Source organism: Vibrio tasmaniensis (assembly GCF_024347635.1).
GTDB classification, from domain to species: domain Bacteria; phylum Pseudomonadota; class Gammaproteobacteria; order Enterobacterales; family Vibrionaceae; genus Vibrio; species Vibrio tasmaniensis.
This window is the reverse complement of sequence record NZ_AP025511.1, coordinates 115,343-230,685: the sequence shown is the minus strand read 5'-3', so window position 1 is coordinate 230,685 and position 115,343 is coordinate 115,343. Positions and strand designations below refer to the sequence as shown.

Annotated in this window: 91 protein-coding genes (2 of these 91 running past the window's edge); 44 read left to right on the top strand and 47 right to left on the bottom strand. The window is 43.8% G+C overall.

Annotation, left to right across the window (positions count from 1 at the left end; genetic code table 11):
• The 3 genes from OCV44_RS15410 to OCV44_RS15400 form a co-directional block, all read left to right on the top strand.
• A protein-coding gene (locus tag OCV44_RS15410; protein ID WP_139684422.1) for an ABC transporter ATP-binding protein crosses the window boundary here: on the top strand, positions 1-1,592 show its 3' portion. 178 nt of this gene lie to the left of the window's left edge; only the last 1,592 of its 1,770 coding nucleotides appear in the window; its start codon lies beyond the left edge, outside the window; its stop codon occupies positions 1,590-1,592.
• Between the two features lie 160 nt (positions 1,593-1,752).
• Positions 1,753-2,592: a tetratricopeptide repeat protein gene (locus OCV44_RS15405; RefSeq protein WP_009845608.1), complete on the top strand. Its 840-nt coding sequence runs from the start codon at positions 1,753-1,755 to the stop codon at positions 2,590-2,592.
• A gap of 147 nt (positions 2,593-2,739) precedes the next feature.
• Entirely contained in the window at positions 2,740-3,996 is a 1,257-nt protein-coding gene (locus OCV44_RS15400; RefSeq protein ID WP_139684423.1) for a peptidoglycan DD-metalloendopeptidase family protein, read from the top strand.
• 100 nt (positions 3,997-4,096) lie between these two features.
• On the opposite strand, the gene OCV44_RS15395 is transcribed toward OCV44_RS15400, so the two are convergent.
• Together OCV44_RS15395 and OCV44_RS15390 are read right to left on the bottom strand one after the other, a co-directional pair.
• A complete protein-coding gene (locus tag OCV44_RS15395) occupies positions 4,097-4,417 on the bottom strand; it encodes a heavy metal-binding domain-containing protein (protein ID WP_004730185.1) in 321 nt (106 codons plus the stop codon).
• A gap of 58 nt (positions 4,418-4,475) precedes the next feature.
• Entirely contained in the window at positions 4,476-5,402 is a 927-nt protein-coding gene (locus OCV44_RS15390; protein ID WP_139684424.1) for a LysR substrate-binding domain-containing protein, read from the bottom strand.
• 91 nt (positions 5,403-5,493) lie between these two features.
• Between OCV44_RS15390 and OCV44_RS15385 the strand changes: the two genes are divergently transcribed.
• On the top strand, positions 5,494-6,513 hold the full coding sequence (locus OCV44_RS15385) for a DMT family transporter (protein ID WP_139684425.1): 1,020 nt from the start codon (positions 5,494-5,496) through the stop codon (positions 6,511-6,513).
• Between the two features lie 30 nt (positions 6,514-6,543).
• On the opposite strand, the gene OCV44_RS15380 is transcribed toward OCV44_RS15385, so the two are convergent.
• Positions 6,544-9,558 carry an HD domain-containing phosphohydrolase gene (locus tag OCV44_RS15380; protein ID WP_139684426.1) on the bottom strand — a complete coding sequence of 1,005 codons (3,015 nt, stop codon included), beginning with the start codon at positions 9,556-9,558 and terminating at the stop codon, positions 6,544-6,546.
• 347 nt (positions 9,559-9,905) lie between these two features.
• On the opposite strand from OCV44_RS15380, the gene OCV44_RS15375 reads away from it, so the two are divergent.
• The 5 genes from OCV44_RS15375 to OCV44_RS15355 all read left to right on the top strand — a co-directional run bounded on the left by OCV44_RS15375 (position 9,906) and on the right by OCV44_RS15355 (position 15,024).
• The gene (locus OCV44_RS15375) at positions 9,906-11,228 is read left to right on the top strand and encodes a GGDEF domain-containing protein (protein WP_139684427.1); all 1,323 of its coding nucleotides are present in this window, start codon (positions 9,906-9,908) and stop codon (positions 11,226-11,228) included.
• A 156-nt stretch (positions 11,229-11,384) separates the two neighbouring features.
• Positions 11,385-12,131, top strand: coding sequence for a phosphatase (locus tag OCV44_RS15370; RefSeq protein ID WP_139684428.1), 747 nt, complete (start codon positions 11,385-11,387; stop codon positions 12,129-12,131).
• Positions 12,132-12,297: 166 nt separating this feature from the next.
• Positions 12,298-12,693: a cytochrome b562 gene (locus OCV44_RS15365; RefSeq protein WP_012600383.1), complete on the top strand. Its 396-nt coding sequence runs from the start codon at positions 12,298-12,300 to the stop codon at positions 12,691-12,693.
• Between the two features lie 333 nt (positions 12,694-13,026).
• Positions 13,027-13,377 carry a hypothetical protein gene (locus OCV44_RS15360; RefSeq protein WP_009845601.1) on the top strand — a complete coding sequence of 117 codons (351 nt, stop codon included), beginning with the start codon at positions 13,027-13,029 and terminating at the stop codon, positions 13,375-13,377.
• Positions 13,378-13,488: 111 nt separating this feature from the next.
• The gene (locus OCV44_RS15355) at positions 13,489-15,024 is read left to right on the top strand and encodes a PepSY-associated TM helix domain-containing protein (RefSeq protein WP_139684429.1); all 1,536 of its coding nucleotides are present in this window, start codon (positions 13,489-13,491) and stop codon (positions 15,022-15,024) included.
• A 113-nt stretch (positions 15,025-15,137) separates the two neighbouring features.
• On the opposite strand, the gene gloA2 is transcribed toward OCV44_RS15355, so the two are convergent.
• A complete protein-coding gene (gene gloA2 / locus OCV44_RS15350; RefSeq protein WP_139684430.1) occupies positions 15,138-15,521 on the bottom strand; it encodes an SMU1112c/YaeR family gloxylase I-like metalloprotein in 384 nt (127 codons plus the stop codon).
• Complete coding sequence (locus OCV44_RS15345; RefSeq protein ID WP_004730200.1) at positions 15,521-16,453, bottom strand: LysR family transcriptional regulator; 933 nt, start codon at positions 16,451-16,453, stop codon at positions 15,521-15,523. The genes gloA2 and OCV44_RS15345 overlap by 1 nt, the downstream gene beginning before the upstream one ends.
• 555 nt (positions 16,454-17,008) lie before the next feature.
• On the opposite strand from OCV44_RS15345, the gene OCV44_RS15340 reads away from it, so the two are divergent.
• The 3 genes from OCV44_RS15340 to OCV44_RS15330 all read left to right on the top strand — a co-directional run bounded on the left by OCV44_RS15340 (position 17,009) and on the right by OCV44_RS15330 (position 24,248).
• On the top strand, positions 17,009-18,202 hold the full coding sequence (locus OCV44_RS15340) for a glycine C-acetyltransferase (protein WP_017098369.1): 1,194 nt from the start codon (positions 17,009-17,011) through the stop codon (positions 18,200-18,202).
• Between the two features lie 109 nt (positions 18,203-18,311).
• Complete coding sequence (gene tdh, locus OCV44_RS15335) at positions 18,312-19,343, top strand: L-threonine 3-dehydrogenase (RefSeq protein ID WP_009845596.1); 1,032 nt, start codon at positions 18,312-18,314, stop codon at positions 19,341-19,343.
• A gap of 201 nt (positions 19,344-19,544) precedes the next feature.
• On the top strand, positions 19,545-24,248 hold the full coding sequence (locus tag OCV44_RS15330; RefSeq protein ID WP_139685829.1) for a DUF3320 domain-containing protein: 4,704 nt from the start codon (positions 19,545-19,547) through the stop codon (positions 24,246-24,248).
• A gap of 259 nt (positions 24,249-24,507) precedes the next feature.
• On the opposite strand, the gene OCV44_RS15325 is transcribed toward OCV44_RS15330, so the two are convergent.
• Together OCV44_RS15325 and OCV44_RS15320 are read right to left on the bottom strand one after the other, a co-directional pair.
• A complete protein-coding gene (locus OCV44_RS15325; protein ID WP_139685830.1) occupies positions 24,508-26,430 on the bottom strand; it encodes a monovalent cation:proton antiporter-2 (CPA2) family protein in 1,923 nt (640 codons plus the stop codon).
• A 3-nt stretch (positions 26,431-26,433) separates the two neighbouring features.
• Positions 26,434-27,048, bottom strand: coding sequence for an NAD(P)H-dependent oxidoreductase (locus tag OCV44_RS15320; RefSeq protein ID WP_139685831.1), 615 nt, complete (start codon positions 27,046-27,048; stop codon positions 26,434-26,436).
• 303 nt (positions 27,049-27,351) lie between these two features.
• Here OCV44_RS15320 and OCV44_RS15315 point away from each other — a divergent pair, with 303 nt between their 5' ends.
• Complete coding sequence (locus OCV44_RS15315; protein ID WP_139685832.1) at positions 27,352-28,428, top strand: threonine aldolase family protein; 1,077 nt, start codon at positions 27,352-27,354, stop codon at positions 28,426-28,428.
• A 524-nt stretch (positions 28,429-28,952) separates the two neighbouring features.
• Positions 28,953-29,387: a YccF domain-containing protein gene (locus OCV44_RS15310; protein WP_017075771.1), complete on the top strand. Its 435-nt coding sequence runs from the start codon at positions 28,953-28,955 to the stop codon at positions 29,385-29,387.
• A 120-nt stretch (positions 29,388-29,507) separates the two neighbouring features.
• Here OCV44_RS15310 and OCV44_RS15305 read toward each other — a convergent pair whose 3' ends face one another.
• Both OCV44_RS15305 and yiaY read right to left on the bottom strand, forming a co-directional pair.
• Positions 29,508-30,431 carry a hypothetical protein gene (locus OCV44_RS15305; RefSeq protein WP_139685833.1) on the bottom strand — a complete coding sequence of 308 codons (924 nt, stop codon included), beginning with the start codon at positions 30,429-30,431 and terminating at the stop codon, positions 29,508-29,510.
• Between the two features lie 237 nt (positions 30,432-30,668).
• Positions 30,669-31,817, bottom strand: a complete 1,149-nt coding sequence (yiaY, locus tag OCV44_RS15300; RefSeq protein ID WP_009845589.1) for an L-threonine dehydrogenase — start codon at positions 31,815-31,817, stop codon at positions 30,669-30,671.
• 639 nt (positions 31,818-32,456) lie between these two features.
• On the opposite strand from yiaY, the gene yjjG reads away from it, so the two are divergent.
• Together yjjG and yddG are read left to right on the top strand one after the other, a co-directional pair.
• On the top strand, positions 32,457-33,131 hold the full coding sequence (yjjG, locus tag OCV44_RS15295) for a pyrimidine 5'-nucleotidase (RefSeq protein WP_139685834.1): 675 nt from the start codon (positions 32,457-32,459) through the stop codon (positions 33,129-33,131).
• Between the two features lie 173 nt (positions 33,132-33,304).
• Positions 33,305-34,231, top strand: coding sequence for an aromatic amino acid DMT transporter YddG (yddG, locus tag OCV44_RS15290; RefSeq protein ID WP_139685835.1), 927 nt, complete (start codon positions 33,305-33,307; stop codon positions 34,229-34,231).
• A 25-nt stretch (positions 34,232-34,256) separates the two neighbouring features.
• On the opposite strand, the gene OCV44_RS15285 is transcribed toward yddG, so the two are convergent.
• Positions 34,257-35,153 carry a cation diffusion facilitator family transporter gene (locus OCV44_RS15285; protein WP_139685836.1) on the bottom strand — a complete coding sequence of 299 codons (897 nt, stop codon included), beginning with the start codon at positions 35,151-35,153 and terminating at the stop codon, positions 34,257-34,259.
• Between the two features lie 374 nt (positions 35,154-35,527).
• On the opposite strand from OCV44_RS15285, the gene OCV44_RS15280 reads away from it, so the two are divergent.
• Entirely contained in the window at positions 35,528-35,878 is a 351-nt protein-coding gene (locus OCV44_RS15280; protein WP_139685850.1) for a hypothetical protein, read from the top strand.
• Between the two features lie 61 nt (positions 35,879-35,939).
• Here OCV44_RS15280 and OCV44_RS15275 read toward each other — a convergent pair whose 3' ends face one another.
• Positions 35,940-36,818 carry a LysR family transcriptional regulator gene (locus OCV44_RS15275; RefSeq protein ID WP_009845583.1) on the bottom strand — a complete coding sequence of 293 codons (879 nt, stop codon included), beginning with the start codon at positions 36,816-36,818 and terminating at the stop codon, positions 35,940-35,942.
• 161 nt (positions 36,819-36,979) lie between these two features.
• On the opposite strand from OCV44_RS15275, the gene OCV44_RS15270 reads away from it, so the two are divergent.
• Entirely contained in the window at positions 36,980-37,579 is a 600-nt protein-coding gene (locus tag OCV44_RS15270; RefSeq protein ID WP_139685837.1) for a class I SAM-dependent DNA methyltransferase, read from the top strand.
• 75 nt (positions 37,580-37,654) lie between these two features.
• On the opposite strand, the gene OCV44_RS15265 is transcribed toward OCV44_RS15270, so the two are convergent.
• Entirely contained in the window at positions 37,655-37,795 is a 141-nt protein-coding gene (locus OCV44_RS15265) for a hypothetical protein (protein WP_170213750.1), read from the bottom strand.
• Positions 37,796-37,928: 133 nt separating this feature from the next.
• Here OCV44_RS15265 and OCV44_RS15260 point away from each other — a divergent pair, with 133 nt between their 5' ends.
• Positions 37,929-39,494, top strand: coding sequence for a YjjI family glycine radical enzyme (locus OCV44_RS15260; RefSeq protein WP_139685838.1), 1,566 nt, complete (start codon positions 37,929-37,931; stop codon positions 39,492-39,494).
• Positions 39,495-39,550: 56 nt separating this feature from the next.
• A complete protein-coding gene (locus tag OCV44_RS15255; RefSeq protein WP_139685839.1) occupies positions 39,551-40,465 on the top strand; it encodes a YjjW family glycine radical enzyme activase in 915 nt (304 codons plus the stop codon).
• A 27-nt stretch (positions 40,466-40,492) separates the two neighbouring features.
• Here OCV44_RS15255 and OCV44_RS15250 read toward each other — a convergent pair whose 3' ends face one another.
• From OCV44_RS15250 to yccS, 5 genes are all read right to left on the bottom strand, one after another.
• Positions 40,493-41,404 (bottom strand): LysR family transcriptional regulator, encoded by a 912-nt coding sequence (locus OCV44_RS15250; protein ID WP_139685840.1) that lies wholly within the window; start codon positions 41,402-41,404, stop codon positions 40,493-40,495.
• 53 nt (positions 41,405-41,457) lie between these two features.
• Complete coding sequence (locus OCV44_RS15245) at positions 41,458-42,717, bottom strand: hydroxymethylglutaryl-CoA reductase (RefSeq protein WP_139685841.1); 1,260 nt, start codon at positions 42,715-42,717, stop codon at positions 41,458-41,460.
• A gap of 172 nt (positions 42,718-42,889) precedes the next feature.
• Positions 42,890-43,210: a hypothetical protein gene (locus tag OCV44_RS15240; protein WP_139685842.1), complete on the bottom strand. Its 321-nt coding sequence runs from the start codon at positions 43,208-43,210 to the stop codon at positions 42,890-42,892.
• A gap of 121 nt (positions 43,211-43,331) precedes the next feature.
• Positions 43,332-43,493, bottom strand: coding sequence for a hypothetical protein (locus OCV44_RS15235; protein ID WP_170213751.1), 162 nt, complete (start codon positions 43,491-43,493; stop codon positions 43,332-43,334).
• A 351-nt stretch (positions 43,494-43,844) separates the two neighbouring features.
• Positions 43,845-46,031: a YccS family putative transporter gene (gene yccS, locus OCV44_RS15230; RefSeq protein ID WP_139685843.1), complete on the bottom strand. Its 2,187-nt coding sequence runs from the start codon at positions 46,029-46,031 to the stop codon at positions 43,845-43,847.
• Positions 46,032-46,208: 177 nt separating this feature from the next.
• Between yccS and helD the strand changes: the two genes are divergently transcribed.
• Entirely contained in the window at positions 46,209-48,284 is a 2,076-nt protein-coding gene (gene helD, locus OCV44_RS15225; protein ID WP_139685844.1) for a DNA helicase IV, read from the top strand.
• A gap of 169 nt (positions 48,285-48,453) precedes the next feature.
• Positions 48,454-48,804, top strand: coding sequence for a VOC family protein (locus tag OCV44_RS15220; RefSeq protein ID WP_139685845.1), 351 nt, complete (start codon positions 48,454-48,456; stop codon positions 48,802-48,804).
• A 134-nt stretch (positions 48,805-48,938) separates the two neighbouring features.
• On the opposite strand, the gene OCV44_RS15215 is transcribed toward OCV44_RS15220, so the two are convergent.
• Positions 48,939-49,394: a methylglyoxal synthase gene (locus tag OCV44_RS15215; RefSeq protein ID WP_139685846.1), complete on the bottom strand. Its 456-nt coding sequence runs from the start codon at positions 49,392-49,394 to the stop codon at positions 48,939-48,941.
• Positions 49,395-49,454: 60 nt separating this feature from the next.
• Positions 49,455-50,402, bottom strand: a complete 948-nt coding sequence (torT, locus tag OCV44_RS15210) for a TMAO reductase system periplasmic protein TorT (RefSeq protein ID WP_240797169.1) — start codon at positions 50,400-50,402, stop codon at positions 49,455-49,457.
• Between torT and OCV44_RS15205 the strand changes: the two genes are divergently transcribed.
• Together OCV44_RS15205 and torS are read left to right on the top strand one after the other, a co-directional pair.
• Entirely contained in the window at positions 50,347-50,511 is a 165-nt protein-coding gene (locus OCV44_RS15205; protein ID WP_232460250.1) for a hypothetical protein, read from the top strand. The two genes, torT and OCV44_RS15205, sit on opposite strands and share 56 nt — an antisense overlap.
• Before the next feature lie 64 nt (positions 50,512-50,575).
• Positions 50,576-53,608, top strand: a complete 3,033-nt coding sequence (torS, locus tag OCV44_RS15200) for a TMAO reductase system sensor histidine kinase/response regulator TorS (RefSeq protein ID WP_139685848.1) — start codon at positions 50,576-50,578, stop codon at positions 53,606-53,608.
• 163 nt (positions 53,609-53,771) lie between these two features.
• On the opposite strand, the gene OCV44_RS15195 is transcribed toward torS, so the two are convergent.
• From OCV44_RS15195 to OCV44_RS15185, 3 genes are all read right to left on the bottom strand, one after another.
• The gene (locus OCV44_RS15195) at positions 53,772-56,126 is read right to left on the bottom strand and encodes a fatty acid cis/trans isomerase (protein ID WP_139685849.1); all 2,355 of its coding nucleotides are present in this window, start codon (positions 56,124-56,126) and stop codon (positions 53,772-53,774) included.
• Between the two features lie 210 nt (positions 56,127-56,336).
• Positions 56,337-58,001, bottom strand: a complete 1,665-nt coding sequence (locus OCV44_RS15190; RefSeq protein WP_139684157.1) for a VRR-NUC domain-containing protein — start codon at positions 57,999-58,001, stop codon at positions 56,337-56,339.
• 56 nt (positions 58,002-58,057) lie between these two features.
• Complete coding sequence (locus OCV44_RS15185; RefSeq protein WP_009844864.1) at positions 58,058-59,296, bottom strand: L-lactate MFS transporter; 1,239 nt, start codon at positions 59,294-59,296, stop codon at positions 58,058-58,060.
• A 594-nt stretch (positions 59,297-59,890) separates the two neighbouring features.
• Between OCV44_RS15185 and OCV44_RS15180 the strand changes: the two genes are divergently transcribed.
• Both OCV44_RS15180 and OCV44_RS15175 read left to right on the top strand, forming a co-directional pair.
• A complete protein-coding gene (locus OCV44_RS15180; protein ID WP_012600906.1) occupies positions 59,891-60,271 on the top strand; it encodes a hypothetical protein in 381 nt (126 codons plus the stop codon).
• A 580-nt stretch (positions 60,272-60,851) separates the two neighbouring features.
• On the top strand, positions 60,852-61,376 hold the full coding sequence (locus tag OCV44_RS15175; RefSeq protein WP_139684158.1) for a prepilin-type N-terminal cleavage/methylation domain-containing protein: 525 nt from the start codon (positions 60,852-60,854) through the stop codon (positions 61,374-61,376).
• A 168-nt stretch (positions 61,377-61,544) separates the two neighbouring features.
• Here OCV44_RS15175 and OCV44_RS15170 read toward each other — a convergent pair whose 3' ends face one another.
• Together OCV44_RS15170 and OCV44_RS15165 are read right to left on the bottom strand one after the other, a co-directional pair.
• Positions 61,545-62,660 (bottom strand): GGDEF domain-containing protein, encoded by a 1,116-nt coding sequence (locus tag OCV44_RS15170; protein WP_170213702.1) that lies wholly within the window; start codon positions 62,658-62,660, stop codon positions 61,545-61,547.
• 10 nt (positions 62,661-62,670) lie between these two features.
• Positions 62,671-63,168: a hypothetical protein gene (locus tag OCV44_RS15165; RefSeq protein ID WP_139684160.1), complete on the bottom strand. Its 498-nt coding sequence runs from the start codon at positions 63,166-63,168 to the stop codon at positions 62,671-62,673.
• A gap of 209 nt (positions 63,169-63,377) precedes the next feature.
• On the opposite strand from OCV44_RS15165, the gene OCV44_RS15160 reads away from it, so the two are divergent.
• Together OCV44_RS15160 and OCV44_RS22290 are read left to right on the top strand one after the other, a co-directional pair.
• Positions 63,378-64,139 (top strand): substrate-binding periplasmic protein, encoded by a 762-nt coding sequence (locus OCV44_RS15160; protein ID WP_139684161.1) that lies wholly within the window; start codon positions 63,378-63,380, stop codon positions 64,137-64,139.
• A complete protein-coding gene (locus OCV44_RS22290; protein WP_390903461.1) occupies positions 64,139-66,325 on the top strand; it encodes an HD domain-containing phosphohydrolase in 2,187 nt (728 codons plus the stop codon). Before OCV44_RS15160 ends, OCV44_RS22290 begins: the two co-directional genes overlap by 1 nt.
• 116 nt (positions 66,326-66,441) lie before the next feature.
• Here OCV44_RS22290 and OCV44_RS15150 read toward each other — a convergent pair whose 3' ends face one another.
• Entirely contained in the window at positions 66,442-66,858 is a 417-nt protein-coding gene (locus tag OCV44_RS15150; protein WP_139684162.1) for a TetR/AcrR family transcriptional regulator, read from the bottom strand.
• 30 nt (positions 66,859-66,888) lie between these two features.
• Positions 66,889-67,233 carry a YajD family HNH nuclease gene (locus tag OCV44_RS15145; protein WP_139684163.1) on the bottom strand — a complete coding sequence of 115 codons (345 nt, stop codon included), beginning with the start codon at positions 67,231-67,233 and terminating at the stop codon, positions 66,889-66,891.
• 275 nt (positions 67,234-67,508) lie between these two features.
• On the opposite strand from OCV44_RS15145, the gene yghU reads away from it, so the two are divergent.
• The 3 genes from yghU (at position 67,509) to OCV44_RS15130 (ending at position 73,694) form a co-directional block, all read left to right on the top strand.
• On the top strand, positions 67,509-68,366 hold the full coding sequence (yghU, locus tag OCV44_RS15140; RefSeq protein WP_139684164.1) for a glutathione-dependent disulfide-bond oxidoreductase: 858 nt from the start codon (positions 67,509-67,511) through the stop codon (positions 68,364-68,366).
• Positions 68,367-68,641: 275 nt separating this feature from the next.
• The gene (locus OCV44_RS15135) at positions 68,642-73,165 is read left to right on the top strand and encodes an SslE/AcfD family lipoprotein zinc metalloprotease (protein WP_139684165.1); all 4,524 of its coding nucleotides are present in this window, start codon (positions 68,642-68,644) and stop codon (positions 73,163-73,165) included.
• A 205-nt stretch (positions 73,166-73,370) separates the two neighbouring features.
• Positions 73,371-73,694, top strand: a complete 324-nt coding sequence (locus OCV44_RS15130; RefSeq protein ID WP_139684166.1) for a DOPA 4,5-dioxygenase family protein — start codon at positions 73,371-73,373, stop codon at positions 73,692-73,694.
• A 111-nt stretch (positions 73,695-73,805) separates the two neighbouring features.
• On the opposite strand, the gene OCV44_RS15125 is transcribed toward OCV44_RS15130, so the two are convergent.
• The 5 genes from OCV44_RS15125 to OCV44_RS15105 all read right to left on the bottom strand — a co-directional run bounded on the left by OCV44_RS15125 (position 73,806) and on the right by OCV44_RS15105 (position 77,544).
• Positions 73,806-73,958, bottom strand: a complete 153-nt coding sequence (locus OCV44_RS15125; RefSeq protein ID WP_170213703.1) for a hypothetical protein — start codon at positions 73,956-73,958, stop codon at positions 73,806-73,808.
• Positions 73,959-74,046: 88 nt separating this feature from the next.
• A complete protein-coding gene (locus tag OCV44_RS15120; protein WP_139684167.1) occupies positions 74,047-75,339 on the bottom strand; it encodes a sensor histidine kinase in 1,293 nt (430 codons plus the stop codon).
• Positions 75,336-76,010, bottom strand: coding sequence for a response regulator transcription factor (locus OCV44_RS15115; protein WP_139684168.1), 675 nt, complete (start codon positions 76,008-76,010; stop codon positions 75,336-75,338). The genes OCV44_RS15120 and OCV44_RS15115 overlap by 4 nt, the downstream gene beginning before the upstream one ends.
• 8 nt (positions 76,011-76,018) lie before the next feature.
• The gene (locus OCV44_RS15110; RefSeq protein ID WP_139684169.1) at positions 76,019-76,930 is read right to left on the bottom strand and encodes a sterol desaturase family protein; all 912 of its coding nucleotides are present in this window, start codon (positions 76,928-76,930) and stop codon (positions 76,019-76,021) included.
• Between the two features lie 11 nt (positions 76,931-76,941).
• The gene (locus OCV44_RS15105; RefSeq protein ID WP_139684170.1) at positions 76,942-77,544 is read right to left on the bottom strand and encodes a hypothetical protein; all 603 of its coding nucleotides are present in this window, start codon (positions 77,542-77,544) and stop codon (positions 76,942-76,944) included.
• Between the two features lie 180 nt (positions 77,545-77,724).
• On the opposite strand from OCV44_RS15105, the gene OCV44_RS15100 reads away from it, so the two are divergent.
• Genes OCV44_RS15100 through OCV44_RS15085 form a run of 4 tightly spaced genes read left to right on the top strand, consistent with a single transcriptional unit; the run spans position 77,725 to position 84,005 of the window.
• Entirely contained in the window at positions 77,725-78,612 is an 888-nt protein-coding gene (locus OCV44_RS15100) for an ABC transporter six-transmembrane domain-containing protein (RefSeq protein ID WP_170213704.1), read from the top strand.
• Entirely contained in the window at positions 78,602-79,780 is a 1,179-nt protein-coding gene (locus OCV44_RS15095) for an efflux RND transporter periplasmic adaptor subunit (protein ID WP_139684172.1), read from the top strand. Before OCV44_RS15100 ends, OCV44_RS15095 begins: the two co-directional genes overlap by 11 nt.
• Positions 79,777-82,956: an efflux RND transporter permease subunit gene (locus tag OCV44_RS15090; protein ID WP_139684173.1), complete on the top strand. Its 3,180-nt coding sequence runs from the start codon at positions 79,777-79,779 to the stop codon at positions 82,954-82,956. Before OCV44_RS15095 ends, OCV44_RS15090 begins: the two co-directional genes overlap by 4 nt.
• Entirely contained in the window at positions 82,953-84,005 is a 1,053-nt protein-coding gene (locus tag OCV44_RS15085) for a helix-turn-helix domain-containing protein (protein ID WP_139684174.1), read from the top strand. The genes OCV44_RS15090 and OCV44_RS15085 overlap by 4 nt, the downstream gene beginning before the upstream one ends.
• 115 nt (positions 84,006-84,120) lie before the next feature.
• On the opposite strand, the gene fruA is transcribed toward OCV44_RS15085, so the two are convergent.
• From fruA to fruB, 3 genes are read right to left on the bottom strand one after another with little or no spacing between them, the layout of a single operon-like run.
• Positions 84,121-85,881 carry a PTS fructose transporter subunit IIBC gene (gene fruA / locus OCV44_RS15080; protein WP_139684175.1) on the bottom strand — a complete coding sequence of 587 codons (1,761 nt, stop codon included), beginning with the start codon at positions 85,879-85,881 and terminating at the stop codon, positions 84,121-84,123.
• Between the two features lie 15 nt (positions 85,882-85,896).
• Positions 85,897-86,874 carry a 1-phosphofructokinase gene (gene pfkB / locus OCV44_RS15075; protein ID WP_139684176.1) on the bottom strand — a complete coding sequence of 326 codons (978 nt, stop codon included), beginning with the start codon at positions 86,872-86,874 and terminating at the stop codon, positions 85,897-85,899.
• 9 nt (positions 86,875-86,883) lie between these two features.
• Positions 86,884-88,017: a fused PTS fructose transporter subunit IIA/HPr protein gene (gene fruB / locus OCV44_RS15070; RefSeq protein WP_139684177.1), complete on the bottom strand. Its 1,134-nt coding sequence runs from the start codon at positions 88,015-88,017 to the stop codon at positions 86,884-86,886.
• A gap of 395 nt (positions 88,018-88,412) precedes the next feature.
• Here fruB and cra point away from each other — a divergent pair, with 395 nt between their 5' ends.
• Positions 88,413-89,417 carry a catabolite repressor/activator gene (gene cra / locus OCV44_RS15065; protein WP_041473135.1) on the top strand — a complete coding sequence of 335 codons (1,005 nt, stop codon included), beginning with the start codon at positions 88,413-88,415 and terminating at the stop codon, positions 89,415-89,417.
• A gap of 88 nt (positions 89,418-89,505) precedes the next feature.
• Here cra and OCV44_RS15060 read toward each other — a convergent pair whose 3' ends face one another.
• The 4 genes from OCV44_RS15060 to nirB all read right to left on the bottom strand — a co-directional run bounded on the left by OCV44_RS15060 (position 89,506) and on the right by nirB (position 96,149).
• A complete protein-coding gene (locus OCV44_RS15060; RefSeq protein WP_139684178.1) occupies positions 89,506-91,296 on the bottom strand; it encodes a bifunctional protein-serine/threonine kinase/phosphatase in 1,791 nt (596 codons plus the stop codon).
• A 167-nt stretch (positions 91,297-91,463) separates the two neighbouring features.
• The gene (locus tag OCV44_RS15055) at positions 91,464-92,933 is read right to left on the bottom strand and encodes a NarK family nitrate/nitrite MFS transporter (RefSeq protein WP_139684179.1); all 1,470 of its coding nucleotides are present in this window, start codon (positions 92,931-92,933) and stop codon (positions 91,464-91,466) included.
• A gap of 142 nt (positions 92,934-93,075) precedes the next feature.
• Positions 93,076-93,420, bottom strand: a complete 345-nt coding sequence (nirD, locus tag OCV44_RS15050) for a nitrite reductase small subunit NirD (protein WP_017111877.1) — start codon at positions 93,418-93,420, stop codon at positions 93,076-93,078.
• 146 nt (positions 93,421-93,566) lie between these two features.
• Complete coding sequence (gene nirB, locus OCV44_RS15045) at positions 93,567-96,149, bottom strand: nitrite reductase large subunit NirB (protein WP_139684180.1); 2,583 nt, start codon at positions 96,147-96,149, stop codon at positions 93,567-93,569.
• Positions 96,150-96,621: 472 nt separating this feature from the next.
• On the opposite strand from nirB, the gene OCV44_RS15040 reads away from it, so the two are divergent.
• The 4 genes from OCV44_RS15040 to OCV44_RS15025 all read left to right on the top strand — a co-directional run bounded on the left by OCV44_RS15040 (position 96,622) and on the right by OCV44_RS15025 (position 102,205).
• Positions 96,622-99,243, top strand: a complete 2,622-nt coding sequence (locus tag OCV44_RS15040) for a molybdopterin oxidoreductase family protein (RefSeq protein WP_139684181.1) — start codon at positions 96,622-96,624, stop codon at positions 99,241-99,243.
• Positions 99,244-99,672: 429 nt separating this feature from the next.
• Positions 99,673-100,326 (top strand): hypothetical protein, encoded by a 654-nt coding sequence (locus OCV44_RS15035; RefSeq protein WP_139684182.1) that lies wholly within the window; start codon positions 99,673-99,675, stop codon positions 100,324-100,326.
• 476 nt (positions 100,327-100,802) lie between these two features.
• Positions 100,803-101,180, top strand: coding sequence for a hypothetical protein (locus OCV44_RS15030; RefSeq protein ID WP_139684183.1), 378 nt, complete (start codon positions 100,803-100,805; stop codon positions 101,178-101,180).
• 149 nt (positions 101,181-101,329) lie between these two features.
• Positions 101,330-102,205, top strand: coding sequence for a prohibitin family protein (locus tag OCV44_RS15025; protein WP_049779392.1), 876 nt, complete (start codon positions 101,330-101,332; stop codon positions 102,203-102,205).
• Positions 102,206-102,275: 70 nt separating this feature from the next.
• Here the strand turns inward: OCV44_RS15025 and OCV44_RS15020 are convergent, their stop codons facing one another.
• Positions 102,276-103,853, bottom strand: a complete 1,578-nt coding sequence (locus OCV44_RS15020) for an EAL domain-containing protein (RefSeq protein ID WP_139684303.1) — start codon at positions 103,851-103,853, stop codon at positions 102,276-102,278.
• 296 nt (positions 103,854-104,149) lie between these two features.
• Here OCV44_RS15020 and OCV44_RS15015 point away from each other — a divergent pair, with 296 nt between their 5' ends.
• From OCV44_RS15015 to OCV44_RS15005, 3 genes are all read left to right on the top strand, one after another.
• A complete protein-coding gene (locus OCV44_RS15015) occupies positions 104,150-104,812 on the top strand; it encodes a hypothetical protein (protein ID WP_083783997.1) in 663 nt (220 codons plus the stop codon).
• 39 nt (positions 104,813-104,851) lie between these two features.
• On the top strand, positions 104,852-105,283 hold the full coding sequence (locus OCV44_RS15010) for a lysozyme inhibitor LprI family protein (RefSeq protein WP_102249208.1): 432 nt from the start codon (positions 104,852-104,854) through the stop codon (positions 105,281-105,283).
• Positions 105,284-105,404: 121 nt separating this feature from the next.
• Complete coding sequence (locus OCV44_RS15005; RefSeq protein WP_102249251.1) at positions 105,405-106,196, top strand: carbon-nitrogen hydrolase family protein; 792 nt, start codon at positions 105,405-105,407, stop codon at positions 106,194-106,196.
• Positions 106,197-106,357: 161 nt separating this feature from the next.
• On the opposite strand, the gene OCV44_RS15000 is transcribed toward OCV44_RS15005, so the two are convergent.
• From OCV44_RS15000 to OCV44_RS14970, 7 genes are all read right to left on the bottom strand, one after another.
• Positions 106,358-107,359 carry a substrate-binding domain-containing protein gene (locus OCV44_RS15000; RefSeq protein ID WP_139684184.1) on the bottom strand — a complete coding sequence of 334 codons (1,002 nt, stop codon included), beginning with the start codon at positions 107,357-107,359 and terminating at the stop codon, positions 106,358-106,360.
• A gap of 152 nt (positions 107,360-107,511) precedes the next feature.
• Positions 107,512-108,438, bottom strand: coding sequence for a ribokinase (gene rbsK, locus OCV44_RS14995; protein WP_139684185.1), 927 nt, complete (start codon positions 108,436-108,438; stop codon positions 107,512-107,514).
• Between the two features lie 220 nt (positions 108,439-108,658).
• Positions 108,659-109,537, bottom strand: a complete 879-nt coding sequence (gene rbsB, locus OCV44_RS14990) for a ribose ABC transporter substrate-binding protein RbsB (RefSeq protein WP_012600805.1) — start codon at positions 109,535-109,537, stop codon at positions 108,659-108,661.
• Between the two features lie 121 nt (positions 109,538-109,658).
• Entirely contained in the window at positions 109,659-110,651 is a 993-nt protein-coding gene (rbsC, locus tag OCV44_RS14985; RefSeq protein WP_009844905.1) for a ribose ABC transporter permease, read from the bottom strand.
• Entirely contained in the window at positions 110,648-112,153 is a 1,506-nt protein-coding gene (rbsA, locus tag OCV44_RS14980) for a ribose ABC transporter ATP-binding protein RbsA (RefSeq protein WP_139684186.1), read from the bottom strand. The genes rbsC and rbsA overlap by 4 nt, the downstream gene beginning before the upstream one ends.
• Before the next feature lie 89 nt (positions 112,154-112,242).
• The gene (rbsD, locus tag OCV44_RS14975; RefSeq protein ID WP_029222043.1) at positions 112,243-112,662 is read right to left on the bottom strand and encodes a D-ribose pyranase; all 420 of its coding nucleotides are present in this window, start codon (positions 112,660-112,662) and stop codon (positions 112,243-112,245) included.
• 280 nt (positions 112,663-112,942) lie between these two features.
• A complete protein-coding gene (locus OCV44_RS14970; protein WP_139684187.1) occupies positions 112,943-113,257 on the bottom strand; it encodes a winged helix-turn-helix domain-containing protein in 315 nt (104 codons plus the stop codon).
• A 391-nt stretch (positions 113,258-113,648) separates the two neighbouring features.
• Here OCV44_RS14970 and OCV44_RS14965 point away from each other — a divergent pair, with 391 nt between their 5' ends.
• Positions 113,649-114,284 carry a porin family protein gene (locus tag OCV44_RS14965; RefSeq protein WP_139684188.1) on the top strand — a complete coding sequence of 212 codons (636 nt, stop codon included), beginning with the start codon at positions 113,649-113,651 and terminating at the stop codon, positions 114,282-114,284.
• Between the two features lie 150 nt (positions 114,285-114,434).
• On the opposite strand, the gene OCV44_RS14960 is transcribed toward OCV44_RS14965, so the two are convergent.
• Positions 114,435-115,343, bottom strand: the 3' portion of a protein-coding gene (locus tag OCV44_RS14960; protein WP_139684189.1) for an endonuclease/exonuclease/phosphatase family protein. Its footprint extends 135 nt past the window's final position; the window shows 909 of its 1,044 coding nt (coding positions 136-1,044); its start codon lies beyond the right edge, outside the window — the gene reads right to left on this strand; the stop codon is at positions 114,435-114,437.

The window sequence follows — 115,343 nt, the reverse complement described above, 5'->3', positions numbered from 1 at the left end:
GACTGCTCGAATATGTCTTCTATCTAGTTGCTGTGTTAGTGGTTAGTTATGTGGTGGATACCACCTATTCGTATAATCTACGTAAAACGGGGCAGTACACGATAACCGACATGCGTTCAGTGCTGTTTGCTCGCGTACTTAAACTGCCGCGCCGTTATTTTGATAACACACCGATTGGCGTCACGCTTTCACGACTCACCAGCGACTTGGAAACCATCGGCGAGACGTTTGTTCAATCGGTTGTTGGTCTAGTGAAGGACAGTATTAACACCATTGCTCTGTTGGTAATGATGTTCTTCATTGATTGGCAATTAACGATGATTGTTTTGATTATAATGCCGCCGGTGATGTATTTGACGGTGTATGTGAGAAACCGACTTCGTGAACTGTACAAGGTTACTCGTTCTTCGCTCGCTCGTGGTATTGGCTTTTTACAAGAAGTCTTATTTGGTATGAAAACCGTTCAGATGTACCGAGCGGAAGAGCAAGTAGAACAGCGTTACCAAGGCTATACCGATGAGTTTTTAAGAGCGCAGAAGAAGATCAATAAATACGATGCGATTTTGTTCTCGTTTATCTCTGGCATCACCTCTATCACCATCGCAATTATGATCTGGTATGGATCTGAGCAAGTGATAGAAGGGGCACTCACCTTGGGTGTGCTAATTGCGTTCATCAACACCTTAGAGAAAGTGTTTGTACCGATCCGCGACTTTACTTCGCAGATTGCTTCGATTCAGAGTTCATTTGCAGCGTTTGACCATATTGAAGAGCTGTTTGTTGAGCCGACTGAAGAAGAAGGGCGTAATTTACTGCCATCTAACAAGGTTGAAAAACAGCTCGAACAGTTTGTGAGCCTAGAGTTTAAGAACGTGAGCTTCCGTTACAAAGACGACTCTCCATATGTTCTAAAGAATGTCTCGTTTGTATTGAAGAAAGGGCATCAAATCGCGCTTGTAGGTTCGACGGGGTCAGGTAAGTCGACGGTTCTGCGTCTGATCTCTAAAACCTACCAAGACTATGAAGGCAGCATTTTGTTGAATGGAATAGAGCTGTCACAGATTTCAAGCGAAGACTCTGCTCATTTGTTCTCAATGATGATGCAAGATGTGCACTTGTTTGAAGAGACAATCCAATTCAATATCGCGCTGGGTAAAACGCATCTATCTAGAATTGAGGTTGAACAGGCGGCGCGCTATGTGTACGCCGATAAGTTTATTGAACAATTGCCACAAAGCTATGACTTCTATTTGGAAAAGAACGGCTCCAACTTGTCTGTGGGGCAAACACAGCTTATTTCGTTCGCTAGAGCGGTTGCTCAAGGTGGACAACTGATGATGCTTGATGAAGCAACTAGCTCGGTGGATTCAATCACCGAAGACCTGATTCAAAAAGCAATGCAGCGTCTGTTTAAGGAAAAAACTGTGATTGCGATTGCACACCGTTTGAGTACTGTTCGCCACTCAGACTCGATTCTTGTGTTGGAAAAGGGTGAAATTGTTGAACAAGGTAACCATCAACAGTTGATAGCACACAATGGAATTTATGCAGGGTTGTTGGAAGAGTCGGTGGTTGAAGGAATCGAGTGTTAAAAGAGTCGATGGTTGAAAGAGTCGATTGTAGAAGTGAGTGACTATCGAGCTATAAATAACTATTAACTAATACGAATAAGCCAAACTTGTCGACTTCCTAGCTTGTATGACTATTACAAGATACAGTTAGCCTAAAGATTAAACATATAAGGAATGTATAATGCTTCGAATCTTATTGATTGCAGTTATCTCGGTGTTCAGCACGATGAGTTTTGCAAGCGAAGAGGTTGAGTACTCAGAATTGGACTATTTAGATCGACCGTTGATGGAACGCTATATCTTGGATGAATTGAAGCAGCTAAGAATGGACCAACAAGATCTTGAAAGACGTTTGACTATTCAGATGACCGACCGTGAGCTCGCTGTGGCGGACAAATCGCTGAATTACGCCAACGTGACTGTAACCTATTTTTTCTACATTATTGCGGGTGTCGCTTCACTTATCGCATTAGTTGGGTGGCAATCGCTTAAAGAACTCAAGCACACAACCAAAGAAATGGCTGACCAGCGATTGAATTCTATCGCTCAAGAGTACGAAAAGAAATTTAATGTACTTGAAAGGGATCTAAAGCGTAAGACTCGAATCATCTCAGAGAACAACCGAGAAATCGAAATCATCAATGAAATACACAACTTATGGTTGAGAGCGCAAAATGCTCAAACCGCCGAGCAAAAAATTGAGATTTACGATGAGATCTTAAAAGTCCGCCCTGGTGATTTAGAGGCGCTCACTTATAAAGCTGATGCCGCAATGGACATGCAGGAATACCACTGGGCAATGAGCTTATGTAATCGTGTATTGGAAGTGGATGATCAAAATGCCCATGCCTTGTACCAACGAGCTTGTTCGTATGCAAGATTAGGTGCTGAAGGTCAGGCAATCGACGACTTAGAGCGCTCTATCGAAGCCAGTGGCTCAATGAGAGAACTTCTGGCAGAAGAGCCTGATTTTGAGATGTTGAGAGGTTTAGACCGCTTTGAAGCGCTTTGTGAAGAGTAATTATTTAATGACATGGTGAGCTTCGCACGCTCACCATGCTTTTAATCGTTTTTACGGAACGGTTTCTTACATTTCGCTTATTTTATTGAATTAATTGTTATGTTATAACATCTTAAAAGTTTATTGTAATAACCGTTAAGTATTTTTATGAAGTTCCTCCGCACTGGCCTGATAGTGACTGCTATCAGCGCATTTTCACTTGCTTTATATCTTTCTCTTTCGCCTGAACCACCAGAAGACATCGCTATCAAAATTACACCTTATCAAGGTGCGGTTTCGGCTGATGAGAAGCCATCGAGTTCAGACGTTGAGTCAAGTTCTCTGGTAAGAGTTCATTATTTTGTCAAAGTTGGGGATACACTCAGCAATGTATTTACCTCTTGGAAACTCCCTTACGGAACGGCTCAAAAGATACTTGAGGCCGATCTAGAATCACTGAAACTGGACACGATCAAACCTGGTGATCATCTAGAGCTGTTGTTGGACAGTGAATCTAAGCAGCTAGTCGAATTGATATACCATGAGAGCTTGGTTGAACAGGCGGTCTACACAGAAAATGATGACGGTAGTTTTAGTTATCAGTTCATCGAGACTCCTGGGGAATGGAAAGAAAAACTGTACGCAGGTTCGGTGCAGGGTAGTTTTTCCACGTCAGCTTACAAGGCCGGTTTAACCAGTGCCCAGATAGCCAATATCACTCGAACGCTGAAAGATAAAATTAACTTCTCCAAAGATCTCAGAGCTGGCGACAGCTTTAATGTTTTGGTTAAAGAGCAATACACGGAAGATCACTTAACGGGTAAGACTGAAGTGCAAGGGGTCTCTATCAAGCTACGAAATAGGGAAGTGGCGGCTTTTCTTGCTGCGGATGGACGTTTCTATGACCGAGAAGGGAATAGCCTTGAGCAAGCTTTCAATCGATACCCAATAGACAAACAATTCCGAAGAATCACTTCATCCTTCAACCCATTCCGAAAGCATCCTGTGACTGGACGTGTATCGCCGCATAATGGTACTGATTTCGCAACACCTGTGGGTTCACCCGTTTATTCAACGGGAGACGGTAGGGTTGTGGCACTTCGTGACCACCCTTACGCAGGGAAATACATAGTGATTGAACATAACAGTGTTTACAAAACTCGTTATCTGCATTTGAGTCGATTCTTGGTTAAGAAAGGGCAACAGATTAAGCGTGGGCAGGAAATTGCGTTGTCGGGTGCAACAGGCCGTTTGACAGGGCCTCACTTACATTTTGAAGTGTTGGTACGTGGAAGGGCGGTCGACGCAATGAAAGCAGACCTGCCTTTGGCAAGCTCTATATTACCGAAAGACAAAGGGGCGTTCCTTACTCGAATTGCTTCTTTTGATGAGATCATCTCTGAGCAAGAAGGCAGAACGAGTTAAATTCACTTCAGCCACGGCTTATCCTTATTCCAACCTTCTGGTGATAAACAAACCGAAGGTTGGAATAAGCATTTATGGAATTACATAATTTCAGATTCGATTAAGCGACCACAACTGCTGTGCCGCTGGCTGATACCATCAACATGCCATTACCTGTTCCTAAGACTTCATAATCGATATCGACACCAACCACTGCGTTTGCACCCGCTTCAATCGCTTTCTGCTCTAGCTCTTTGAATGCGTAGTTACGTGCTTTCTCCAGTTCCTTTTCATAGGTGCCAGAACGTCCACCGACGAAGTCGCGAATACCTGAAAACATATCTTTGAAAACATTCACCCCTAGAATGGCTTCTCCGGCGATAACCCCTTTGTAATCGACAATGCGTTTGCCTTCAACAGATTGAGTGGTGGTAATAATCATAATGGCCTCTTGTAAGCTTGATGAGTTGTTACTCGCTGTATGGATTGATAGTTTGGTCTTACTCTTGAACAACATCGCTGAGTTTTGTCTCTGAGCGTGTGAATTCATGCCTCAACCATGTTCTCAGTTTTAGCACACTTTCTTGTTTTAATTTGTTTTTTGGACAAACGAAATAGAAGTCTTGATGGGGGTTAGCCACTGGATCACTAATTTCGACCAACATGCCATGGCTGATGTCATCTTTCACAAACAAGCGGTGAGTGACTAATACACCAAGCGAACGAATGGCAGCCTGTACGGCTTGAATCGAGACATCGAACGTCAAGTTACTGTGGAACGTCGGCATGGGTATTTGGTAATGATCGCACCACACCTGCCAGTCATGCTGTCTTCTTGGATTGAAGACACCAATGGTTGGGTTTTGTTTCACCAGTTGTTCAACGCTTAATCCCATTTGGTTTTTCAATAGTGCCGGGCTGCACACCAATACCAGATCATCGTCACCAAGCTTTTCGCTGTAATATCGGTCCCACTCGCTCGGTTTGCCGTGCACCAGCGCGATGTCCACACCTTCTTGTTCTATGTCGAAAGTGCCCGTTAGCGTGGATATACGAATATCAAGAGAGGGAGCAAAGTTTTGGAATTCCGAGACTCGCGGGATCCACCAGTGCATCGCGAGTGAATTGACCATATTGAGAGTAATGCGGTGGTCGTTAGGCGTTCTGGCCAGTTCTTCGGTTGCTTCTATCACCTGTTCTAATGCTGGCGCGACTTTACGATAATATCGCTTACCTGCGGCATTGAGAACAACACGACGACCCACACGTTGGAACAGCGGCTTATTAACCAGTTGCTCCAATGATTTTATCGCTTGGCTTACCGCTGAATGACTGACGTACAACACACGAGCGGCTTCGGTCATGCTGCCTGTTTCGGCTACAGCAATGAAAGCATAAACGGATTTAAGTGGAACGAGTTTTTTCATTGGTAAGTTTTCCTTACAGTTGTGGTTAATATTACTCGCTATTTTTTATCACGTCACGCCTCTAAAATAACTGTCATAGGAGGTGATAATTATGTCTGATATTACCAAGGCGACGGCTTTCATGTTGTTGTCGACGTTCAGTTTGTCTTTAAGTGGATTAATGGCCAAGTATCTATCGGTATCAATGCCTGTTTCATTATTGAGTTTCGTGCGTTTTTTGTTACCCAGTCTGTTTTTATTCTTATTTTTGATGTTTTACAAAATCACGAAACCTTCACTCGATATGTGGAAACCTTTAGTTATGCGTGCGATTTTTATGGTGGCATGCCAGTGGTGTTTCCTTACGTCTTTGCAAACCCTAACGCTGGTTGAAGGTGTGGTGTTGTTCAGCACTGGCCCTCTGTTCATTCCTTTGTTAGAAAAATTAATGTTTGGAACCAAGATTCATACAACAACAGTGATTTGTTTAGTTGTCACCTTTGTTGGCGTAGTGATGATGGCTGGGGACTGGTCGCAGTTTGAATTTGGCTCAGAGTTCTTTAGGCCAGCGTTGTTGCTGGGGTTATTGGCGGGTGTGTTTAATTCGGGTTCACAAGTGAGTTTGTATCGAGCATCCAAGACTAGCCTGACACCCGCAGAGCTAAACGCGTGGACGTTCTTGGTCGCGGCAATCATTGTGATACCAATGGTTGTGTTTACTTCAGTATCTGCGACTCCAGATGTGCTTGAGAGTGCTGCGGACAATGGAACCTTATCGGGTCTGTTATCTTTTGAAGGCTTACGCTGGATTGGGCTTGGCGCTTTTGGATTGGCTCTATTTACTATTAACACGCAAATCTTCCGCTCGAAAGCGTACAAGTTGGCAGACAGCGGTTCTCAGTTGGCTCCCCTAATTTTTACTAACATGCTGTTCAGTGCGTTATGGCAGAGCTTGTTCTTTGATGATGTGTTTTCAACTCAGCAGTTAATCGGCATCAATTTGATCGTCGTGGCGAGTATAACCAATACTCTATTGGCTAAAAGACACAGCAAAGCAAAAGCCAAGCAAACACCGCGAACCGCTGTGGCTGTAGCAGATGCGGCGGTTTTGGACTCTGCCGTTAAAAGCTAAACATTGTGGCTGAAAACTAAAGACAAAAGCCTAGAACAATGAACGAATGTACTCTTTTACGCGTTCGATATGCTTGTTCTGATCAATCTCGCAGCGTTGGTTCGCTTCAAGGAATCGCTCAGCGTATTTGTCATAGATTTTGTTTTCTAAAAACAGCAAATACAGTTTTGGATCGATATGACCGCTGGTGGCCATGTCGGTCATGATATTGAGTGATTCGCTTAGGAGTTTACCTTTTTTATACGGGCGATCACTGGAGGTGAGCGCCTCGAATACATCGGCAATGGCCATCGCTCTAGACGGTAAAGGTAACTGGTCTTCGTTTAAGCCTCTAGGGTAACCCTTGCCATCGATACGTTCGTGGTGTCCGCTGGCAATGTCAGGAATGTTCTTGAGATAAGATGGGTAAGGGAGCTTGTTGAGCATGGTGAAGGTTTGAATGATATGGTCGTTTATCATGAAGCGTTCTTCGTCGTTTAAGGTACCGCGACGTACTTTCAAATTGTGCAATTCACCTTGGTTGTACTTCACTTCACCTGGCTTGAGTACAAACGCTTCTTGCCACACATCGGCTGGGTTAAAGCCATTATCCCACGGTATTTTATGTTCGGGTTTATCAGCAAGTAGTGGCTCCATCACTGGCAGCGTTTGGTCTTTGTTTGTTGGATTAGCTTCACTCTTCTCAGTGGCTTCTTGCTGCGTGTTAAATCTCTCTTTTTCAGACCAAGATAACCCTAGCTGATCGTCGAGTGTTCGTTTCCATTGGCGCTTGGCTATTCGGTCTAAGCGTTCTAGTTGCTCATCCGTCATCGATTCCCCACCAAGGTTACACTCGGCTACGAAGGCAAACTCTTCATCCAATTCAGACAAACTTTGCTCGAGAACTTTCAGCTGCTCTTCTTGAAGCGCTCCGTTCGCTATGGCTTTCCAGTAGTCGGTTTCAGCCTGTTGTTTTAACAGTTCGAAACGCATTCGCACTTCATGGATTCGGTCGTAAATGGTTTCAAGTTTTGTAGCTTTGTCTACGACATACTCAGGTGTCGTCACCTTGCCACAATCGTGCAACCAAGCAGCCAGCATGAGTTCTTCCCATTGTTTATTATCAAGCGAGAACTGCGGGTAGTAACGGTCGTCGTCTATGGTGGCTTGAGTTAACCATTTGGTCAGTTCAGGAACTCGCTGGCAATGCCCGCCCGTATAAGGCGACTTGGTATCAATCGCAGAGGCAATCAATTCGATAAAGGCATTGAGCATGTCTTTCTGCTGCTGCATTTGGTCAATGTTGTCTTTGGCGATTTCGGCAAAGCTCAGTAGCTCCCTCAAAAATGCATGTTTGTCTGCCTGCATCTTGGTGATTGGTCTTTCGTAGCCAATTGCGACGATACCCACCAACAACTTCTCACGGTTCAATAGTGGGAAAAGGTACAGGTCAGAATTGAATATCGAATCTTGGTAATAGTTAAGAACATTGTCTTCTCGGTTAAGGTGGATGGTCTCGCCAGATTTAAGCTGACACAACAACCAAGGGGTGTGCTTGATGAAGTCATTGATGTCGGCCTTGAAAGGAAGAATGGCGAGATTCGCTGCCGTATCAAACACATCCTTTTCTTCAGATTGAGTAAATAGCACGATGGTTTCAGCTTTGGTAATTAGGTAGCTTTGATGGGCAATGTTCTTGGCTAATATCGAAAACTCCTGATTACCCGCTGTGTCCCGAAGTAGATTAATCAGATCATGAAGCGTGTGCTCCATCAGCTCAATGGAATGGGCGAGGTTAGCCACTTCTTTTATCATGCTCTTAGGGTAATGGGTTCTTCTGAAGTCGAATCGAGCGATGTTGTCAGTCAGTTGCATGAGTGTATTGAGAGGTTGGGATAAGCGATTGGCGACTAACCACACGATACCGAAACAGATAAACAACATACCAATCGCGACCGCAACTTGCTTATCACGCATCGAGATAAGATCAGAAAGCAGATCATTGTGTGGTGTCGCTTCGGCTAAATAAAGGGTGACGTCTTGAGTTAACTCAACGGGCGTTAATGTTAATGCCCAAGTATTTAGGTTGTACTCAATGTTCTTTAGGTTGAGGTTAAATTTCTCTTCATCAGAAATAAGAGGGGCTAAAACAGACGACTTTAAGGCCGCCATTTGATCACGTTTAGGGATGTTGAATAGTTGTTGGCTTTGCTCGTTACCGGATCCTTTATTGTCCCCTACGTTACTGTTGGTGCGGTTGCTTTCACCTTTGGGGCTTAAGTTGGGTATTGCTAAGTCCAGTTGATGTTGACCTAGCAGGTTAAAATGTTGGTCAAACAAAGCCAAGCGACTCTGTGGCGAATAAGCGAGTTGGCTTATCTGAGAGGATAAAGAGTCTAAAGTGAAATCAGCGCCAACCACATGATTACCATCATAAGTTCGCCTTGATAGGGTAATGCCGTTCTTTTTAAGAAAGTAAAACTGGTACGGCTCAGAAAGTTTGATTGTTCCATCGGGTTTAGCGTTACGGAACCAAGGTCGGGTGGTAGGATTAAACTCACTCTCCTGTTGCACAATGCTCAATACCTTATGTGCGCCATCAAGATAAGAGATAAGGTTCTCGCCCTTGAGGTTGATCGTGCTGACCATCATTGTGGCCTTGGCTGGTGCGTTGTTTTCAAGTCTTTGCTTGTTGGTGCTCAGTGGGCGGAAAATCCTAAACTCTCCATCATCAGACCCGTAAAACAGCGCAACTAAATTGGTATTTTGTTTGAATATGATGTCTATCGAGGCAATCCAAGATTCCTGCTCAGTAGCCGAAGTTTGCTGAGAAACAAACGGGCTCACAGCCATCACATTCAAGGTTGTGATAACGGGTGCGATGGCTTGCTTAAATACCGATTCCAGTTTATCGCGATGTTCATTACTGACTTCGCGCACGGTGCCTAAAAGCAGTTCTTGAGAGTGCCGATAACTTATCGAAATCAGTACGGTACCGACAAGAGTGGTCAAAATTAAGAAAAGGCTAGTGATGTGGATACTCAGCGGATATCGTCTTCTTCTCATCTAACACTCCAGTTTGTAGACTGGTTTAAGTATTGACGAACTTGGGTAGGTTGCAAAAAATTGGCGAATTAAGGCGGCGGTACGCGTGCTTCCGATAACTAAGTGAAATGAGAATAAAGCCGTATTTTTAAGTTCTAATGGTCACTTGTGGTTGGTAGGGCATCTTTCCCAGATGCTGGAAAGTCTCTATGCGGGCAATACATATTTAATGTTTTTAATATTACTGACGAGAAACCAAGCTCCATGTGTTTTATCAATTAACCATAATTATGTTAATGTTATCAATTATTTTTCGTATTTATAAAATGTTTAGGTGTTTTATTGTGTTGAGCCAAGAAGGAACAGTAATGACGTTAGAAGCATATATTCTCAATATAGGAATATACTCAATTTTCCCTTTGTATTTTGCTACGTTAAAAAACCGTGTGCGCACAGCTGCATTTTATAACTATCTTAGTATCGTGCTTTTAGTGGGGGGGCTTGCTGGTGCCGTTTATTCCTTTCCTTTATCCGAAGCTTTAAGTATTTCAGGCGGAAATATTGCTTATGGTGCATTCATGATGAGCACTATAATGCTTATTATTATTGAGCGAGATTTTAGCACTTTTAAACACATGTTTCGGTTAGTAGTGATTGTGGATTTGATTGCCTTTGTTGGTTTTAACTTTATGGCTTGGTTGCTGGAGTCGGAATATGTGTTGAACCCTTTTGCAATTCCTTACAGTATCTTTGACGTGTCGTTGAAAGTGCTTGTTCTGGGCGGGGTTTTGATTCTCCTCGAAATATTGTTATTGATGTTTATTTTTACACAAGTAAGTAAGTTCCTTTCCAACCTACCAGCGTTGGCAATCATCTATACGCTCGCATTTGTTTTTATTCTTTGTTTGGATGGCGCCCTGTTTCCTCTTTTAGCTTTCGGCCTAAGCCCGCAGATCGTCCCTATCATATTCGGAAATATAATGGGTAAGTTGCTGATTGCGGCCTGCTATAGCGTCCCAATGCTGATCTTCTACTTTTTGTTTAGGGGGGATTTTACCAAGTTTGTTAGTTCGCCACTATCCATAAAGGATTTGACTAAAGCTCCTAGAAAAGAGTTGCTGGCAACATTGTATCAATATGAGTTGCGTGATGAGCAGTTGCAGAGAGAAAAACAAGATCTTACAAAGATTGCACTTTTTGATGAGCTAACCTCACTTCCCAATAGACGTAAATTTAATCAAACGTTTGAGTCTGAATGGGCTAGATGTGAACGCGAAGGGCAAGCTTTAACCTTAGTGATCGGTGATATTGATTTTTTCAAGCAATATAATGATGCATATGGCCACCATCAAGGAGATGTTTGCCTTAAACAAGTCGCAAAGTTATGGAAGCAAATTTTTAATCGTCCGTCAGACCTTGCTGCTCGTATAGGAGGCGAGGAATTTGCCATTATATTGCCAAGCACATCTATAGAGCAAAGCAGAGCTCGCCTTAATTCATTCTTAACGGTTTTGCACAGTCAACCGATTCCCCATCGTTCCTCACCCATTGCTTCTCATGTAACGATGAGCCTAGGGGTAGCGGAATGCGTTCCGACGAAAAGCACATCACCAAATGATCTGTTTATGCTTGCTGATAAGCGCCTTTACAAAGCAAAGAATAGCGGGAGAAATCAGGTTATTGTCGATTGATTTAATTTTAACAATACTGAATGATGAACAGTATATAATTTCAAATCACTCAGCATCACATTAAGCAGGTGTCTGTTGGGCATTTTTGAAGAAGCTGTATTAGACCAACCCAACTTGAAATTGATTGACTAGACCACACGGTTAAGGCCTTGATTTATGGAACTAAAAGTAGATACCCACACCCACACATACGCAAGTGGTCATGCTTACAGCACGTTGATCGAGAATGCAAAATCGGCAAAACAAAATGGTTTAGCTATGTTTTGTACGACCGACCATTCCGAGTCTATGCCGGGCGCGCCGCACTATTGGTTTTTCAGTAACCAGCGTGTGCTTCCTCGTTTTATTGAAGATGTCGCGATTATTCGTGGTGTTGAGTCCAACATCATGAACACACAGGGTGAAATTGATATTCATCCGAGTGTGGATAAGAACTTGGATTGGGTTATCGCGAGCTTTCATGAGCCAGTATTTCGCCCATCGGATGTCGCTACCCATACAGAGGCTCTCTTGAATGTGATTAAGGGCGGTCGAATCGATGCACTTGGTCATCTAGGAAATCCTAATTTTGATTTCGATTTTGAAGCCGTTATTCAATGTGCAGTTGAGAACAACGTGGCGATTGAAATCAACAACACCACACTCAAAGGCAATAGCCGTGTGGGTAGTGTTGACCGCTGTTATGAGATTGCAAGAATAGCGAAAGAGAAGGGTGCATTTATTACCACAGGTAGCGATGCACATTTCTGTTTAGATGTCGGTGGCTTGGACTTAGTCGCTGCATTGTTAGATGAAGTGGGTGTGGATTCGAGCAAGGTTATTACCCATTCACCTCAGCAATTCCTAGCCTTTTTGGCGTCGCGCGGTCGCCAATCTATCGCCGAGTTTTCGGCATTTGAGTAATGGTTTGCCCGGTACTTGTCAGTAATTAGCTAGCTAGTTTGCATTTCGACACAATCAATTTTTGTACCCGACGGATTTTTGTATACACTAGCCGAAAATAATAAAGTCGAAGTGCCACAATAACGATGGCGCTATCTTCAAAGACATCGCTTCACTTGGAGAAATAATGAAAACTCGCTCAATCCTTTTATCTGGCTTAATCGCTGCTTCAGTATTGTCTGGCAACGCATTTGCTAATGTTGACCTTAAGAAAAACATGCAAGAAATGAAGCTTGCGTTCAAACAAGCGGCAGAAGCTCAAAGCATTGAAGAGATGCAAAAGCCTATCGTTCGTTTAGATACGCTAGTGGCAGAGCTCAAAACGGGTGTTTACCCAATAGAGAAAGAAGATAACTTCATGGAAGGTTTCAAAAAGATCAGTGCATCATTGGATAGCATTGAGCAGAAGCTAGACCAAGGTGACTTAGAGTCGGCACAGCAGGAACTTCGTACTATTGACGGCCTTCGTGAAGAGTACCATGAGAAGCGTAATCCAAGTATTTGGAGCAAGATCTTCGGTTAATTTGCCAATCAATTGAGTTTGCTAGATACGTAACAAAGAGCAAAACCTCAAGATTCGATTTCTAAAACGCTGTCTTACATTACCCTCTTTAGGGGAAGGTGTAAGGCGGCGTTTTTTATTGTCGTTTCTCTAAACAGTTTACTACTATTTTTCTAGACATTTTACTGCTAACTGCTAATAGACGCGTAACATTCTTTTGGCTCTTTGGTTGTAACTAGTTTTTAACTAAAAAGAGTGTGCGTTAGCTTCAATTTTTTAACTTGCTGTTAATCTTTACGTTTACCTATATTCCAAGTCCCTCATAATAAGGGAAATTTATAAAGATTTGGAATAATGCGCCGAACCTCGTTCAACTTCTCCATGTTACTTGCTACAGCATTAAGCTGGGTGCTGGTGACATTAATGCCTGTTATCAATGCTCATGGTAATAGTGCGGGAGTATGGGCGTCGTTATGTACGGTCAATGGCTTTGAACTGGTTCAAATTGAAGAAGGTGAACCTAATACTCATAAAGGAAAGCCGTGTCCCTTTAGCCATTTTTCCACGTTTCACCAAGATGAACTTCCAACTACACTACTGACAACTCGACTGAGTTCTATTGTCTCAGACAGCTACGCTTTTTTGGCTCTAAGCGAACGCTATATGAGGCAAGCCCCGCGCGGCCCTCCCTTTGTTACTGCTTAAACCTAACCCACTAAAATAATTAAAAAATAAAGTATTAAGTAAAGTTAAACATGCTCAAATTACTTTCTGATCTTTCAGAAGGTATGTTTGCGTGTGTCAAAGGAAATAATAATGTTGAGAAATGAATCTCAAACCCCGGCAAAAGCACAAGCAACGTCGCAGTCTGCAAGCAGTGCAGCAACCGGTTCGAAAACCAATATAAAAAGCAAAGACCGCAATAAAACCCTCTACTTCCTCACATGGCGCTGGCACTTCTATGCTGGGCTCTTCGTTATCCCGTTTATGTTAATGCTGAGCATTACAGGCTTGGTGATGCTGTTTGATGATGAAATCGAGTTAGCTTTTCACCACGATGCGATCGAGATAGTTGCATCGGGCGAGCCGATTAAAGTGTCACAACAGTTAGCTGCAGTACAACTTCAATACCCACAAGGTTCTGTTACGCAGCTTGTTCCGAGCAAAGCGCCTGATCTGGCCAACCGTTTTTCGGTAGCACTTGAAGACGGAACATCTGTTTTCGCCACGGTGAATCAATACACGGGCGAAGTGGTCGGAGAAATCCCGCGCAGCGATAGCCTTTATCAACTGGCGAATGACATTCACGGCACTTTATGGATTGGTGATTGGGGTGATTACCTAATTGAAGTCGCAATAAGTTTGTCGATTTTGTTGCTCGTCAGTGGCATTTATTTATGGCTACCGAGAGACAACGCAAGCCGAGCTGGTTTTCTTAAGCTTCGATTTGGTTCAGGAACGCGTATTTTAATGCGTGATCTACATGCGAACATAGGTGGTACGTTATCGCTTATTCTGTTGTTGTTTATTCTATCTGGATTGGCGTGGACTGGTTTTTGGGGCGGTAAGCTTGTTCAAGCATGGAGCACTTTCCCTGCTCAAATGTGGGACGATATTCCTCTGTCTAACGAAACGCATGCGTCTCTTAACCATGGCTCGGAAGAAGAACTTCCATGGAACTTAGAACAAACACCATTGCCTTTGTCTCTAGATAAGCCGTCAGAACACGTCCACCAAGTAGAAGAAACGACTGAATCTCATGATCACTCTAAAATGGGTGAAGACCATTCTGAACATGTATTATCTGCGAGTAATTTCTCGATTGATGATGTGATAGCAAAAGCTCAAGCTCTTGGTTTTACGCAATATAAAGTCAATTTCCCGCGTTCAGAAACGGGCGTTTACACGGTCACAGCCAACACCATGGGCGGCGACATCATAGATCCAACCCAAGATCGCACCACTCACCTAGACCAATATTCTGGACGTATTCTAGGTGAGGTGACATGGCAAGATTACAACTTCATTGCGAAGACGTTAGCCGTCGGTATTTCATTGCATCAAGGTGACATCAGCATCATCAACAAGCTTCTAAACGCCTTGTTCTGCTTGGCGTTCATTGTTGTTTCAGTGACTGGTGGTGTGATGTGGTGGATACGCAGACCTTCCGGCCAAAGAAAGTTGGGAACGCCACCGAAGTTTGGTGATGCAGGTTTATGGAAAGCAGGCTTGGTGACTGTGGTTGTTATTTCGATACTGTTTCCACTCGCGGGTGCAACGATTGTGGCTGCAATGCTATTGGATTGGTTACTGTTTTCACGCGTTGAGAGATTTAAGACAGCGTTGAGTTAACAGGCACACAAACGGACTTTCTCGACTTGAGAAGGTCCGTTTTATTAATCAGATGATCGATTCCTTTGTGAGGAAGACTTTAGACTTGATACAGCTCTAGATTTGATAAAGCTTTAGACCTGATAAAGCTCAAGCGGCAGGCCGTCTGGGTCTGCGAAAAACGTAAATGATTTCCCCGTAAACTCATCAACTCGAATCGGTTCGACTTCAATGCTTTGTTCTTCTAGATAACTTTTGACATGTTGAACGTCATCAACACAAAAGGCTAAATGTCTCAGCCCTTGAGCTTCCGGAAAGCTTGGTCGTTCAGGTGCGTCAGGGAAGCTAAATAATTCTATTTGAGCGCCATCAGGCAGTGCTAAGTCAAGCTTATAAGACTGGCGCGCTTCACGATAATTCTCAGCAATCACTTCAAGCTTTAAAACTTCCGTATAAAAGCGTTTAGAGAATTCGTAGTCTGAGCAAATAATGGCGGCGTGGTGTATTCCTTTCAGCATCAGTTTATTTCTCCTGCCAACTTGTCACCTAAGTGCTCCATCGCGTAATCAATGAATACACGTAGGCGAGCAGGCATGTACTTGGTTTGAGCAAACTGCATCGCGATAGCGCCATGGTAGTTACTCTTGATAGTCCAATCTTCCAGCACTTGCACTACAGAACCTTCAGCCAATGCATCTTGAATGACAAAGTCATGGAAAATACCTACGCCTAGACCTTCTTTCACACCTTTTAGTCGCATTTGCGAATGGTTCACAGCGTAACGTCCGCTGACGGGTACTGTGTAAAACTCATCATCTTTAAGGAAGTCCCAAATGTGGTCTTTATCTGTTTCTGCAAGGTATAAGCAGTCGTGCTCAGAAAGCTCGGTAGGGTGGTGAGGGATTCCTTTGGCATCTAAATAGTCGGGGCTCGCACATAACACGAGGTTTGTTTTTCCAAGTTCTTTCAATACCAAACTCTCGTCAGGTTTGTCGGTAAGGCGAAAGGCAATGTCGATGCCTTGGCGCAATATGTCGATGTCGCCATCGGCGGCTCTTAACTTGAGTTGAATCTCAGGGTACTGATTCAAGAATGGAACAACGAAAGGCTGTAGCACGGAGTTCAAGAAGGCTTCTGGCGCTGCTACCGTTATAGAGCCTGCAGGTTCAGTATGGTCAGAGGTAGAAAGCTCAACCGCTTGTTGCGCCGCATTAATCATGACCACGCTTTGGTCGTATACCAACTGACCGGCCTGCGTGATGATCAATGTACGAGTGGTTCGCTCGAACAGCTTTACTGAGAGCGCTTTTTCTAGCCGTGTGATCAATTTACTCAACGCTGAAGGTGTAACGCCTAGCTGTTTTGCTGCGGCGGTAAAGCTCCCCTCATTCACAACTAAGATAAACGAGGCGAGATCGGGAAGTAGGGCGATGAGTTTTGGGTTAATCATAAGTATCCAGTTGGGCTAGTTTCGACGGTGAGCTTATTGACAATTGTGAGTGATTTACTTTGATTTGTGAATCAATTTCATTAATTACTTGGCGTGATTGCTCTGATTGCTCTGATTGCTCTGATTGCTCTGATTGCTCTGATTGCTTGGTGTGTTTTGCTTTTCATTTCATCGGTTTTCATCTCATCGGTTTTCATCTGTATAGCGGAGTTGCTGATGCACATTCTGAGAGAAGCGGATAATCATCACCATATCGTCCTGAGATGAAAAATAGAGATCTGATATGAAAGTGAAATTAGACCGAAATTGAAGGTGATTTGGCGTTTAAAAGAGCAAGTGAAGGTCGTTAATGTGCCCTGTGTCACTGGGATTAACTATTATTCATGCCTGTAATTCATTAATGTTTTTCCAACTAAAGGGATAATCGAGAAGGGGATGTTCAACTAGAATAGGGGTATAAGTTTTACAGTGTAAATGATCGAATTGAAATCGTTTACATCCCCTACATAATGCGGCGCGCGATGCTGCTGAATAATAATTAGGAAGGAATAGACAATGTCTTCTGCATTTTACCAACAGATTCAAACTCAAATCGAAGAAGTTAAAGAAGAAGGTCTTTACAAGTCTGAGCGCATTATCACTTCTGCACAAAAAGCAGCGGTTTCTATCTCGACTGGTGAAGAAGTACTAAACTTCTGTGCAAACAACTACTTAGGTCTTGCTAACCACCCAGCTCTTATCGAAGCAGCTAAAGATGGTATGGATCAGCACGGTTTTGGCATGGCTTCAGTACGTTTCATCTGTGGTACTCAAGACTCTCACAAAGAACTAGAGCAAAAGCTATCTACGTTCCTTGGTAAAGAAGACACTATCCTTTACACATCTTGCTTTGATGCAAACGCTGGCCTATTCGAAACGATTCTAGGCAAAGAAGACGCAATCATTTCTGATGCTCTAAACCACGCATCTATCATTGATGGTGTTCGTCTGTGTAAAGCAATGCGCTTCCGTTACTCGAACAACAACATGGAAGAGCTAGAGCAGCAACTTATCGCAGCTAAAGAAGCGGGCGCTCGTCACACGCTTATCGTAACTGACGGCGTGTTCTCAATGGACGGCGTAGTCGCTAACCTTCCTGCTATCTGTGACCTTGCTGATAAGTACGGCGCACTAGTGATGGTTGATGACTCTCACGCAGTTGGCTTCATGGGCGAAAACGGCGCAGGTACTCACGAGTTCCACAACGTTGTTGACCGTATCGACATCATCACAGGTACGCTTGGTAAGGCAATGGGTGGCGCTTCAGGCGGTTACACTTCTGGTAAGAAAGAAGTAATCGACTGGTTACGTCAGCGTTCTCGTCCATACCTATTCTCTAACTCTGTTGCTCCTGCAATCGTATCGGCGTCTATCCGCGTTCTAGATCTTCTAGCGGAATCTGGCGACCTACGTATTCAACTATGGGAAAACTCTGCTCACTTCCGTACTCGTATGGAAGCTGCGGGCTTCACTATGGGCGGTGCTGACCACGCAATCATCCCAATCATGCTGGGTGATGCAAAAGTTGCGGCTGAATTCGCAGAGCGCGCACTAGAGAAAGGCATCTACGTGGTAGGTTTCTCTTTCCCAGTAGTACCAAAAGGCGCAGCTCGTATCCGTACGCAAATGTCTGCTGCGCACTCTCGTGAGCAACTGGATCGCGCAATTGATGCGTTCATCCAAGTTGGTAAAGACATGGCTATCATCTAATTTTAAAGGGGTGCCTTTGCATCCTTTGATTAGATAGAACAACACCCAATAGAACATATAGATTTTTGATTCTCGCCTTACTGTTAGGCGAGATGAACTGGATAACATTATGAAAATTAAAGCACTTTCTAAGCTTAAGCCTGAAGAAGGCATCTGGATGACCGAGGTTGAAAAACCTGAAATGGGTCATAATGATCTTCTTATTCGTATTAAGAAAACTGCAATTTGTGGTACAGACGTACATATCTACAACTGGGATGAGTGGTCACAAAACACAATTCCAGTACCTATGGTAGTAGGTCACGAATACGTGGGCGAAGTTGTTGGCATCGGCCAAGAAGTTCGTGGTTTTGAAATCGGCGACCGTGTATCTGGCGAAGGTCACATCACATGTGGTCACTGCCGTAACTGTCGTGGCGGCCGTACTCACCTTTGTCGTAACACAACAGGTGTTGGTGTAAACCGCACTGGTGCGTTCTCTGAGTTCCTTGTGATCCCTGCGTTCAACGCATTTAAGATCCCAGCAGAAATCTCTGACGATCTAGCATCAATCTTTGACCCGTTTGGTAACGCAGTACACACAGCGCTTTCTTTCGACCTAGTAGGCGAAGACGTGCTAATTACTGGTGCTGGTCCAATTGGTATCATGGCTGCTGCTGTTGCTAAGCACGTTGGTGCTCGTCACGTTGTCATTACTGACGTAAACGAATACCGCCTAGACCTTGCTCGTCAAATGGGTGTAACTCGTGCAGTAAACGTGATGGAAGAGAAACTTGAAGACGTAATGTCTGATCTTGGTATGACAGAAGGCTTCGACGTAGGCCTAGAAATGTCTGGTAACCCATCAGCGTTCAACAGCATGCTGACTAACATGAACCACGGCGGTAAGATTTCTCTGCTAGGTATTCCACCATCAGACATGGCAGTAGACTGGAACCAAGTAATCTTCAAAGGTTTGGTTATCAAAGGTATCTACGGTCGTGAGATGTTCGAAACGTGGTACAAGATGGCTTCACTAATCCAGTCAGGTCTAGATCTAACACCAATCATTACTCACCACTACAAAGTGGACGACTTCCAGAAAGGCTTCGACATGATGCGTTCTGGTATGTCAGGTAAAGTAATTCTTGATTGGGAATAATCTTTAACTGATTAACAAGATATTAGAAAGGCGACAGTTATTACTGTCGCCTTTTTTGTATTTTCGTCATGGCTAACACGGTAAGCTTTGTACTGACGGAACATATTTTTACTTTTCAGAAAAGTTAAATTGATCTGGTTTATATAAACAGGCGGAACGATTGGTATAGAATGCGATTAATTGAACTGCGAGCTAAAAAAGATGAACTCAAATCTTAAAGATATTTTTGATAAAAGCCGTCAAGAACTCCTTGATATGGGGCTTAGAGGGAATACATTACTTAATGTCGGCAAGGGAGCCAAAACTTTAGATATTGTTGATGAAAAGTCTGAACAAGTGTTTAAGCTCTTGGTTGGAGAATCAAAAACAATGTCATTTCTTTCTGCTCCAGATTCTCTGGATACAGAAGACAACAAGTCGATATCTTTAACTGATTTGACGACCCATCTTGAAGAAAGAAATGGTGATAAGAGGCATTCAGATAATGCCTTACAAACCCAATTATTCAGAAAGTCCTTAGACACCCGATTACTAAAGTTAAGCACAGAAGCCACTACATTTGTGCAAGAGCAGGGGGTTGACCTTCTTTATCTTGCGATGGGGTTCGTTAAGTGGTTTGAAGATGATAATTCAGACAAGCCTAGATACGCTCCTTTAGTGCTAGTACCTGTCGAAATTTTTAGAGCAGATGCGGGTGATACATACAAAATTCGCTACACAGAAAATGAGTTAGGAACAAACCTAACGCTTGCAGCAAAACTTAAAATGGAATTTGGTACTATACTCCCCGACCTTGAAGAAGGCGAAGATGGCTATGACTATCAAGGCTATTTAGATTTAGTGTCTACAGCTATCTCAGGCGAGAGACGTTGGTCAGTAGAGAGTGATAAAATTGTTTTAAGCTTCTTTTCTTTTGGTAAGTTCCAGATGTACCAAGACTTATCAGATGAAGTATGGCCTGAAGGTAAGAAGCCGTCAGAAAATGCACTGATTCAAAAGTTGTTTACTGAAGATTTTGAAAGTGATTCAACTTTGCTTGATTCAACACCGATGGACGTAAACCGTGTCGAAGAAGTCCAACTTGTTTTAGATTCTGATTCAAGCCAGACAGAGGCGGTGTTAGCTGCAAGAACAGGTGCTAACCTTGTTATTCAAGGCCCCCCAGGTACGGGTAAATCTCAAACGATTACTAACATCATTTCTCAAGCTTTAGCTGATAATAAAAAAGTGCTGTTTGTCGCTGAAAAAATGGCAGCTCTCGATGTCGTAAAGCGCCGCCTAGACAACTGTCATATCGGTGATTCTGTTTTAGAGTTGCACTCTCATAAAGCAAACAAGAAGTCAGTACTTTCATCTTTAGAAAATACACTGCTGCAACACGCTCCAATCACGCCAGAACGAAGTGAAGATATTGATCGCTTAGTCTCATTACGTAATAAGTTAGATGATTACTGTCAGTCGATTAATGAAAGTATTGCTAATACGGAAGTGAGCTATCACGATGCGCTCGGTTATAGATCTCAGCTTGAGCGTATCATTATCGAAGCCTCAATCGCGACAGGTGATCTACCCAGTAAAGATTTTGATTTGAACGTATGGGACAAGAGCTACTACTTGTCTGCTTTAGCAAAGATAACGGAAGTTGTTGATTATTTGGCTGAACATAATGCTCCAAGCTTAAATTTGTTCTCATCAACAAGCCTTACCGATTATTCACCTGCTGATGATAAGTTGGCTCAAAATTTGGTTTCCGAACTCAAGAGCACACAAGAAAAAATCATAACCCAAATTACAAAGCTTCACTCTTGTGCTGATTATGTAACACCGATCACCAATTACACTGATTGTGTATCAGTATTTGAAGGTTTATCTCTCATTGCAGATAGACCAGAGCTTGAAAGTGTCGATGCGAACTCTTCTGCTTGGGAGTCTAAAGGCGATGTAATACTCGATTTTGCTCTTCAAGGTGCGACACTTCAGGACCAAAAATCTGAGTTATCGACTCATTTTGTGGATAACGCTTTAGATTATGATTGGATACCTATTCGTGGCTCGCTTCTTACTACTGGTCAGAAATGGTGGCGCTTCCTATCTGGCGACTATCGCCAAGCAAAAAGCACTTATACAGGGATGTGTAAGAGTGGCTTGGTTGGCGGGGCGAGCGATTGGATTGAGAAAATTGATACCGTGCTCAAATATCGCTCGACACAAAAGCATTTTGTTGAATCTGCTCAGCTTGCTATTGATACCATCGGTAGCCACTTCAAAAGTGAAAGCACTGACTGGAAAGCTATCTTAAAACCGCTTCAGTGGGTTAACCAATGCCATGTAGGAATAAAGTCTGGCTCGCTTGATAGTAGTCTGGCTCAGTACTTAGACCCATCAAAGGAAATTGGCTTTTCAACCATCGAACTCGAGCAAGTAAAAGAGTTAATCAGTCAGCGTAATGAGGTCATGGGTCAGTTGGCTTCTTTACTCCAGCTAGACTTGGCGAATTTTATCGTTCGATGTGACTCTCTACCTTGTGATGGTGTTGAGTTATTCGATACTGATCTTCAAAAATTTTACCCTTTAACCCGCTTTAATCGCTTAGCTTCAGAGCTAGACAGTGTTGGGCTTTGTGACTGGAGAAAGAAAGCATTTGTATGGTCAGACACACCTACTTTAATTCGTGATTGTTTCAAGTTTACGTTTTATAGCGCATTGGTTGAACACCAGTATGATTCACGAGATGAGATCCGCTACTTCGATCGTGTAGAGCACGAAAAGCAGATTGAGCAGTTTAGCGCTATTGATGGTCAATTGTTTCACTTTGCTCAAGAAACCTTAGTGAAACAACTTTATGACAATCTACCGAATCCGTCAGCAAGAGGTGAGGTAGAAACGTTAAGACGTGAGTTCAATAAGAAACGCCGTCAGATGCCAATTAGACGCTTGCTTAATAAATCAGGTCGTGTGATCCAGCAGACCAAGCCAGTGTTTATGATGAGTCCTATGTCGATTGCAACTTACTTAGAGCCAGGAGTTGTTGAGTTTGATTTAGTTATCTTCGATGAAGCCTCACAAGTTAAAGTTGCTGATGCGCTTGGAGCTATCATGCGTGGCAAACAAGTTATCGTGGTAGGTGATACCAAGCAAATGCCACCAACAAGTTTCTTTGGTAAGCAATTAGTCTTGGATGATGAAGATGCAGAAGAAAGCGTTACAGCAGATATGGAAAGTATTCTGGGAATGTTCTTAGCATCAGGGACTCCAGAGAAAATGCTGAAATGGCACTATCGTAGTCGCCATGAATCCTTGATTGCGGTGTCTAACCAAGAGTTTTACGACAACAAGTTGATGATTTTCCCGTCATCGGGCATCAACCCTCATGCAAAAGGCTTAAGCCTTAACTACTTGCCAAATACTACGTACGATCGTGGTGGTTCAAGAAGCAATATGGGCGAAGCCGCAGCGGTTGCAGAGGCCGTGATTAGACACGCAAAGACAACACCAAATCAAACATTAGGTGTTGTTGCATTCAGTACTGCTCAGCGTGATGCCATCCTTCTAGAGGTTGAGCGATTAAGAAAGACGAATCCAGACCTAGAACATTTCTTCGGAGAGCATGAAGAAGGAGAAGATTTCTTCGTTAAAAACCTTGAGAACGTGCAGGGTGATGAGCGTGATACCATTTATATCAGCATTGGATATGGTAAAACGAACGAAGGCCGCTTACCCATGAGTTTTGGCCCACTAAACAGTGATGGTGGTGAGCGAAGACTCAATGTTCTTATTTCTCGTGCTCGTATGTGTATGGAGGTGTTTAGTAACTTCAAAGGTGATGAAATGCCAACGACGGATGCATCTCCCTTTGGCGTTAGAGCGTTAAAGAACTTCTTACATTATGCAGAAACAGGTGATTTAGTTAAGAGAGAAGAAACAGGCAAAGGACCTGATTCGCCGTTTGAAGAAGAAGTTATATCATCAATTCGCTCTTTGGGTTATCAAGTTCAGCCGCAGGTAGGTTGTGCAGGCTTTTACATTGATATTGCTGTCCGAGATCCAAATAAGCCAGGTCGTTATATGCTTGCAGTAGAGTGTGATGGTGCGACATATCACAGTTCGAAAAGTGCTAGAGATCGTGACCGTATTCGTCAAAGTGTGCTTGAAGGACTTGGCTGGCGCTTCCATCGTATTTGGAGTACTGATTGGTTCCGTAATCGACATAAAGAGACGGAAAGACTTGATGACGCCATCAAGTCTACGATTGCGTATTATGAAGCCTACGATTCAGAGCCTGTTGCTAAAGAGGCTATAAAATCAAAGCCAAAAGCTGCGATTGAAAGAGTCGAAGTTGAACATCAGTCATCAGCCGCTGTGTATCAAACATTCCCAATAGAGCAATTGAGCTTGAGTCTTGGAGATCTTATTCCAGATGTTAGAACAGCAACGTTAGCGGAGGATATTCTGAAGGTAGTAAAGCTTGAGTCGCCAATTCATGTGAAACAGCTAAGCATTCGTTTGTTGTCTGCGGTTGGCAGTTCACGAAGTGGTGCTCGTATCAATCGTGCGATTCTTGATGGAATAAGCTTACTCAACAGACAAGGGAGTATTGAGCTAGACGGTGAGTTTATTATAGCTAAGAGCTACGATGAAATTACGATTCGCAATCGATCTGAATTGCCATCAAATGAACGAAAGTACGATTTAATTTATGACGGTGAAATTGCAAAAGCAGCAGTAGATACTGTTAAGGACACTTTCTCTATATCGTGCGATGATCTGATAAAATCAGTGACTGAAGTGTTAGGTTTCTCTATGACGAGTAAAGCCATGAAGGTAAGAACTGAAGCAATACTGTTAGAGCAAGTTAACTCAGGACACTTGACCGCTCAAGGTGATGTTATCCAAGCCTCAACATGATGCTCTTTAGTCTGTCAGGTAAAATAATCCTAGATTTAGGATAAGCTTTAGTTGATCAACAATTACAAAGGCGACAGTGAAAACTGTCGCCTTTTCGTTTTTGGATCTCACTAAAATGGGCGACATGCTCAAGGAACAGTCACCCATAGAACGTCTTACTTTGGTGAGTTCCTAACCCATGCAGTAGCGATTGGATTAGATGAAGAATTACCTAAGTTAGCTCGGCTACCGACAGCCATCAAGAATGACTGAGTCCCGTTTAGCTTTCTTCTTCCTCAAAGCCATCTGCATAGCCTTTTGGTGGCGGTGTCCAACCTCGTTCGGAGTGAGAGTGCTTGTCTGAACGGTCTTTTTTCATATCTTCTTTCATTGCTTCTTCAAGGTGAATAAAGATTTGTCGGTAGTTGTTGTCGTAGCGCGGGTTCTCTTCTGCCTCAGACCAAGCTTGGTAAAGCTTTTCAGACTTACGGCTTTCAACACGTTGATACGTCGATTTTTGCTGTTCGACGAAGAATGGGTGATGACCTAAAGAACGCAAGGCTTCTGCGCCCATTTCAAGTGCCGAGTGGTACGTTTCTGAGACTACAGAATCTGCACCGGCTTCTCGTAGGCGGTAACTGTGACCACGGTCGAACGCACGCGCTAAGATTTTCACGTTAGGGTAGGTGTGTTTAACGTACTTAACCAACTCAACGCTTGAGTCTTGGTTATCGATCGCGACGACAAGCATTGCCGCTTCTTCGATACCTGCGGTGTGCAATAAGTCATGACGAGTGGCATCACCAAAGTAAGATTTGATATTGATGGAGCGTAACAAATCTACTTGGTTGGCTTGGTGATCCAAAACCACAGTATTGACATCATTCGACACCAATAAGCGGTTAACAATCTGACCAAAGCGACCAATACCCGCAATGATGACGGTGCCTTTTTCTTCGATAGTATCGGCTTCTCGATCGTTAGATTTTTGTTCGTAACGAGGAAGTATTACTTTATCAAATAGAATGAATAAACCTGGTGTTAGGAACATTGAAAGAGCAACAACCAGCGACAGAGTTTGGACTATATCCGCGGGCAATACGTGGTTTTGAGCCGAGAAGCTCAGTAGTACAAACCCAAATTCACCGGCTTGCGCCAAGCTCAATGTAAACAACCATCGGTCGCTATTTTTGATTTTAAAGATCAGCGCCAGTGTGAACAGAACTGATGCTTTGAGTGCCATTACGCCAAGCGTTAAGCCAATGATGAGCACAAAATCATTAAACAGAACACCAAAATCGATTCCAGCACCTACCGTAATGAAGAATAAACCAAGCAACAGCCCTTTGAATGGGTCAATGTTGGATTCCAGTTCGTGTCTGAACTCGCTGTTAGCCAAAACTACACCGGCAAGGAAGGTACCCAAAGCCGGCGAGAGACCGACCAGGCTCATCAGCGCAGCAATGCCAATAACCAACATCAGTGCGGTTGCAGTGAAGATCTCTCGCAGGCCAGAGCTTGCAACAAAGCGGAAGAGGGGACGACTTAGATAATGTCCACCCACAACCACGATGGCGATGGAAGCGGTAATAACAAGGCCATATGCCCAACTAGGTAGCCCTGCAACTAAACTTAACTCATCGTGATGTGCTGCGGTTTCTGCTGCACTCTCTGCTAAGGCTACCAGTTCAGGAAGAGCAAGTAGAGGAATGAACGCCAACATTGGAATAACGGCAATATCTTGGAACAGTAGTACTGAGAAAGCGTTTTTGCCGCCTTCTGTTTTAGACAACCCTTTTTCATTGAATGTTTGTAGAACAATCGCGGTTGATGACAGTGCGAAGATCAAACCTATGGTGAGCGCGATCGTCCAAGGTTGTTCAAAGAACAGAGCAATACCCATGACTATCGCGGTCGTACCACCAATTTGCAGGCCACCCAGTCCCATAAGACGGTTTCTCATTGCCCAAAGCATCTTAGGCTCAAGTTCCAGCCCAACTAAGAACAACATCATCACCACGCCGAATTCAGCAAAGTGTTGAATCGTTGTGGTCTCTTCGCCTACTAAGCCGATAATTGGACCAATCACAACACCAGCAATCAGGTAGCCAAGCACTGAACCGAGGCCAAGCCTCTTGGCGATAGGGACGGCGATGACTGCTGCTAGCAAATAGATAAATGCTTGTAGAAAGTATCCTGTCATGATTTAACCTCTGCTCATCAGTTGATCAACGTAATGATTTAGCTTTTCAGCCTTACTTGCTTTTTTAAGGTCGACTTCGCCAGCAACAAACGCTTCTAAAAGCACTTTATAGCTGTTTACGTGATCTTGAATCCGGCCTTCTTCCAACGCAGTACGTGAACCAAATAAAGCCAATGGGGCTAAGTAGTTCATGCCGCACAAGGAAGCAGTTTGCTCGATTGGATGAAGCAGTTCACGTATGGTGAAGTGGTTATAACCGTCAGTCTGATAAGCATCTTTCTTGCCGCCAGCGGTGATACTGCATAACAAGCTTTTACCTTGCAGTTCATTACCGTCGGTGCCGTAAGCAAATCCGTACTCTAGGACGAGGTCTTGCCACTCTTTAAGAATCGCGGGTGTTGAGTACCAATATAGTGGGAATTGAAAAATGATGATGTCATGGTCCAATAGGCGTTTTTGTTCACGGTCGATGTTGACCTTGAATGTCGGATACTCAGCATAGAGGTCGACACAGGTAACTCCGTTAATGCGCTTGGCTTGTTCAAATAAGGGTTTGTTAGCTTCAGAGCGATGCTGAGAAGGGTGGGCGAATAGCACCAAAACTCGATTTTTTGACATATAACCCTCTTTGTCCATTAACGAATAATATTTATTGGAATTATAGATATACAATAATAGAAGATTGGTTGAACAACAACGAATTAGCCCATACTTATCTATTTAGATGCGTGTGTTTTTAGGCACTTAATTATATAAAACATCCGTCAATTTGAGTATTTCCGTCACAAGCCGTCGATGACTGAGTAAAACTAATTATTCACGAATAGTAAAAGCGAATATGGGCATTTTATGTCACCGTTGGTGGGTAACGTAAACAATCCAATAACCCTACATAGAACAACAATGAATAAAGGAAAAACTATGAGCATGGACTTGCGTCAACAATGTGATTTGTTGCTTTCCGGTCACCGAGAACCGACTCCAGCACAAACATTCGCTCAGATGGCTGAATGGTGTAAGACACACAATGTGCGCCATGATAGCTACGGTGATGGTGAGTTTATCGAGAGTTTCGAAAACAAAGTCGCGGAACTGCTCGGCTATGAAGCGGCCGTATTTGTGATTACCGGCACCATGAATCAACCCACAGCATTAGAAATTGCGTGCCAAGAGAAAAGAACTCCAGTAGTGGCGATGCATGAATCTAGTCATATTATGCGTCATGAACGCCAAGGGTATCAGCTCCAAAACCGCTTCAACGTACTGCCTGTTGGTAATGTATTTCGCACTTGGAATGTCGACGACTTAAAGGCTTGGCCTGATGAAATTGCAGCCGCTCTATATGAATTACCCATGCGTGAAATCGGCGGCCAATTACCTGAATGGGATGAGCTTGAAGCGATCAAGCACTACTGCAAAGAACAATCGATTCACCTTCATATGGATGGTGCACGTTTGTGGGAGTGCGGAGCGTATTACCAAAAGCCTTATAGCGAGATTGCGAAGGGTTTCGATACGGCTTATGTTTCGCTCTACAAAGGGTTAAACGGCCTTGGTGGTTCACTATTATTAGGTGATAAGGCTTTTGTAGAAAAAGCTTCAGCATGGATGAAGCGACAAGGCGGTAATGTGTACCATAGAACGCCTTATGTGGTATCGGCGGCCATGCAGTTTGACCAACGACTCGAGTTAATGCCAGCTTTGTATGATCGTACTAAGCAGCTTTACCAAATCTTATTGGATTACCCTCAATTCAAAGTGAACCCGCAGCAACCGCAGGTCAACATGCTTCACCTATATTTACCTGTCAGCTATGAAGACGGCATTATTGTGAGAGATAACATAGCGAAGAAACACAAGATTTGGATAGGAAATCCAGCGATCAGTGAGTTGCCAAACCAATGCAAGATTGAATGGTATGTAGGGGATAACTTACTAAATTTACCAGATCATGAGCTGATCGACGTTCTAGATTTTATTAGCGAAGAGCTGATTTGATTAACGAAGAGCTGATTTGGTCACGGAAGAGTTGAGTTGATTACAGAAGAGCTGACTGAAGAAAAACTGATCTAATTGGAACTGAAATGGATATGGGAAAGGGTTCCTATATCCATTTATATAGCTAGGATGTCCGGCTCTGTTACATATACTGGTTGATGTACACGTCGACTAAGAACATGAACACTGGGACTGTGCTGAGAAGTCCGAAGAAGACGATTGGCACCCAGTTTTTCATTTTCTTTTTAGGTTGCTCAGTGTTGTTCATAAATTCGGCCTTCAATTAGTTGTTGTAGCTATTGTAGCTGTTTAGCTTTGTGGTACTAAAAATCTAAGAGCATGGTATCAAATAAAATCGATGATCCCTATGCGGATTTGGCGTTTCGTGGTGTGTATCAATCACAGGAAATGTAGGTGATTCATAATCGGTTCATAAAGACTCAATAATAATGAACCTATTAGAACAAGTATTGCCTTACTCGGCATATGAAATAAACAGTATTCAAAGATTTGGAGAAGACAACATGAGAACAATAGGAAACATCATTTGGTTTCTGTTTGGTGGCGTATTTATGGGATTGGCATGGTGGTTCTTCGGACTGCTCGCATTCCTCACCATCGTTGGTATTCCATGGGGTAGAGCGTGTTTTGTAATGGGTAACTTCTCATTCTTCCCATTTGGTCAAGAAGCGATTTCACGTGATGAATTGACCAATGAAACTGACATCGGGACCAGCCCACTTGGTATGATTGGTAACATCATTTGGTTCTTATTTGCTGGAATCTGGTTGGCGATTGGTCACATCATGTCAGCAGTAGCGTGTTTCATTACTATTATAGGTATTCCGTTTGCGATTCAGCACCTTAAGCTCGCGGTTATCTCATTGGCGCCAATCGGTAAAACCGTTGTCGACAAGCGTGAAGCAGAAGCGGCACGAGTAAGAAACTACAAGGGTTAAGACTACAGCTTAAGCCTAATATAGAACTGAAAAAGCACATCACATGATGTGTTTTTTTTGTGTCCATGTATTTATCTCACGATGCCCGCCTCTCACAAACACTCACTAGATACTGTTCCACTAGACATTGTTGAACAAGACTTCAAGCCTAAGGGTGATGTTGGCTTCTTCGGTGTGTTTCTCATAGGGCTCTCGTTCCCATTGATAGCGCGGAATCAATTCGTAGAACAGCCACTCTTTCCAAACGTTTTCTCGGTAGGTTATCGACACTTGTGAATATTCGTAGTGGTTATACGGTTCGCTGGTTGCTGTGATCGTGGCGCTGTATTGTAGAGCTTGGTCTTGAGAAAGGTAGTGATACAAAGTTAGCCCCGTACCATACTCCCAGCCTTTAAAGTCGTCGTTATAACCTGCAAAGTTCGACCATCGTGCTAAGAAGTCATCACTCAAAGAAAGATCAAAATCGATATCAGTGATCTCGCCAGTTTCTTGCTTTTCTTGATACACACGTTGGGTCAGCCTGAATACGACATCGGTGGTGAGAGGGTAGGTAAAGCGATAACGAGCTTCAATCCTCGGGCGCAGTGTCGCTTTGATATTGAAGCTACTGTAACCCTTGGCATAAGCATCGTAACGTAGGCCGAGTGCGCTCTCTAATTCCTCTGAATCTTGCGGAAAGAAATCGAAGAACTCTTCATCGCTGACAGATTCGTAGATTAATTTTAGGCGCTTACTCGCAAAGGGAAGATGTAAACGTGCGTTGAGCTTGGTTGAGTAGTCGACGTCACCACCTTCTGAGTAAATAAAATCGTTGTACCAACGCACCGAGGTACCAGCTCTGGCATCTTCGGTAATGCGATCATCGACAAAGAAGCTATCGAACCAGAGTGCGGGTTGGCAAAATTTACTGTTCAGGAAATGGTAAGCCTTTTCGACTGGGGCGTCTTCTAACGGCTGACTGTGACACTCATTTTGTTCCTCTGCTTGAGCTGAGTGTACAACGAGTGAAGCTAATAATGAGGTGCTAGCTATCCAACGACTCAATGGAACCTATTTGTTAGTCTATATATCAATAGTTTGACTATAACCAAGCGATCGCAACAATGCGACTTTTTCGTGGTGAGTCGCTATTGATTAACGGTTCTAGGGCGTGGGGAAGGTAAAGATTTGAAAGGTATCGGACAGATAAAAGAAAACGGGCTCAGAAGGTGAGCCCGTTTGTTTAATCATTGGTTGTTAGCAAGAGTCTTGTGTTTCTAGCTCGAATAACTTGTCGCTAGATTACATTGCCGCTTCGAAGATCGCTGAGATTTCTTCGTGAGTTGCTTGTTTAGGGTTAGTGAAACCACAAGCGTCTTTTAGTGCGTTGTCAGACAGAGTCGGGATGTCTTCTAGTTTCGCACCAAGTTGCGCGATACCAGTTGGGATGTTCACGTCATTTGCTAGTTGAACAATCGCGTTGATAGCTGCTTCTGCGCCTTGCTCTGCTGTCATACCTTCAACATTCACACCCATTGCTTTTGCCACATCACGTAGACGCTCAGGGCAAACTTGCGCGTTGTAGCGTTGAACGTGTGGCAGCAAGATAGCGTTACATACACCGTGTGGAAGGTCGTAGAAACCACCTAGCTGGTGCGCCATTGCGTGAACGTAGCCAAGAGAAGCGTTGTTGAATGCCATACCAGCCATGAACTGCGCGTAAGCCATTTGCTCACGAGCTTCAATGTCTTCACCGTGTGCAACTGCTGTTCTTAGGTGCGCTTGCACAAGTTCAATTGCTTTAATTGCTACAGCGTCTGTAATTGGCGTTGCTGCGATAGAAACGTAAGCTTCGATTGCGTGCGTTAATGCATCCATGCCAGTTGCAGCAGTTAATGATGCAGGTTTAGCTAGCATTAATTCAGGGTCGTTTACTGAGATAAGCGGTGTTGTGTGCTTATCAACAATAGCCATCTTAATGTGACGAGCTTCGTCAGTAATGATGCAGAAACGCGTCATTTCAGAAGCCGTACCTGCTGTTGTGTTGATCGCAATTAGAGGCATCATTGGCTTTTCAGACTGATCAACGCCTTCGTAATCTGCAATCTTGCCACCGTTAGAAGCAACCAGAGCGATGCCTTTTGCACAATCGTGTGGCGAACCACCACCGAGAGAAACAACAAAGTCACAATCGTTGTCAGTCAGTAACTCTAGACCATCGTTCACGTTCGTGATGGTTGGGTTTGGTTGAGTGCCGTCGAATACAACTGCGTCTACGCCACGCTGGCTAAGGAGGTCTTGTACCTGCTTAACTACGCCAATTTGGTTAAGGATCTTATCTGTTACGATAAGACCTTTTTTGAAGCCTTGAGACTGAATGCTATCAGCAGCATCCTTCAAACAGCCAGTACCCATGAAGTTGATTGTAGGGATATAAAATGCAGTAGACATTGGAAAACTCCGTTAATTATGATTTTTTATTTCCTACATGTTGTCGGCATTCAAGTGGTCGACCATTGATCTGGAACAATTTTGATTCCGAACTACCACTTTATGGCTAGTTGTTGTGATGGGGCTCATATAGCAATCGTTTTTATGGTTTCCTGGTGTGTTCTTTGTCAGTAATGGACAGTGCTAGATTGACTAAATAACAAGCAGAATTTCGTTTATATCACTATGAAAAGTAAGGCTTTTAATCAAAGGTTTCTCTAGTTATCTTGTGTCTACTTTTTATCGGAGTCATCACTGCATTGAACTTGAGGCTCTTGTACTTCTTCAGACTCAGCCTTGTCCTCTGGCTCCTCGTCATAGTATTTGACAAGAAAAGGGGTGAGCATGACAGATGACGGTAAAAAGTGCTTCATAATACCTCCCGGTACCTATGTGTATTTCTTGTATGGTATTGGTTTAATATGTGGCAAAATTTGCGATACATCATGACTTGTTGCTTGTTTTCTATAAATTCTTAGAACTATATACAGGCTCACAAAATTGAGAGTAAAGTGATGCTCCGCCCTTTGAGGGCAATAATAAAAACCAACACAAAAACAACGCAGACACTGCTCAACAGCGCGAATAGTAGGAAATAAAATGAAGTACGATTGGATATTCTTTGATGCAGATGAAACCTTGTTCCACTTTGATGCTTTTCGAGGAATGAAGCTGATGTTCTCCCGTTTTGGTGTGGATTTCGGCGAGCAAGATTATGCTGCTTATCAGAAGGTTAATTTACCACTTTGGGTCGATTACCAAGATGGTCGCATTACTGCTGACCAATTGAAGCACACGCGCTTCGAAAGCTGGGCTGAAAAATTAGAGACAACAACCGCTGCTTTAAACAGTGCATTCCTAATGGCGATGGCGGATATCTGTTCTTTGTTACCGGGTGCACAAGAGTTAATGGAGTCTTTAAAAGGCAAAGTGAACATGGGCATCATTACTAACGGCTTTACAGAGCTTCAGTCTATCCGTTTAGAGCGCACAGGAATGACGGATTACTTTGATCACGTGATTATTTCTGAAGAGGTTGGGGTCGCTAAACCGGATACCGAGATTTTTGAATATGCGCATAAGCTGGTTGGATTGCCATCAAAGCAGAGAGTATTGATGGTCGGAGATAACCCACATTCAGATATTTTAGGTGGGCTAGATTTTGGCATCGAAACGTGTTGGTTAAACAGCCAAGAAAAGGCAACGCCAGCGGGTATTAACCCACACTATCAGGTTAAGTCTCTGGCTGACCTGCAAGCACTTTTGTTGGCATAACAGCTAAGTGCTAACTGCTTTTAGATTCTTGAGTGAATGATTGATAGCCGAGTACAGTTATGTGCTCGGCTACTTATTTTTACTTACTGCAACTTATCGATAGTGGTGTTTAAGCCTACCTTTGCTTTAAGCTCGCTTTGACTACCCAATTACAATAAAAATAAGGAAGAGGCGTGCTGAAATCTCATCGCCATAGCTGCTACGGCATTGCTGCCATTTTACTTTGGAGCTGCTTAATTGCGCTGTCTCGTAGCGTATCAGAACAACTGGGCCCAATTGGTGGCGCAGCCAGTCTTTATACGGTGAGCTCACTTTTGTTGGTCTGTGTTATGGGGTTACCTAAGCTATCGCGCTTCTCTAAATCGTATTTGATGATCGGTGGTGCCTTATTCGTTTGCTACGAGATCTTCTTGGTTCTGGCTTTAGGAATGGCAAATAGTCGACATCAAGCCTTAGAAATGGCCGTTATCAACTATCTATGGCCTGCACTAACGGTGTTGTTTGCGGTATTGCTGAGCGATAAAAAGATCAACTGGTTGGTTTATCCAAGTATCGTCTTGGCGTTCTTTGGTGTGGCTTGGAGTATCAGCGGCGATCAAGGGCTTTCTGTCGATCAAATCGCGGCTAATATTGCGACGAATCCTAAAACCTATTCGATGGCATTCTTCGGCGCGATTATTTGGGCGGTGTATTGTAATTACACCCAACGTGTTGCCAAAGGTCAGAATGCGATTGTGCTTTTCTTTATCGCTACCGCGGTCACTTTGTGGATCAAATACGCATTGAGTGATGAAACCGGTATGGTGATGACTTCAAGTGCTGCAATTGACTTAGTACTTGCTGGGGCTTGTATGGGGGCTGGTTACGCGCTTTGGAATACGGCGATATTGGGTGGCAATATGGTCTTCCTCGCCACTATGTCTTATTTCACGCCTATCTTCGCGACCTTACTGTCTTCTATGATTCTAGGCTTGTCATTGAGCATGAGTTTTTGGCAGGGCGTTTGTATGGTGACGATCGGTTCACTGGCTTGCTGGTGGGTAACCAGAGACAAAAAGCCGACGGTTAAGGCGTCGGCTTCTGAAGAGGTTCAGTCTTGAGTGTTGAACTTAAGAGAGAATGCTCTTAACTCGCGATATTGAGGTTCAATTGAAGCTCATATGGCATCTTCGATAGGCGTCGCTTAAGTTGGCGGCGCGTACGTTCAATATCATCGACCGCAATCGCTTGTTGGTCGTTGGTATGAATATCAACGTTGATTCTTAATTCAGGACCAACCTTAGTCACACCCATTAGCTCCAAATCTTGATCCGCATCTTTGTCTACAGCGACAACATTCTTATCTACCGCGTCACAAATGTCTTTGGTTGCCGACATCATTAGCAGCTCACGCATTGCTTCTCGTAACATGTCGAACGGCACTTTGATGAAGTAGAAAGACATCAGCAACATCATCATTGGGTCGGCATATACCGCGTATTCAGCAAACGGAGAGTAATCCACCAACCAAGCAACAACGAAACCTGCCGTAACTGCCACACTCAAAAGCGTATCCATTTGCCACTGCTTTGACTCAGCTTGAATCAAACCTGAAGAAATACGTTTGCTCTTGTTAGCGATGTACCACCAAGCGTAACCACAACCCAATACGTTGAAAATACCAAACAGAGTTGCGATAGAAGCATCGACTTCACGACCGCCAGTCATCAGAGCACCAATCGCAGAGTAAAGCGAATAACCGACCACAAGTAGAATCACAATCGCTTTAATCGCGATTACGATTGGCTCAATGATTGCTCGACCGAACGGGAACTCCCTATCCGATGGGCGATTAATGTATTTCGAAGCAGCTAGTGACAATAAAGTTAACAGTAAACTGATAAGAGAATAGACACCGTCAAATACTATGACTAGAGAGCCAACGAGAAGACCCAACACCAATCCGCCAATTGCGAAGCCTGATGCTAAAAGGGCTGAGAACAATAGTACTCGATTTTCGTTTTGGCTTTTCCTGTCACACATAATATTTTCCAGATGTTTTTGATAACTTCATTGTTCTAATATTGAGCTAGCTTTACAAACTTTATCTGATGACGTTTATATGTCGGTAACCCGTTTTATATTCAAGTTGTTATAATTCAATGGCTTAGCGGTATTCTTGGGTGTCAGTAAAATTGACGATGACTGTTTTTCAGGAAATGTGAAACTGACGTTAAATGGTTTATGATTAGTAAAACACATAGGTTGTGAAGGTCTCATAGTTTAGCCGTGTAAAGGATCAGGCTGTTAAGTTTACAGAAATCGCACTGAAACCTTACACCTTAAACTTGGGTTTGAACTTTGAATTTTGAACCTGATCATAGAGCCGAGCTGAATTTGAAAAGGAATGGATGAAGATGAAACTTGATGATCTCAACGATAGCGAGTTGTGGGTGATTGCTAACCCGATCATGGACAACTTGATGGAAGGTTCAACCAAGGTTGACCATGCTCAGCACTGCCGAGATTTTACGCAGCGCATGAAGGATATTGTGACGCCTGAGTATCTGGAAAAGGTGTGTCATCATTATCAGCACAGCAACGGATTTTTTGCTGAACGTGAACCAGTGGCGCTATTCAGACGCTCAGATTCCATCGCCTTTGTTTGGAAGCAAGCGTATACCATTGCGAAAGGTGAGTTTGTGGCAGAAATGGTGCTGGTTGAAGAAGACGGACGCTATTTAGTGGATCACGTGATGGTCTTCTAAAGAGAGGGCTTTTTATTTGTTAGATGATTTTAAGTGTCGAGATTGAACATTATCTGACACTTTAGAAATCAAACAAGTAATCGCTGATCTGATCCGCTAACCAATTCATACCTGGGTGTTCCGCCATACCTGCCGCGGTAAACATACAGTAGTCTTCTTGAGTCAGGCCATAAGTGTGCTTGATCACCGCCAGTTCTTGTTCACGCAATAAATGGCGTATCAATGGCTCAGGCATTACGCCCCATGCATCTTCTCGTAGAATCGTATCCAACATAAAGTCGAAGCTAGAGAAGCCGATGTATCGGCGAGAGAAGGGCTCAAGCTCAGGGTTATCTTTTTCATTGAGATAAACCATGGTCGCTTGCATCGAATTTCTCAGTACTTCATCCGACACTCTTCGCATCGCACTTAAATCATGTCCTTTCTTACATACCGACATCATTCGGATCTTGCCGAGTGGGTTGTAGATAATTCTTGGATCATCGACACGTTCGTAATCAACACCAAACGCAAAATCAACTTGCTGAGTTTCGACAAGATTAGCCAAGTCGCCACTTGAAGCCAGAACGAAGTTAAAAGAAGTGGAAGGGTATTTGTTGTTTAGGGCGTGAGATAAACTTTGCCACATTTCATCGGGTAGGGAATCGTCGCGTGCGATCCAAATCTCGGCGTTGAATTCACCCGAAACATGTAAGCAGGTTTGTTTAATACGCGCTGCCGTCACTAGCATTCCTTCGCAATCTTTGTAAATCGCTTTGCCCGCTTCAGAGAGTTCAACGTGGTTGCCACTGCGTACGAACAATTCGACATCTAACTCTTTTTCCAAGGCTTTGATCGACATGCTCAGTTTGGTTCGGTTGCATTCTAGCTGTCGAGCAGCTTCAGAGACTGACCCTAAATCAGCAACTGAACAAAAGGCTTGGACTTGAGAAAGGTTCATTTCATTTCCATATTGAGCGGGTGGCGGTGCATATTATCTGAATATTGTGCTGACTATCTTAGAAATAGTCCATCTTTGCATGATAACTCTATGACGAATTGACTAATTTGGTTTATTCTGGGGGCGTTCCGAACCTACAAGAAGTAAAGATGGAGGCCATGATGGCGAAACAATGGGACGAGTACGCACCTGATTGGGATAACGATCCCGCTACTGCTGTATTCGCACAGTCCGCATTTGACCAGTTAACACAGCTCGTTGATTTGAACGGAACCCGTGTCCTTGATTTTGGTTGTGGTACAGGATTACTCAGCCAGAAAATATCTCCTTTTGCAAAAGAGATCATCGCTCTCGATATCTCAGAAGGGATGATTGAAGAGTTAGATAAAAAAGAGCTGTCTAATGTAGAGCCGGTCGTTGATATCTTATCGCGCGGACTTGCAGCCCAACACCCAGCATTCAGAAATCAGTTTGACTTAGTAGTAGCCTCTTCGGTATGTGGCTTTATTCCGAACCTACAAGACACGGTCAGCCTTATTTATACTCTGTTAGAAAACGATGGGGTTTTTGTACACTGGGATTGGTACTTAGAAAACGACAGCGAAGATTTTGGGGTCAGCGAACAGCGCTCCCAGAATGTATTGAGCGCAGCAGGTTTTTCGATTGTTGAAGTCTCAACACCGTTTTCAATCGGCACCCCACAAGGTACTTTGAAGGTACTGATGGGTGTAGGCCGTAAACAAGTGCTTCCTCATTTGTAATCGTGTGTATGCCTGAGTTGGCATTTAGAGTACTCATTTAAAATACTAAACCCACATTAATGGCTTTAAGGTCAGTTATGTGGGTTTTCTATTTTTGGTCGTTTGTGTTTTAAACAGACGAGCTGGTGAGTGCTTTTTAGTATCTTCACTATCACTATCACTATCACTATCACTATCACTATCAACGTTAACCTCTCTACTTCCCATTTCTTTCATCGATAAGCTAATTCTCCGGTAAGTAATAAATCACTTATTTCCATTTTGGAAATATAGCCTTGCATACATTTCATTAGTGGAAATGTACGTGTGAGAGATAAAATAAGCCCATAAAAATATTAAGGGTTTAATCATGAGCCACCAACCTGCGTCATCTACAGCTTCACCACTTTCAGATCAACAACAACGCTTTAGCAATATCATTTCAGATGCCAACCTGTCCCCAAAACAGAAGTCGAGCTATCTTGCCTTAGAAGCTGAAGCCAGCCTGCCGTATATGCCGGTAAGCGATGAAGTAGAGCAAGCCTTACAACAAGGTGTGCTGTGTGACATGTTTGAAGGTCACGCCCCATTTAAGCCGCGCTATGTGCTTCCTGATTATTCTAAATACTTACATCAAGGCTCCAAGTATTTAGAGCTTAGCGCGGCAACTAATTTCGACGAAGCATTGAACATGCTAACCATCCTTTATCATCACGTTCCGTCTGTAACCTCAATTCCGGTTTACTTAGGTCAGTTGGACGATGTGTTGATGCCTTTTGTTGGCGATTTGACGGATGAGCAGGTATACCAAAAGCTGAAGCTGTTCTGGATTATGCTGGATCGCACGCTGCCAGATGCCTTCATGCACGTGAATATTGGCCCTAGTGACAACATTGTGTGCCGTACGGTTTTGCGCGTAGATGCTGAACTGAAGCAGATCGCACCAAACCTAACCTTTATGTACGACCCTGCAGTTACTCCTGATGATTTGCTTCGTCATGCGGCGAGCAACATCTGTGAATGCAGCAAACCGCACATTGCTAATTATCCTGCGCACGCTGCTGCGTACGGTGATAAACGTTTTGGTATCGTGAGCTGTTACAACTCTCTGCCTCTGGCGGGTGGTTCAAACACGTTAGTACGTATGAACCTCAAGCAAGTGGCTCTGAAATCTGAGGACAGCGTAGACTTCTTACAGCAAGTATTGCCTAACTACAGCAGCATCATGATCGAATTGATGAACGCACGTAGTCGCTTCTTACATGAAGAGTCTAACTTCTTCGAGGGCTTCTTAACCAAAGAAGGTCTCATTGAAGAAGATCGCTTTGCGCCAATGTTTGGTATTTATGGCATGGCTGAGGCGGTTAACATCTTAATGGAAAAAGAAGGCAAAGCAGGGCGCTATGGTCACGATGAACAAGCAAATCAGTTAGGCCATCGTATTTCTGAAAAGTTGGCTGAAATCGTTGAAAGCTCTGAAGTGAAATATGGGTTGGAAGGTAAGGCTTTGTTACACGCTCAAGGTGGTATCAGCTTAGATGAAGATGTGACGCCGGGTGTTCGCATCCCTTACGGAACAGAACCGGATCCAGTTTCTTACGTTCGTGCGACGGTTGGTCACCATAAGTTCTATACGTCGGGTATCAGTGACATTCTGACCATCGACGAAACAGTGAAATCAAATCCAGAAGCGATGTTCAACCTGTGTAAGGGCGCGATTCAAGCGGGTTACCGCGAGTTCACAGCTAACGTAGCATCGAACGATTTGGTTCGTGTGACGGGTTACATGATCAAGCTGTCTGATATTGCTAAATATGACGAGCAAGGTTCACGCACCAATACTACTTTTCTTGGTGCTGAAGCCGCTAAAAATACGGGCATTCTAGAGCGTAAGCCACGCGTGGCAAGCTTAGAGATGTCGCCGACATACGAATAGCTTTAACGTGCGTGCGTTATGTGTGTGATGCGTTTCGAATGCGAACAATGTGAATTATGAAAATTTCTGATCTAACAACTCAAATGGCTAGGGTTAAAAATAATAAGACAGAAAAACAAGCGAAGGTCAGCCGTGTGCTGACCTTTTCTTGTGTTGATGGACCCGGAAATCGCTTGGTGCTGTTCCTACAGGGATGCAATTTCGATTGCATCACTTGTCACAACCCTCACACCATCAACCACTGCAACCATTGTGGAGATTGCGTGAGTGGCTGCCCGAGCAGTGCCCTGAGTCTTGTGGAAGGCAAAGTGAAATGGGATCCGGTAGCGTGTACCGACTGTGATCAGTGCATCGATACCTGTGATCATAAGTCGAGCCCAAAAATCACCACGATGACAGTATCCGAGGTACTTGAACTGGTTAGGCACAATCAATTCTTCTTGAGTGGTATTACCGTTTCAGGTGGCGAGGCGACCATGCAATTACCGTTTATCATCGAGCTATTTCAAGCGATCAAAAGCGACCCGCAATTGGCACACTTAACGTGCTTTATTGATAGTAACGGTTCGTTGTCGCTGCAAGGATGGGGCAAAGTGTTACCTTACCTTGATGGCGCGATGATCGACCTAAAATCATGGCAATCTGAAACGCACCAATGGTTAGTGGGTAGAGGAAACCATCGAGTGTTTGATACCATCAACTACTTAGCTGATAAAGGTAAGTTACATGAAGTCCGGTTGCTGCATATTCCTAATAAAAGTGACCTAGATATCGAGGTAGAGCAGGTCGGGTATTACTTGAAGGGGTTGCCAAGTGATGTTCGAATTCGGTTAAATGCGTTTCAACACCATGGGGTAATTGGCGAAGCGTTAGATTGGCCGAAATGCACCGAACAACAAATGCAAACTTTTCACGATAAGCTCTACTCAATTGTTCAAAGGCCAATGCAAACACCTGAGGTTTATACCTAATATTTTCGGTCATCAATGCGAAAAGAGTTAGGCTTCTAAAAACAAGTCACACAACCATTTAATGGCTTGGTCGTTCATGTTTGGCTTGTTCCACACCAAGCTATACGCCACTTTTCCGTAATCAAAAGGAAGCGGCTTACTTACCAAACCTTGTGCTTGTTTGGCATGCTCAGCCCATTGTTTTGAACAAGTGAACAAGAAAGGTGTGTGGTGACATAGCACTGCCGCCGCGCCAAAGTCCGCTACTGATATCGCCATATCTCTAGGCTTATGACATTGCACCAAGTTTTGCTCAAAGTAAGGCTTAGACAGTTCGTTATCTAAGATTCCAATGTGTTTGTAATCTAAATAGCCTTCAACCGTTAGCTCTTGCTGAGCGAGAGGGTGGTGTGCGCCCATCAAGCAAACCATCTCATCAGGAAGAATCGTTTCCCATACCAGTTCTTTGTTATCCGTTGGTGGCTGAGAGATATCGTGGGGCAACAAGATCAAGTTGACCTTACCACTGAGTAAAGCATCGAATCCAAGTTCCTGTTTCGAATAGATATTAAGTTTGGCTTTTGGTGCTAGTTCAGTGGTGATTTTGCTGATCTTCGAGGCAAACACTTCGAAGGTACTTTCACGCATCGAAAGTGAAAAGCTGCCTTGGTACGCTTGAGGAGTAAAACTCTTTTGGTGAAGTAGCCCGTTCATGCTGGAAAGAATCGCGTGAACGGTGGGGGCTATTTTCAGGGCAAAGGGAGTCGGGATCAGCTTGGTGCCGTCTCGATAGAAAAGCTCGTCGTTAAGGATGTCACGCAGCTGAGATAATGTCTTACTCACACTCGAAGGGCTGACAAAGAGTTGCTCTGAGGTTTGAGTGACGCTGTGGGTGTTCAGCATAATATGAAGCGCAGTGAGGTGTTTAAGGCTCACTCGCGATAAATGTAAGTAATCCATACACAACTCACTCTATGCGTGACAACGGTCGATTTAAGGTTTTATAACAGAAACTAGCGCGCTAACTTGTGATGAGCTCGCGAAAAGTGACCCGCACAGAATGCGCCGACAATCGATAGTTCACCCGCCAAACATAAAGCAGCACACACCTCAGCTAAGGCTTGTGATTTACCGTTGCCGTGTAGCCCTAGTAAATCGAGACACGCTTTTTGGCTTGGTAGGCCTGTACCGCCACCGACTGTTCCTAACATCAAGTTAGGAAGCGTTACGCTCGCGTACAAACCACCTTCTTTGTTGAGCTCCATACGAGTCATACCAATTGCAGACTCAGCAACACACGCCGCGTCTTGTCCGCAAGCAATGTAGAGTGCAGCAAGTGCATTCGCATAATGAGCATTGATACCAATCGTACCGCTTAGAGCACCACCGACGGTGGTCATTTGTCCGAACTGCACCATCTTCTCTGGTGTGGTGTGGAGGTACTTAGCAACAAGCTCTGCTGAGATGTTGACCTCGGCTGTTACCTTTTTACCACGAACGCTGCGCAAGGTTTGGGTATTGGCTTTTTTGTCGCCCGATAAGTTGCCATCTAGGAAGGCGTGATCGGGTTTCACTGGCGTATTTTCAATGATGTATTCAAACACGGCATTGGTCGCTATGGTCACCATGTTCTGACCAGAAGCATCACCTGTTAGAAATTCAAACACCAAGTAAACATGGTTGCCTTCGATGTTGACATTGATGTCGGTAAGTTTGCCGTGTGATGTGGTTGATTCAGCTAAGGTTTTAAATTGCTCATATTGGGTTACTGCCCAGGCCACAAACTGTCCTGCTTCTACTAAACCTTGGAATGCGAAACCTGGAGTTCGTGTTACCCCTTCATTGAGCAGCATCGCACTTGCGCCACCACAAGCCGTGATAAGTTTTGAGCCACGGTTATACGATGCGACAAGCGCGGCTTCTGTGGTTGCTAGTGGGACTAGGTAGTCACCCGTAGCAAACAGGCCATTAACTCTTAAAGGGCCGGAGATGCCGACAGGGACTTTCACTGTGCCAATAAAGTGCTCGATGTTTTTCTCGTAAGCTTGAATCTGACTTTCTGTATGCGAGTCGAGCAGCTCTTTTTGCGATTCAGCGTTATCGAGAGCAGTCCAACGGCGTGTGAGATTCTTTTCTGTCAGGTAGGGGCTAGGTGTCAGCTTGTTTACTGGCTTTTCAAAGTGAGGTTGAAGCTTTTTTTCTAATTCGTCTGCGGAGATGTCGCCTCCTAAAATAGAAACATAGTCACGGCGATGCAGATTTAGTTTTGGCATAAATAGTATGAAGTAAAGTTTGTGCAGCAAATTGGTTTGCGCTGATTCTACCGAGTAATAAACCAGAAACAAGCGTCAGATATAATGAGTTACAGTTTGTATGGGTTTAGAGCCGTTTGTTAGTCAAAAAGAGGGCAAGCATCACCAACAAATCGCTAAATTGTAGTTCGAATTAGATATGGATATCGAGAAGGCTACCAATGGCTTCGTTTTGACGATCAACCACACTCGCACCAATACGGTTGTAATTTGCGCTTTGTGTCAGCTTTACTAACGCTTCCGTAGAGGACGAAGCAGATTCAGGCTCTTTCTCTTTAAACGAAATGGATTGTTCAGGTTCTATTTGATTGAAGCTCAAATCGTTAGTTTGGAAAGTGTCGTCGGATTTTAGAGAGGGTTTGGAGTTTTGGTTAAGCTCGATAGCGGCTTCTTCAGCCATGTTGGTTGACTGCTGAATAATGGCGTAACCAGATTGAATACCAGATATCGACATAACAGAACCTTTTATTGACGTATGAAATAAGTCTAGGCGGACGATATTTTGAGTGCAATGGAGAACGGGTACAATTTACTGAGAACAGGTGGATTTAAGCTAAAATAGTGACGACAGTCTATTAATTGAACAGCTCGCTAAGTACGTTTAACTCTTCATCCGTTAGAAGAGAACGCTGATCTGTTTCAAGGTTGTCATCTATTTCGCCTTGAAGTGCTTTCAATTGCTGTGGGTTAAGGAGCTGTATTTTCTGCTTAAATGCTTCAAATTGCTGTGTATTCATAATGTGACCCTAGTTCAAATCCATATGCTCAATAGAGCATAGCTTACTGGTTTAGGAAATCAAACAAGATTAAGCGAATATTAAATGAAGTTTGAAGTTTCCTAAAACTAAGACAACTATAAATCCATTTGGTTGTTTTTTGTCCGAGGAATGTTAGACAAAGTTATGAGCGAGTCAATCAAAGTCAGCCGGTTTGTACGGTTTGATATTTCTTTAGTCCTTGTAAATAAAGGATAGGTGAGAGGTTGCTCTACCTGATTGAGTCAGTTGGTAGAGCAATGTATAGATTTTCGTGATGTTTAATAAGTGACCAGTTTTGTTATCTTTTTGTTTTTACAGTTGTTTTGTTTTTTATCTTGAAACTTCTTTTTCAAGCGGTTTTTCAATCTTAACTTTAACTGCAAATTTTGTGGCTAAGGTATGCAGTTCTGGAAGCATTCGGTAAATCAAATGGAGCTGTTGTAGAACCATTCGAACAGAGCTTTCATCTTCTTCTCGCCATTCACTCAAACGTTTATCAAGTTCAGGGTCGTAAGCGTTTTTCACTTCACACTGTTCTTGATGAGAATAGAGTTGATCATTTAGAGCGTCTAGATGCTCGTGGATTACTCTGTGCGCATCTAATACTAGTTTGTGTGTCGCTTCGTCATCGATACGTGTTCTGTGTGCCCCCAGAGCAGAAATATAGCTGAGTAGTGCATGATTGAGTGTTAGGAATCGGAAGCTCTCATCTTCAGAAGTGCGATACTTGCCCGGTTCAACCAGCATACTACTGATAGCGGCAGTCAGGTTTGCATCGTTGTTATGTGCACTACGGCGAGCGATACGATAGTTGAGGCTATCTTTCTTGCCCACGCGGTATTGGCCAATGATCTGTGCGAGATAATCTTTATTGGAATCGAGTGCATCTGCCATCACTTTGTGAAGTCGTTTTGATTGCCAGTCCGGTAAAATATAGCTAACCGCTAAAACAGCGAGCGCACTACCAATGAAAGTATCAGCTAATCTCGGCAAAACAACGGCGTAGCCTTCCCCTAATTGATTGAAGCAGAAGAGCACAAGCAAGGTGATAAAGGCGGTTGCGAATCCGTAGTTATTGATACGGAAAGCAAAGAACATCACGCCACTGACCACAATGAATACCAGCTGACTCTCTTGAGATGGGAAAAAGGTCAGTAACGGTACTCCGATCAACAAGCCTGCGACGGTGCCAATGACACGAGCCGTCAGCTTTTGTCGTGTCGCACTGTAGTTTGGCTGGCAGACAAACAGTGTCGTCAGCAAAATCCAATAGCCACGCTCTATGTCAAAACCTTGAATGATACCGTAACCGAGCGTCAAAGTGATCGCCATACGAATCGCGTGACGAAATAGCATCGAATCGGTGTTCAGGTTGGCTTTGATCTTATGCCACATCGCCGTCAAAGTATGAGGGTTGGTATCGTCCAGTACGCCTTCTTCTAGTTTTTCTGCATCTGGGTTACTGATATTTGATAGCTGTTTTTCGACGGTAGCTAGGTTATTAAATAAGTAATCCAACTGGTTGAGTAATGACTTCCATTCTGGTTTATTCTGTTGATGCAGATGATTAAGTGAAGACATTAGTTCATCCAGTGCCAGAACCGATTTTTCGCCATGTTGGTATTCCGCCCCGACTTTCAATGAAGCGGCCACTTCTTTACAAGCGGTAGCTTGGGCTTCTAGCAGATACTTAAATCGAAACAATACGTCTGAGCGCTCAAAGTGCTTTGCCAGTTCTTGATAGCGGTAGTGGGTAGAGCTCACGCGCTCATGAATGTCTTGTGCGATGAAATAGGTGTTTAGGAATCTATCGCTCGGACCATCAATGTGTCCGCGCTTAGAGCGGTTGAGTAGCGTCGCTTTACACATGTTGAGTGCGTTAACAGTGCTAGCATTAAGTTTGGCTTCAATAATACGATGTGGTTGGGGAATCAAATCTGAAACAGGATAGAAGAGTTCCGCTTTGGAACCGATGTAATTGCCAATTTGATCGAATACCGTTGCTAGGTTTTGCTGTACAGGTTGCATTGGCCATACGATCTGCCAAATCATCGACATGAAGTAGTACCAAGCAGCCCCCGTTAACAGCAGCAGCGGTTGAAACCAAAGGTTAGTGCTCTCGTGAGCCCCAAGCATGGCATAGATAGCCACAAGTAATGAGCCAAATGCGATACTCGCGTATTTAGGGCCTATCGCCCCGAGTATGATAAAAGAGAAGGTTGAAACGAAAAGCCCTATCGCGAACAGCCAAGGCGTGTCGAAGAGAATCTCAATAGAGAAGGCTGCTACGGCAAAACAGATAAAGGTTAGCGTGAGTGCTTTCAAACGCCCGGTAAAGCTGTCATCGCTTTCAGCAAGAGCTGCAGCAATAACACCTAAAATTAACGGTGTGATCAGTGTGTTTTGCCCATAATACCAAGCGGGTACGACAACACCGAGTAGAGTGATGAGAATTAATACGCTGTAATTTATGGTTTTATTCGCCCAATAAAGGCGTAATTTGGCTGAGAAGTCCACAGTCGCTCACTTGACACACTAAAACCATAATCCTAACAGAAATCAAGCACAAGAATTTGATACTTATCCATAATTGCCCCTAGGTGGTCATGAAAGCGTCGATAAGCCGTGAGACATTATTAATTCTCACTGCATCATGATATAAATTGAATATTCCCAATTAAAGAGCACGCTCCAATGCAGCTAAGCGCTAATAAGACTGCACAGTTTTTTATTCAAAATGAATATCATCAGGTTGAGCTTGATGGTCCACGCCTGCTGTTATCTTCAGTAGGCAGTGAAGAACGTATCCCTTTCACTATTTGGAGTGGAAAGATCGCGATAAAGCGCGGGTTGTTTTGGGGATCGTTGCAGTTTTTTGCTAATCAACAAGATGGCAAGCAGCGAAGTTGGTTAGTCCAAGGCCTTCCGTGGGAACAATGCCGTCAATTTGCGCGCGCATCGGTTGCTGCTTATCAGAAGTGGCATGACAGACAATGTGAACAGTTGGCAGAGCACGTTCCTCAATGGGAAGCTGAATTGACACGTCTTGAGCAACTTCCTGCTTTCCTACCGCATTCTAAAGTGAAGACTTGGGTCGACATGGTCAATGCTGGTCTAGAAAATATGACCATGACTCTAGAGGAAGCCGCACAGCGTATGCCAAACCGCATCGCTCGAATGCAGCCATGGTTGTCTGAAACGGAAATTAAGCAAGCCGAGAGGAATCAACAGTGGTTAGAGACAGAAAGACAAAACTGGGAAGTATTGTTTGCTCAATGTGAATCGTCACCACTGAACTTATCGCAGCAATATGCGGTGTTGATGAATGATGATCACAACCTTATTTTAGCGGGTGCCGGTTCGGGTAAAACCAGTGTTCTTACAGCTCGCGTCGCGTATTTACTGCAAAGTCATCAAGCTCAAGCTGAAGAATTGCTACTGCTCGCCTTTGGTCGCGAAGCCGCGGAAGAGATGAAACAGCGCCTTAATAGCAAAGTTGGCTTATCAGCAGAGAAGGTGCAAGTGAGCACTTTCCATCAGTTGGGTTTAAAGATCCTTAATCAGGTTGAACCTGAACGCGTGGTTATTTCTCCGCTCGCGCTCGATGACAATCAACGCCAAGCATGGTGCATTGATTGGTTGAAGAAGCACTGGATGACGCCGACCAACTTTAAACGTTGGCAAAAGCACTTGTCTAAATGGCCAATCGCTTATTTAACCGGTGACGATGAGTTAGGTAGCCATGTTTCAAACCTCAAGCTGATAGCTTGGCTTGAGAAGCAGCTTGAGCAGTTGAATGCATCTGGTTTATCGAAGAAAGAAGTGCAACAACAGCTGATCGATCACCGAGACTACACGCGTCTCAACAGTGAACTCTCATTGTGTTGGCCGTGTGTGACCGCGTGGCAAAAGGAATTGAAAGAACAGAATCATATCGACTTCTCAATCATGATTAGCCGAGCGACACAGTATGTCGAGAAGGGGAAATTCATTTCGCCTTGGAAGTTCATCATGATCGATGAATATCAAGATATCTCGCCAGATCGCCTTGCCTTGGTTGAAGCGCTATGTAACCAGTCGAAAGCGCAACACCAAGCTTCTATTTTTGCGGTAGGCGATGACTGGCAGTCAATTTACCAGTTTGCGGGGGCGGATGTTGACTTGACCACGGGCTTTAAAGATCGTTTTGAGAGCTCGACAATTCATCATCTAGATACGACTTATCGATTTAACAATCAGTTAGGTTCGGTTGCCAATCGCTTTGTGCAGGAAAACCCGATTCAATTACCAAAAGAGCTCAACAGCTTCAAGCAACAGAAACAGAAGTCGGTTTATAGTGCGCCAAGCAAAGAAGTTGAGAAGATCCTCGATCAGATAAACAGGCAAGCTAAAGGCAAAGCCAATAAATCTATGATGCTGCTTGGGCGAAATCATTACCACAAACCTGAACTGTTGGATGACTGGAAAAAAATCTACACCTCAATTGATATCAGCTTCATGACTTGTCACGCGAGTAAGGGTAGAGAAGCGGACTTTGTGATTATTCTTTGCGTGGATGAAGGGCAGTTCCCTGCTAAGAAGAAACAGCTGCATATTGATGGTGCGTTGACTGAATCTTCGGATGTGTTCCCTTATGCGGAGGAGCGCCGCTTGTTTTATGTGGCTATGACGCGAGCGAAAGAGAAAGTTTGGATCACGCACAGCGGTGACGGTTCTGGCTTTGTACAAGAACTGCATGGCTCTGATTACCCAGTCGTTCGTAAGAAGTGATGTTATTTGACGAGATTATCCAATTTTATATCTTCAAGCCCACTCTTTATGATTATCAGGGCGAAGCCTACGATGATTAGAAACAGCTTCTACCATTAGCGGTAAGCTATTACCATGAAAGACAAGCTACTATCATTCGGTACAAGGCATACAGCAGAAGGAATGCGCTATGGAACACGGCTCTATTAACTACATTGAATTTGCCGCGCGAGACATCGCCGCGACTAAGGTGTTTTTCAGCCAAGTGTTTGGTTGGAGCTTTGAAGACTATGGTCCTGAGTATTCTGCTTTTGAAGGTAAAGGCTTAATGGGTGGGTTTTATTTAGCGGATCTGGCGTCTAATGCTGAAAGTGGCGCGGCGCTGATGGTTTTCTATAGCGAAGATCTTGATCAAACCGAGCGTGACGTGATTGATGCCGGTGGCGAGATAAATCGTGAGATATTTAGTTTCCCCGGTGGCAGACGTTTCCATTTTAGAGAGCCAAGTGGCAATGAGATGGCTGTGTGGAGTGACAAGTAGCGAGTTAAGATTCTAGTGAACAAAAAGCCTGCGATGAAGCAGGCTTTTTAGTCTGTGACGTTATCTTGGCTCTTAACGAAGCGTTTTTCTTAGTTCTTAGCGAAGCGATTTGCTTAGTTAAGAGCGCTGAACTATTAAGTTCGCTCAGTTAGGTACGCTTCGTAGTCTGGGATCTCAATGATCACTTCTTCTTCAAGCAGTGAAGAGTTAAACAGGAAGTTAGCGGTAGCGCGGTTGGTTGCTACAGGGATATTCCAAACACTTGCGATACGAAGCAGTGCTTTTACGTCTGGGTCGTGTGGTACGGCATTCAATGGATCCCAGAAGAAAATCATCATATCAATTTTTCCTTCAGAGATAAGCGCACCAAGTTGTTGGTCACCGCCCATTGGGCCACTGATCATACTCTTAATTGCTAAGCCTGTTTCTTTACTGAGTAGAGAACCCGTCGTGCCTGTTGCATAAAGGAAGTGCTTTTGTAGTTTTTCTTTGTTCTCTTTGACCCATCTTAATAGCTCAGGTTTGAAATGGTCATGAGCGACCAAAGCGATATTCTTATGCGTTGGCATAGTACGCGTCGTTTTTTGCATGGATGTTCCCTAAATGATTGATTCGTTTTTATTGTTTTGAGTTCTTTAGTCAATATAGCACTAAGGATTCACACTGAATACCGGGCGAAACTCAGAAGGTGACAATGAGTCGGCGATAATTTGATCTTTGAGTGTTGCTGGTGTCAGTGCCTCAATCATGGGTGCACTATGTTTTTCATAAGGTTGACCACGCAAGTAATGGGTGGCTTGCTTTACCGACAAGCGACCTTGTTCAACCATTTTATCTGTTGGTGCAAAAAGCACCTTGTTACGAAGTAAACCGCGGTAGATTCCGTGACTTAAGTAACTTGAAATTAACCCAATATCTTTGGTTTTACCCGCAGCTCTTAGTTCACTTATCGCAGCTTCAATCGCGACTGCACTTCCGACAATATATTGAATATCCGGTTGTTCGATGACTTGTTGTACCAAGTTTCTTTGCAGTTCTTTATCGTTGTCTGCCCAATAGCTGATCGCGATTTTGATATCGCTCGATTTGATTGCATCATAAAACCCGAGCGCCACAGGTTTAGTGCCACCGCTTGCTTGTGGGCCAAGTAATAGGGCGATAGGTGTTTCTCCTGACCCTTTTGGATGTCTTTTCGACAAAAACTCTCCGACTTGGAAGCCCATTTGATACCAGTCGACACCGACCGTGCCTTTTAATACTCTTTGTTGCTCTTTATTGACGGTTAACTCATTGACTGTGGCAAACACAGGGGTTGCTCCGACCCAGTTGGTCAGATTCTCATGGTAAGCGTCAGGCGAAACGGTGCCTAAAATAATGGCATCAGCTCCCCATTGCGTGCAAAGCACCAGTTGTGAGGCCTGTTTGGCTACGTTGGGGTAACCGCCAGCTTCCAACACTCTAAGTTCGACTTGTTGCTTTTCTGCTTCTGAGACCATTCCGTAGTTAACCGATAACCAATAAGAGTCTTTTAGGTGCGGATAAATGGCACAAATTTTTTCTTTTTGTGATGTGGCTTCTGCCGGTTTTATTGGGCTCAAAGGCTCACTAGCACTTGCTACAGTAGTGACTGATGCTAGTAATGAAAGAATAATTTTTGAAGTTAAAGGTCTAGATAGCATGAATTGCCGTTTTATTGGTTTTAGATAAGAAACACTGCAAAATATAGCGTATTCTGCATGGGTAAAGAAGAACGTTTTAAGGTTTAGAGTTTATGTTGTTAGCTTCAGCGAGTATTGGACGCAAGCTACTGGCCTCATTCTTAGTGATGGCCCTGTTGGTTTTATTGTCTGCATTGATCGGTGTTTCTGGTTTTAGCTTTGTAGCAAAGACAGAAAGAAACGTCGTCGATTCTGCTCTTCCTGCCATGATCGAAGCTCGTCAAGTATCTGAGTTGAGTAACCGTATTATTTCGTCGGTACAAACGCTTTCTAATGCGAGAAATGAAGCAGAAAGAAAAGAGGCGGGCACGATGTTGTTCGGTCAACTTGAGTCGCTTCTTCAGCATATTAAAGAACTTGGCGTCGACAGCTTTGATTCCCAACTTCTGAATAAACTCGAAAACAATGTCCAAAGTGTTATTAATACACTGGCTGAGTTGGGCGTGTCAGTTGAACGTAAGCTTTGGTTAAACAAGGAACTTTCTTCTCGTGTTGAAGAGATGCGTCTACTTGCGGAAGAGCTAGAACAGCTAACCCGAACCCAAGTGTTGAACACGGCCACCATCGCAGTTGCCAACGTCACACACATCTATGACCTACTAGAAACTAAGCAAACTGATAAAGCCTACCAAGCCTTAGATGCGCTTGTTGAGGTTGACCTTGATTTGTCTGAACGCTTGCATGAATTACATTTGTTGGCGTACAAAATGCTTAATCAAATTGAAGAAACACAGACGGTCACTAACGTTGAACGTATTCATCAAATCCAATCTGAGTTTGAATCTAATCTAAGAATTATGGCGCGCCGTGTGAAAGCGGTCGAAGATCCGACTCGTTCGGCGCAGATGTCTCAGCTTCTAGAAGAGCTAAGAAAACGCCAAGTCGTGTTCGATATATCGCTAGAACAATATGAGAACACCAAAAAATCTGAATTTTTGATGCAAAATACGCTGGAGCTGTTTTCGCAACTGAATACAACGGTTAACCAATTGATCGACGATTCGAATCTAAGTACCAAAAAAGCGGTTGATGAGCTGACTAGCACGCTGAATCTAGCTCAATGGTCGTTGTCGGTGATTTCGGTTATTGGCTTGGTTATCGTTGCCGTTATTGTGTGGCGAGTTGTTTATATCTCGGTGGTTAAACGTCTTACTGAATACTCTTCAGCTTTGATGTCTATCGCTCAGGGGCGTCTGAATATCGATATCTCGGTTAAAGGTAATGATGAACTGGCTCATATGGGTGAGGCTATTATTACAGCGAGAAATACGGCACAGGCGCTACAAGTGGTAGCCGTTGGAGAAGCGAAGGCGAAACGTGAGCTCGAAGAACATAAAGAGCACTTAGAAGAATTGGTCACCGACCGAACTTATCAACTGCAAAAAACCAATGAGAAGTTGAATGTCGAGGTGGAAAATCACGCTAAGGCTCGTAGTGCCGCAGAGCAAGCAAGCCGGGCTAAGTCCGCCTTCCTCGCGACGATGAGCCATGAAATACGAACACCGATGAACGGTGTATTAGGTACGGCTCGATTACTTAAAGATACTGGGCTAGATCCTTTGCAATCGGGTTATGCCGATATCATTAACCGCAGCGGCAAGAATCTTCTCGCCATTTTGAATGACGTGCTTGATTACTCAAAGATAGAAGCGGGGCATTTAGAAATACGCACGGCTTCGTTTGATCTCTACCAAATGGTTAAAGATACCTATCAACTCATGGAAGGGCGCGCTGCTGAGAAGAAACTTAATTTCGATTTCCATATTGAAAGTAACGTACAACGCTATTGGCGTGGTGACGTGACACGAATCAGTCAAATCTTGAATAACCTAGTAGGCAATGCAATTAAGTTTACGGAAAGTGGTTCGGTCGATATCTTTATCAGCTTAGATATCGAAGATGAAAATCGAGTGATGTTTGAAGTGTCAGACACAGGTGTTGGCATTGATAGCAACGAGCAAGCTTGTCTGTTTGATGCGTTCACCCAAACCGGTAGTGGTCGTAACAAAGCGGGCGGCACAGGGCTTGGACTAGCGATCAGCAAAAGTATCATGCAGGCAATGAACGGTGATATTGGCGTTCATTCTGAAGAAGGAGAGGGGAGCCAATTCTGGTTCTCAGTACCTTTGTTCGCGGGTGAGAAGATTGAAACGAAAGCACCGACTATTGAAGCTTGTATCCGTGCCAAAGTATTGTTGATTGAAGATAACCCTGTTAACTGCATTGTTGCTGAAGGATTTCTGAATAACCTAGGCCATGACGTTGTGATGGCGACAACAGGAGAAGAGGCCAGAGCTATATTCAGTGAGCAGGCGTTTGATATTGCGTTGGTAGACATCAATCTACCCGATTGTGATGGCATAGAGCTGATTCAACAGTTAAAAGCGATTCTAGAACAAACGTCCACGGCTGAGCCGCTAAATATACCCCCTATGGTGGCGGTGTCGGCGCATGTATTCAATGAAGAAGTCGAAAGCTATTTAGCATCAGGGTTCGATGGTTTCTTGCCTAAACCGTTGGAGAAAGAGGCTCTTTCTCAGATCATCGTTACTCAACTCGATGGTAAAGCACTGTTGTTACCACAGCCGGATCCGAACGATGCTGTTTGCAAACAAAACTATAAACGCGTAATTGAGAGTAACAGTGATGGACTGAACGGCACACAGATGGCAAATGTATTGGCTAATCACACGGCTATAATTGATTCTCAATATGATACAACTGATTCCCAAGACCAAGGAGAGGCTCCGGTGAAATTGATTGATTCCAAAGTGATAGAGGGTGATCTGTCGATTCTTGGATTAGAGAAAATGAAACAGATTGTTGCGCTGTTTGATGAAAGCAGTGACCTGACCTTGAATGAACTGGCTGAGGCGAGTCAAGCGGATGATGGACGAGAAGTGAAGTCCTTGGCGCACAAACTTAAAGGGTCGGCGGGTAGCTTGGGTCTCTCAGCACTGTACAGCTTGTGTCAGAGCATTGAAGCAAGCGAAGAACCATTATTGCAGTATCGAGATAATGACCAAGCTTTATCGGAATTAGTAAGAGACTCGTTGAAGGCACTTGTGCCCTATGTTTCCGCTTAACGATGTGAGCCTGTGCTAATCCGAGAAACACACAAAAAATCCTCTGAATGAATACTCATCAGAGGATTTTTTATGCTCAGCGAGTCTTCTTTTCTAAAAAATTAGCCATTTATACGGATTTTGGTTCAAGCTCGATAATCAAGTAACCAGGGTTTGTTGCTGACTATCTATTCTCAAAACGGTTGTAATCCAATAAACCAAACTCAATCGGTTGATCTTGTTGATACCAACGGTGAACTCGGTCGCTGAATGGCCAGAACTCAGGCGAACTGCGTCGTACTGCAAACTTATCCAGCAACGCGACGTAATCTTTTTCTGTGTCCAAGCTTTGCAGTGCTTTAACCAGAGTCGGTATATCGCGCTCAGTTAATGACAGATAAGCGGCTGGGTAGCTACCTACAACGCCACGTACGAGTGTTAAGTCGTCATTGGCGTAATCTCGATTACCCTCTTCATTGAACAGGCTTGAAATGTTGCTGTGAGCGTTATTGTGAATCATGGTGAACAGCTGCTCATCGCCGTTCTCGCTTTCAATCATGATCGTCACTAATTGAGGCACATGACGCAGACCAACGCCCTTAATCAAACTCACTTGTTTGAGCAGAGCTTCGTTTTTCCGACTAAAACCTGTTTCGACAATATCAAAGCGATTATCTAGGATCGGCGCGAGCTTATCTTTGATCATATTAAGCAGTTCACGCTTCGGATCTGTCGTTTTGTAAACCACGTTGGTTGGTTGGTCAAAAGGTGCAATATTGCGCTGTAAATAGTCGCTCAACTGTGAGCTTTGGTTTTCATACCAACTCGAGTGTTCAATGTGTCGAACGTCTTTTGGAAGAAGGGTTAAGAAGTTACTCTCACCTTCAAGGCGCAAGAAATCCATAAACATGCGCGTAATCAGTTGGTGGCCGAAGTTACCGTAGACATCAAAACCAGCAACGAGAAGGTAATGGATACGTTCTAGAAGGGCGTAATCAAGAATCCACGCTGTCTTGGGTTGTGGGCCAACTAAACCTTGAACAACTGAAGCGCTATCAAAGTGTCTAAAGATAGTAAGCGCGGCATTAGGGTTCGTGCCATTGCCATCCCAAATTATGTTTGTATCTAGATTTACTCCGCTATCAAACCATTGATTGGTGAAGTCTGATTTCGCATTAAGGTATCGAGCTTGCTGCTTCGCGTAGCTTACCCAGTTTGTAACAGGGACAGTGTTGCTTTCTAGTTCACTAGGCAGCTTTAGGTTTTGCTTCTGGTTGGCATAAAACTGATTAATTTCAGGCAGATCCGCTTTATCAGGATCGATGAATAGTACCCAGAATCTATCATTGATCACGTTGAGTGCGAGCTGCCCGCGACACACCGGCCCCTTGATAAAGGCCATGATGGTGTTTTGTGCATTGTCCAACATGAAATGGAAGCGCGAGTTCACCGGAAGTGCTTCAAATGAAGTCATTGGATTCGCTGCGACGTCAATCGCGTAGCTAGGAAGTTGTTTGACAGCGTAACGAGCATCCACAAACCATGTATTCCAATTGTTCAGGCGTTCTTCATTTAATGCGAAAGGCATGTGTGTTTTGTGTACGATGGTGCCTTGCTCTGGAATCAGGCGATAATAAACCCGATCCACTTTTGGATCGTCGTAAGGTCGACGACTCGTGATGCGTTGAACCGCTTCACCTGGAGGCGTCGCAGAACGAACCAAGGTGAAGAAGCGTGTTGGCTGAGCTAAATCCGAGAAGTAGAGGTGTGATAGAAATAGATGTTCATAGATATAACGTGCTGAAAGCTGGCTTTTATTGTCACTCTTATTGAGAAAGCTCTCGTAGATATCAACGAGCTCTTGTTCCGCATCATTCAGTGGAATATGGTCGTTCATTAACGCGCCGTTTTCCAACCAACTCATTAAAGTCGCGTATTCCGTTTTATCTAAGTTCGGCATGCCATAAGGCATTCCCCACGTCGGGTAATCTCTTTCGTATTGAGCGTACTCTTCAATGGTTGGACACTGTTGGTCGCGATCGGTTGAAAAGTCGAAGCCTTCAAGTTGCGTTTGATCTGGAAGAGGGTGGTTTTCTTTTTGCATCAACATACGAGAAACAAGCCCAGCATCAAGGTTAGCCGTTGAATTCTGCATACGCTCGTTAAGCACTGGATGAAAATCCGCATCACGCCACTCTTGAGTTGTTATCGCGTCTTCAAACAGGCGGGTAGGGGCCGAGGCGGTTAAACGGGTGCCTTGATAAACGAGAGCCTTACTCGCCCCTCGGTCGATACCTTCAACTGAAGACATTTTGAGCTGGCAAGGTGCATCATAACAAGCGTGGCAAACAACACAGCGGCTATCAATGATAGGCTTTACTTCGTCAATGAAATGCTGTGCTTGAGATGAAAGAATAGGCGCTTGGCGATCACGGACTTGTTGTTCACCAAAGAGCTGATCGAAGTTCAACCCCGCGTAGACGGCACAACCTGAGAAGACGCTAACAAAAGCTAAAATGAAGAGTTTTTTCAAATTCATACGTATTAAAGATTAGGCATTTTCTCTAATTATATCGAAAATGATTGAAAAAGCTCATGTTCTGACTATTTTATAGATAAGATATTGATGTAAGTTATTTACTAGAGACTAGAGACTAGAGACTAGAGACTAGAGACTAGAGACTAGAGACTAGAGACTAGAGACTAGAGACTAGAGACTAGAGACTAGAGACTAGAGCTAGGCAACTATCTAATGATTGACGTAGCAAACCGAGAATGGAACAGATAATCGCTCGAACTCTTTGATCCATCGCCATTGGTTGTCTTGCAATTTATCGCCGGGACCTTTGACCTCAATCCAATGAAATTCTTCGCCCTTGAACGCAATCAAATCCGGCATCCCAGTTCGGAACAATTTTAGGTCACTCAATATCACCTTGAAGAGGTCGACAACTAGTGCATTTGGAACTGAATTCATGCTGTGTTCGATGAGCGATTTAGGGAAATGACTCCAATGAACAAATGGGTTAGCAATACCGTGTTTTTGCTCGTAGATATCAAGCAAGTGGTTTAGCCCGCGCTCGGATAGGGTTTGGAACACGGCTTCGACCTGCTCTGCTCGTTTATCTACGAAATCTGAATGGTACAGATCCAACGGTCGATGTTGGTAGCGATTGATAAAGGCGCCTTCAACATCTGCGAAAATCACATCCCAGAAAGCCAAACCGAACAAGCCACAAAGAAAACTGTTCTCTGAGAAGTAGACATCCCAACCTTGGCTTTCAAAGTGTTGCTTCACCGCAAGTTCGACTCGCGTTTGGCTGAGGTCTAATTCCAGTTTTATCTCTTTGCAGTTCGGTTTTATGGTTCGTGAAACTTTGTGGCCCTGTTTCCGTAGTAGCCTATCTTGAAGCTTGATAGTGACTTCCAATTCTGACACATCCGATGGAGCAGTCTTCATTTGCGTGACAATGTCACACATTGAGTTTAGCTCATCTTGCTTGTCATAGATGCGTGCAAGTCGTTCTCTGCTCGGAGGAAGCACAGATTGTTTGAACCAAAAGACAGCTTGGTCGTTTTGGTTGAGCCTTTCTAGATCGCGAGCGATGTCGTTGATCAAACGCGATCGTTTTCTGGCTATGCTCCTGTGCTCCGATTCAGCGGGTATCGATTGTAAAAGGAGTTCAAGAAACTCTGGGTCTTTACGGTCGCCCTCAGAATATTGGCGTTGAATATCGCGCATCTGGAGCAGTTGATTGAGCTGTTCTCTAGAGGAGAAGAAACGGCGCTGTTTGCTTAATGGGTAGTTTTCGAAGGTGTTGATTCCAAGATCGCTAAGAACGAATTGGCTTAGGTCTTGATAAGTATTGGCAAAGAACAGTAGCAGCAAGACATCAATCACTTCAGATTCGACAACGTAAAGACAATCGAACGACAAAGTTTGGAACTGATTAAAACGTTGGTGGTCGAGCAAAGCCAAGAGTTCGTCTTTCTTCGCTGTCTTATCGTTCTTAAGAGATGGGAATGCGTTCAACAGCTCTGGTTTAGTCAGTAGATGCAATCCTAATTCAAGATCACTAATGACGAGGTTATGTTGTTCAGTTGGGTGACTTAATGTAATGAAGCTCGATGCGTTTAGCTCTTGTAGGGCGATTTTTAGATCTGGAATCTCAATATAACTGAGTTTATCACTTCGAAACCAGCAACCCTTACGTGAAAGCAAACGAACCATTAGACACTGACTTGAAACTGAAAGACGTTTGTATTCAGACAACCAACGGCATTCAGCGTCACTCAGAAGATCGGGGTAGAGCGTTTGAGCGTGTGCAATCAGTCGATTAAAGTTGTCGAGATAATAAGTAGGGGAGAGTTGAGGAGTGGTTTCTATCGTCAATGGGTTAGTCGCTTGATACAAAAAGAGCCTAACCCTAAGGTTAAGCTCTTTCTATTTTTAATCAATCGAGAACTGAATTAAGCGCTTGCTTGCTTAAGTTCTGTTGCTTTCGCTTCTGAGATTGGTTTAGTCACGATAGCTAGAACAATACACACGGCCATCATAGCAGCAGAGATTGTGTAAGCTAGGCCGTAACCTTCACCATTCGTCATTGAGTAACCAACAACCGCAGCACCGATAGCACCACCGATACCCCATGCCGTGTAAAGCACGCCGTAGTTAGTACCGTAGTTTTTCAGGCCGTAGAATTCCGCAGTTAGTGTTGGGAATACTGCTAGAAGTGTACCGTAACCAACAGCTGCGATAGCCGTACCAATGATTAGCGTGAATTCAGAGTTGAACGTAGCGAATAGAGCCATGTTCGCGCCTTGAAGGATGAACGCTAGAAGTAGAGTACGTACGCCACCGATTTTATCTGCAAGCATACCTGCAGCAACACGACCGCCTGAGTTGAATACAGCAAGGATAGACGCTAGGTAAACCGCGTTTGGTAGGTTCGCTTGAACGCTAGCAATCGTAGTGATGTTACCGATGATCATAAGACCAACAGAAGCAGCAAATGCGTACATGATCCATAGAGAGTAGAACTGAGGAGTCTTCAGCATTACTTTCCATGTTAGGTCTTCAGTCTTCTTAACCGCTTTAGGTGCTTGGCCTTCTTTTACTTTAGGCTCAGCTGGCGTGTAATCCGCTGGTGGGTTGTTGATCGTTGCCGCTAGAGGTACTGCGATTGCAAGTACACCAACACCAAGAATCATAAAGCTTGTTTGGATACCCATGCTATCGATTAGCGCAGAAGTTAGTGGTGCTAGGTAAATAGCAGCAAGACCGAAGCCTGCAGCGATTAGACCGTTAACCATACCTTTCTTAGAAGAGTGGAACCATTTCATTGCTGATGGAGAAAGACATGCGTAACCGAAGCCGATACCAGCACCTGTCATCACGCCAAACGTTAGGTTTAGCATCATAGGAGTCGTAGCGAAACCAGAAGCAATCATACCTAGGCCAGTAAGCGCTGTACCAAGAATAAGGATCTTACGTGGGCCCATACGGTCTTGAAGAATGCCTGCAACAAGAAGACAAACAGAGAATGTGATAGTTGCAATAGCGTAAGGTGAAGATGCTTCTGCTGCACTCCAACCAGCTTCAGTCACTAACGCCTTGTTAAATACACTCCAAGCATACAGGATGCCAAGACAAAGGTTGATACAGAAGCCTGCTAGCAGGATACGTGATGCTTTATCAATCTTGCTCATTTTTATTCTCAGTTTTGTCGTTGGTCAGTGGTGAACCACTTAACTAAAGACGGGTTATTGTGATTGTTTCTTAAAAATTAGTTTGCGTTTATCAACAGACAGCGCAAAAGAGCGCGGATTATAACCAATAAAAATGTGATTGGAATCTCTTTTTCCATTTTTGGTAAATAAACCCAAAGTTGTTAATGGGTTGTTTTTTGTTGGTTTTGAAGTTGTGTCCAATACCTTTCTGTTTTGTTCTTTTTAGCGTGGCGGGCTTATTTTTTAAGGGATTCTTCGGTACACATTTCAGATTGTCCACGTATCCCGTGCGGATATCACAGAGTTACGAATTATTTTAAATATTTTCTAAGGTTAATTTTGTGTAACAAAATAAATCGGAATGACGCTTTGTTCATATGAGACAAGGGGTAACGGAGGTTTATTAAAAACAGTATGTTAACTAATTGTTAACTTGGCTTTTTGTTAGCACCTTTGTTTACATTTTGTTCGATTTGAGGGGTTGTGTTGTCCGTGAAAAGTGGGAAAATAGTACGCAAACAAAGATTCCAAATTTGAAAGGATGCGTTTCCAACTTATGGTGAGGCGAGTATTATGAAACTGTTTTTAATTTTATTGATGTCAATTTCTGGTGGTGTAGCAGCAGCTGACCATATTCACTCTTTCCTATTCGGCTTCTATATTGCGGCGTTAGCAGTTGGTAGTTGTTACTGGCTGGCATTCCGCAGCACACGCTTCCCACAGTTGGCTTTGATGCTATTAATGTGTGGCTTCTTCGCAAAAATTGCAGTGACGGTTATCGGTGTTTCTTGGGGTATCTCAAACGACATTATTCAATCGCCATTCATATTCTCGTTGTCATACCTGTTCTTCTTAGTGGTTGTTACTTACGTTTGGTTTGCATACCGCGATAAGTTGACGCTTAAAAAGCGCGCTAAGCAGGTAGAAGAGTCTCGCAAACAAGCCGCTGTATAATTCAGAATTCTAAAAAGGAGCCTTCTTCGGAAGGCTCCTTTTGATCCTGCCTGAGCTCAAACAATCAGAATTTGAGTACCTTACCTAAAATTGCATTATTGAAATAATATGTGTTTGACGAATTGCTCGTCAGGCGTTTACTATAGCAAAAAAAAGGACGGCATCCTTTTTTGTTAAGGAGATGTGCCAAAGCAATGCTTATTAAATTGGATAGTTGTCGTTGGAGTAGTCGTTAGTGTTCAACAATGAAGTACAAGATCTATTGATATTGCTCGTGTTTCTTTTATTCGCCTTGTTGTTTCTTAATGGCTGAATTGATTCATATTAAACAATCAATGTTGCGAGGAGTGAGCCACAAATTATGTGGCTTGGTATTTATCAACCAGTGCTTCTAGCATATTTGAAGTATAAGGCAAACTACATTGATAGGAATACAGCACTCGAGACCAAATGAAGCAGCCGAAATCAAGTCGAGTTAAAGTTCGATAATGGTCCCCTTATTAAAAAGAATCGAGAGTAAAGATATCATTGAAAAAATTAACAAGAACAAGGCTAATAGCCATGTGTGAGGTTAATCATTATGTATAAAAACAAAGGCTTTACCTTGCTTGAACTTGTAGTAGTGATAGTCATCCTTGGGGTGTTGGTAGTGACTGCAGCACCTCGCTTTTTGAATTTGCAGAGTGATGCAAGAAACGCGTCATTGAAGGGGCTAAAAGGAGCTATTGAGTCTGCAATCAACTTATCTTATGGAAAAATGCTAGTGGCTAACGCGGAAGGGAATCCTATAACTAAAGGGGCTTCGGCCGCAGCAATTATACCCGGTTGTGGTGATTGTACTTTTTGGTACGGATATTCCCCTGCGGATGTAAAAACGCTGTCCGTTTTGGTTGACGGTATTGAAGTTGACGGTTCAGGCGATTTTGTTCTGACAGACGTACAATCTAACAATAACATCAGCAATGCTTATTACGTGGAAATAACCTTCCCTAACAATATGCTAAATGGCAACCTTGTGAATGATTCATGTTATTTAAGATATGAGTCAAGAATTGGTGCTCCAGTAGATGCTAAACCGGTTCTTGATTTGGCTAGTTGTAACTAGACGATTTGTTACGTTCAATGTTCTTACTTATGTATCGGTTAAGGAAGATCGTTGCCAAAATACAAACAAACCTTACCCTTGATTGGAAATTGGGTGCAGATGTAAAGTGAAAATATTTGTACTATTTAATTGCTCTCAAGTCAGAGTATAGACAAGTAAAAATCTTGTTTAATTTTGATAAAATGCATAATTGTTGAGTTGATTGTGCTTCTCCGATTTTGCTTTGTACATCGCAGAATCAGCGGCAGACATGAGCTCTTTTTCTGATGAAAAGTGTTTTTGTTGGTAGATGGAAATACCTGCGGAACACCCAACTTGGATTATGTTTCCTTCGAGCTCAATCGGCTGGCTTATCATTCCCATTATCCGAGTTAGTGCAACTTCAATGTCTACATGATGCTCAAAATTAACAATAATTAAACCAAACTCATCACCTCCGAGTCGAGCAAAAGTATCAGAACTTTTTATCGATTTTTGAACTCGCCTAGCAATGATTTTGAGAAGCTGATCCCCTGCATCGTGTCCCAAAGTGTCATTAACTTCTTTAAACCCATTTAAATCTAAAAAGCAAAAGCCAAAAGGTTCACTTTTTTCTATATGTCTTTTTAGTGCAGTTAAGCAGTATTTCCGGTTTTTAAGCCCAGTAAGGTAGTCGGTTTCAAGGTTAAGTGATTTTACTTTGAGGCTACGAGTTAAATAAGTGATGGCGGGAATTGTTATCGCAGCGCCAATAATCGCCATATATATCGCATACAACAGGCTTTTTCGATCATCTTTTATCGTATTCACAAATTCAGAGAGATCATAGCCCTTGAGTTCGTACAACACCACGTCATCATAAAGAACCTTTATGTTGGAGACCGTACCCAAAATTTCAGGTAAATGTTGTCGCCAATTTTCTTGCGACAAAAGCGTATTGTAATGGTGGTCTAATTGTTCAATGTGATTAGCAATCGAGTTCTTTGCATAACCTTGAAATTTTTTGAATACGTTTGCGTCTGTAGTCAAGAACTCATAGTTAACAATAAGGAAATCAATCCTATTTTTTATTTTTTGAGGCGAATCTACATCATTGTATATTGTGTCTGACACTTCCATTTCCAGTTCATGAACTTCTCTTCCAAATCGCCAAGAAGCCCAATAAGAAGCTTTTATCAATTCGATATATTTTACGGTTTCACGGTCATGTTCAGTGTGTGCTTCATTGATTCTCAACGTAACGAACAGTAATAAGGTGAAGAAGATTGCTAATGCCAAGCTTCTTTTGACTTTGTCATGTTTCACTGTTTTTTCCTCACTCTTCAAAAACAACAATTTCATTGGCAAACCAGACTAGGTGGTAAGCAAGTGACAGATCTCGCATAGCTTGGTCGTTGAGGTTGTTTAAATCACTGATCACAGTAATAGGCCCTTTTTGCCTAATGGATATTGGTTGTCCTTCGTCTTGATACGCTAAGAAAAAGTGTGTGTTGGCAAGACTGTCTTGAGTAAATGTCGCTTTGTATCCATTTGCAGCGACGATCTCAATACAACGTATGTTCAGAGATGGTTCATGATGTTTGAGCAAATCTTCCAGATAGATTCCTTGGTAAGCTCGTTTCTCTTTTCGCCAAGGCAGTGGTGTCGAGAGTTGGTTTGGGGCTATTTTTGTTAGCTCGTCCATTGTGTAGTCGTAGGTTACATTTCTACTTTCAAAACGTATTTTCATTACGAGTGATTCATCTAAATGGGTTTGTGCTGGCGCTTTAACAGCTACAAATAAAATGATCAAGATGATGTATACTACATTCACGGACGTCGTCCTTTTTTGTTTTGTTTTTGTTTGGCTTGTCAAAATATCAACAAGAACTATTAAGTTAATCGAACTGATCGGTGTGCGTTATATTATTATAAAATATCGATATATTTACAATAGTCATTGTAAATATGTTGATTTATCATAAAACCTGACCGTTTGTTTTGTATGAGTTGGGTGGTGGAGAATGAACAGGAGATCAAAACTTGAAATTAGTATGGCAAGCAGTCGTTATCTCTATGAGTTTTATTTTCTCTATAAAGGTACACGCACAAATACAGGCGAATGGTGACGTTGATGTACTCAATGTTGCCTTAATGAATGAAGATAGGTACCCCTATTTTGTCAAACCGAAGTTCGGAACCCCTGAGAAGGGTGTCTATATTGATCTTTTGAATGAAATTGGAGAGATGACAGGAATCCGCTTCAAGTATCATTTTTTCCCACAGTCGCGGGTTCGACACTTAATGAAATACCAGAAGATGGATGTTGAACCTGGGATAGCGAAAGAATGGCGAACCGAACTTCTTGAGCTTGAGAACAGTGTGTACAGTATTCCGTTGTATCGAACGTCTGAAGTGGTTATCTATCGGCGTTCTCACTTTGAATCTCCGCCCAATACGTTGAGTGCGTTTAAAACGCTGACTTCTTGTTCTGTTTTAGGTTTTTATGACGTAAACATTGGGGGTTCAGACAAAGACAGTATTACAGAAAATAATTCAAAAAAGATGATCGAAATGAACCGTTGTGATTATATGTTTATGCCTCTAGTCATCGCAGAAGCTAAAGAGATCAACGAGCAACTCATTGGGGTCACAAAGCCAATGAAGCATTTTGAATTAAGAATTAGATTAACAAAAGTGAATGAGGGGTCTCTTCCTAAGATTAATGAGGCAATCAAGTTTCTACGATCTCAAGGTTACATCACACAATTATTTGATAAGTATAAAAAGTTAGGAGAGTCCTAATGAGCAGGTTGAAAACGACACACTTGCTCATTGGTTTAATGATCATCTTAAGCTTTTATTTGATTTTCTTAGCGACAATTCAGGATTCAAATGGCCATTTAAAGGCAAGAAACACACCGTTAAAAATAGCTGCAAAAATATCGGATTTGATCGCTCCTCATTTATACAATTTGGATGTAAAAAACCTGCGGATGACGGTTGAATCGATTATTACTCACAACGAATCGATCAATGCACTCGATATAAAAGATGTTGTAAGCGGGAAGAGCGCATTGACGTACTTCAAGAGCGAAAACAGCGCCTATTTCAACCGTTCTATCGATGAAAATGTACGTTTGTATTCGGATTACGCCAACACTGATATTGTTTATGACGGATTGGTCATAGGTAAAGTGCATCTTTATATCTCTGATGATGAACCTTTAACGGATGACCGTTTCCACATTGGATATTATGCGGCTGTTTTTGTACTTGTTATCTTGCTTTTATCGGGCATATTCCATGCGGCTCTAAAGAGATCTGATGCAAAGCTATCGAGCTTCGATATCAACTCAAATAAGTTTCTCTATTCATTTCTAATCTCCATCATATTTTTCGTCATGATCGCAACGGCGGTGAGTTATTTATTGATTGATTCTAGTCGAAGTTATGCAATCGAAAGAACGAGAAGTGACCTTAATAGCGTTGTTCGTGGTTACCAAGAAGGTGTTGAAAACAAAGTTAACTTGATGAAAAGTACTTTTGACTTCATCACTTCAACTGACGAGTTTATCAACGTGTTTGATGAGCTCATGATTACGCGAAATGAACAGGTAAACGTATCAATAAAAAACAATCAGAATCGACTAATTCAAGTTTTCAAACGGTACGAAAACTTACATATCGGGGGAAACAATGCATTCGTGGTATTAAATACTAAAGGGTCAGTGTTGACTAACTATGGGGATAGCGTTGTTTATGATGAATTCAATGCAGATATCTATCCGTATTTTCTAGAAGCTCTTCGGGGACGAGCATCAATATTCTCGATAGGTGCTTATTACGACCACATTGAGCAAGACTACAAAGGAAATCTGTTTTTTTCTACTCCAATTATTAAACAGAAATCCGGAAAAATCGTTGGTGTAATTGTCAGTGAAATACTGACCGATGAGTTGTTTTTCCCTGATGACTACAAAAAATATTTTCAAAATACGGGAGAGATGCTCGCAGTTGATACGTCGGGCATTGTGATATCGCGTTGTAAGAAAGGGAATTGTCTAGGTAATAAGAAAGATGGAATTATCACTATTTCACAACCGCCGAGTAATGGTGACATTAGTGATATGGAGCGCACTACAGATTACCAAGGAACTAAGGTGTTTGCTGTTGCAAGTAAGCAAAGTACGTTTCAGGCTAATTTTATAGCGAAGATCGATGTTGATGAGGCACTAACTGAGCACAACGACTTTCAGTGGGCTTTGATTATCATTACATCCGGTATGAGTGCTTTTGTTATTTTGAGCCTCGGCTTTACATTGATCATTGTTAGAAAAGTGACGGGCAAACAAATTGCGTTAAATCGAAGTTTGATTGAGCGGTTGGGTAATGCTGCTGAATTTAAAGATAATGATACCGGGATGCACGTGGTTCGAATGAGCCATTACGCAAGAATTGTCGCAGTAAATTATGGTTGTACAAAGCAATGGTGTGAAAACTTATTCACTGCTGCGCCGATGCACGATATCGGGAAAATAGGGATTCCAGATAAGATATTACATAAACCAGGCAAACTAACCACGCAAGAGTGGGATGTTATGAAAGCACATCCTATATTTGGAGCGAAGATTATCGGAGAGCATAGTAGCCCTTTGTTGATCATGGCTAAGGACATATCGATAGCACACCATGAGAAATGGGATGGGTCCGGCTATCCTTACAATTTAATGGGTGAGCAAATCCCTTTATCAGCACGAATTATTGCAATAGCTGACGTATTTGATGCATTGACTACCGTTAGGCCATACAAAGAAGCATGGAGTGATGAGAAAGCGATAGCATTAATAAAGTCAGAATCCGGGAGCCACTTTGATCCAGAAGTCGTTGATGCCTTCATACGGTCGATTGACGAAATTCTACAAACTAAAGATCAGTATCGCGATATTCAATGTGACCCAACTACCCAAAATCATCTTAAACAAATGTAGATTTAATTGATTGGAAAATAGGCCACTGAATTAGTGGCCTATTTGGTGTGCAGAGCAGGGGGACGATTTTGCATAAAGGTTGGGGCTAGATAGGTTTTTCTAGCTTAAATTCAATGTTACGCGTGAATTACGGCGTAGCCGACACACTTGTAAACACAACTTTGAACCTCTTGTTCATCACCTTGTATTGAATCAAATAGGCCTTTAACACCATCAAGCTTAGGTATTATTGGGCCCGCAGTTAGGATTGCTTTCTTAAACCTTGAATCGTTGTCGAACGCCTCAGTCCAAGATTGGTAGAACGCCTCTGCTGATTCAAATTTGAGTGGTTGTTTGATGATCTCTACATACTTTGATACTAACTCTAAAGCGAGATCTTCTTTACGCTTGAAGTGTGTATTGATGCCACTACGTGAAATAACCGCTTTTTTAGACAACCGAGTAAATGTTGCAGCATCAAAGCCTTCATTCAAGGTAATATCAAAGGCCGCCTCAATAATTCTTCTTTTTGTATTTTCTGCTTTTTCGCTCATTCGCTACGAACCCGAACTTTTAGTAGAAAGTTATTTCTTCATCAACTTCGCAAGATCTGCGAATGGATTGTGTGTAGCTGATTGATGATCATCTAAACTCGCTTTTGCATCGACGCCATAACGGTCATGATCTGTGTATTTTGAGTGTTCATGATCGTGGCAGTAAAGGCACAATAGTTCCCAGTTGCTGCCATCTTCAGGGTTGTTTGTATGGTCGTGATCGACGTGGTGAACGGTCAGTTCTCTTAAGTTCGAGTAAACAAATTCACGCGCGCACTTACCACAAACCCATGGGTACAGTTTGAGTGCTTTTTCACGGTAGCCTTTCTCTTGACGAGCGTACGCTGCACTCGAGCCAGTGTAATCAGAAGACATTGCCAAATCCTTATCAATTGTAATCTCCCGATTTTATCACAGCTTTCTTTAACCTGTAGGCATGTCGTAACTAAATCATGTTTCGTACTAACCGTTATGTGGCTTCGGTTTGATTAGGCACTTATCTTTTACGTGTGCTATCTCATAAAACAGGTTATTTCTTTCTGGAATAAGCCATGCTTAACAGTTTGAAAAGAAATTGTATTCAGGGGTTTTAACTCGGAGTCGGTGACCTAATATCAGTTAAAGCTACCCCATATTAATAAGGAAATATCATGTCAGAACAATACACTCCGCCAAAAGTTTGGGTTAACGATACTGCTGGTGGTAATAAGTGGGCAAACATCAATAGTCCTGAATCTGGCGCTCGCTTTGATAAAGAACTTCCTGTTGGTGACCATGCTTTTCAATTGTATTCCCTTGGTACACCTAACGGTCAAAAAGTCACCATCTTGCTGGAAGAGTTGTTAGCGGCGGGTGTTAAAGAAGCTGAATATGATGCGTACTTGATCAACATTGGTGAAGCTGAACAGTTCTCTTCTGGTTTTGTTGGAGTGAATCCGAATTCAAAAATACCGGCACTCGTTGATAAGTCTGGTGCTGAAGACGTGAATGTTTTCGAATCGGCATCTATCTTGATGCACTTAGCTGAAAAATTTGGTCACTTTCTACCAAAAGAAGGGACAGCAAGAACACAAACCATTAACTGGTTGTTCTGGGCACAAGGTTCAGCGCCATTCCTAGGCGGCGGTTTTGGCCACTTCTACGCTTACGCTGATGAAAAGCAAGAGTACCCAATTAACCGTTTCGCGATGGAAGCGAAGCGCCAGCTAGACGTGTTAGACAAACAGTTAGCGAATAACACTTTTGTTGCGGGAGAAGAGCTGACTATTGCTGATATCGCGATTTGGCCTTGGTATGGCAACCTTGTGCTAGGTAAAATTTATGATGCAGCTGAGTTCCTACAAGTTGAGTCTTACACCAATGTCGTTCGTTGGGCGAAGCAACTTGAAGCGCGTGAAGGTTTCCAACGCGGCCGAGTAGTTAACCGTTCATTTGGCGAAGAGTGGGAGCAAGTACCAGAGCGCCATTCCGCTGAAGATATTGACCGAGTGTTGAAGCTTAAGCCTTAGTTTTTTTTGAGGGTGGTTTTTTGGCTGATATACCCTCTCGGCTTAAATATTAATGGCTAATTTAAATGCTGTATCTTTATCTAGATATGGCATTTTTTTATTTTTTTCGCTGGGAGGTGGTGCAATTGGAATAAAGATCTCAATTAAAGTTTTGATAAATTATTCAATTGCTTACCATTGCTCTTCTTTATGGTTAAGACAAAAAACGAGAGTCATCGAGGTGGAGTAAATCGATAAGATAGCGGTCCATTTTAAATTACGATTAACATCGCTCAATGAAAAAAAATATAATTGCGCTGGCTATCATATCCACTGCTCTTTCAGGGTGTAATGACGATTCTCGAAGCTATGGCGGTACCCCTGGTACTGTACCTCCAACTAGCATTGTTCCACCAACGGATATCGTTCCACCGACTGACATTATCCCACCAACGGATATCGTTCCACCGACAGACATTGTTCCACCAACGGATATCGTTCCGCCGACAGACATCATCCCTCCAACAGATATCATCCCTCCAACAACTTATCTCGGTTCGTTGTTATCAAGTGGGGCTGTTGTGTCTGGAGAAGTGTACTGTGATGGCATCAGCCTCAAAAACGGAACATTCAGTGTTAAACAAGGTGTGAGTTTTAGCTGTACATTAGGTCATCTTACTTTAGGTGACTTTACTGCTCCTTTACCTGAGGTGACAGAGTACTCGATTTCAAATGATGGGATTTATACAGCATTTGAATTGACAGAATTACACGGAGAAAATGTCACTAAGGTACTGCAATCCATTGATGTTTGTGAGACTGAAAGCACTCTCTGTTTAAAAGAACTCGACGCTTTTGATATTGAAGGCGTGTTCTCGCAACTGGATGATGAAGGTGCAGTCGATGCATATTTTGAGTCTAAAGAAGAAGAGTCAACCGACAAGGTTGGAAACGCTCCTAGTTCACACGTAGACACAAGCGTTGTTCCAGCAGTTGATCCAAATGCGGACAACGACCTTAACGCTGGTTTCGTTTCTGCAGATGCAGAGTCTACTTACATCTATAAGCCAAGTTCCGATGGCCAAGTGTTAACTTACAGTAAGCTCACTGATCAAAACGGTAAAGCGATCTCCGGAATCAGTTTCTTTTCGGCTAACGCAACAGGCGTAACTGATAAGGAGGGAAGCTTTGAATATCTATGGGGCGATAGAATCACTTTCGGTATTGATACGTTTGAGTTTGGTTATCTCACTGGTAATCAGGTCGCTTACAAACTATCGGATGTGACGACTAATGTGGTTGAGAAAGCAAATATACAGTCTTTGATTGAGCGTTACGCTGTTGACCATGTTACTCATTATGAAATATCTGAAGAAGTTCAAGGGACATTTTCAAAGTATCCGAATGTAATCAACGAATTAATTAACTTAACCCTGCCAAACGGTGGGGTCATAGAAGATACGGGCTTCAAACTGCCGAATGAGTTTGTTAGTCAGTTTAGCCAAGGGCTAACGGCAGTAATCGATGAGCAGCTGCGCCAAACGCCTCAGTTTATGGATTATGTTCGTCAACCTGTGATGTTATCCATGGACTCTGGCCAGTATGTAACAGAGTCTCTGCAGCAAATCTTCCATAACGTCACGACATTCCATGTCTTTAATGACAACGGCAGTTTTTACGGCGCAACGGGCTATACCCGTGGTATGCGAGCTCTGAACATTTCGAACAGAGCATTCCCTGTGGTGATGCCAAGAACTGATAAAAATCGTGAGCTTTATTTTGGTGAGCAACAGGCTTGGACTCGTGAAGGCAAGCCTTACATCGCACAACATCCAAGTATCTCGATGCTTCCGATTCCTTTAGTCTCTGAAGACAACGCGACTTATGGTTTTCCATTCGTTACAGCAGGCGAGATAGGCAAAGGTAAAGTCGTGTTCATGGGCAATGGCTTATATCCAAGTATTCTGTCATGCCCAGAAAATTATTGGGCCAATCGCACATTGCATATCGATAGCAAAAAACAACTGTGCACTGTTTCGACGTTCGAAAACCTACAGCATGATGACCAAGGTAGCATGAGGTTGTTTTTCTCGAACTTGTTTGAGTGGTTCAATAACGGTTTGCCAATTGCTGGGATGAATGCCGTCACCAATATTGACCAAGCTTATTTGGCTTATCATCACTCCACCATGGGTAAGCAGTACACCTTTTTTGTTAGTCCGCAGTATGGTTTTGCATCAATAGATAAACGTGGTTCTGGTGAGTTTGATGGTTTGGATGCGAGCACTACGCCGATTTTGATCCTTCAGGCATACCCACCTAAGTTGGTTCAAGATGGCATGACTAACCAGTTTGTTGCTGACTTGGATAACCCGAACTTAAACCAAGACGATATTACGGCTCTTATTAACTATGTTAATGACGGTGGCAATATCTTGTTTATGGATGCGATTCAAACGACTAACCCTGAACCTATTGGACGTTTAGCGGACGCCGCGGGTGTCTCTCTAGGTGGTGAAAACGTTACGCCGACAAACCAAGCTTTCTGCGGTAGCTCTTATTACTGCAAAGCGCCGTATCCAAATCTTCACGTGAAGAGCGAAAAGGAAATGGTGGTTCTTGAGCGTTTTCAAGATAACCAAGGAGAGCCTCCATTCACGGTAAATCAAGATGGTACGGTTGAGTGGATTGAAGATGAATCAAAAATCAAGTTTGAAATCCCGATTTATGAGGTTGCTAAGTTAGACGCTGAAGGGAAGCCAGTGCTTGATGCGTCTGGTGTAACAGTAATGGAGACGAAATCCGCACGTATTTTTGTTGAATCAGCTGAGGAGCGTGAAGCGGCGATCAAAGAACTGCAAACAGCATTTTCAGGAACGGAGTTGTGCAAAAATGACTATGAGTACGAGTTTAACTGTATAGAAACTCGTTCTGGGGACGGTGTTACTGTTCGCGGATCTTACCATCGTGCAGATTTTGACCGCTATGAAGTGAGTGAAGTTGTTGTTGCTAGCATGGTGAAAGCAGCGAATTTGGGCACTAACTTTACGGCGCTTTATGAGCATGAAATCTACTATCGTACGAAGGGCACTCAGGGCAAGCGTCTGTCTAACAGCGAATTGAATCAAGCGTTTGATAACCTGTCTGTTTGGATGTGGAACGACAACGCTTATCGCTTTGAAAGCGAGAACCAAGATGAACTAGGTTTTAAGCAAGCTGTTCAGTTCCTTAACTGTTATACAGAAGACTTACATCAAACAGATACAGTAGAAGCACAGTGTCCTGTTGACCTAAAAGCGTCGTTAGTCGCTAATGGAATGATATACGGCGAAGGTGAGTTATCGGGACAGTTGAATCCGAGCTATCCATTAAATTACATGGAGAAACCTCTGACTCGCATTATGTTGGGACGCTCTTTCTGGGATCATAATATTGTGGTCGATACGACAACGTACCCAGGTCGCACATCTGGTGTGTCGACTTCAAATACGGTGCTTATTCAGACTGATGGCGAAGCCGTGACGTATTCCGCTGGGAACAACCAATCGACAGGTTTGTGGGCGCCTAAATTGCAAGACGTGACCATAAATGAAGGTGTCACTGCGACGATTACCGTGATGATGGCGGATGATCTTACAGGTAAACCTAATCATGAAACCAGTTTGAAACGCCCTCCACGTATGCAAACTAGCTATGCATATGACGGTATGAGTTTAACCTTCCAAGTGCCATATGGTGGCCTCATTTACATTCAACCGAAAGTAAAAGAGGTTGGTGAAGTCGCGTTTAGTATTAATGGCGCGTTAAAAGCGGCTTGGTGGAAAGAGGGAGAGTGGATTAATTCTATTCAATCGGCAGAGGCACCCATAGCAGAAATCGATACGGGTTCATTTATTTATACGACCCCAATCAAGAATCTAGAATCCGCTGATTTGAACCAATTCGCAACAGATATGAATCGATTCGCCGAAGCGGCAAGTGACTTCTACGGGCGTGATGAGAGACAAAACGATGGTTTACATCGTAGGTTCACTTATCCAGAGCTTAAAGCATTCCGTCATCACTTTGTCAATGACGTTCAGATATCGATTGGCTCTGCTCACTCCGGTTACCCAGTGATGAACTCTAGCTTTAATGCAAATCGAACTTATATTCCTACCAACCCTGTGAACGATTGGCTGTTGTGGCATGAAGTGGGTCATAACTTAGCATCAGCTCCTTTCTTAGCGGCTGGTAGTACAGAGGTGACCAATAACCTTCTTGCGCTTTACATGCAGGAGTTAGAAGGTCGCAATGCAAACCCTGAAATGGATCGCATTAAATCTGATATCAAGAAAGCGCCTAAATGGCTGGAGCTTAATAATGAACATGCATGGTCACATGGTGATGCTGGTTTGCGTCTAGTTATGTTTGGGCAACTAAAAATCTGGGCAAAATCGAATTTTACTATTGATGATTGGCATGCCAAAGGGGCAAGCAAGTCCGATGTCTATGGTGATGATCAAGGTTGGAATATGTTCAAGCTAATGCACCGTAAAGCTCGAGGCGACGATGAAGGTGACGAGGGTTTAAATTATTGTAGTGCAAAAGCCACAGGGCTGAATGGTGGTGATTTGATGATGGTGTGTAGTTCATATGTATCAGGCTATGATTTAAGTGACTTCTTTGTAGCTTGGAACGTGGGCGAAACCTCAATGACTAATGCCGATGGCTCAAAGTCGTATAGTGGCGGAATTAGCTCTAAAGGACTTAGTGCGGTCGAACAGTTAAAACTAGAGAAACCAAAGAACAGCCCTTTGAATGTTGATTCAATTTACTAACGCTAATTCTTGCCAAGGCATTTTATAGCTTAAAAACAAACGCCACACTTAACTTTCGTGTGGCGTTTTTGTAACAATATTCTAGAAATCATCAGCCAAATCAGTCTTCTATATGATGTTAAATACTCCGGCTGCCATTGGTTGGCTGTCCTTGCTAGAGAAAGCAGGTTAAACTGTTCGAATCATAATTCTAAAGGATGGTGCCATGTACCACGGTCATATCTATTTCCCTCTGCGCTTTGCAGAGCAAGCAGAAACACTGCGTCAGAAAATCCTCTCAGAGCGTAAAGATGTGTTAGAGACTTTCCCACTAATACAGCGTTTGGTTGGCCCGCATAAAATGCCGATGTTTGAGATTCACTTTGTGAATAAAGAGTCGGGTATTGTCGAATGGCTTGAGCAAGAGCGTGGCGATATGTCGGTGCTGATTCACCCAGTAACGGGCGGCGAAGAAACGCTAGACCACACAGTTCGTGCGACTTGGCTTGGTCGCGAGCTGGGTGTATTTGAAGAAACGCTGACTAGCTAATTTAATTCTTCGCCCGACAGTACGTGCCTAATCAACGTACTTGGTAAATATCGCTGCTGTCGGGTGTGCCAATACTCACTTATATTTTGAACTACGTTATTCCTTAAATAACTAGCTTCTCCAGCTATTGCCCAGTAACAGCGATACCGCTACCGAAACGCCTAATGCGATTAAAATATTAGGTAAGTAAAATCCCCAAATAGCGACACAAACCGCCACGGTTACTACTGCCCATAACAGTGTTTCTAAAATCCAAGTGCCCATAAAATAACTCCTAACTAGATTGTGCGACTAGCATAACCAAACAAGGGTAAATTTTTGGTCACCATCAAATAACCATTTGGGCAAATCGCTACAGCGTGACTTTAACGATGAACTCATTGTTGTGAGTTTCATGAGTAAACTGCCAACCTTGGTTCTGACAAACGCGATCTATGAGCTCTAGGCCGATACCAAAAGAGGTTTGTTGTTCAGAGTCGTTTGCTAGGTTTTCATCTTCCAAACGGTTGGTTAACTCAAACTGATGTTCTGTCAGTGTGATCCTGATATTTCCGCTACCGCCGTGTTGAAATGCATTTCGGACTAAGTTGGTGATCACAACCTCAGTTAACTCGCGGGGAAGGGAGTGTTCGCCTTGGTCGACCTTGGTGTGAATCTCTACTTCTTTGTTTTTTAAAAGATAACGTTGGCTTTCGATAATGTTATCGAGCAGGGGAGTCAGCTTGATTTGCTCGTAGTTGGTCTCTATCTCGTTATTACGACTCATCCACAACAGCGTTGTTACCAAGGCTTTCATGTTGGTGGCTGAGCGTTGGATTCGCGCTACCGCTCGTTGTCCGCTGTTAGGAATACTTTCAGACAACCGAACCAGCATATCGCCACTGGCTGAAATAGTGGCAATCGGTGTTCTTAACTCGTGGCTTGCTGCTTTTAAGAAAAAGCTCTCCCGCTCATTGGCCTGACGTTCGCCCTGCACGCTTTTAATTAGTTGGGAAGCTAACTGGTCGATTTCTTTATAGCGAAATTGAGTCAGACCTTCAGTCTTGTCCACATCCAGAGATTCAGACCATTTTGATAGCCTAATAATCGGTTTGGTGACTCGATGTATCAGCAGGCGAATGATCAAAAATACCAAGAGTAAAAGGGCACCGATGGCAATGAAGGCATTGTTAATTTGGTTCACGGAATCGGGTGGGTTCAGCTCGAATAGATTCAAGTAGATGGCTTCATCATATTCAGAAATGATGTACAAGGCTTCATCTTTACCAGAAACTTGATGTTTGGCGGCATAGAGGTATTGCCCTGATTCATTGTTAGGTGAAGGGTGGTAATGATCATAAATAGCATCGTTATCAAATGTTTTCCAATCAAAGGCTTGTTGGAACTTAGCAGGCAGATCTGAATAACTCAGAAAGGCTTGGAATGTTGGGTTTTGGTAGTCTGGCAGTTGCCCTGTTTCGAGGTAATGTTGTTCTGCGACTTCTAATTCATACAGGAATCCATACTTTGCCGATTCATTGAGGCCAATTTGGTAGCTTTGAGACACCATTAAGCTGTAGATGGCAGTCAATAGCACGACAATGCCAAACAGATAGAGGTAAATATCGCGCTTAATACTGACTCGATTCACGCTTGCCTGTTTCATGATGGCTCCTCATGCAAGACAACACCAATGCCATGAACCGTGTGGACTAGCTTTGAATCAAAGGGCGCATCGACCACTTGGCGGAGCTTAAACAGGTGCGCTTTCATGCTATCCGAACTTGGCATTTCGTCTTCCCATGCTTCTTCAAGCTTGGCTTTGCTCACCACGTTAGGGCTGTTTCGAACTAACATAACGAGCATTCGCCAACAGACGGGGGAGAGCTTTAATAGCTTGCCGTCTCTAATGGCTTGGTGCTTGTCTAAGTCCAGTTTGAGATCTGCGACAGACAGGGATGTCACTGAACCTTGAGCGCGGCGCACTAATGCCATCAGCCGTACTTTGAGTTCTTCCATCGCAAAAGGCTTCACTAGATAGTCATCCGAACCGACCTCAAACCCTGCGATTTTGTCTTGTAACGTGTCTCTTGCCGTCAACATGAGAATCGGAGTGGTCACGCCTTGCTTCCTAAGAGATTGGCAGACATCAAGCCCATCCATTTTAGGCATGTTGATGTCCGTTAAGATGATGTCATAACGCCCCTCTAAAGCGAGATTTAGACCCGCGCTGCCATTGTAAGCAAAATCGAATTCGAAACCGTCGAGTTCCATATAGTCTGCAATGGCTTCTGCCAAGTCGCTGTCGTCTTCAATCAACAGGGCGTTAATACTCATAAGTGTCCTTACTTTGTTTCTCGTTCTCTTTTCCAAGCCCAGATAGGCGGTTGAATAAGAATTTGTAGTCGGTGGTTCCAATTTGGCGCGTGCCACAACTGTTGGCCTAGTTTAACGTAGCCATGGAAATATACCTTAAATGGGTTCACAGAGTTGATTCTCGGGAACACACCATATCTGACTTCTTCCTCTTCTTTGGCGAAGGTACCGAACATCTTGTCCCAAATAATGAAGATGCCTGCATAGTTCTTATCAAGATACTGCTTGTTGGTCGCGTGATGCACTCGGTGGTGTGAAGGCGTATTAAACACCGCTTCTACAGGGCGGGGCAGGCGTTTAACGGTTTCAGTGTGCAGCAGTGTTTGAAACAGTTGAACAACGGTTTCACACATCAGCACTACAAACGGATTAAAGCCGAGCAGAATTAACGGCAAGTGAAAGAAGAACGGGAAGAACCAATCTAAAGGCCCAAAGCGATAGGCGACCGAGATATTAAAGTAAGGCGAGCTATGGTGAACCGAGTGCGTTCCCCATGCTAAACCGTTGCTGTGTAAGAATCGGTGCTCCCAGTAATACGCGAGATCGGCCAAGATCAGGCAACCAAGAATTGTCCAACCAGATATTGGCAATTGAGTCAGGCTGAAATTCTCGTAAGCGTAAACAAACGCGCCCACATAGGCTAACCCGACAAAGAAAACGGTAACCAATAAGAAGAACAAAGTGACTAAGTTGGTCGCGCTGTCTCCCAACATGTTCCAGGTGAGCTTTTTCTTAAAGGCATAACGGATAAGCTCAAAGATAAACAGAGCCAGAGCAAGCAGTAGAAAGTTGTCGTCTACCCAAGTCTCGGTCAGGATGATGCTCGTTTCTGTGAATGTTTGAGAGAGAAAATTCCCAATGCTATCCATAGTGAAATCCATAACTAAATCCTTTACTGGTTGTTCTTATAATAGACGTACAACTCACTAGAATCTGGCAACCCATGCTGATTCAGCTGGTGGTGTTCTATGACCATATCCACTTCTTTTAAAATCGCGATACCTTCCCAAGCTTGTGCTAGTTCCTGTTCAGTATGCTCACCTTTGCTAAGCAGGAGGGTGCCTTTGGCTTTGTTGGGAAGCTCAATCAAGAGTTTGTTTTTCTTTGATTTTGATTGCTGAGTCGGGAAGCCAATTGTGATCGTCGCTTCGCTGAAATCTAAGCTGATGTCTTGATAGATCACGATGACTTCCTGTTGCTGTTTCTGGTGTTTAGTGATTGCTTCGTTATTGGTTTCTAGTTGCTTATAGAAGTCCGCCCACAACTCTGGAACATTATCTAATGGAATCGTCTTGCTCAAACCTTGCAGATAAGTCGTGTTTGCAGTGACTAGTGGTTTTTTAGATGCGGGCTTAGTTGCTTTTGACTCAGCTATTGAAACCTTTTTGATAGGCTGTTCCTTCGATGCATCCGCAATCGCTGGCTGAATATGTAATCCCCCCCAGACAAGGCCAGTAATACCGACTGTCGTGAGTAATGAAGCGAATAATTTCATGCTCTTTCCTTGTTGTTCATTTTTCTTATCAAGGACAATAAAGGAGTCGAGGTAAACAAAAGGTAACCTATCTAGTGACTAAGCGAGTCTGTCGTCTAATTTGTTAATACAGCAATTTGGGACACTTTTTTCCATGCGGGATTGGTAATACTGGCGCCATATTCATTTATGGGCTCAATAATGCTATTCAAACATCCCATCTCTCTGCTGACGATCATTAGGCTTAACCCATTAAAGGTCGCTGCGACTTGGTTAATGGTATTGGCTGAAAACGTGATGCTTATTCTGCTGCCGCTGTTTATTGGTTACGCCATCGACGGAGTGCTAAACCAGAGCTTTCAGCCTTTGATGATGCTGGCTGCGATTCTTCTTGTACTGGTGGTTATCAGCGTCGTTCGTCGTTTTTATGATACCCGTGTGTATGGTGCAATTCGCGTAAAGCTGGCAAACCTTGTCGAGCGTAACCTGCGCGGTTTATCTATTTCGACCAAAGATGCGCGGCTAACCATGTCTCGTGAGCTGGTTGATTTCCTAGAAGATGATTTGCCTACTCTGATGACGGCGATAGTTCAACTGGTCGCGACGGTGGTTATCCTTTCAACGTTTCACTTCTCATTGGCGCTTTGCATGTTGTTTTCGGGATTGTCGATGCTGGTTATCTACGGCGTATTCCACCGAACATTTACTCGACTCAATGGCCAATTTAACGATCAAGTAGAGCAGCAAGTGAAATTGCTGAGTGGTGTTCGTTTATCTGCACTCCGCTGGCACTTTGAGCGCCTAAAACAGTGTGAAATCAAGCTTTCAGATACCGAAGCTGTTGTTTATGGGCTGATTTTTATCGTGTTGTTTGGCGCGGTCATCGGCAATTTATGGATGGTGAGTCAGCTTATCGAGCCGACCGCAGGGCAAGTGTTCTCCATCGTCACTTATTCACTCGAGTTTGTTGAAACTGCAGTAATGTTGCCAATCACGTTACAAACCCTTTCTCGTCTCACTGAAATCAGTCAGCGCCTTAATCACACCTCACTTCAGCCTGTTACCGGGGAGATATCTCATGAAATTTAAAAAGCCACTTTCTGTATTAGTTGGTTTCGCAGCCATTTTTATCGCATTGGTTGTCGTTGATGTACTGGAACCTGAAGCTACCGAGCCAGTTAAGAAACAAGCTGTCCTTGCTCCAGTCTCAGTTTTAGAGGTGATACCCTCACAGCACGAATCGACGTTAACGGTATTAGGCTTAACCGCTGCTCGTTGGCCAGTGCAGCTAAAAGCGTCGAGTAGTGCTCAATTAAAGTGGTTAAATGAAAACATTGAACCGGGGGATTTGGTTAACAAAGGCGATGTGTTAGCAAAATTAGATACAAGCGCAGTTGATGCGAACTTGGCTCAAGCTTCGAGTGTATTGAAACAAGCAGAGTTGGAGTTGAAAAAGGCTAAGCATGAGCAAACGGTCGCGTTAAGAATGCTGAACCCGAAAACGAGTTCGTCTTTTGCTCGCAGAGAGCCTCAAGTACTGGCTGCGAAAGCTAACCTGAAACAAGCAAAGCAGGCTCACCTAAGCGCACAGAAGTTGCTGGAAGAGTCTGTGATTACTGCGCCCTTTGATGCGGTGATCATGAAACGCCATATTAGCCCAAGAGAATGGATAGCAGCGGGGCAAGTGACTTTTGAACTAGCTGCCAGTGATTCAATTGATATTGAGTTGCCGATCTCAGAAATGCATTGGCAACAAGTTCAAGCGGCGCTTACTGAACCGAGCATCACTGTGGTGAGCCGTTCTGGGAACCAGTGGCCCGCCAAAGTGCGTTTTGTGTCTCCTCAAGTTAATGCGGTTACCCGTCAAAGACAAGTGGTGTTGTCGGTTGAAGCACCGTATCAAAGTAAGCCAAGACTGTTTCCAAATCAGCAGGTTCAAGCCGTGGTCAATTTAGGATTAAAGGACAACGTAGTCAGTGTCCCTTTAAGCGCGATGACACGAGATGGATATGTGTGGACGTTAGATAATAACGACCGTTTACGCAAAGAGTCTGTAGTGCTTGTTGGGCAAGGTAATCAAACGTTCGATATTCAGTTAAGTGAGCAAAGCGAGGAGGTTCGCCTAGTGGTTCAGTATCCGCTTGCTTCGATGCTTATTGGTAAACAAGTCGAGCCTAACTTTTATCAAGATGATAGTTCAGAATCCATGATCGCGATCCAATCTGATGATGAACAGATTGAGGAGGAAAACCAATGAGTTGGATGACTAAATGGTTTATCAATAATCCTGTTGCTGCCAATTTATTGATGATGGCGATTGTTATCAGTGGTGTGCTTGCGTTTGGACAATTACGTGTCGAATCGTTTCCTCAAATTGCGCCATCGTCAATTAGCATCAGCGTTGTTTACCCTGGAGGTACCGCGCAACAAATAGACGAAAGTGTGACACAGCGAATCGAAGAGTCGATTAGTGGTATTGCTGGCATCAAACAGATTACCAGTCAGTCCAGTGCTGGGGTGTCTCAGGTCATGGTTCGTAAAACCAGTGACACGGATCTAGATAAGCTTCTGGATGACATTCGTAATCAAGTTAACGCGATCAATGGTTTTCCTGTGCAGGCTGAAAAGCCTCAAGTGGTGCGTAATGAGTTTACTAACTTAGCTGCGTTTGTGGTGGTGTCTGGGCCGAGAACTGATGCAGAATTACAACCTATTGCCAAACAACTGGAACAAGCACTAAAGAAGAATCCTCGTATCTCGAAGGTGTCAAATTGGGGTACTCGAATGTCTCAATTGGTTATTGAACCCGATACCGACCAACTTAAGGCGTTAGGGCTGAGCTTGGAAGACTTAGCTGGGCTAGTAGAACAACGTTCGCTTGAATCTCGTAGTGGAGAGCTCATTAGTGACAAAGGCCGTATGGTGATTCGCGGGGACGGTTATGCCGATGATTTACAGAAACTGAACCAGCTTGTTGTGATTTCTGGGAGCAACGGGAAAATACTATTGGGTGATATCGCCAAGCTCAGCCGTGGTTACCAGTACAGCGGTTCAATCGTACGTAACAACGGTTCAAATGCCATCGCTTTAAGGGTTAGCACCAGCCAAACTGACAATCTACTTAAGGTCAGTGAAGACATCCGAGAAACACTGGAGAGACAACGTGCGATCTTACCGTCTGACATTGAGCTTAATACCATGGCCGACATGGCACCCTACATTGAAGATCAATTATTTCGTCTGAGTGAAAACGCTTGGCAAGGCCTGTTGATAGTGGTGATTCTACTTGGGGTCTTTCTTGAAATAAGGCTCGCATTTTGGGTTGCGATGGGTATTCCAATTGCGCTTACTGGTACGCTCGCGGCAATGCAGCTGTTTAATTACAGCATCAATGACATCACCCTATTTGGTTTTATTTTGGTTCTCGGCGTACTAGTAGACGATGCGGTTGTCGTCGGGGAAGCGATTCATGAAAAAAGAACGGGTAACACCGGCTATTCTCATAATATCAATGGGTTACCAAATCTAAACAGCCACTCGAATATAAATGGAAAGGCAGCCGCTTGGCAGGGCGTTAACTCAGTATCAGTAGCAACCGTGTTTGGTGTGCTCACAACCATCGCAGCGTTCTCTCCAATGTTATGGATTAACAATGAGCTAGCCAAAGTGCTTGCCGGGTTTTCGGCAGTGGTGATCTTCGCTTTGCTCTTCTCGCTCATCGAAAGTAAGTTCATTTTGCCGTCACACTTGGCTCAGCTTTCGGTGAAAAAGCCATCTACAAGTATCTTCGCCAAGGTTCAGAGTGCAGCGCAAGGCGGGTTACAGTGGTTTAATCTCAACATTTACAAGCCAGTACTGGAGTTTGCGCTTGGCTACAAAGTCGCGTCCTTACTTGGGTTTGTGGCCGTTATCTCACTGGCTTATGGCATGTGGTCTAACGGTGCGATTCGCAGTGCATTGTTCCCTGAAATTCCGGGGCGTTATGTAACCGCAATTATCGGTTTGGAAGATGGAGCTCCGTTGCCTTTACAGCGACAAGCTTTGTTGCAAGTCGAACAAGCTATGACGCGTGTAGAAAAAGACTTAATGGACAACTATCCCTTGCAAGAGAAACCCATTGTTAATTTGCTTGCTTGGTCTGATGGCTATGGTGAAATTGAAGTCACCGCCGAGCTCACCACTGAATCATTAAGTTCATTGCCGGGCAATTTATTGTTGAAGAAATGGAGAGAAAACACAGGACCGATAGAAGGTGCTTACTCAGTTAAGTTTAGTGCGGCAGAGGAGCCTGCAGGTGGTACTTTCTTAACGATTTCGTCCAATGATCGTGACCTAGCTTATCTTGTTAGCGAACAGTTGTCGGAAACTTTGGCCTCGTTAAAAGGTGTATCAGATGTCTACGATGATGGTCAAGATGGTTTGCCGCAAGTCCGCTTGGTATTGAACCAATATGGTCAGCAACTCGGGCTAACTCAAGTAAAACTGGCTCAGCTTGCAGGAGAAGCATTTGGAGAAAGAGAAGTTCATCGCCTATTAGAAAATGGGCAAGAAACCAAGGTGCTTTTGCAATATCCGAGAGAGGAGCGTAGAACCTTAGCTCAGCTACAACAGGCAATTATCATGCTGCCCAACGGTGGAAGCGTGATGATTGGTGATATTGCCGAGCTTCGTCATGAGCAAGAACCGCAAGTGGTTTACCGTCGTGACAGAGAGCAAGTGATCAACCTCTATTGGAAGCAGAACAGAAAGCTGCAATCACCAGAGAAAACACGTGAGCAACTTGAAGAAACCATCGACTCTCTGCACCTACAGTATCCAAGTGTCACGATAAAAGCGGGCGGTGAATTTGAAGAAATAGGTGAAGTGTCGAATGGCTTTAAATCAGCGATGATACTAACGCTACTCATGATCTACATTTTGTTGGCTGTGCCGTTGAAGTCTTACTGGCAGCCGATGATCATCATGGCAGTGATACCGTTTGGCTTTGCAGGTGCGATTTTTGGTCACTACTTGATGGATTTACCCATCAGCATTCTTTCGATGTTCGGTATGATGGCAATGACAGGCATCGTGATCAACGATTCGTTGGTGTTGATCACGCGTTTTAATAGTGAATATCGTCAAGGTGTACCGTTGCAACAAGCCTTGATCATTGCGGGTACCAGTCGTTTGAGAGCGATTTTCTTAACCACCATTACAACGGTGTGTGGATTGTTGCCATTGCTAAGTGAGACTGCAGAACAGGCGCAATACTTGAAACCAGCGGCAGTATCTTTGGTGTTTGGTGAGTTGTTTGCCACAGCGGTGACTCTGATTTTGATTCCCGTGCTGCTTGGTCTGTTTTGTCGCAAGCCGCCGCTAGTTGAAAATCTAATCGAACAAGAAGTACATGAACAAGATTCATTAGAAGAACTCACTTTGGAACGCTCGTGATTGATTTTATAAAGGACAAAGACGATAGTGAAACCAAGCTATCCGGTTCAATGAAGCTATCCAGTTCAGCGAAGCTAACCGACAGTAAACCCAATGTACCCGAGACCAAAGAGTGTATGACGAAAGAGAACAAACCAGCTTTGCATTTAGAGCCAGCCTTTAAACTGGTTCCTGAGATTACGTTGATTGAATCTTTGCCAGAGCACCTTCAAAAACGCTTTACGCATGCATTGACCTTGATGCATGAAGAGTGGGGTGAGCGTCGCACGTGGGAAGAAATCGCAACCGAGAGCGCTATTTCGCCCTACCATTTTCATCGTCAATTTACCGAGCTGTTTAACGAAACGCCGGGCCAATATCTAAGCCGAATTCGATTACAAATCGCGGTGGGTTTATTGATCAATGATGAGCCATGGAGCGTGATTGAGATAGCTCAGTACTGTGGCTTCTCATCGTCGCAGTCATTAGGCAAGGCGCTCAAGCGAGAGCTCGGTGTCACAGCAAAACATATTCGAGAAATGGGCTATAACGCAACGCCCAAGGAAACAGCGGATTTTATCCAGAAACTGGCACATCCAGGTGTACAGTCTTCGATGGAGAAAGAGCTTGTTAAGTCTATGCCTACAGAGCTGGTTTGGTATCCAGAACGTGGTATGCAAAAGCTTAAGTTGGATGATCCTGACTGGGAAACGGCGTTTGAGTTATATGGTCAAAAGTCGACACATTTGATGGGCACTATGCCGATCAAGCAAATGAGAAATAAGTGGGACGACATCGACGCTGAAATTGGAAACTGGCAAGTCGCGAAAGACCGTTACGATAGGGTAATTCCTGAAGGGTATTATCTATGTAGCGACGTTTATCTGGTTTCGGATGTGGCGTACAGCACGGCCTTAGAAGCTCTGTTTAAGGCGGTTGAGCAACAAGGTTTGAAGTTGGATGTAAAAGGTTATTTGGTCGAAATGATTCGTCAGATCGATATAGACGATGTCGAAGGCGTGACTTTCTCATTTCAGTTGCCCGTCTTAACGACGCAAGACAGCGAATAATAAAAAGGCTCCTCAATCGAGGAGCCTTTGTTTTACTAAGGAACAGTTTTAGCAAGGAACTGTTCTATCAAGAGCATCTGTTCGTCAGCTTTAACCGTTAAACAGAGTAGGGGGATTAAGCTTCTGCAGTCACTTTAGAATCGCTCATCTTTTTAAGAGCTGCGTAACCAAAACCTGTTACCGCTGTACCTGCTGCAATCGCCACTAGGTACATAAGAACTGGAGAGATAGCACCGGGAATTAGCAGTACGAACAAGCCGCCGTGTGGAGCCATTAGTTGTGCACCAAACATCATTGATAGAGCGCCCGTTAGTGCGCCACCTGCCATACATGCAGGGATAACACGCATTGGGTCTTTCGCTGCGAATGGGATTGCACCTTCAGAGATGAAACATAGTCCAAGAACGAATGATGCTTTACCTGCTTCGCGCTCGCCTGCTTCAAACTTGTCTTTCACTAGGAAAGTTGCAAGGCCCATACCTAGAGCCGGAACCATACCTGCTGCCATGATTGCTGCCATTGGTGCGTAAGTTTGTGAAGCCAATAGACCAACACCGAACGTGTAAGCCGCTTTGTTTACTGGACCACCAAGGTCGAAACACATCATTGCGCCTAGAATCACACCCAGAAGAATCGCATTAGACGTTCCCATGTTGTTTAGGAAGTCTGTCATTGCGCTCATCACGCCTGAAACTGGACCACCAACGATGTAAATCATGACCAAACCAGTGAACAAACTCGCGATAAACGGAATGATCAGAATCGGTTTGAGGGCTTCCATGGATTGTGGAAGTTGAACCTTGTCGGCAATGAATTTTGCTGCGTAACCCGCAATGAAACCCGCTGCGATACCACCTAGGAAACCTGCACCTGTTGAGCTAGCCAACATACCGCCAATTAGACCTGGAGCCAGACCCGGACGGTCAGCAATAGAGAATGCAATGAAACCAGCAAGAACAGGAATCATCAGTGCGAATGCAGAACCACCACCGATAGTCATCAATGCTGCTGCTAATGTGCCTTCTTCTTTAAACGCTTCGATACCGAATACGAAAGACAGTGCGATGATCAAACCACCGGCAACAACCACTGGAAGCATGTGAGATACACCTGTCATTAGGTGCTTGTACACACCTTTCTTCTCATCAGCAGGCGCTGAATTAGAAGACGCTGTGTGCTGGTATGGCTTAGCTTCAACGAATGCTTTTTCCATCTCTTGCTTTGTTTTCTTCAAAGCAGGACCTGTTGTCGTTTTGTATAGCGCTTTGCCGTTAAAACGATCAAGAGGAACGTCGATGTCGGCAGCGATGATAACAAGATCAGCGTCTGCGATTTCTTGGTCTGTCAGTTGGTTTTTCGCACCTACAGAGCCGCGAGTTTCCACTTTGATTTGGTGACCTAGGCGTTTGCCTTCTGCTTCCAGCGCTTCAGCAGCCATAAAGGTGTGTGCAACACCAGTCGGGCAAGCCGTAATCGCTACGATCTTTTTGCTGCCTGTACTTGCTGTTGTAGAAGAGTTTGCTGAAGTACCAGTAACTTCCACTGTAGTCTCAACTTGAGAAGCGTCTAATACCGTTGCTTGGGCTACCGCTTTCTCTAGAAATGCTTTTGCATCGGCTGTGCATTCAGAGATAGCTGCTTGGTACACTTTTTTGCCAACAAAGCGCGCTTTATCAACGTTTGTGTTGGCAGCAATAACAACAACGTCGCTGCTGTCGATGGTGTCTTGTGATACTGGAGAGTTAGGTAATACGCTAGATTGACATTCAATAGCGGCGTTCCAACCCAGTGTTTTTGAAGCTTGCTCTAACAAGCCTGCTGCGATGATGCTGTTTGCTACGCCACTTGGGCAAGCTGTGATGATGGTAATATTCATAATAATCCCTTTGTCCTATTTACTTGTGTCTAACTGACTAGTTGGAGCACTAAGCGCCTGTAATTGGATATTTTGTCGTACTGAATCCAGCTCTTGTTGGCTGGTTACACCCACGCCTACCTGTGAAACTGCTAGAGCAGATAGGGCGGTTGCGAATTGAATAAGTTCTGGTTTTGGCATCTGTTGCATGTGACCCCAACATAGGCCAGCAACTAAGGTGTCACCTGCACCTACCGTGCTTACTACTTGCATGCGCGGTGGTTGAGCGTGTAACCACTCACCTTGGTTAAGCCACATCACACCTTCAGCACCAAGTGACACAACGATGTTATCGATGCCTTTTTCGCTTAGGGCTTGGCCTGCGTGTTGGCATTGGTCGCGTGTAGTTAGTTCGGCGTTGAATAACTGAGATAGCTCTTCATCGTTTGGCTTGATCAGCCATGGTTGTGCATCGAGTCCCGCTTTAAGTGCATCACGGCTGCTGTCGAATAACACTTTCTTGCCCATATCGTGAAGTTTCTGAATCCACGATGCGCATAACATAGGTGAAACGCCTTGAGGTAAGCTGCCAGCCATCACGAAATATTCGTGATCTTCAGCTAACCCGAATAGAGTGCGCTCAAACTGTTCGATGGCAATCGGTGTTACCGCTACTCCAGGGAAGTTGATATCGCTAACTTGACCATTTTCTTCAACTAACTTCACGTTGATGCGAGTTGCGCCGTCGACACGAATAAAGCGGTCAGTTGCGCCCATCTGTTCGAACAGTTGGCAGAACGGCTCTTCGTTATTGCGACCAAGGAAACCTGTTACGGTGACTTTAGCGCCAAGTTCTGAAAGTACTTTTGCTACGTTTACGCCTTTACCCGCCGCATGCAGTGAGCTTTTGTTCACCAAGCTGACCGAACCTACGTTTAGAACATCGATGCTACCTGTCAGATCCAGAGCAGGATTTAGCGTTACGGTAACGGCTTTGATTTGTTTATCAGACATATCGATTCCTTAACCTTCGCCAAGGCCAGAAGCGATAGCTTTGCCAATCGACTCAAGTGCTTGAGCTGCGTCTTCACCTTCAGCAACAAACTGAAGCTGATGACCGTGTTTAACGCCAAGCGCGATGACTTTCATCAAGCTCTTCGCGTTCACTTCTTTTCCATCGCCATCTAGGTTTGATACGCGGATAGTTGATTCAAACTTCTTCGCTTCAGCGACTAGCATTGCGCCCGGACGAGCGTGTAGGCCGTGTGCATTTTTGATTTTGAATACCGCGCAGTTGTCATCGTCTTGAGAAGTTGTAGAAACCGCTTCACCTTTTAGAAGGCCAATCACTTGTGCTGCGTCAGCGGTTAACAGTTGTTGCTGTTTACCTTCGAAAACTATCTTGCTTAGGTTTGCCAGAATAGATTGGTGAGCGCTGTTACAAGCAGCAAATGCCACCAATGCTTTAACGGGTGTGCCTTCGTATTCGCAATCGTTCGCTGTTGAAACGAAAGATACGCCAGTGCGAGTTACGCCTTTGTCACTGCCCAACAACCACAAACCTTGGCCTAGGTGAGTCGGTGTTTTTGTTACTAAGTCAGCAACGAATGCATTGTCTGTGCAACCTGTATTCTTAAGTAGGCCGCCCGCCACTGCAGACATTTGAATCATGTCGCTTGCAGGGAACAGCAGCTGAACTAAAGAAGCGTCTAGGTCGGCTTCTAGCTGAACTTCGCCATTAAGTAGGGCGATGATTTCGTCTTCTGACTTCGCTTGCTTTAATTTCTGTTCAACACCGTCTGCCGCTAGCACTTTGGTCAGTTGCTTAAGAATGCCTAAGTGCTCGTCAGATTTAGCTGCAATACCAATCGCAACGTAAACACGGTTGCCGTCTGCCCAATCAATACCCTCAGGGAAGTGGTGTACCGCAACGCCTGTCTCTTTCACTAGGTCACGAGTGTCAGTCGTTCCATGAGGAATCGCGATACCGTTGCCAAGGAACGTAGAGTTCTGGTTTTCACGGTTTAGCATTCCTTCAACGTAGCCAGAGTCAACTAAGCCTTTGGCTGTTAGGTCGCCAGCAATATTTTGGATTGCTTGGAACTTATCATTGGCCGTTTGGCCTAGAGTGATGTCAGATTTTGATAATTTAAGCATGGTGCCTCTTTAGCGTATCGCTTGAGAATTTGTGTATCGCTACGATTCAGTCTAGAGCAAGATTTATGGAGCGAAACTCTTTGCTTTGCTCTTTGTTTTACTTTGGCTGAATCGGTTCAGCATTCAGTGTAAAAAAATTCAGCAAAGCCAATCCTGTTAACCAAAACGGTTTTGCTGCGTGTCGTTAATTTGTTTCGTTTACGATTTGTAAACAACCAAAAGCTTATTGACGACAAATGACGCTCAATTCATTCAAAAGGATGATTGAAGTCACTTTTCAGATTTTGCTGAATCCTTTCAGCTTTTATACTGAATCGATTCAGCATATAATTCAACTAATCCAGGGATCAGATCATTCGTTATATGATCCTACGCACAAAATACAGGTCACTCATATGACACTTGATGAAATCGCTAAATTGGCTGGAGTATCGAAAACCACAGCCAGTTATGTCATCAACGGCAAGGCGCAGAAATACAGAATCAGTGAAAAGACTCAACAGAAAGTCATGGCGGTTGTAGAAGAATATAATTACCGTCCAGACCACGCCGCTTCGTCGTTGCGCGCTGGTAATAGCCGTTCATTTGGTTTGATTATTCCGGATCTGGAAAACAGCAGTTACGCGCGTTTGGCAAAATTGATAGAGCAGAATTCACGCAAAGTGGGCTACCAGATATTGATTGGTTGTTCTGATGATGATGCTGAAACCGAACGAAAAGTGGCTGAAGCTTTGGTAAGTCGTCGTATTGATGCCTTGCTGGTTGCGAGCTCAATGCCAGACGCCAACGAGTTCTACTTAAAGTTGCAAAACTCAGGAACGCCTGTGATCGCAATTGACCGTCCGTTAGATGATGAGCACTTTGCTTGCGTACTCAGTGAAGATTTCGAAGCCGCATTTGAACTGACGCATTCGATTCTCGATGACAATATTCATAGTGTTGGTTTGATAGGCGCACTTCCTGATCTAAATATCTCACGCGAACGTCACCTAGGTTTTGAAGCGGCGAATAAAGCACATACTCAACAAACAGGGCTCGCAGAAAACAAGCCGATGGTTGTGGGTTATGGTGAGCACTTTGATAGGGAATCTGGGCGAGAGGTTTTTGAGGGTTGGATTGCAAAAGGCACGGTTCCTGATGCGATTGTGACTATGTCTTACACCTTGTTAGAGGGTGTGTTGGATGTAATGGTTGAAAAACCAGAGCTGATTAATCAAGTAAAGCTGGCAACCTTTGGTGATAACCGACTGCTCGACTTCTTGCCTTTTAAAGTCCATTCACTGCCGCAGCAGTTTGAAGTAATTGCCGACAGCGCTTTTGCTTTGGCGTTAAATGCATCGGCCAAGCGTTACCAAGCTGGCATTGAACTCGTGCCAAGAAGCTTAGTGAAACGAGGCTAATTCCAGTTAGTTACACAAGCTAAGTTAGCTTGAACACTTAGCTCGAACTTGGAATTAACTCGAACTTACAATTAACTCTAACTTGTAATCAGCTTGAACTAAGCAATAAGCCCAACTCTACAATGGCAACAATGCCGAGCAACAAAGCCAACACCTTCCAAAACTGGATTGGGTGTCGGTTTATCAAAGGTTGCTTGGCTTTGCTTTTCACCAAGCTTTGGTTTGGCGTGTAAAGGTCTGTCACAAAATCCCCCAACACTTGATGACGCTCGCCTGGCGATTCCGAGCAGGCTTTTTGTAACACCAAATCCACCCAGCTTGGTAAGTCAGCTCGTTTCTGAGTGATGGGTTGGTATTCCCATTGATGGTGGCGAGATTGCTTAAGCGATTGTGCGGTCATTTCAGAGTAGGGCAATGTACTGGTTAGCATCTCATAGCCGATCACAGCGATAGAGAACAAATCTGAGCTGGTGGTCGCGGTATTGTGCTTGATGGTCTCTGGTGCAATGTAATTGACCGCACCTAATGGAGTGTCGTCTTTGTCTGCGAGCTCTCCCTCTTCAAGGCCTCTCACTAATACAGCGCCGAGGTCGATGATTTTTATCTCACCATCACGTTGAAGCATGATGTTCTCGGGCTTTAAATCTCGGTGCACCATGTCGGCTCGTTGTAATACTCGAATGCCTTGCGTGATCTTTTCTAATATTTCGCGCACTTCATTGAGTGACGGTTTTGGATTGTCGTACATCCATTGTCTTAGCGTGATGCCTTCTACCCATTCGCAGATTTGATATAAAAATTGCGAGTTCTCTGGTGTCGGGTAGACCTTCATTACTTTCTTATTGTTTAGCAAGATCCCCGCCCATTGTTCATTAAAGAAAGCTCGGAGTTGCGACGGGCTATCGTGATATTGAACGGAAGGGACTTTTAGCACGAACTCGGTTTGTGTCTTTTTTTGCATCACACGATACACGTGGCTTCTAGAGCCTGCATACAACACCTCAAGTACCATAAAGTTATCGATACTTTGCCCGAGCTTTAAGGCGGGTGGAATGGCTCGTTTAGCCAGTTTTTCATGGAACTCAATGAGCGAAGGTTTAGGTAGATGGCTGACTTGCACAATCAAGCAGCTTACGTTGTCTGAGCTATTGTGGCTTAATGCGGTGTTACAGATGGTTTGAGCAGCGTATTCAAAATCAGACCCAGGCTTATCGATGTGTTCTTTGAAAGTATTGGGATCAACAAATTCATGCACGCCGTCAGAGGTCAGGATAAAGCAGTCGTCTTTCTTGATAGGCAGGGTTTGATAGTCAACGTTGAGTTGGTTATCCATGCCTAAGGCGCGTGTTAGGTAATGCTTCTGCCCCATGGTTTTACGTGTATGGTCACGGGTCAGTTGGCGTAATTCTCCATCTCTTAATAAGTAAACTCGACTGTCACCGACATGGAATATATGCGCGGTGTTCGATTTCAATATCACACTGCTGAATGTAGAAACTAGGGCGTTGTGGTTAACTTGTTGTGCGGGATGAATATTAGAAACAGATGTGTTGAAGAGCCAAGAGTTGAGCGAGGTTAGGACTTTCTGTGCTGAACGCTGAATGCTCCAGCTTTGGGGAGTCGCGTAGTAGTCGTCGATAAACTGCATCACGCTGGTGTGACTGGCTTTCTGGCCGTGTTCACTGCAACTGGCGCCGTCTGCTATACAAGCAACACTGCCTTTTAGCTCTTGCTCAGCACGAGTTTTAGGGTGTTTTACAATGATGGCGTCTTGGTTTTCATCACGAACGCCTTTATTCGAATAACCACCAAACTTAAGCGTAAGCTGGTTGTTGGATTCAGGCGTGATGACTTGCCCTTGGCTGAATGAAATCGTCATAACTGGTCTGCTTCTTAACTGTCTTCTTCTAACTTCCTTGAGAGAACATCCTAGGAAGAACAAAAGCTCTAGTGAACATAGAGCCTCTGAACGAAGCACCTAGCGTTGATGTATCTGCTAAGGTGCTTCTCCCGATTCAATGATATCAATGCTTCATCGTGCTGAGACTAGTTTGAAACATTAATCAGCGTGACACTGCCATCGTCATTCACTTCAGCAATTTGGCCGTTAGGCTCTTCCATGAACATCAGAGTAACGAAGCCTAGTACCGCTGTTCCTGCAATCACTAAGAAGAAGGTTTGGTAGCTTACGAATGAAAGCACAGTTAGGTAAACCACCGCACCCACGTTACCGTAAGCACCAGTCATACCGGCAATTTGACCTGTCATGCGACGTTTAATCAGAGGTACGGTTGCAAACACCGCACCTTCACCTGCTTGCACGAAGAAAGAGCATGCCATCGCAGCCACAACCGCTAGCCATACTGGCCATGTGCTGTCGACTTGACCCATTGCAAAGTAACCCACAGCAAGACCAATCGTCAGAATAAGCAGTGTTGGTTTACGACCGAACTTATCTGAAATCCAACCGCCACCAGGACGAGACATCAGGTTCATAAAGGCATAAGCCGATGCAACCATACCTGCCAGAACCGGCGTTAATTCAAAGGTTTCAGAGAAGAACAACGGCAGCATTGAAACAACAGCCAATTCAGAACCAAATGTCGCGAAGTACAATACGTTAAGTACCGCAACTTGCTTGAATTTGTACTGGTGAATCTCTGGTACTTCTTCTTTGAATACGTTCTTATTTACTTTCCAAACTTGCGACACTTCATACACGTAAAGTGCGGCTAAACCTGCGTAAACCGAGTTAACCGCCATGTCAGACAACATGTTGATGTTGTTTGGTGATAGCTTCCAAGTCAGTAGCGCTAAAGCGGCATACATCGGGATCTTCATAATGAGTAGGAAGAAAAAGTCACCCTTTGATGTCACTTCCATTGCCGTTACTTGAGCAGGCTTGAAGTAAGTCGAACCTTTTGGTGTATCCGTTACATTTTTGTAGAAGATAAACGAGAACGCTAAGCTCATAAGGCCAGTAATACCGACCGCATAACGCCAGCCGTCTTCGCCACCAAATGCTAGAGCGAGAGTTGGAAGCGTGAATGCTGCCGCTGCTGAACCGAAGTTACCCCAGCCGCCGTAAATACCTTCAGCCGTACCCAATTCATTGTGTGGGAACCATTCAGACACTAGACGAATACCGACAACGAAGCCTGCACCGATAAAGCCTAATAGGAAACGAGCAATTGCCGCTTGAATGAAAGAGTCTGCCATAGCAAACATAAAACAAGGGATTGAGCAGATCGCGAGTAGCGAAGAGTAGACCAACCTTGGGCCGTATCGGTCGGTTAACATACCAATTGCGACACGTGCAGGAATGGTCAATGCAACGTTGAGAATAAGGAGTGTTTTGATTTCCTCAGTTGAAAGGCCAAGCGAGGTTTTCACCATTTGCAGTAGTGGGGCAAAGTTGAACCACACGACAAAGGTGATAAAAAAGGCCATCCAACTTAGGTGTAAGGTTTTCATCTTACCCGTAAATGAAAGCAGCGAAAATTTTGTGTTATCCATGGTTTAAATCCTTTAAATCTGGAAGATTACCCGGCTTTAGCTTGTGCGTTACTTCCGAAATTCGAACGCATTCATGTGGCTAAACCCTGTGCCGAAATTGCTCACGCTGATAAAGCGTTTAAATGATGATGTCGGCGTTTAGTTAACTGGCGATAGCAAGCGGTGCGAGAACCTGAACCTGTTCTCCTTGCTTGCGAACTTCAAATTTCACGAGCTTGAGTTCAGGTTGTTCAAGGCACGCGCCAGTTTCTAAGTGGTAATGCTGCTTGTATAAGGGTGAGGCGACGTAAGGCTCACCGCTTAATGAACCAATGATACCACGTGACATCACATTCGCCTTGCCAACAGGATCGTAATTAGAGAGTCCATAAAGCGTGTCACTGCGCTTACAGTAAAAAATAGCCACTTGGTTATCGTCTACTTTGGCGCAAATACCACCGTTTGGGGTTAGGTCGCGGGTGCTGCATACGGTTGTCCAATTTTCCATGACTTTCTCCTAGTCAAAACATAAAACTAATAATCAATTCAATTAGGGTGATAGCCGACAGCAGTTTTCTTGGGCTGCGCCACTGTCCACTGTCGACTATCGATATTGGGTTTAGTTGTTACTGATTCACTCACCATCAATTCGGCTTACGAAACTTCTGTGACTTCGATTTGGTCAGCATTGGTGAGCATTTCATCTCGTTGTGAATCTGAAGAAGAGCTCAAGCTCGGCTTAGGAAAACGCTGCTCTCGTTCTTTAATGAATGACAGGCTAGTGTCCATTTCTTCGCTGTTAATGTAGTGCTGGAAGCGTTTCATCTTTTCAGGGTTTTCGATGGTGGTTTTCCATTCACATTGGTATTTTTCGATGTTGAGAGCGATGTCAGCTTCAAGTTCTTCAGCAACATTGAGCTTGTCTTCAATCACGACTTGCTTGAGGTATTCGATGCCACCTTCAAGGTTTTCCATCCATACCGATGTACGCTGTAGACGATCCGCGGTTCGTGTGTAGAACATCAGAATGCGGTCGATGTATTGCAGAAGAGTGGTTTCATCAAGGTCGGTAGCAAAAAGGTCACCGTGGCGAGGGCGCATACCGCCGTTACCACAGATATAGAGGTTCCAACCTTTGTCGGTGGCGATAATGCCAAAGTCTTTTGATTGGGCTTCTGCACATTCACGAGTACAGCCAGAAACCGCAAACTTGATCTTGTGGGGTGAACGCAAACCTTTGTAGCGGTTCTCTAGTCGAATCGCTAAGCCAACACTGTCGTCGACGCCGTATCGACACCAAGTGCTACCCACACACGATTTCACGGTACGTACCGATTTACCGTAAGCGTGGCCAGTTTCAAAACCAGCATCGATTAGCTTTTTCCAGATGATTGGCAGTTCGTTAAGTTGCGCGCCAAACAAGTCGACACGTTGACCACCAGTGATCTTGGTGTATAGGTCGAACTCTTTTGCGACTTCGCCTAAAACGATCAACTTGTCGGGTGTGATTTCTCCGCCAGCAATACGCGGAACCACAGAGTAGGTGCCGTCTTTTTGCATGTTACCGAGGTAGATGTCGTTGGTGTCTTGCAGTTCGATGTGTTGATCTTCGAGGATGTAATCGTTCCAGTAAGAAGCCAAAATTGAACCCACTGCTGGCTTACACACGGTACAGCCCAACCCGTTTCCGTGAGAATCCAGCAACTCATCGAAGGTCTTAATCTTGTTGACTCGAATGATGTCAGTTAGCTCTTGGCGAGAATAGGCAAAGTGCTCACAGATATCGTTAGAAACCTCGACACCCAAGTTACTCAGTTCGCTATCGAGAACCTGTTTAGCAAGGGCAGAACAACCACCACAACCTGTCGAAGCATTAGTGGTTTCTTGCAATGCAGCCATCGTGGTGCAGCCGGCAGAAACCGCGTCTTTAATGTCACCTTTGGTCACATCAAAACACGAACAAATCACAGCGCTATCAGGCAGAGCTTCAACACCCATTGCAGAGCCTGAATCATCGGCCACGTTAGGTAAAATCAGCACTGATGGGTTTTCAGGAAGAGGCATGTCATTTTGCTTTATTTGCAGCAGCGAACCGTAAGCTTCGGCGTCACCCACCAATACCGCACCGACAATTTTCTTGCCATCAGCCGATATGATTAGGCGTTTGTAAACTTGTTCAATTTCATCGTTATAGGTATACGATTGAGCGCCTTCTGTTTGGCCGTGTACTTCGCCAATACTAGCCACATCAACGCCCAACAATTTGAGTTTGGTGCTCATGTCGGCACCGGTAAATGAAGCGTCGCTTGTTCCGTCCGATAAGATATGCGTAGCCGCGACTTTCGCCATCGAATAACCGGGTGCCACTAAGCCGAAGATCTTGTTGTCCCAAAGGGCACATTCACCAATTGCATACACATTGTCGATGTTGGTTTGGCAGTGATCGTTAATCACGATGCCGCCACGTTCACCAATAGCGATATCAGAGCTGCGAGCTAGAGCATCTTGAGGGCGAATACCCGCAGAGAATACGATCATATCAGTTTCAAGGTGTGTGCCGTCTGCGAAGTTCATTCTGTAGCGAGCATTCTCTCCCGCGACTATTTCTGAGGTTGCCTTATCAGTGTGAACTTGCACACCGAGGTCTTCAATTTTTCTGCGTAAAAGCGCACCACCACCGTCATCTAATTGTACGGCCATCAAGCGAGGTGCGAACTCCACCACATGGGTTTCCAAGCCAAGGTTTTTGACTGCGTTTGCGGCTTCTAAGCCAAGCAGACCACCACCAATCACCACGCCCGATTTGCTGCCTTTACTTGAGAGCTCAATGGCGTCTAAATCTTCGATGGTGCGATAAACGTGGCAGTGTTCTTGGTCGTTGCCGGGAATAGGGGGAACAAAAGGGAATGAACCGGTCGCCAGAATCAATGTGTCATAACTCTCGGTATGTCCCGATTCAGTCACAACGCACTTATTTTCAGTATCGAGTTGAGCGACTCTCGCGTTGAGAAGGTAATTGACGCCATTGCTTTGGTAATATTCTTCGCTGGTTAATGCCAAATCATCAGCATTTCCGCGCTTGAAGTAAGCAGTCAGCTGAACTCTGTCGTAGGCTAACCTTGGCTCTTCACTAAAAGTAATCACATCAAACTCATCACTGTCTGATTGCAGGATGTTGTCGATAAATTTGTGTCCAACCATGCCGTTACCAACAACGACGATTTTCTTCTTGCTCATAATCCATTCCTTATTCTCGGCGTCATCATCACTAGCATCTAATTTCTAGTCGTTAGTAGATGAATACCGGGTTGAGATTCCACTCAATTCATAATCATCAAGAAAAACAAAAATGTTTTTTCTAAGTCTTGATTTCTAGTAGAGCAAGGAGGGTGCCAGATTGCAGGTTGGTCATTTAAATAAAATTTAATTTATATTTTTCAGTGGCTTAAAATTTGGTGGTGGCACGCAATTACCCCTAAAGTGGTATGTAAATTTTTTGTTAGATTTACATAAATGAGCATTTGTGGTGCAACTTTCTGCAAGATGGTGCAAAAATTAAGTTTCTATCTTGGTTAAGTTCTATTTTGTTCAGTGTTGATATTCTGAATTTAATTAAGTTGTTGTTTTTAATGTTAAATATTTCAAATTTTCCGGCTGGTATTAAATGGCGTGTTATTTGCTTGGTTTGAGTTATTACAATTATGGATAATTGAGTGAGAAACGGATGACCGATTCAAACAGTGGTTGGATAAAATCAACCTGTGCTTATTGTGGTGTAGGGTGTGGAATAGAAGCGAGACCGACATCGTTAGGAAAACTAGAAGTTCGTGGTGATAAAGATCATCCATCAAACTATGGAAAGCTATGTACTAAAGGGATCGCGCTTGGCGACACCGTCACGCCTTTAGGGCGTCTAACACAGCCTGCTCATATTCAGAATGAGCAAAAACAAGAGCTGGATTGGAACAGTGCTACTCAGCTGGTCGCAGAAAAATTCAATCAAACCATCGAAGAATTTGGGGCCGATTCGGTTGCGTTCTATGTGTCTGGTCAGCTGCTTACCGAAGACTATTATGTTGCCAATAAACTGATGAAAGGCTTCATCGGCAGTGGCAACATCGACAGTAATTCTAGGCTGTGTATGGCTTCAACCGTAGTCGGGCATAAGCGCGCATTTGGTGCAGACACAGTTCCTGTCTGTTATGAAGATCTCGAGCAAGCCGATCTAGTCGTGATTACAGGCTCAAACCTAGCATGGTGTCATCCGGTACTTTTCCAAAGGTTAAGAGCTGCCAAACAAGCCAACCCTGCATTAAAAGTGATCGTCATTGACCCTCGTTATACCGACACCTGTGAAATTGCCGACATGCACTTGGCGTTGGAATCCGGCTCAGACGTGGCGTTGTTCAACGGTTTATTGGGTTACCTCGACGATAACGACAAGCTAGATTCCAACTACATAGAAAACCACACCCAAGGCTTTACTGAAGCGATTCGTTCTGCAAGTCATTATCGTTATACCGAATCAAGTAAGGGAGACAAAAGCGTTCCTGAGCTAACAGGGCTTACTGAGCAGCAACTCGAACAGTTCTACAAGCTGTTTGCTTCTAATGAGAAAGTGCTGACCATCTATTCTCAAGGCGTAAACCAATCCACACAAGGGTGCGACAAGGTAAACGCCATAATTAACTGCCATTTAGCCACTGGAAAAATTGGCAAACCGGGCATGGGGCCTTTCTCAGTAACAGGCCAGCCAAACGCAATGGGCGGGCGAGAAGTGGGTGGCTTAGCCAATACCTTAGCGGCGCACTTTGAATTTGGTGACTCGCAGTCACACCAAACTGTCAGCGAGTTTTGGGAAACTGACAGCTTAGCTACTCACGCAGGCTTAAAAGCCATTGACCTATTTGATTCGATGAATGATGGCAAGATAAAAGCTGTGTGGATAATGGCAACTAACCCAGTCGTGAGCCTGCCTGATAGTGAAAAAATCAAAGCCGCACTAGAGAAGTGCCCGTTTGTAGTAGTGTCGGATTGCATTGCCGATACTGAAACCACTCGCTTGGCCGATGTGGTGTTGCCCGCGCAAGGGTGGAGCGAGAAGTCGGGCACCGTGACTAATTCTGAGCGTCGAATCTCACGCCAACGCCGTATATTACCAAGCCCAGGGGAAGCCAAACCCGATTGGTGGATATTAAAAGAAGTGGCACAGAAAATGGGATTCAAAGAGCAGTTTGATTACCGTCACGAAGGTGAGATCTTTAAAGAATATTGTGAGATGACAGCGCTCGGCAATGAAACAGGCAAAGCGCGTGACTTATGCTTAATCGGTCTGACTCAGTTAGATGAGAAAGGCTATGGCGAACTCACTCCACAGCAATGGCCAGTGCTAAAATATCAACCAGAGATCATTGAGCAGCGTATGTTCACCACTGGCGAGTTCTTTACCGAATCTGGTAAAGCGCAGTTTATTGCAGTTGAGCACGACAAACCGATTGCCGACACCAGCCTTGAATTCCCGCTTATCATGAACACAGGTCGAATCCGAGATCAATGGCACACCATGAGCCGCACAGGCTTGGCCGCAGGCTTAGGTGAACACACCCCAGAACCCTTTGCAGCAATGCACCCAGATACGGTTGCAGAGCTTGGTTTAGAAGAGTTCGGTTTAGATGAATTTGGGCTAGATGCTTTCAACCACACCACTATAAACCTTGTTAAGCAAACGACTTCTAACCCGGTGGTGAAAGTGCGCAGCGCACAAGGGGAGTGCCAAGCCCGCTTAGTAGTGACCAAAGAGATGCGCCGAGAGCAAGTCTTCATGCCGATTCATTGGAACGCACCGACTGCCAAAGACAGTAAACCATGCGACCTGATCTTGCCTCACACTGATGCTGCATCTGGTCAGCCAGAGTTTAAACACACCCCAGTGGTGGTTGAACCCTGTGGTTATCGGAGTGAAGCTGCGCTGGTCAGCGATAAAGTGATGGATTGCAGCGGCTTTGATTACTGGGTACGCCAAAGAGTGGAGGGCGGTTTTCTGTATCGAATTTCATCGTCGAAGAACCCAATGGAGTTGGTGATTCAGCTTGCCAACACACTCGATGCTTTACCAGAACCGAATGCAGAGGCGATTAAGTCACTTCATTATCACGGCAACAAATCATTCAAGAACTACGGCTCTGCCAAGCTAGATCAATTTGGTGTAAAGCAAGCCTTTGTGGTGAACAGTAAGCTCGATCATCAAAGCATCGACTGGCTAGTGGAATGCCTAACCCGAGAAGCCGATCAAGAGTTCGAAGCCGAGTTTTTGAGTACGTTGGCGAGGTAGTCATTACCTTTTCAAGGTTGAGTTAGAAATAGCTTAACTTTGTGTCATTGGAATCGTTTTTCCAATTTTTCGATATGGAATAACGAATTTGGACGCCATGATTTTCTGGTTATGCCGAGCTTCAATTGCTCTCTCACCCAGTGGCGTGCGCTAGGCACGAGAGCAATCCTCAATTCTGATAAGGTACAGCGGTAAATTGGCTATGTGCCCAAAAATCTATTTCTTTTGATTGTTTTTCGTAGGACAAACTTGCCATATTCATCAACGCCTTTAATACTAAATGAATTTTTGGTGTGGTAAACGCCAGCTATCGGAGTGATTGACATAATAACTTCCAGTTATTCGGCGTGTTCTGACTCAGTGTGACACGTAGACTGTAAGGTTGAGAAAGTCAAAATCATTTGTTAGATTTCATTCAAAGGATTGTTCATGAATAAGTTATATGGGCTTGTTGCTCTACTTTCGGTTGTTTTATTCTTTTTTATCGTAAGTGTTGCTGGAGAAAATAGTAGGGTTGATTCGGTCGTTGATGAACTAATCATTAACCTTAACAGTGAAGAGTTCTCTAGCCAATGCATTAAGGTAATAGTGATTAACAATTTGGACTCTAATTCAAACTGCGATCAAGATATGTTCATTTTCACACTGAGCTTACTTAAGCGATTTGAACTCCTTGGTACTAAGAACTATTACATTAATATAAAAAGAAAAAATTACTGGTTTCCATTTATCCTTAACCAAGGAATTATAATCAGTTTAAACTTATCAAAATCTGAACATAGCAGCTTTAACAAGTGGTCAAATAACATCGATTACGTAGAAGATTTATTTACGATAAAACGAACTGGTTTTAGATGGAATTTTGATGCAATTACTATCCATGAGCCGAAACTTGTCAAAATTTTCAATGACACTAAAGAGCAAGTTGATTTTCATAAGTTTGTTGTCCAGTCTGGTTCTAGTTCTCATTTGAAAGAAGTTGTAATTCACGATAGAGAATTTACGGAAATAGACAGGTTGCTTCTCAAATTCAGTGTGGAACAGATTCTCAGACGTGTAGAGTCCCCCAAAGACGGAAAATAAGGATTAAGGTGTTGCTCAGCCAACACTAAATCCCGAGGCTTGAACAATCCTAGCACCTCTTTATTAAGTAAATTGTACGATTGCATTTGAAGGACAAATCGCTTTGAGGTTTTTCTCAAGGCGATCATCGCTAAATAAAGTAGCAATAACAATCTTATCAATCCGTTAGCCATTTATTCCTTTTTCATCACGCCTTCTCTGATTTTCCTAATACCATTATTCTTATTTTCAATGCCTTTCGGCTCGGTGGGTCGGATTAATCCAACGCATCTTTTCATGCTGACAGCAAAGCCCGTGTTTCATCGCTTTGGTCTTTATTTACTAGGTTAAAGTCACCATCAATTATCAATCGGCACTTCGTGCGATAATGAGAATCAATAGCGTTAATCATTTACCTTGCAAGTTTTGACTGGTAAGGTGTTGTTAAAGATAGGTTTATCGTATTTTAAGTTGGTTGGCTTTATGGAGGAGGAACAATGGGAAGCGGCAAAAAGAATATTTGGCTTGAGTCGGACTCGATTGTAACAAGGAAGAGCCCAAAGCCTCTTAGGCTTAATACGTTAGAAAATATCTACGTTAAAGAGCATGACATTAAAAGTAAAATCACAAGGTCGTTCTTTATTGCGGTTGTGTTTAGTTTACCTATTTTCCTTTTTCGTCCACTTGCTGGTATTGGTGTGTTTTCCATAATTGGCATCGTTGGATACCTTTTAACCAAAAAGTATGAGTTACGTGTCGGTGTTTTCAATAACGATGACGTTGGTGTTGTAGAGTCTGGGTTATATTCGTCAAATGAACGCGAGGAACTCGATGGAATAGTAAGACTCGTGATGGAATATAAAGCAGACAAGTAATAATAAATAAGGATTAATATGATGCGTTACGCTCGGCGGTTGCGGTAAGAGTACCGTGTACTTGGTTAGTTCTGTGGGGCTCACCTTCTTACGGGCGTTAGGATTGATATTAATTATTGACACATATAATAAGTTGGTTGGTCAAAAACATGAAACAAGCTGTAGAAATGAAGAAATTTAACTTACCTATTAAAAAGCTAGGTGCCGGAATTACCGTTGCTTTTGTTCTCTTTAGTTCAGTTTATACTGTTAATGAGGGGCACATTGGTATTGTTAAGCGCTTTAGTGAAGCTAAAACACAGGTAAGCCCAGGCTTACACTTCAAAGTCCCGTTTATCGACAGCGTTGAAGAGATTGAAGTTCGGACACGCAAGAATGAAGAGAAAATGGCCTCAAGTACAAAAGAGCAGATGCCAGTTACTGTCGTCGTATCCGTTAACTGGACGGTAGATAAATCTGCAGCGTTAGATCTTTTTAGACAGTATGGTGGTCTTCCGCAATTTGAAGCTCGTATTCTTGACCCTAGATTTAGGTCGGCAACTAAGGATGTTATTCCTAAGTATGATGCAGAGCAGTTAATTCAAGATAGAGCGAGTGCTATTCAGGCGATTGAATCCAATTTAATTGAAGAAATGGCCGCGTTTCCAGTAAGCGTAGATAATATACAGATTGAAAATATAGCCCTACCAAAAAAATACCTTACCTCAATCGAAACGAAGCAGACTGAGAAAAACTTAGCCGCTGCCGAGAAACATAAACTGGCTAGGCAAAACTTGGAAGCTCAAAGAGCCGTAAATACGGCAAAAGCCGAGGCTGATGGTATTGAGCTTATCGCTATAGCTGAAGCGAAGGCGATTAAATTAAAAGGTTTTGCTGAAGCAGAAGCGATTAATGCAAAGGCCAAAGCTCTTGGGGATAACCCGTTAATTATTAAACTGACCGAAGCTCAAAACTGGGACGGAAAGCTGCCAGCAACAATGTTGGGTGGTGAAAATATGCCTATTTTAGACATGAGAGCTAAGTAGGATTAAGGAAACTAAAAGTTGTTCCCAACACAGACTTCATGTCGGTGTTGGGTTTGTGCTTTATACCAATCTAAACCAAATAACACTTCAGCGTTGAGGTACATTGCTCCTCAACGTTATCTGATTCAAAACCCTGCTGTTTGATCAAGCTAATGGCGAGGCTTATTGGCATAGGTTTATAGAAGTAGAAGCCTTGGATGTAGTCGACGCCTAGTTTCGACAAGATCTTCAGTTGTGACTCGTACTCAACGCCTTCAACTATGACTTGCATGCCTAAGGTGCGTGATAGCTGAAGCATGGATTCTAATAGTGGGATACCAAAGCTGGATTCGTCGGATATGTTTTTCACGAACACGCGATCAATCTTGATAATAGTGAACGGAAATTGCCTTACAAAATCTAATCCTGCGTAGCCAGTGCCAAAGTCATCTATGGCAATTCTCACACCAAGATCAGATAGCTTTTGCAAGTTGTCCTTAATTTTGACCATATCGGCATCAGAACACTCACCATCCTCTGTCACTTCAAAAACCACCTGCTTGAGAATTTCAGGGTGTCTTTTAAAGATGCTAATCACTTTATTAGTGAAGTTACTGTTGGATACAACGTTTCGGCTGATGTTGACGCTGATGTACTTTGATGCAAACACCTCTTGATTACTTTTCAATGTCGTTAACACTTCATGCAGCACGAAATAGGTCAGCTTCTCGATCAAGCCTAAACTTTCAGCTAATGGAATGAAGATAGCAGGGGAGACGTTACCTTCAATTGGATCGTTCCATCTCAATAGTGACTCACAGCCTACGATCTTATTGGTGCTTTGGTTAACGATAGGTTGCATGTGAACATGTAGGTGTTTGTTTTTTAGTGCGCTAGACAGCGAATATTCTAAGCTACGTTGGCTCTGCTTTTTATGTTTGAAGGAAAGGCGAATAATGGTGGCAATTCCGGCCATAAGGAAACCAAACCATAAGTTATTCAGCATGAAGTTAATATAATACTGATTACCAATGTATGAGGTGACGGCGAATGGGTAGATGTCTGATTGTATCCGCACTGTCGCGTTGTATGAGCCGAGGTCGGTAGGGTGAATGTCTCTTTTGATCACTTCAACTTTAGAATTAATGCCATGGCTACTCAAATTAGCTTCTACAAGCTCAAAGATGAAGTGCGGAGGAATCATCAGGCTCACTCCTGAGCCTTCCTTAGTCGAGAATATCAGCATGATGGATTGCACCTTAGTAATCGCTGAGTTTGAATACGATAAGGTGGTTAAATTTGGGGCTTCATTGAGCCGTTGCCTGATGGTGTTGTATAAGCTAAATGAAACCTCACCATCGGTGGTTGAACAGTAAAATCGGTTCTCTTTGTTGAACACCGCGGCTTCTTTCACCCAATCGGCTTCAAAAACGTTTTGTCGAAGTTGTCTAACAATCGCGTCGCAAGGCTGATCTGGGGTGATTTCAGATAAAAAATGGTCGAACCTTGATTGGATTCCTTCTAACCTCGTCTCTACTAACCTCGATGTGTCTTCGGTTAAGGTTTGGTAATGAGATGGCGTCAAAGGTATGAGCAATGCCATGGAAAAAAAGAAAGAAATGGCAAAGAAGAATGAAGTTTTGGCAAAATGCTGGTACTTGATATCCATATTAAGAGAAGCGTGACCGATTGGTGTGTGCATGCAACTTAATTTATAAATTTAACGGTAATAACGCAAGCTTATGCATAAATAGTGTGAACAAAAGTCTGAGTTATTGATATAAATAGCGTAACGCATGGTCGCACTATAGAAATCATGATGTTAGATATGCTTCCAAGGTTAAGAGTGTCGTTTTTTTGTTCAGTACTTTTGCGTTTTTTGATGAAGCGGATTGTTACCGGTTTTTATCATCAAATTGAAAACTGTAATTTTTGAAATAATGCGAGTGAGTGGATTTGAGCGTAATGATTAAAAATATGATTTGGATGTTGGTGCGTGTGTTTATCGCGTTTCTGATGATTGCTCCTACCTACGCGATCTTTATCTTGTCTAATTCCGCAACACCACGTCTTTTTGAGACCAAACCAGAAGTGTTAGCTTGGCTTTCGTGCTTTCTTCTTGTGATTGGTTATGTATTGATTAGGTTTTCTAGAACGAGGTATGTGGGAAAATTATTATCGCTTGGTGTATTGGGGGCGGTAGTGTTAATCATGTATGTCGATGAGCGTTATCGGATTTTTGAAGTCAGTGTTCACGCATGGAGCTTATTTTTAGCCGCTCTGTATTTGATTATGCTCTTGTATTTCATTTTCCCGGTTAAGCAACTTAAGCCGCTACTGAGTTTAGTGCCTGTCGCAGGCGTGTCATGGTTTTTAGTTTGGGCCTTAGTGGGCCCAATAAGCTTAACGTATGAGTTGATTAGCAGTAAAACAACAATTTCAATTGTGAACTATCAAAAGGTAGTCGACTTGCTACCTGAGTTGTACCTAGATGGTTTCCAGTCAGGTTTGTTTTCCATGCTTCTTGTTCTGTGGTTGTATGCTCTTGTGGTTTTTGGACATAATCCTAAACGCAGTTATCAACAATTGGCGTCTTATGTCGTTAAGATTCGTAATGCTTGGCATTAATAGGGCGCATATATGTGCTTTTGAATGAGGGGATAAATAATGAAAAAGGCTTTAACGGTCGTGTTATTAACGTGTTTACCTTTGCTTGCATCAGCATCCGATGATGTTGTCGATTGCGAGAATGCAATGAATACCATAGAGATCAATCACTGTGCGTCGATTGAGTTGGAAACTGCACAAGTGGAGCTTGATCAATACCTTGAAGCGAGCTTTGAACACAATGCTTATGATGCGGAGTTGGTTAGCTCAATCAAGATGGCTCAAGACAGTTGGCAAGCTTACATGACGGCACATTGTGACTCGGTGTATACCCAATGGCGTGATGGTTCAATTCGAGGTCTTATGGCGCTTTCTTGCAAAACTAAGCTGACTAAACAAAGAACGCATGAGGTGTGGGAAAACTTCTTAACCTACATGGACAGCACACCACCAGTTTTGCCAGAGCCCAAGCTGATGAAGTATATGAACTGAGTGCTTATGAGAGTGTGCGCTTGCTTCAACCATTGGCGCTCGAGTCAGCAAGCGATGGGGGATTATCTTACCCTGTCGTTCTTAGTCCAAGTTTGAAGTGTTACCCAGTAAGGATTCGATTTTGAATAGTGTCAGCGTCACTCTTGTCCAGCTTGAAGTTGAATACAAAAATAAACAAATGAACATCTCGCGAGTCTCTGAGCTTTTGGAAGCTGAGACGACAGTGGGTGATATCACGTTGCTGCCTGAACTGTTCTCTACTGGATATATCTTTAACGATGCCGCAGAAATTCATGAACTGTGTGAAGACTTCAATAACAGCCCGACCATTGATTCATTAACTGCGCTTGCCACGAAACATCAGACGTTAATCGTTGCGGGTGTCGCTGAGGAAGATAATGGTCAGTATTACAATAGCGTTGTGGTGGTTGATGGTTCAGGTTTGCGTCATAAATACAGAAAAGTCAGTCAAACGAAATTCGACAAAGAGTACTTTTCTAGAGGAAATGAACTTCTTACTTTTGAATACAAAGGCTTGAAGTTCGGTGTCGCGATTTGCTTTGATATATGGTTCCCGGAGATCATGAGACCGTATCAGTCGGTAGACGTTATTCTCCATCCTGCGAATTTTGGTGGTCATCATAGCTTTGCCATTGCACAAGCAAGAGCGTTAGAAGAAGGGTGTCATATCGTGACCTGTAATCGCGTCGGGCAAGATGTGGTTGATGCCTTTACCGCGACATATTGTGGCGGCAGTAGAACCTATTCACCGAAGGGAGACTTAATGCTTCAACTCAGTGAGCATCAGTCTGTTGAAACGATTAATATTCAAGACTTGTCTATTGCGCCTCAATACAATGGTGTTGATGTGTTAGATGAAATACAACAGATAGCGTCTGCGTTGAATCGTTAACAAGACAAGTGAAGCGTATTAAGATCGAAAAGGGCAAGGTTAGATAACCTTGCCCTTTGTTATTTAGGTCTGTTGTGTAGGATGTTGCCTTGGCTAGTTGCTTTGCTGCACTGCTCGGCTTTGTTGTTTGGAGCAGTTATTTAGATTTGTAGAAAGGCGCACTAAATCGCTTTTACGCTGCTTCGTTCAACTAACGTTGGCTCTAACTCAACAACCTGCGGATACGCATCAGGGGTTTTGAGTCGGTTCAATAGAGTATCTACGGCTGCTTTACCTAAACGGTGTTTTGGCTGGTGGATAGTGCTCAAAGCTGGGGTCATGTATTTAGACAAGTGGATGTCATCGTAGCCAATAATCGAAAGATCATTTGGAATCGATGTGCCATCTTGAGCCGCAGCGTGAATCACACCCATTGCCATCATGTCATTGCTAACAAACAGTGCCGATGGCATTTCGCCACGCGCTTTTAAGGTTTGGTATGAGTCAAAACCGCCATCGCATTCGAAGTTTGATTCAACAATCCATTTAGGGTTGATCTCGAGCTTCGCTTCTTCCATCGCTTGCTTGAAGCCTTGATAACGAGAAGATGCTTGATTGCGGTGCAGTGGGCCAGTGATACAACCAATTTGAGCGTGACCGTTATCGATCAAGTGCTTGGTTGCCATGTAGCCGCCTTGATGCGAGTTGTCTTGGATCTTATCACTTGCGAACAGCATTGGACCCCAGTCCATTACCACGACAGGCAACTCTGGGTAGCGCTCGAACACATCGATATGTTGACCTTCAAGCGTTGAACACATCAGCATCAAGCCATCGACACGCTTTTGTAGCAAGGTATCGATAGAGGATTTCATGCGTTCGCTATCGCCTTCTGTATTACACAAGATAAGGTTGTAGCCTTTCTCATAACAACGACGTTCAACACCTTTTACTACTTCGCCAAAGAATGGGTTGGTAGAGGTAGTAACCAACATGCCCAAGGTTTTGGTTTGCTTCATTTTCAAGCTGCGAGCCAATGCAGACGGCGCGTAGTTGAGTTCTTTAGCCGCACTGTTAACACGCTCAGCAATCTCTTCACTGACAAAACGTGACTTGTTGATCACATGGCTGACGGTTGAAGTAGAAACCTTTGCTAGCCGAGCGACGTCTTTCATTGTTGCCATAAAAAATCCTTGTGGGAGTAACTTGCCACGTTGCGCGATATTCTGCCTGAATACAGGGGCTTATGCTTGTTATTTGTTGTTACCGAATTTGAAGGCTAACATCCGTTAACTACGGTTTAGCTCAGGAGTTAAGCCTTCATATGGGTATCAAGCTAGGCAGATAATTGCTCTGATAAAAACGCATCGGTTTCAGAACGGCTCGGAATCGACGTTTGAGCACCAAAGCGTGTCACTGAAATAGCAGCAGCGGCATGAGCAAACTTAATCGCGCGCTCAAGTGGCATATCTTCAAGCAAGCCTGTCACCAATGCGCCGTTGAAGGTATCACCAGCAGCGGTTGTATCCGTTGCTTCAACGCGAAAACCTGCGATTAGCTCACCTTTATCGTTTTTACTTACCCAAACGCCTTTCGCGCCAAGCGTGATCATTACCGTCTCGATGCCTTTTGCGTGCAAAGCCAAAGCTGCCTGATGAGCGGATGCGCTGTCAGTAACGGTAATGCCTGTCAAAACTTCTGCTTCTGTTTCGTTGGGTGTAATCACATCGACACACGCAAGCAATGAATCCGATAATGGACGAGCAGGTGCCGGGTTTAGAATAACTTGAGTGCCACTCTCTTTTGCTATTTTTGCTGCGTATTCAATGCCTTCAATTGGCGTTTCAAGTTGAGTTAGAAGGTATTTAGCGCCGCGAATCTTCTCTAGGTGCGGTTCAATTTGGTCGCAAGTCAGCTTGTTGTTGGCTTCTGCAGAAAGACAAATACTGTTTTCGCCGGTTGCTGATACTTGGATCATCGCGATGCCTGTCGGCGTGTTTTCTGCCACGATAACGCCGTCGATGTTGATGCCATCTTTAGCAAAGTCTTGACGAATATTGATGCCAAATGGGTCGTCACCGACACAGGCGATGAAGCCGATATCTGCGTTTAATCGCGCTGCAGCTACCGCTTGGTTTGCACCTTTGCCGCCAGGGATGACCTGATAGTTACCGCCAATCAAGGTTTCACCCGGACGAGGGAACGAAGGAACTTGCAGTACGTGGTCAGCGTTAACGCTACCTAAAACAATCAGTTGAGTCATGATACGAGCCTTATGATATATCGTATTTGAAAATGCATGGGTCTTTCTCATTACGTAAATTGCTCGCCTTGTTAGACGGCTTATGAGAAACAGCGATGCACTGTCGGTTTTTTTGTTTTTTCTTGAGTCGCAAGTTAGTGAGCTAATGAGCAGGGAGATAGGGGACTCCCTGCTTAATTAGATCTCAGCGTTAAACTGAATTACTTAGTAACAAACAAGCTTATTTAGCGATGATTTTTAGAGCTACTGGTACGTACTCGTCTACTGTCTCGCCTTTCAGTACTTTGTCAGCTATTTCAATACCTAAAGAACCGATTAGGTCAGGCTGTTGTGCAACCGTTGCGCCTAGTAGGCCGCGGTTAACAGCAGCGATACCGTCTTCAGTGCCATCAAAGCCAACGATCATCACTTCTTTACCTGAAGCTTGAACGGCGCGAAGAGCACCTAGTGCCATTTCATCGTTCTGCGCGAATACTGCTTGTACATCTGGGTTAGCTGCAAGCAAGTTTTCCATTACGTTCAGACCTTTAGTACGGTCGAAATCAGCAGGTTGGCTTGCAAGAAGCTCAAGGTCGCTGCCGTTTACTGCGTTCATGAAGCCTTCGCCACGTTCACGAGCAGCCGATGTACCCGCGATACCTTCAAGTTGAATGACTTTCGCTTTCTCGCCCACTTTTTCCATGATGTAGTGACCTGCCATTTCACCGCCAATTACGTTATCAGAAGCAATGTGGCTCACTACGTCACCACGGCTTGCACCACGGTCTAGTGTCAGTACTGGGATGTTTGAACGGTTAGCAATGCGAATCGCGTTAGACACTGCATCTGAATCCGTTGGGTTAATCAGGATTGCCTTAACACCACGAATGGTTAGATCTTCAATGTTCGAAAGCTCTTTGCTTGGGTCGTTTTGAGAATCAAGAACGATAAGCTTGTAGCCTAGCTCTTCAGCTTTCGCTTCTGCGCCATCTTTCATGGTTACAAAGAATGGGTTATTCAATGTAGATAGAACGATTGCCATTGTATCTTGCGCCTGTGCAGACACAGATACTGTTGTAGAAAGAAGAGCAGCAGAAATAAGAGTCGCTAATTTTTTCATGGTGTAAGTCCTTTATGTAGGGTGAGCTAGGTTGGATAACCCTAGCTCGTTGTTTCATTATTTATAGATTTAATGTTTATAGGTTTGTTACTGATAGATTTTTTTAATATAAAACAGAGTTTTACTTGTTTTTGTTGTCGACCAATACCGCCAGAAGAATAACCACTGCTTTTGCAATCATCTGGTAGTAAGAAGATACGTCTAATAGGTTTAGGGCGTTGTTTAGGAAGCCGATAATCAGTGCACCAATCAATGTACCCATGATGCGACCACGACCGCCGGCTAAGCTTGTGCCGCCAAGAACTACGGCTGCGATGGCGTCTAGCTCATAACCCATACCTGCTGTTGGTTGAGCTGATGACAAACGCGATGCCACGATGATGCCTGCCACTGCTGCCAATAGACCACAGATTGCGTAAACGCCGATTTTTACTTTGTCTACATCAATACCTGATAGGCGAGTTGCTGATTCGTTGCCACCTAGAGCGTAAACGTAGCGACCGAAACGTGTGTGGTTAAGTAGATACCATACCGCTGCGAATACCACGACCATGATCCATACTGGAACTGGGATGCCCATTGCGTAGCCTGTACCGAACCAAGCGAATGCGTCTGCTGTGTCAGTGAAGCCTGTTGAGATAGGGCGACCGTCGGTGTAAACCATGGTTACGCCGCGAAGTAGTGTCATAGTCACAAGCGTTGCGATGAAGGCTTGAACCTTACCTTTGGCAATAATCACACCACTGATAGCACCTAATGCTGCACCAGCTACTAGAGCGGTTGGCACTGCGATCATCACTGGGATTTCCATGCCAATCATGCTGGCTGCGAATGCACCACAAAGAGCCAGTACAGAACCAACACTCAAGTCGATACCCGCGGTTAAGATAACCAGCGTCATACCCACAGCGATAATCGCGTTAACCGAGGTTTGACGCAGGATATTCAGAATGTTGTCGACAGTAAAAAAGTTTGGGTTTAAGAAAGAAACGACAACAATCAGGAAGATCAAAGCAATCAATGACTTTTGATCAATCAGCCATTCTTTGCTGATTAACGGTTTTTTCTTTGGCGCTTCAGTTTCAGTTGTTTTGCTCATGGTTTTAGTACTCATGCTGCGTCCTCGTTGATCTTTTTACCGACCGCACACGCCAGTAATAATTCTTGGTTTGCTTCTTTAGCATCAAATTCACCGCTTACACGGCCTTCATGCATCACCATGATGCGGTCACTCATTCCTAACACTTCTGGCATTTCAGATGAGACCAAAATAATGCTCATGCCATCGGCTTTAAACTTATTAATGAGTTGGTAAATCTCTTTCTTAGCACCGACATCGACACCACGCGTTGGCTCATCGAGAATCAATACTTTTGGTTTTGTCATCAAGCCTTTAGCGATAGCTACTTTCTGTTGGTTACCACCAGAAAGGTTGCCAATGATTTGCTCGCGAGTCGGGGTCTTGATGTTGAATAACTTGATGAAGTCATCAACCGCCATTACTTCATCTTTATGTTGGATTTGACCGCTTTTTGTCAGTAGGTCAAGTGAACATAAAGACATATTCTCTTTAACAGAAAGCCCTAGAACTAAGCCATCGCCTTTACGGTCTTCAGAGATGTAAGCAATGCCATTCGCCAAGCCATCTTTCGGGCTTACAGGGTTGATGGTTTTGTTTTCTAGGTTGATGACGCCGCGCTCACTTGGAAGGGCACCGTAAATCACTTTCATCAGTTCGGTACGACCTGCGCCCATTAGGCCAGATACACCCAGGATTTCACCACGCTTTAGCGTAAAGCTCACGTCATGAACACCAGAACCAGTCAGGCCAATCACTTCAAGGCAGGTTTCACCGTGGCTCTGTCCGATACGTGGATATTGCTCGTCCAGTTTACGGCCAACCATCATTTCGATTAGGCCATCTTCGTCGGTGTCTTTTACTTCACACTGACCAATGAACTTACCGTCACGAAGTACGGTGATGTCATCGCAAATTTCAAAAATCTCTTTCAAGCGGTGAGAGATGTAAACAATGCCGCAGCCTTCAGAACGCAGCTCATTAATTACCTTGAACAGAGACTCAGTTTCGGTATCTGTTAGTGCATCCGTTGGCTCATCCATGATGATGACCTTAGATTCAAACGATAGGGCTTTCGCTATCTCTACCATTTGTTGCTCACCAAGGCTTAGCTGACCTAAAGGTGTTTTTGAACTGTGTTTTACGTTAAGGCGTTTAAGTAGCTTGTCCGCTTCTTGGTACATATCGTTCCACAAGATACGTCCCATGGTGCCTGTGATTTCACGACCTAAGAAGATGTTCTCGGCGATGGTTAGCTCAGGAATTAGGTTCAATTCTTGGTGAATGATACTAATGCCGGCTTGTTGTGAATCACGAGGTCCTTTAAATGCCGCTGGTTTACCTTGGTAGGCGATAGTGCCGCCATCCAAGTGGTAAATGCCGGTGAGCACTTTCATAAGCGTTGATTTACCTGCACCGTTCTCACCCATTAACGCCATTACGCGTCCTGGGTAAACGTTGAGGCTTGCCTTATCCAGTGCTTTCACACCTGGGAAGGCTTTCTCAATTGAGCTAAGTTCTAAAATGGCTTGAGTCATGTCGGTTCCTTTACTCGGGGCCAGTTGTATTTGGTTGTGTCTATCTTTGTTCAGCAATGACGCTGGACTGTCGTTACGTTTCGCTTGAGCTAAAACGTTACGCCAGCTTGGAAAATGACATTCGCATATGGTGTGCATTCACCTGTGCGAATCACTGCGCGGCTTTCATGCGTACGCTCTTTGAATTCTTCATGAGTGATGTACGTAATCGAAAGCGGTTTGCCGCAACGCGCTTCTTCTGTCTTGATCAAATCAATCAGCGCAGCGTGATGCTCTGGGCTGACTTTCGCAAACTCTTCTGCAATCACAACACCTTCAATTTGAGATTCATCCAGCATAGTTTTAACCGTTTGCTGAAAGCTTGGTACACCGTGAGTCAGAGCAAGATCAATGCGAGTTACGTGGTCTGGAATCGGTAAGCCCGCGTCACAAATCGTGATTTCATCTGTGTGGCCAAGAGTCGCCACTAAGTAAGAGAGTTCAGAATTAATTAGAGTACTTTTTTTCATATCACGACCTATCGAAAAATAACGTTTAATGGGTTGAGAACAACTCAAGAAAAAACCATCGAAACGTTTCGATAGTGATAATAGTGTTTGATTCATCATTTGCACGTTTGATTGTTTTAGAGTGTGATGATGATCATCGAAACGTTTCGATGGGGCGTTTTTTAGTGATCTTAATCAACGCCATTGATTGCATAAATACGTTCACAATGGAGATATAAAGAGTGCGCTACGGCTTGTTGCTCATACAGTTTTGACACAATGTAGTGTCGCTTAAATTTAATTAAGTGGGGTCAACCGACAAAATGTAGCCAAACTTGGTGATTGTGGTTATCTGAATGTCTGGTGTTCTTAAGCGCGTAAAAACATTACGCAGATTATAGATGACGTTAGCAAGTATGTGAGGAGAGGTGAGTTCCCCTTCCCAGCACACATCAATAATATCTTCCCTAGAAACGGGATCCCCAAGATTTTCTGCTAGTAAACAGAGCACTGAAAGCAGATGAGGGCGTAAAGTAATTTTATTTCCCTGTCTATTAGTAATCGTTCGAGAGTCAGTATCAATGATTAAGCCGTTGAGCTCTATTGTGTGGTTCATCGTGTTTCTATTCGTCTTATTCTGAATGGTGGAGATTGAGTTAAGTCGTAAGCTACTAAAGCGTTCGAATTATGCTAAATCACGTCACTCTTGAAAGTAAGCTTGCGTAAGTGCCAGGTGAAAAAACATAAAAACCGGATAATTTGAAAGGGAATTGATTGCTCGAGCAAATGTGAGATGTTTTTTATTTCTTTTTTATTCAGTGGTTTATTTTGTTTTAACTGATTCTGTTGGCTGAGGTTACAAAGTAATTATATTTTTATTTATTTTTTTGTTTTCTGTGAGCTTATCCTGCATTCGAATTCGACGGGGTGTCGGGTAACTCTAACAAGATTGTGCAGCACAGGAAGGCGTAACAATCTTGATTTGCACTAAGTAAGGTCAAGCAGTAATGAACAATAAATTAATTCTAAGCATCGCAATGATGTCAGCATTTGCAGCAAACAATGTAATGGCAGCGGACAGTGGTTTGTATCTAGGTGGTGCCATTGGTACTTCTGGCGTGGATGATGGTGGACTATTTTCATCAATTAAAGAGCCAGTGACGTTTGAAGCAGAAGACAATGCTTACCGAATCATTGCTGGCTATAAGTTTAACCGTATTGTATCACTTGAGCTTCAGTACACGGATTATGGTGATGTGGTTGCTAAATATCCTTTAAGAAGCAACGCTGGTTTTACATGGACTCCTCAAGTCTTTTCGATTGCTGCAAATCTTGGTTATACGTTTGATAATGGCGTTCGCCCATTTGGTACAATTGGCTTATCTTCAATCGATCTCGATATGAAGTATTCAGACGGTTCACGTCCTTCAAGTTCTGATTTCGTTGACTCAGGTGCAGGTGTACGAGTTGGTTTTGGCGTTGAATACACCCCAGAAAAGCTTTCTGAGTTAAGCCTGAGACTTGGTTATGAAGCCGATGCATTTACAGTAGAAGTTGACGAGGGCAGCTCTTGGAACCGCAAGAAGGTAGAGAAAGATATCGTATTGGCTTCATTCTATCTTGGCGCAATGTACACATTCTAAGTTTCACACTTTGCTAAACGGTAAATCGATTTCTAAATGGGGCGTCGGTTGACTCAACCCGTTTGGTTAGATTGGAAAGCCGCAGCTTTTGATTGCGGCTTTTTTCATGTTCAACTCAGGTAACTCTCGATTGAAGATGTAATCGAATAGCTAGGCTTCACGAATATTAGCCGTGACAGCGACGATGGCATGGTCAGTACTGAATTGGTCGTGTTCAAAGCTGGGATTGATGAGGTGATGGTCGAGCACTGTGTAGCGAGAGATTTCCATTAAACTTGAAGAGTTCTGACAGTCAAATTCGTTCGACATCAAAATGTAGTCCAGTACAGACCCAGAAGCCCCGTAGTAGTGCGTTGGTTTGCGTCGTTCGAGCAAATCTTCTTCATGCAATTGATGATAGAGATCCCAACTGTCTTTTAAGCGGAAGTGCGATAACCAATGTCTACTCGCTTCATCTCGGTTCAACGAATAGCTCAATAGTCCTTTGAACTCATCGTGAAACAGTGGCTTATTAAAGTCACCCATTAACACAACAGGCTGATCGGTTTGGTAACGTTGATTGGTGATGTATTGATGCAGTATCTGAGCTTCCAGGCCGCGCTGCACACTCGATAGCCAAGACCCAAGTTGTTCTTGGTGGAAGCGAGTGAGCGTGTCACTTTGTGGCTTTTCGCCTTGCTGAGCATAGTCCGCATCGACAGATTTTTCTTTTGGTTCTGTCGGGCGTTGTGATTTGAAGTGCACCACATAACAGTCGGTCGAACCTAAATGGGGTAACGTAATCGTTGCGTGAACAGGTGTTCGGTTGAAGGAAAAGTTGTCACTAAGATTGAAGGCCGAAAGCAACTTTGAATCTGGCGTAACAGGCTGCACATTTTCAATTGGGTAGCGGGATGCGATACCAACGACAGGTGATGTGTATAGGTAATCATCTTCAACGTGTGAGCTATCGACCACAGCAAAGTATGGATAACCTAGCTTGTTCATCAATTGATCTAAAGACTGTGGGCTAAATATCTCTTGAAAGCCAATCACATCACAATCTAATGAACGAATCGT

Excerpts from the sequence above, each read along its gene's own strand:
- OCV44_RS15405 (WP_009845608.1), top strand. The coding sequence starts at position 1,753 with ATGCTTCGAATCTTATTGATTGCAGTTATCTCGGTGTTCAGCACGATG.
- OCV44_RS15400 (WP_139684423.1), top strand. The coding sequence starts at position 2,740 with ATGAAGTTCCTCCGCACTGGCCTGATAGTGACTGCTATCAGCGCATTT.
- OCV44_RS15395 (WP_004730185.1), bottom strand. The coding sequence starts at position 4,417 with ATGATTATTACCACCACTCAATCTGTTGAAGGCAAACGCATTGTCGAT.
- OCV44_RS15390 (WP_139684424.1), bottom strand. The coding sequence starts at position 5,402 with ATGAAAAAACTCGTTCCACTTAAATCCGTTTATGCTTTCATTGCTGTA.
- OCV44_RS15385 (WP_139684425.1), top strand. The coding sequence starts at position 5,494 with ATGTCTGATATTACCAAGGCGACGGCTTTCATGTTGTTGTCGACGTTC.
- OCV44_RS15380 (WP_139684426.1), bottom strand. The coding sequence starts at position 9,558 with ATGAGAAGAAGACGATATCCGCTGAGTATCCACATCACTAGCCTTTTC.
- OCV44_RS15375 (WP_139684427.1), top strand. The coding sequence starts at position 9,906 with ATGACGTTAGAAGCATATATTCTCAATATAGGAATATACTCAATTTTC.
- OCV44_RS15370 (WP_139684428.1), top strand. The coding sequence starts at position 11,385 with ATGGAACTAAAAGTAGATACCCACACCCACACATACGCAAGTGGTCAT.
- OCV44_RS15365 (WP_012600383.1), top strand. The coding sequence starts at position 12,298 with ATGAAAACTCGCTCAATCCTTTTATCTGGCTTAATCGCTGCTTCAGTA.
- OCV44_RS15360 (WP_009845601.1), top strand. The coding sequence starts at position 13,027 with ATGCGCCGAACCTCGTTCAACTTCTCCATGTTACTTGCTACAGCATTA.
- OCV44_RS15355 (WP_139684429.1), top strand. The coding sequence starts at position 13,489 with ATGTTGAGAAATGAATCTCAAACCCCGGCAAAAGCACAAGCAACGTCG.
- gloA2 (WP_139684430.1), bottom strand. The coding sequence starts at position 15,521 with ATGCTGAAAGGAATACACCACGCCGCCATTATTTGCTCAGACTACGAA.
- OCV44_RS15345 (WP_004730200.1), bottom strand. The coding sequence starts at position 16,453 with ATGATTAACCCAAAACTCATCGCCCTACTTCCCGATCTCGCCTCGTTT.
- OCV44_RS15340 (WP_017098369.1), top strand. The coding sequence starts at position 17,009 with ATGTCTTCTGCATTTTACCAACAGATTCAAACTCAAATCGAAGAAGTT.
- tdh (WP_009845596.1), top strand. The coding sequence starts at position 18,312 with ATGAAAATTAAAGCACTTTCTAAGCTTAAGCCTGAAGAAGGCATCTGG.
- OCV44_RS15330 (WP_139685829.1), top strand. The coding sequence starts at position 19,545 with ATGAACTCAAATCTTAAAGATATTTTTGATAAAAGCCGTCAAGAACTC.
- OCV44_RS15325 (WP_139685830.1), bottom strand. The coding sequence starts at position 26,430 with ATGACAGGATACTTTCTACAAGCATTTATCTATTTGCTAGCAGCAGTC.
- OCV44_RS15320 (WP_139685831.1), bottom strand. The coding sequence starts at position 27,048 with ATGTCAAAAAATCGAGTTTTGGTGCTATTCGCCCACCCTTCTCAGCAT.
- OCV44_RS15315 (WP_139685832.1), top strand. The coding sequence starts at position 27,352 with ATGAGCATGGACTTGCGTCAACAATGTGATTTGTTGCTTTCCGGTCAC.
- OCV44_RS15310 (WP_017075771.1), top strand. The coding sequence starts at position 28,953 with ATGAGAACAATAGGAAACATCATTTGGTTTCTGTTTGGTGGCGTATTT.
- yiaY (WP_009845589.1), bottom strand. The coding sequence starts at position 31,817 with ATGTCTACTGCATTTTATATCCCTACAATCAACTTCATGGGTACTGGC.
- yjjG (WP_139685834.1), top strand. The coding sequence starts at position 32,457 with ATGAAGTACGATTGGATATTCTTTGATGCAGATGAAACCTTGTTCCAC.
- OCV44_RS15285 (WP_139685836.1), bottom strand. The coding sequence starts at position 35,153 with ATGTGTGACAGGAAAAGCCAAAACGAAAATCGAGTACTATTGTTCTCA.
- OCV44_RS15280 (WP_139685850.1), top strand. The coding sequence starts at position 35,528 with ATGAAACTTGATGATCTCAACGATAGCGAGTTGTGGGTGATTGCTAAC.
- OCV44_RS15275 (WP_009845583.1), bottom strand. The coding sequence starts at position 36,818 with ATGAACCTTTCTCAAGTCCAAGCCTTTTGTTCAGTTGCTGATTTAGGG.
- OCV44_RS15270 (WP_139685837.1), top strand. The coding sequence starts at position 36,980 with ATGGCGAAACAATGGGACGAGTACGCACCTGATTGGGATAACGATCCC.
- OCV44_RS15265 (WP_170213750.1), bottom strand. The coding sequence starts at position 37,795 with ATGAAAGAAATGGGAAGTAGAGAGGTTAACGTTGATAGTGATAGTGAT.
- OCV44_RS15260 (WP_139685838.1), top strand. The coding sequence starts at position 37,929 with ATGAGCCACCAACCTGCGTCATCTACAGCTTCACCACTTTCAGATCAA.
- OCV44_RS15255 (WP_139685839.1), top strand. The coding sequence starts at position 39,551 with ATGAAAATTTCTGATCTAACAACTCAAATGGCTAGGGTTAAAAATAAT.
- OCV44_RS15250 (WP_139685840.1), bottom strand. The coding sequence starts at position 41,404 with ATGGATTACTTACATTTATCGCGAGTGAGCCTTAAACACCTCACTGCG.
- OCV44_RS15245 (WP_139685841.1), bottom strand. The coding sequence starts at position 42,717 with ATGCCAAAACTAAATCTGCATCGCCGTGACTATGTTTCTATTTTAGGA.
- OCV44_RS15240 (WP_139685842.1), bottom strand. The coding sequence starts at position 43,210 with ATGTCGATATCTGGTATTCAATCTGGTTACGCCATTATTCAGCAGTCA.
- OCV44_RS15235 (WP_170213751.1), bottom strand. The coding sequence starts at position 43,493 with ATGAATACACAGCAATTTGAAGCATTTAAGCAGAAAATACAGCTCCTT.
- helD (WP_139685844.1), top strand. The coding sequence starts at position 46,209 with ATGCAGCTAAGCGCTAATAAGACTGCACAGTTTTTTATTCAAAATGAA.
- OCV44_RS15220 (WP_139685845.1), top strand. The coding sequence starts at position 48,454 with ATGGAACACGGCTCTATTAACTACATTGAATTTGCCGCGCGAGACATC.
- OCV44_RS15215 (WP_139685846.1), bottom strand. The coding sequence starts at position 49,394 with ATGCAAAAAACGACGCGTACTATGCCAACGCATAAGAATATCGCTTTG.
- OCV44_RS15205 (WP_232460250.1), top strand. The coding sequence starts at position 50,347 with ATGGCACAAATTTTTTCTTTTTGTGATGTGGCTTCTGCCGGTTTTATT.
- torS (WP_139685848.1), top strand. The coding sequence starts at position 50,576 with ATGTTGTTAGCTTCAGCGAGTATTGGACGCAAGCTACTGGCCTCATTC.
- OCV44_RS15195 (WP_139685849.1), bottom strand. The coding sequence starts at position 56,126 with ATGAATTTGAAAAAACTCTTCATTTTAGCTTTTGTTAGCGTCTTCTCA.
- OCV44_RS15185 (WP_009844864.1), bottom strand. The coding sequence starts at position 59,296 with ATGAGCAAGATTGATAAAGCATCACGTATCCTGCTAGCAGGCTTCTGT.
- OCV44_RS15180 (WP_012600906.1), top strand. The coding sequence starts at position 59,891 with ATGAAACTGTTTTTAATTTTATTGATGTCAATTTCTGGTGGTGTAGCA.
- OCV44_RS15175 (WP_139684158.1), top strand. The coding sequence starts at position 60,852 with ATGTATAAAAACAAAGGCTTTACCTTGCTTGAACTTGTAGTAGTGATA.
- OCV44_RS22290 (WP_390903461.1), top strand. The coding sequence starts at position 64,139 with ATGAGCAGGTTGAAAACGACACACTTGCTCATTGGTTTAATGATCATC.
- OCV44_RS15150 (WP_139684162.1), bottom strand. The coding sequence starts at position 66,858 with ATGAGCGAAAAAGCAGAAAATACAAAAAGAAGAATTATTGAGGCGGCC.
- OCV44_RS15145 (WP_139684163.1), bottom strand. The coding sequence starts at position 67,233 with ATGTCTTCTGATTACACTGGCTCGAGTGCAGCGTACGCTCGTCAAGAG.
- yghU (WP_139684164.1), top strand. The coding sequence starts at position 67,509 with ATGTCAGAACAATACACTCCGCCAAAAGTTTGGGTTAACGATACTGCT.
- OCV44_RS15135 (WP_139684165.1), top strand. The coding sequence starts at position 68,642 with ATGAAAAAAAATATAATTGCGCTGGCTATCATATCCACTGCTCTTTCA.
- OCV44_RS15130 (WP_139684166.1), top strand. The coding sequence starts at position 73,371 with ATGTACCACGGTCATATCTATTTCCCTCTGCGCTTTGCAGAGCAAGCA.
- OCV44_RS15125 (WP_170213703.1), bottom strand. The coding sequence starts at position 73,958 with ATGGGCACTTGGATTTTAGAAACACTGTTATGGGCAGTAGTAACCGTG.
- OCV44_RS15120 (WP_139684167.1), bottom strand. The coding sequence starts at position 75,339 with ATGAAACAGGCAAGCGTGAATCGAGTCAGTATTAAGCGCGATATTTAC.
- OCV44_RS15115 (WP_139684168.1), bottom strand. The coding sequence starts at position 76,010 with ATGAGTATTAACGCCCTGTTGATTGAAGACGACAGCGACTTGGCAGAA.
- OCV44_RS15110 (WP_139684169.1), bottom strand. The coding sequence starts at position 76,930 with ATGGATTTCACTATGGATAGCATTGGGAATTTTCTCTCTCAAACATTC.
- OCV44_RS15105 (WP_139684170.1), bottom strand. The coding sequence starts at position 77,544 with ATGAAATTATTCGCTTCATTACTCACGACAGTCGGTATTACTGGCCTT.
- OCV44_RS15100 (WP_170213704.1), top strand. The coding sequence starts at position 77,725 with ATGCTATTCAAACATCCCATCTCTCTGCTGACGATCATTAGGCTTAAC.
- OCV44_RS15095 (WP_139684172.1), top strand. The coding sequence starts at position 78,602 with ATGAAATTTAAAAAGCCACTTTCTGTATTAGTTGGTTTCGCAGCCATT.
- OCV44_RS15090 (WP_139684173.1), top strand. The coding sequence starts at position 79,777 with ATGAGTTGGATGACTAAATGGTTTATCAATAATCCTGTTGCTGCCAAT.
- fruA (WP_139684175.1), bottom strand. The coding sequence starts at position 85,881 with ATGAATATTACCATCATCACAGCTTGCCCAAGTGGCGTAGCAAACAGC.
- pfkB (WP_139684176.1), bottom strand. The coding sequence starts at position 86,874 with ATGTCTGATAAACAAATCAAAGCCGTTACCGTAACGCTAAATCCTGCT.
- fruB (WP_139684177.1), bottom strand. The coding sequence starts at position 88,017 with ATGCTTAAATTATCAAAATCTGACATCACTCTAGGCCAAACGGCCAAT.
- cra (WP_041473135.1), top strand. The coding sequence starts at position 88,413 with ATGACACTTGATGAAATCGCTAAATTGGCTGGAGTATCGAAAACCACA.
- OCV44_RS15060 (WP_139684178.1), bottom strand. The coding sequence starts at position 91,296 with ATGACGATTTCATTCAGCCAAGGGCAAGTCATCACGCCTGAATCCAAC.
- OCV44_RS15055 (WP_139684179.1), bottom strand. The coding sequence starts at position 92,933 with ATGGATAACACAAAATTTTCGCTGCTTTCATTTACGGGTAAGATGAAA.
- nirD (WP_017111877.1), bottom strand. The coding sequence starts at position 93,420 with ATGGAAAATTGGACAACCGTATGCAGCACCCGCGACCTAACCCCAAAC.
- nirB (WP_139684180.1), bottom strand. The coding sequence starts at position 96,149 with ATGAGCAAGAAGAAAATCGTCGTTGTTGGTAACGGCATGGTTGGACAC.
- OCV44_RS15035 (WP_139684182.1), top strand. The coding sequence starts at position 99,673 with ATGAATAAGTTATATGGGCTTGTTGCTCTACTTTCGGTTGTTTTATTC.
- OCV44_RS15030 (WP_139684183.1), top strand. The coding sequence starts at position 100,803 with ATGGGAAGCGGCAAAAAGAATATTTGGCTTGAGTCGGACTCGATTGTA.
- OCV44_RS15025 (WP_049779392.1), top strand. The coding sequence starts at position 101,330 with ATGAAACAAGCTGTAGAAATGAAGAAATTTAACTTACCTATTAAAAAG.
- OCV44_RS15020 (WP_139684303.1), bottom strand. The coding sequence starts at position 103,853 with ATGGATATCAAGTACCAGCATTTTGCCAAAACTTCATTCTTCTTTGCC.
- OCV44_RS15015 (WP_083783997.1), top strand. The coding sequence starts at position 104,150 with ATGATTAAAAATATGATTTGGATGTTGGTGCGTGTGTTTATCGCGTTT.
- OCV44_RS15010 (WP_102249208.1), top strand. The coding sequence starts at position 104,852 with ATGAAAAAGGCTTTAACGGTCGTGTTATTAACGTGTTTACCTTTGCTT.
- OCV44_RS15000 (WP_139684184.1), bottom strand. The coding sequence starts at position 107,359 with ATGGCAACAATGAAAGACGTCGCTCGGCTAGCAAAGGTTTCTACTTCA.
- rbsK (WP_139684185.1), bottom strand. The coding sequence starts at position 108,438 with ATGACTCAACTGATTGTTTTAGGTAGCGTTAACGCTGACCACGTACTG.
- rbsB (WP_012600805.1), bottom strand. The coding sequence starts at position 109,537 with ATGAAAAAATTAGCGACTCTTATTTCTGCTGCTCTTCTTTCTACAACA.
- rbsC (WP_009844905.1), bottom strand. The coding sequence starts at position 110,651 with ATGAGTACTAAAACCATGAGCAAAACAACTGAAACTGAAGCGCCAAAG.
- rbsA (WP_139684186.1), bottom strand. The coding sequence starts at position 112,153 with ATGACTCAAGCCATTTTAGAACTTAGCTCAATTGAGAAAGCCTTCCCA.
- rbsD (WP_029222043.1), bottom strand. The coding sequence starts at position 112,662 with ATGAAAAAAAGTACTCTAATTAATTCTGAACTCTCTTACTTAGTGGCG.
- OCV44_RS14970 (WP_139684187.1), bottom strand. The coding sequence starts at position 113,257 with ATGAACCACACAATAGAGCTCAACGGCTTAATCATTGATACTGACTCT.
- OCV44_RS14965 (WP_139684188.1), top strand. The coding sequence starts at position 113,649 with ATGAACAATAAATTAATTCTAAGCATCGCAATGATGTCAGCATTTGCA.